Origin of the sequence: Thermobispora bispora DSM 43833, assembly GCF_000092645.1 — a bacterium.
Classification (GTDB): Bacteria; Actinomycetota; Actinomycetes; order Streptosporangiales; family Streptosporangiaceae; genus Thermobispora; species Thermobispora bispora.
Genome location: NC_014165.1, coordinates 1,596,128 through 1,711,470 on the forward strand (window position 1 = coordinate 1,596,128; position 115,343 = coordinate 1,711,470).

At 72.5% G+C, this 115,343-nt stretch carries 92 protein-coding genes and 1 tRNA gene; 63 read left to right on the forward strand and 30 right to left on the reverse strand.

All coding sequences use genetic code 11. The features are described 5' to 3' along the window. Positions 1 to 6: 6 nt before the first annotated feature. Positions 7 to 876, forward strand: a complete 870-nt coding sequence (locus TBIS_RS07080) for a DivIVA domain-containing protein (protein WP_013131665.1) — start codon at positions 7 to 9, stop codon at positions 874 to 876. Positions 877 to 925: 49 nt separating this feature from the next. Continuing rightward, positions 926 to 2,740, forward strand: a complete 1,815-nt coding sequence (locus tag TBIS_RS07085) for a hypothetical protein (RefSeq protein WP_013131666.1) — start codon at positions 926 to 928, stop codon at positions 2,738 to 2,740. A gap of 623 nt (positions 2,741 to 3,363) precedes the next feature. On the opposite strand, the gene ileS is transcribed toward TBIS_RS07085, so the two are convergent. Further along, the gene (gene ileS / locus TBIS_RS07090; RefSeq protein WP_013131667.1) at positions 3,364 to 6,516 is read right to left on the reverse strand and encodes an isoleucine--tRNA ligase; all 3,153 of its coding nucleotides are present in this window, start codon (positions 6,514 to 6,516) and stop codon (positions 3,364 to 3,366) included. Positions 6,517 to 6,821: 305 nt separating this feature from the next. Between ileS and TBIS_RS07095 the strand changes: the two genes are divergently transcribed. The 4 genes from TBIS_RS07095 to TBIS_RS07110 all read left to right on the forward strand — a co-directional run bounded on the left by TBIS_RS07095 (position 6,822) and on the right by TBIS_RS07110 (position 9,053). After that, positions 6,822 to 7,091 carry a DUF167 domain-containing protein gene (locus TBIS_RS07095; RefSeq protein WP_013131668.1) on the forward strand — a complete coding sequence of 90 codons (270 nt, stop codon included), beginning with the start codon at positions 6,822 to 6,824 and terminating at the stop codon, positions 7,089 to 7,091. Between the two features lie 96 nt (positions 7,092 to 7,187). Further along, positions 7,188 to 7,589, forward strand: a complete 402-nt coding sequence (locus tag TBIS_RS07100; RefSeq protein ID WP_013131669.1) for a TraR/DksA family transcriptional regulator — start codon at positions 7,188 to 7,190, stop codon at positions 7,587 to 7,589. A 41-nt stretch (positions 7,590 to 7,630) separates the two neighbouring features. Further along, on the forward strand, positions 7,631 to 8,128 hold the full coding sequence (gene lspA / locus TBIS_RS07105; RefSeq protein ID WP_013131670.1) for a signal peptidase II: 498 nt from the start codon (positions 7,631 to 7,633) through the stop codon (positions 8,126 to 8,128). Further along, a complete protein-coding gene (locus TBIS_RS07110) occupies positions 8,121 to 9,053 on the forward strand; it encodes an RluA family pseudouridine synthase (RefSeq protein ID WP_013131671.1) in 933 nt (310 codons plus the stop codon). The genes lspA and TBIS_RS07110 overlap by 8 nt, the downstream gene beginning before the upstream one ends. A gap of 93 nt (positions 9,054 to 9,146) precedes the next feature. Here the strand turns inward: TBIS_RS07110 and TBIS_RS07115 are convergent, their stop codons facing one another. The 3 genes from TBIS_RS07115 to TBIS_RS07125 form a co-directional block, all read right to left on the reverse strand. Next, a complete protein-coding gene (locus TBIS_RS07115) occupies positions 9,147 to 9,938 on the reverse strand; it encodes a thioesterase family protein (RefSeq protein ID WP_013131672.1) in 792 nt (263 codons plus the stop codon). 389 nt (positions 9,939 to 10,327) lie between these two features. Next, a complete protein-coding gene (locus tag TBIS_RS07120) occupies positions 10,328 to 13,597 on the reverse strand; it encodes a UvrD-helicase domain-containing protein (protein ID WP_013131673.1) in 3,270 nt (1,089 codons plus the stop codon). A gap of 369 nt (positions 13,598 to 13,966) precedes the next feature. Next, positions 13,967 to 16,297: a serine/threonine-protein kinase gene (locus TBIS_RS07125; protein WP_013131674.1), complete on the reverse strand. Its 2,331-nt coding sequence runs from the start codon at positions 16,295 to 16,297 to the stop codon at positions 13,967 to 13,969. 283 nt (positions 16,298 to 16,580) lie between these two features. On the opposite strand from TBIS_RS07125, the gene TBIS_RS20215 reads away from it, so the two are divergent. Continuing rightward, positions 16,581 to 17,534, forward strand: coding sequence for a chorismate mutase (locus tag TBIS_RS20215; protein ID WP_013131675.1), 954 nt, complete (start codon positions 16,581 to 16,583; stop codon positions 17,532 to 17,534). 70 nt (positions 17,535 to 17,604) lie between these two features. After that, complete coding sequence (gene dnaE, locus TBIS_RS07135) at positions 17,605 to 21,129, forward strand: DNA polymerase III subunit alpha (protein ID WP_013131676.1); 3,525 nt, start codon at positions 17,605 to 17,607, stop codon at positions 21,127 to 21,129. Here the strand turns inward: dnaE and TBIS_RS18100 are convergent. Together TBIS_RS18100 and murA are read right to left on the reverse strand one after the other, a co-directional pair. Next, positions 21,070 to 24,243, reverse strand: coding sequence for a transglycosylase domain-containing protein (locus TBIS_RS18100; RefSeq protein ID WP_013131677.1), 3,174 nt, complete (start codon positions 24,241 to 24,243; stop codon positions 21,070 to 21,072). The two genes, dnaE and TBIS_RS18100, sit on opposite strands and share 60 nt — an antisense overlap. A gap of 112 nt (positions 24,244 to 24,355) precedes the next feature. Further along, on the reverse strand, positions 24,356 to 25,714 hold the full coding sequence (gene murA / locus TBIS_RS07145; RefSeq protein WP_013131679.1) for a UDP-N-acetylglucosamine 1-carboxyvinyltransferase: 1,359 nt from the start codon (positions 25,712 to 25,714) through the stop codon (positions 24,356 to 24,358). A 341-nt stretch (positions 25,715 to 26,055) separates the two neighbouring features. Here murA and TBIS_RS07150 point away from each other — a divergent pair, with 341 nt between their 5' ends. Beyond that, positions 26,056 to 26,574, forward strand: a complete 519-nt coding sequence (locus TBIS_RS07150) for a hypothetical protein (RefSeq protein ID WP_148231472.1) — start codon at positions 26,056 to 26,058, stop codon at positions 26,572 to 26,574. A 68-nt stretch (positions 26,575 to 26,642) separates the two neighbouring features. Here the strand turns inward: TBIS_RS07150 and TBIS_RS07155 are convergent, their stop codons facing one another. The 3 genes from TBIS_RS07155 to TBIS_RS07165 form a co-directional block, all read right to left on the reverse strand. After that, positions 26,643 to 28,043, reverse strand: a complete 1,401-nt coding sequence (locus tag TBIS_RS07155) for an amidase (RefSeq protein ID WP_013131681.1) — start codon at positions 28,041 to 28,043, stop codon at positions 26,643 to 26,645. A 107-nt stretch (positions 28,044 to 28,150) separates the two neighbouring features. Next, positions 28,151 to 28,627, reverse strand: a complete 477-nt coding sequence (ybaK, locus tag TBIS_RS07160; protein ID WP_041431312.1) for a Cys-tRNA(Pro) deacylase — start codon at positions 28,625 to 28,627, stop codon at positions 28,151 to 28,153. Between the two features lie 27 nt (positions 28,628 to 28,654). Continuing rightward, positions 28,655 to 29,641, reverse strand: a complete 987-nt coding sequence (locus TBIS_RS07165) for an adenosine deaminase (RefSeq protein WP_013131683.1) — start codon at positions 29,639 to 29,641, stop codon at positions 28,655 to 28,657. Positions 29,642 to 29,861: 220 nt separating this feature from the next. Between TBIS_RS07165 and TBIS_RS07170 the strand changes: the two genes are divergently transcribed. The 8 genes from TBIS_RS07170 (at position 29,862) to hisF (ending at position 36,494) form a co-directional block, all read left to right on the forward strand. After that, complete coding sequence (locus tag TBIS_RS07170; RefSeq protein ID WP_013131684.1) at positions 29,862 to 30,566, forward strand: hypothetical protein; 705 nt, start codon at positions 29,862 to 29,864, stop codon at positions 30,564 to 30,566. A 36-nt stretch (positions 30,567 to 30,602) separates the two neighbouring features. Then, complete coding sequence (hisD, locus tag TBIS_RS07175) at positions 30,603 to 31,922, forward strand: histidinol dehydrogenase (RefSeq protein WP_050760643.1); 1,320 nt, start codon at positions 30,603 to 30,605, stop codon at positions 31,920 to 31,922. 68 nt (positions 31,923 to 31,990) lie between these two features. Beyond that, the gene (locus TBIS_RS07180; protein WP_013131686.1) at positions 31,991 to 33,079 is read left to right on the forward strand and encodes a histidinol-phosphate transaminase; all 1,089 of its coding nucleotides are present in this window, start codon (positions 31,991 to 31,993) and stop codon (positions 33,077 to 33,079) included. Continuing rightward, positions 33,076 to 33,711, forward strand: coding sequence for an imidazoleglycerol-phosphate dehydratase HisB (gene hisB / locus TBIS_RS07185; protein WP_013131687.1), 636 nt, complete (start codon positions 33,076 to 33,078; stop codon positions 33,709 to 33,711). Before TBIS_RS07180 ends, hisB begins: the two co-directional genes overlap by 4 nt. Before the next feature lie 108 nt (positions 33,712 to 33,819). Further along, complete coding sequence (gene hisH, locus TBIS_RS07190; protein WP_013131688.1) at positions 33,820 to 34,458, forward strand: imidazole glycerol phosphate synthase subunit HisH; 639 nt, start codon at positions 33,820 to 33,822, stop codon at positions 34,456 to 34,458. Positions 34,459 to 34,597: 139 nt separating this feature from the next. Then, the gene (gene priA, locus TBIS_RS07195) at positions 34,598 to 35,323 is read left to right on the forward strand and encodes a bifunctional 1-(5-phosphoribosyl)-5-((5-phosphoribosylamino)methylideneamino)imidazole-4-carboxamide isomerase/phosphoribosylanthranilate isomerase PriA (protein WP_013131689.1); all 726 of its coding nucleotides are present in this window, start codon (positions 34,598 to 34,600) and stop codon (positions 35,321 to 35,323) included. Next, positions 35,320 to 35,727: a RidA family protein gene (locus TBIS_RS07200; RefSeq protein WP_013131690.1), complete on the forward strand. Its 408-nt coding sequence runs from the start codon at positions 35,320 to 35,322 to the stop codon at positions 35,725 to 35,727. The genes priA and TBIS_RS07200 overlap by 4 nt, the downstream gene beginning before the upstream one ends. Beyond that, positions 35,724 to 36,494 carry an imidazole glycerol phosphate synthase subunit HisF gene (gene hisF / locus TBIS_RS07205; RefSeq protein ID WP_013131691.1) on the forward strand — a complete coding sequence of 257 codons (771 nt, stop codon included), beginning with the start codon at positions 35,724 to 35,726 and terminating at the stop codon, positions 36,492 to 36,494. The genes TBIS_RS07200 and hisF overlap by 4 nt, the downstream gene beginning before the upstream one ends. 683 nt (positions 36,495 to 37,177) lie before the next feature. Here hisF and TBIS_RS19415 read toward each other — a convergent pair. The 3 genes from TBIS_RS19415 to TBIS_RS07210 all read right to left on the reverse strand — a co-directional run bounded on the left by TBIS_RS19415 (position 37,178) and on the right by TBIS_RS07210 (position 38,427). Next, positions 37,178 to 37,339: a hypothetical protein gene (locus tag TBIS_RS19415; protein ID WP_013131692.1), complete on the reverse strand. Its 162-nt coding sequence runs from the start codon at positions 37,337 to 37,339 to the stop codon at positions 37,178 to 37,180. A 204-nt stretch (positions 37,340 to 37,543) separates the two neighbouring features. Then, positions 37,544 to 37,708: a hypothetical protein gene (locus TBIS_RS19420; protein WP_013131693.1), complete on the reverse strand. Its 165-nt coding sequence runs from the start codon at positions 37,706 to 37,708 to the stop codon at positions 37,544 to 37,546. Between the two features lie 83 nt (positions 37,709 to 37,791). After that, complete coding sequence (locus tag TBIS_RS07210; protein WP_013131694.1) at positions 37,792 to 38,427, reverse strand: TIGR03085 family metal-binding protein; 636 nt, start codon at positions 38,425 to 38,427, stop codon at positions 37,792 to 37,794. A 223-nt stretch (positions 38,428 to 38,650) separates the two neighbouring features. Here TBIS_RS07210 and TBIS_RS07215 point away from each other — a divergent pair, with 223 nt between their 5' ends. From TBIS_RS07215 to pyk, 17 genes are all read left to right on the forward strand, one after another. Continuing rightward, positions 38,651 to 40,450 (forward strand): ABC transporter ATP-binding protein, encoded by a 1,800-nt coding sequence (locus TBIS_RS07215; protein WP_041432045.1) that lies wholly within the window; start codon positions 38,651 to 38,653, stop codon positions 40,448 to 40,450. After that, positions 40,447 to 42,276: an ABC transporter ATP-binding protein gene (locus TBIS_RS07220; protein WP_013131696.1), complete on the forward strand. Its 1,830-nt coding sequence runs from the start codon at positions 40,447 to 40,449 to the stop codon at positions 42,274 to 42,276. Before TBIS_RS07215 ends, TBIS_RS07220 begins: the two co-directional genes overlap by 4 nt. Before the next feature lie 80 nt (positions 42,277 to 42,356). Continuing rightward, the gene (gene hisI, locus TBIS_RS07225; protein WP_041432046.1) at positions 42,357 to 42,707 is read left to right on the forward strand and encodes a phosphoribosyl-AMP cyclohydrolase; all 351 of its coding nucleotides are present in this window, start codon (positions 42,357 to 42,359) and stop codon (positions 42,705 to 42,707) included. Then, a complete protein-coding gene (locus TBIS_RS07230; RefSeq protein ID WP_013131698.1) occupies positions 42,704 to 43,360 on the forward strand; it encodes a Trp biosynthesis-associated membrane protein in 657 nt (218 codons plus the stop codon). Before hisI ends, TBIS_RS07230 begins: the two co-directional genes overlap by 4 nt. A gap of 165 nt (positions 43,361 to 43,525) precedes the next feature. Then, positions 43,526 to 43,888, forward strand: coding sequence for a DUF4190 domain-containing protein (locus TBIS_RS07235; protein WP_013131699.1), 363 nt, complete (start codon positions 43,526 to 43,528; stop codon positions 43,886 to 43,888). A gap of 135 nt (positions 43,889 to 44,023) precedes the next feature. Next, a complete protein-coding gene (locus TBIS_RS07240; protein ID WP_041432049.1) occupies positions 44,024 to 44,446 on the forward strand; it encodes a DUF2752 domain-containing protein in 423 nt (140 codons plus the stop codon). A gap of 142 nt (positions 44,447 to 44,588) precedes the next feature. Next, entirely contained in the window at positions 44,589 to 45,413 is an 825-nt protein-coding gene (gene trpC / locus TBIS_RS07245; protein WP_013131701.1) for an indole-3-glycerol phosphate synthase TrpC, read from the forward strand. Positions 45,414 to 45,534: 121 nt separating this feature from the next. Continuing rightward, complete coding sequence (gene trpB / locus TBIS_RS07250) at positions 45,535 to 46,740, forward strand: tryptophan synthase subunit beta (protein WP_206207451.1); 1,206 nt, start codon at positions 45,535 to 45,537, stop codon at positions 46,738 to 46,740. Between the two features lie 34 nt (positions 46,741 to 46,774). Next, positions 46,775 to 47,566, forward strand: coding sequence for a tryptophan synthase subunit alpha (trpA, locus tag TBIS_RS07255; RefSeq protein WP_013131703.1), 792 nt, complete (start codon positions 46,775 to 46,777; stop codon positions 47,564 to 47,566). A gap of 128 nt (positions 47,567 to 47,694) precedes the next feature. Beyond that, positions 47,695 to 48,261 carry a DoxX family protein gene (locus TBIS_RS07260; RefSeq protein ID WP_013131704.1) on the forward strand — a complete coding sequence of 189 codons (567 nt, stop codon included), beginning with the start codon at positions 47,695 to 47,697 and terminating at the stop codon, positions 48,259 to 48,261. Between the two features lie 87 nt (positions 48,262 to 48,348). Further along, positions 48,349 to 49,092 carry a DsbA family protein gene (locus tag TBIS_RS07265; RefSeq protein ID WP_013131705.1) on the forward strand — a complete coding sequence of 248 codons (744 nt, stop codon included), beginning with the start codon at positions 48,349 to 48,351 and terminating at the stop codon, positions 49,090 to 49,092. A gap of 57 nt (positions 49,093 to 49,149) precedes the next feature. After that, positions 49,150 to 50,118 carry a prolipoprotein diacylglyceryl transferase gene (lgt, locus tag TBIS_RS07270; protein WP_013131706.1) on the forward strand — a complete coding sequence of 323 codons (969 nt, stop codon included), beginning with the start codon at positions 49,150 to 49,152 and terminating at the stop codon, positions 50,116 to 50,118. 144 nt (positions 50,119 to 50,262) lie between these two features. After that, a complete protein-coding gene (locus tag TBIS_RS07275; protein WP_013131708.1) occupies positions 50,263 to 51,165 on the forward strand; it encodes a hypothetical protein in 903 nt (300 codons plus the stop codon). 317 nt (positions 51,166 to 51,482) lie between these two features. After that, positions 51,483 to 56,009, forward strand: a complete 4,527-nt coding sequence (gltB, locus tag TBIS_RS07280; protein WP_013131709.1) for a glutamate synthase large subunit — start codon at positions 51,483 to 51,485, stop codon at positions 56,007 to 56,009. A gap of 15 nt (positions 56,010 to 56,024) precedes the next feature. Then, entirely contained in the window at positions 56,025 to 57,509 is a 1,485-nt protein-coding gene (locus TBIS_RS07285; RefSeq protein WP_013131710.1) for a glutamate synthase subunit beta, read from the forward strand. 119 nt (positions 57,510 to 57,628) lie between these two features. Then, on the forward strand, positions 57,629 to 59,350 hold the full coding sequence (locus tag TBIS_RS07290) for a S8 family serine peptidase (RefSeq protein WP_242384320.1): 1,722 nt from the start codon (positions 57,629 to 57,631) through the stop codon (positions 59,348 to 59,350). Between the two features lie 350 nt (positions 59,351 to 59,700). Further along, positions 59,701 to 61,125, forward strand: coding sequence for a pyruvate kinase (pyk, locus tag TBIS_RS07295; protein ID WP_013131712.1), 1,425 nt, complete (start codon positions 59,701 to 59,703; stop codon positions 61,123 to 61,125). Positions 61,126 to 61,516: 391 nt separating this feature from the next. On the opposite strand, the gene TBIS_RS07300 is transcribed toward pyk, so the two are convergent. From TBIS_RS07300 to TBIS_RS07320, 5 genes are read right to left on the reverse strand one after another with little or no spacing between them, the layout of a single operon-like run. Continuing rightward, positions 61,517 to 62,782, reverse strand: a complete 1,266-nt coding sequence (locus TBIS_RS07300; RefSeq protein WP_013131713.1) for an ABC transporter substrate-binding protein — start codon at positions 62,780 to 62,782, stop codon at positions 61,517 to 61,519. Continuing rightward, positions 62,770 to 63,846 (reverse strand): branched-chain amino acid ABC transporter permease, encoded by a 1,077-nt coding sequence (locus tag TBIS_RS07305; protein ID WP_013131714.1) that lies wholly within the window; start codon positions 63,844 to 63,846, stop codon positions 62,770 to 62,772. The genes TBIS_RS07300 and TBIS_RS07305 overlap by 13 nt, the downstream gene beginning before the upstream one ends. Further along, positions 63,839 to 64,729 (reverse strand): branched-chain amino acid ABC transporter permease, encoded by an 891-nt coding sequence (locus tag TBIS_RS07310; RefSeq protein ID WP_013131715.1) that lies wholly within the window; start codon positions 64,727 to 64,729, stop codon positions 63,839 to 63,841. Before TBIS_RS07310 ends, TBIS_RS07305 begins: the two co-directional genes overlap by 8 nt. After that, the gene (locus TBIS_RS07315) at positions 64,726 to 65,601 is read right to left on the reverse strand and encodes an ABC transporter ATP-binding protein (RefSeq protein WP_013131716.1); all 876 of its coding nucleotides are present in this window, start codon (positions 65,599 to 65,601) and stop codon (positions 64,726 to 64,728) included. Before TBIS_RS07315 ends, TBIS_RS07310 begins: the two co-directional genes overlap by 4 nt. Next, complete coding sequence (locus TBIS_RS07320; RefSeq protein WP_013131717.1) at positions 65,598 to 66,413, reverse strand: ABC transporter ATP-binding protein; 816 nt, start codon at positions 66,411 to 66,413, stop codon at positions 65,598 to 65,600. Before TBIS_RS07320 ends, TBIS_RS07315 begins: the two co-directional genes overlap by 4 nt. A 226-nt stretch (positions 66,414 to 66,639) precedes the next feature. Between TBIS_RS07320 and TBIS_RS20160 the strand changes: the two genes are divergently transcribed. Further along, entirely contained in the window at positions 66,640 to 67,866 is a 1,227-nt protein-coding gene (locus TBIS_RS20160) for a PucR family transcriptional regulator (protein WP_013131718.1), read from the forward strand. On the opposite strand, the gene TBIS_RS07330 is transcribed toward TBIS_RS20160, so the two are convergent. Next, positions 67,826 to 67,899, reverse strand: a tRNA-Leu gene (locus tag TBIS_RS07330). The two genes, TBIS_RS20160 and TBIS_RS07330, sit on opposite strands and share 41 nt — an antisense overlap. Positions 67,900 to 67,992: 93 nt before the next feature. Here TBIS_RS07330 and TBIS_RS07335 point away from each other — a divergent pair. From TBIS_RS07335 to TBIS_RS07360, 6 genes are all read left to right on the forward strand, one after another. Continuing rightward, positions 67,993 to 68,586, forward strand: coding sequence for an ANTAR domain-containing response regulator (locus TBIS_RS07335; RefSeq protein ID WP_013131719.1), 594 nt, complete (start codon positions 67,993 to 67,995; stop codon positions 68,584 to 68,586). Between the two features lie 182 nt (positions 68,587 to 68,768). Continuing rightward, positions 68,769 to 70,004: a branched-chain amino acid ABC transporter substrate-binding protein gene (locus TBIS_RS07340; RefSeq protein WP_083785233.1), complete on the forward strand. Its 1,236-nt coding sequence runs from the start codon at positions 68,769 to 68,771 to the stop codon at positions 70,002 to 70,004. 102 nt (positions 70,005 to 70,106) lie between these two features. Then, positions 70,107 to 71,075 (forward strand): branched-chain amino acid ABC transporter permease, encoded by a 969-nt coding sequence (locus TBIS_RS07345; RefSeq protein ID WP_013131721.1) that lies wholly within the window; start codon positions 70,107 to 70,109, stop codon positions 71,073 to 71,075. Then, positions 71,072 to 72,202, forward strand: a complete 1,131-nt coding sequence (locus TBIS_RS07350; RefSeq protein WP_013131722.1) for a branched-chain amino acid ABC transporter permease — start codon at positions 71,072 to 71,074, stop codon at positions 72,200 to 72,202. Before TBIS_RS07345 ends, TBIS_RS07350 begins: the two co-directional genes overlap by 4 nt. Then, the gene (locus TBIS_RS07355; RefSeq protein WP_013131723.1) at positions 72,199 to 72,984 is read left to right on the forward strand and encodes an ABC transporter ATP-binding protein; all 786 of its coding nucleotides are present in this window, start codon (positions 72,199 to 72,201) and stop codon (positions 72,982 to 72,984) included. The genes TBIS_RS07350 and TBIS_RS07355 overlap by 4 nt, the downstream gene beginning before the upstream one ends. Further along, positions 72,974 to 73,690, forward strand: a complete 717-nt coding sequence (locus TBIS_RS07360; RefSeq protein WP_013131724.1) for an ABC transporter ATP-binding protein — start codon at positions 72,974 to 72,976, stop codon at positions 73,688 to 73,690. Before TBIS_RS07355 ends, TBIS_RS07360 begins: the two co-directional genes overlap by 11 nt. A 1,163-nt stretch (positions 73,691 to 74,853) precedes the next feature. On the opposite strand, the gene TBIS_RS07365 is transcribed toward TBIS_RS07360, so the two are convergent. Beyond that, entirely contained in the window at positions 74,854 to 75,201 is a 348-nt protein-coding gene (locus tag TBIS_RS07365; RefSeq protein ID WP_083785326.1) for a PaaI family thioesterase, read from the reverse strand. Between the two features lie 128 nt (positions 75,202 to 75,329). Here TBIS_RS07365 and polA point away from each other — a divergent pair, with 128 nt between their 5' ends. From polA to coaE, 5 genes are all read left to right on the forward strand, one after another. After that, positions 75,330 to 78,011 carry a DNA polymerase I gene (gene polA / locus TBIS_RS07370; RefSeq protein ID WP_013131726.1) on the forward strand — a complete coding sequence of 894 codons (2,682 nt, stop codon included), beginning with the start codon at positions 75,330 to 75,332 and terminating at the stop codon, positions 78,009 to 78,011. Positions 78,012 to 78,480: 469 nt separating this feature from the next. Then, on the forward strand, positions 78,481 to 79,542 hold the full coding sequence (locus TBIS_RS07375; protein WP_013131727.1) for a polysaccharide deacetylase family protein: 1,062 nt from the start codon (positions 78,481 to 78,483) through the stop codon (positions 79,540 to 79,542). Positions 79,543 to 79,773: 231 nt separating this feature from the next. Beyond that, positions 79,774 to 81,216 carry a 30S ribosomal protein S1 gene (gene rpsA / locus TBIS_RS07380; protein WP_013131728.1) on the forward strand — a complete coding sequence of 481 codons (1,443 nt, stop codon included), beginning with the start codon at positions 79,774 to 79,776 and terminating at the stop codon, positions 81,214 to 81,216. A 160-nt stretch (positions 81,217 to 81,376) separates the two neighbouring features. After that, positions 81,377 to 81,820, forward strand: a complete 444-nt coding sequence (locus tag TBIS_RS07385) for a GNAT family N-acetyltransferase (RefSeq protein ID WP_041432053.1) — start codon at positions 81,377 to 81,379, stop codon at positions 81,818 to 81,820. 20 nt (positions 81,821 to 81,840) lie between these two features. Continuing rightward, positions 81,841 to 82,482 (forward strand): dephospho-CoA kinase, encoded by a 642-nt coding sequence (coaE, locus tag TBIS_RS07390; protein ID WP_013131730.1) that lies wholly within the window; start codon positions 81,841 to 81,843, stop codon positions 82,480 to 82,482. On the opposite strand, the gene TBIS_RS07395 is transcribed toward coaE, so the two are convergent. From TBIS_RS07395 to TBIS_RS19795, 6 genes are all read right to left on the reverse strand, one after another. Then, entirely contained in the window at positions 82,434 to 87,845 is a 5,412-nt protein-coding gene (locus TBIS_RS07395) for a WD40 domain-containing protein (protein ID WP_242384322.1), read from the reverse strand. The genes coaE and TBIS_RS07395 overlap by 49 nt on opposite strands. Next, entirely contained in the window at positions 87,806 to 88,099 is a 294-nt protein-coding gene (locus TBIS_RS19785) for a toll/interleukin-1 receptor domain-containing protein (RefSeq protein WP_241019928.1), read from the reverse strand. The genes TBIS_RS07395 and TBIS_RS19785 overlap by 40 nt, the downstream gene beginning before the upstream one ends. 215 nt (positions 88,100 to 88,314) lie before the next feature. After that, the gene (locus TBIS_RS07400) at positions 88,315 to 89,274 is read right to left on the reverse strand and encodes an inositol monophosphatase family protein (RefSeq protein WP_013131732.1); all 960 of its coding nucleotides are present in this window, start codon (positions 89,272 to 89,274) and stop codon (positions 88,315 to 88,317) included. Further along, positions 89,192 to 89,758 carry a hypothetical protein gene (locus TBIS_RS19010; RefSeq protein ID WP_206207392.1) on the reverse strand — a complete coding sequence of 189 codons (567 nt, stop codon included), beginning with the start codon at positions 89,756 to 89,758 and terminating at the stop codon, positions 89,192 to 89,194. Before TBIS_RS19010 ends, TBIS_RS07400 begins: the two co-directional genes overlap by 83 nt. Continuing rightward, on the reverse strand, positions 89,755 to 90,336 hold the full coding sequence (locus TBIS_RS19790; protein WP_013131733.1) for a hypothetical protein: 582 nt from the start codon (positions 90,334 to 90,336) through the stop codon (positions 89,755 to 89,757). The genes TBIS_RS19010 and TBIS_RS19790 overlap by 4 nt, the downstream gene beginning before the upstream one ends. Continuing rightward, complete coding sequence (locus tag TBIS_RS19795; RefSeq protein ID WP_013131734.1) at positions 90,333 to 90,788, reverse strand: hypothetical protein; 456 nt, start codon at positions 90,786 to 90,788, stop codon at positions 90,333 to 90,335. The genes TBIS_RS19790 and TBIS_RS19795 overlap by 4 nt, the downstream gene beginning before the upstream one ends. Positions 90,789 to 90,962: 174 nt before the next feature. On the opposite strand from TBIS_RS19795, the gene uvrB reads away from it, so the two are divergent. After that, a complete protein-coding gene (uvrB, locus tag TBIS_RS07410; protein WP_013131735.1) occupies positions 90,963 to 93,071 on the forward strand; it encodes an excinuclease ABC subunit UvrB in 2,109 nt (702 codons plus the stop codon). A 287-nt stretch (positions 93,072 to 93,358) separates the two neighbouring features. Here uvrB and TBIS_RS18575 read toward each other — a convergent pair whose 3' ends face one another. Continuing rightward, the gene (locus TBIS_RS18575; protein WP_013131736.1) at positions 93,359 to 94,195 is read right to left on the reverse strand and encodes an acyltransferase; all 837 of its coding nucleotides are present in this window, start codon (positions 94,193 to 94,195) and stop codon (positions 93,359 to 93,361) included. A 177-nt stretch (positions 94,196 to 94,372) separates the two neighbouring features. Between TBIS_RS18575 and TBIS_RS07420 the strand changes: the two genes are divergently transcribed. The 11 genes from TBIS_RS07420 (at position 94,373) to der (ending at position 105,792) form a co-directional block, all read left to right on the forward strand. Continuing rightward, positions 94,373 to 96,049 (forward strand): CTP synthase, encoded by a 1,677-nt coding sequence (locus TBIS_RS07420; protein WP_013131737.1) that lies wholly within the window; start codon positions 94,373 to 94,375, stop codon positions 96,047 to 96,049. Next, the gene (locus tag TBIS_RS07425; protein ID WP_241019934.1) at positions 96,049 to 96,684 is read left to right on the forward strand and encodes an NUDIX domain-containing protein; all 636 of its coding nucleotides are present in this window, start codon (positions 96,049 to 96,051) and stop codon (positions 96,682 to 96,684) included. The genes TBIS_RS07420 and TBIS_RS07425 overlap by 1 nt, the downstream gene beginning before the upstream one ends. Positions 96,685 to 96,707: 23 nt before the next feature. Next, a complete protein-coding gene (gene xerD / locus TBIS_RS07430; RefSeq protein WP_013131739.1) occupies positions 96,708 to 97,649 on the forward strand; it encodes a site-specific tyrosine recombinase XerD in 942 nt (313 codons plus the stop codon). A 160-nt stretch (positions 97,650 to 97,809) separates the two neighbouring features. Next, positions 97,810 to 98,670, forward strand: a complete 861-nt coding sequence (locus TBIS_RS07435) for a ParA family protein (RefSeq protein WP_273369392.1) — start codon at positions 97,810 to 97,812, stop codon at positions 98,668 to 98,670. Positions 98,671 to 98,826: 156 nt separating this feature from the next. Continuing rightward, complete coding sequence (locus tag TBIS_RS07440) at positions 98,827 to 99,696, forward strand: segregation and condensation protein A (RefSeq protein ID WP_013131741.1); 870 nt, start codon at positions 98,827 to 98,829, stop codon at positions 99,694 to 99,696. A gap of 293 nt (positions 99,697 to 99,989) precedes the next feature. Next, positions 99,990 to 100,520: an SMC-Scp complex subunit ScpB gene (scpB, locus tag TBIS_RS07445; RefSeq protein ID WP_041432057.1), complete on the forward strand. Its 531-nt coding sequence runs from the start codon at positions 99,990 to 99,992 to the stop codon at positions 100,518 to 100,520. Then, a complete protein-coding gene (locus TBIS_RS07450) occupies positions 100,517 to 101,797 on the forward strand; it encodes a pseudouridine synthase (RefSeq protein ID WP_013131743.1) in 1,281 nt (426 codons plus the stop codon). The genes scpB and TBIS_RS07450 overlap by 4 nt, the downstream gene beginning before the upstream one ends. 104 nt (positions 101,798 to 101,901) lie before the next feature. After that, complete coding sequence (gene aroH, locus TBIS_RS07455) at positions 101,902 to 102,261, forward strand: chorismate mutase (RefSeq protein ID WP_013131744.1); 360 nt, start codon at positions 101,902 to 101,904, stop codon at positions 102,259 to 102,261. A gap of 125 nt (positions 102,262 to 102,386) precedes the next feature. Beyond that, positions 102,387 to 103,478 (forward strand): prephenate dehydrogenase, encoded by a 1,092-nt coding sequence (locus TBIS_RS07460; protein ID WP_013131745.1) that lies wholly within the window; start codon positions 102,387 to 102,389, stop codon positions 103,476 to 103,478. A gap of 96 nt (positions 103,479 to 103,574) precedes the next feature. Then, the gene (gene cmk / locus TBIS_RS07465) at positions 103,575 to 104,333 is read left to right on the forward strand and encodes a (d)CMP kinase (protein WP_013131746.1); all 759 of its coding nucleotides are present in this window, start codon (positions 103,575 to 103,577) and stop codon (positions 104,331 to 104,333) included. A gap of 28 nt (positions 104,334 to 104,361) precedes the next feature. Beyond that, complete coding sequence (gene der, locus TBIS_RS07470) at positions 104,362 to 105,792, forward strand: ribosome biogenesis GTPase Der (RefSeq protein WP_013131747.1); 1,431 nt, start codon at positions 104,362 to 104,364, stop codon at positions 105,790 to 105,792. 103 nt (positions 105,793 to 105,895) lie between these two features. On the opposite strand, the gene TBIS_RS07475 is transcribed toward der, so the two are convergent. Further along, positions 105,896 to 107,341: a DHA2 family efflux MFS transporter permease subunit gene (locus TBIS_RS07475; RefSeq protein ID WP_013131748.1), complete on the reverse strand. Its 1,446-nt coding sequence runs from the start codon at positions 107,339 to 107,341 to the stop codon at positions 105,896 to 105,898. Between the two features lie 102 nt (positions 107,342 to 107,443). Here TBIS_RS07475 and TBIS_RS07480 point away from each other — a divergent pair, with 102 nt between their 5' ends. Then, positions 107,444 to 108,259 carry a TetR/AcrR family transcriptional regulator gene (locus TBIS_RS07480; protein WP_013131749.1) on the forward strand — a complete coding sequence of 272 codons (816 nt, stop codon included), beginning with the start codon at positions 107,444 to 107,446 and terminating at the stop codon, positions 108,257 to 108,259. Between the two features lie 179 nt (positions 108,260 to 108,438). Here the strand turns inward: TBIS_RS07480 and TBIS_RS07485 are convergent, their stop codons facing one another. From TBIS_RS07485 to TBIS_RS07495, 3 genes are read right to left on the reverse strand one after another with little or no spacing between them, the layout of a single operon-like run. Further along, on the reverse strand, positions 108,439 to 109,980 hold the full coding sequence (locus TBIS_RS07485) for an MFS transporter (RefSeq protein ID WP_013131750.1): 1,542 nt from the start codon (positions 109,978 to 109,980) through the stop codon (positions 108,439 to 108,441). Then, positions 109,977 to 110,633, reverse strand: coding sequence for an LppX_LprAFG lipoprotein (locus tag TBIS_RS07490; protein WP_013131751.1), 657 nt, complete (start codon positions 110,631 to 110,633; stop codon positions 109,977 to 109,979). Before TBIS_RS07490 ends, TBIS_RS07485 begins: the two co-directional genes overlap by 4 nt. 55 nt (positions 110,634 to 110,688) lie before the next feature. Next, complete coding sequence (locus tag TBIS_RS07495; RefSeq protein WP_148231473.1) at positions 110,689 to 111,168, reverse strand: MarR family winged helix-turn-helix transcriptional regulator; 480 nt, start codon at positions 111,166 to 111,168, stop codon at positions 110,689 to 110,691. A gap of 321 nt (positions 111,169 to 111,489) precedes the next feature. Between TBIS_RS07495 and TBIS_RS07500 the strand changes: the two genes are divergently transcribed. The 4 genes from TBIS_RS07500 to TBIS_RS07515 all read left to right on the forward strand — a co-directional run bounded on the left by TBIS_RS07500 (position 111,490) and on the right by TBIS_RS07515 (position 115,266). Beyond that, the gene (locus TBIS_RS07500) at positions 111,490 to 112,119 is read left to right on the forward strand and encodes a pyridoxamine 5'-phosphate oxidase family protein (protein ID WP_013131753.1); all 630 of its coding nucleotides are present in this window, start codon (positions 111,490 to 111,492) and stop codon (positions 112,117 to 112,119) included. A gap of 231 nt (positions 112,120 to 112,350) precedes the next feature. Next, the gene (locus TBIS_RS07505) at positions 112,351 to 112,596 is read left to right on the forward strand and encodes a hypothetical protein (RefSeq protein ID WP_013131754.1); all 246 of its coding nucleotides are present in this window, start codon (positions 112,351 to 112,353) and stop codon (positions 112,594 to 112,596) included. Further along, positions 112,593 to 114,395, forward strand: a complete 1,803-nt coding sequence (locus TBIS_RS07510) for a thiamine pyrophosphate-binding protein (RefSeq protein ID WP_013131755.1) — start codon at positions 112,593 to 112,595, stop codon at positions 114,393 to 114,395. Before TBIS_RS07505 ends, TBIS_RS07510 begins: the two co-directional genes overlap by 4 nt. 445 nt (positions 114,396 to 114,840) lie before the next feature. Continuing rightward, on the forward strand, positions 114,841 to 115,266 hold the full coding sequence (locus TBIS_RS07515) for a PPOX class F420-dependent oxidoreductase (RefSeq protein ID WP_013131756.1): 426 nt from the start codon (positions 114,841 to 114,843) through the stop codon (positions 115,264 to 115,266). The last annotated feature ends 77 nt before the right edge of the window (positions 115,267 to 115,343 follow it).

Here is a 115,343-nt window from a genome sequence, read left to right on the forward strand (position 1 = left end):
ACCCAGATGCCATTGACGCCCGCTGATGTGCGGAACAAGCAGTTCAGTACCACCCGCCTCAGGCCGGGGTACGACGAGGAGGAGGTCGACGCGTTCCTCGACGAGGTCGAGGCCGAGCTCGACCGCCTGATCCAGGAGAACGAGGAGCTCCGTGCGAAGCTGGCCGAGTGCCTGCGGGGCAAGGTACCGGGAGGCGTCAACGTGCCCGGCCAGCAGATGCAGCAGATGGCCGCGGCCCCGGTCGCGGAGCCGAAGCCGGAGATGATGCCTCCTCAGGCGGAGCCGAGGGCCCCGGAGCCGGCCCGTCCCGAGCCGGCGCCCGCCGGGGTGGGCATGCCGCCCGGCGAGGACAACATGGACACCGCGGCCCGGGTGCTCGCGCTCGCCCAGCAGACCGCGGACCAGGCCATCGCCGACGCCCGGCGGGAGGCCGACGAGACGGTGACCCGCGCCCGGCGCGAGGCCGATGACATCCTCAGCAAGGCCCGCCGCCAGGCCGAGCAGATCATCAGCGACGCCCGGGCCCGGGCCGAGACCCTGGAGCGCGACGCCCAGGAGCGGCACCGCCAGGCCATGGGCTCGCTGGTGCAGGCCCGCGACGAGCTGGAGCGCAAGGTCGAGAAGCTCCGCAGCTTCGAGCGCGAGTACCGCAGCCGCCTCAAGCTGTACCTGGAGAACCAGCTCGCCGAGCTCAACGTGGCCTCGGAGAACACCGGCGGCTTCCCGGCCCCCGACACGGGCGCGCACGCCATGGCGCACACCGTGCCGCCGGGCGGCCAGCCGATGCAGGTGTCCCCGAACGTCTACGTGCAGGAACCCACCCAGCACACCGGTGGCTTCCCCGGGCCGGAGGGCCCGCACCCCGAGCGACGGTGAGCGGAACGCATTTCCCCCTGGCCGCGTGCGGTGACGTGGAGAGCCGATCGTGATCCTCGTCAGTGCGGCGCTGGTACTGGCCGCGATCATCCTGCTGATCGCGGGTGTGGTGCTGGCCACTCCCTTCCTGGTGATGTGGTCGATCGTGATCAGCGCCCTCGCCGCGGTCTGCCTGCTGATCGGGGTGCTGCTGCGCCGGCATGAGCTGTTCCCCGCCGGTGGGCGCACCGCCGGACAGGCTCCCGCCTCCCCACAGGGGACGTCGGTCGCGTCGTTCGCGCCGCAGGGAGTCCTGCCGGTCGGCGTGGCGCTCGGTGGAGCGCCGCCGATGGCCAGCCCGGTGGCGGTGGCACAGCCGGGAACGCAGCCGCCCTCCGCTCCGCCTGGGCGCCTCCAGGCGGCGGCGCCGACTCTCCGACCGGCGGCTCATGATGGCCGGGGTCTCGCCCCTGATGCGATCGTGGTGGTGATTCCGGGGCGCAGACGCTTCCATCTGCCGAGCTGCCGCCAGGTCGTGGGGCGCCAGGTGGAGGAGCTCACCCACGAGGAGGCCAGGGAAGAGGGGTTCACCCCCTGCACCGCCTGCTTGGCCGAGATCTCCGCCCACGCGGCGGAGGCGCGGGAAGCGGACGGCCGCGGGGCGACCGCCGTGACGCCGCCGACCGGCCGGGAACGGCCGGCCGACGAGACGGGGCCGCCGGACCGGGCGGCCGAGCCGGGTGGCTCCTCCCGGCCCGGGCAGACCGGCCACGGCCCGCGAGAGAAGGCGGACGAAGCGGCCTCGCCCGAGAAGGTCTCCCCCGAGGCGGAGACCGGCACGGCCCGCGAGGACCGGTCCGCGCCGGATGACGGCGGCGATCAGGCCACGGCGGAGACCCGCGTCACGGCCGCAGGCGATGCTCCGGTGACCGGCGGCACGACCGCCGGCAGCGCACAGGCGGAACCCTCGGCCGCACCACGGGAGGCCGCCGCAGCCGAGCCGGGCGCGTTCAGCTGGTTCCGGCCCAACGCGACCACGGCGGCCAGACCATCGGCCGAGAAGCAGGCATCGGGCGCTCCAGCCGACGCGGAGGCCACGGACGCCGCAACCCCGGCCGCACCGGACCCGGAGCAGGCCGGTGGCGGGCCCGAGGAGCCCGGTGACGCCCCGGACGCCACGGCTCAGCCGGACCGCCCCACGAATGAGGCGGCGGCCGCCGCGGCGGGGGAAACCCCGGGAACGTCCCGGCCCGTGACGCGGCCGGACGGTGGACAGAGCGCCGAGCAGGCCGCCGAGCCGGTGGCCGGCCAGCCCGGCACCGGCGATCCCGGAACCTACGACGAGGCGGACGACACGGCCGTGATCCCGGCGATCGCCCGCCCGCCCGCCCGGCCAGCCCAGGACCGCGACGGCCAGGGTGCGCCACCGCGCGCGGGCGGCGGCACAGGCCCACGGCAGGACGACCGGCCGACCTCCGATGACGCCGGCCCTTCGGCCGAGGCGGCGAGCCCGTCCTCCCCGAAGCCGGCAGAGCCGGCCCACGAACCGGGCCGGCCGGCGGATGGGACGGAGCCGGCCGGGAGCCCGGGATCCGAGCCCACGGGCAGCGTCGATCCCGCCTCGGATGCCCCGGAGGCACCGCACCGGTCCGAGGACGCGAGCGAGGAATCGCGGCCATCCGGCCAGGCCGAGGACGAGCCGGCCGCCGGGCGTGACCGCCTCGCCCCCGGCACGAGGGTGACGGTGATGATCGGCACCCGGCGCTACCACAGCACCGACTGCCCGCTCATCAAGGGGATGGGCGCGGACGGCGTGCAGACCATGACCGTCGAAGAGGCCGAGCAGGCCGGGCTGACGCACTGCTCGGTCTGCCAGAACGCCTGAACGTCCTTCCGCACCGCGCGGCCTTCCGGCCGCGCGCGGATCGGCGCCCGGGTCGGCCTTCGCCCGTGACGGCGGCAGAGCGCCGTCCGGGTTCCCGTCGGCGATTCCCCATGGCCCGGGCGGCACGCCCCGTACCACCGCCGATGCCCGCGTGATCGTCGAACCCTGCGGCGGTGTGGTCCTGCCGCAGGGATTCCAGGCTCGACTCCTGATCCCCCGGGCGCAGAAGCGCGCCATGCCGCGGACGGGCGCCCGGATTCCCCTTCACCGGTGACGGTACGAGCCGTTGGGCCCACCGGTGACCGTGCGGCGCACTGGCGTCTCCAGTGCCGATCTCCGCTGGTCCAAGGGAACACTGCCGTGCCCTGAGCCGGTGCCCGTGGTGGTTCGATCGTCAGCTGCGGCGTGATCCCGTCGGCGCGGACTCAGTGCCTCTCTCGGCGCCGCCCCGAGGGGCGAAGGCGCGCCGAGCCACGGATCGGCGCCCGGGCCGGCCTCGCGCCGGCCGCCCCGGACGCGTGGCCTGCCGCTCCGCGAGCACGCCGGCCCAGGACGCCGAGCGTGACCAAGAGAAAGCCCCTCCGGGGCGGTGGCCGTCCGGAGGGGCCAGGGTCCTCGTATGGTCAGGCCTTCTTGAGCTGGAAGGTGAGGCCGAGGTCGGCGTCCTCGTGCCGGGGCAGCTCCTCGGCGGGCGCGCCCTCGGTGAAGCTCACCGCGAGCACCTCCTCAGCGATGCCGCTCCCGTTCGCCCGCAGGGTCTCCGCCAGCTCACCGTCGGCCGACCACCACAGCTCGATCCGGTCGGTGATGGACAGGCCGGTCGCCTTGCGCGCCTCCTGGATCAGGCGGATCACCTCGCGGACCAGGCCGGCCCGGCGCAGCTCGTCGGTGATGGTGAGGTCGAGCGCCACCGTCTCACCGGTGCCGGTGTCGACCGCGCCGGTCTCCACCGCCCAGCCCTCGCGCGGTTGCTCGGTCACGATCACGTCGTCCGCGCCGAGCTCGACCGTGCCGACCTCCGCCACCTCGACCGTGGCGGTCTCCCCGGCGCGCAGGGTCTGGGCGAGCACGGTGGGATCGGCGGCGGTGATCGCCGCGGCCACCTGCTTGGTGCGCGGCCCGAAGCGCTTGCCGAGCGAGCGGAAGTTCGGCTTGACGATGAACGTCACCAGGTCGGACGAGAACGAGGAGAGGTCCTCCAGCCGCTGGACGTTCAGCTCCTCGGCGATCAGCTCGCGCAGCTCCCCGGGGAGCCCGGCCCAGCCGGGGGCGCCGATCAGCGCCCGGGCGAGCGGCTGGCGGGTCTTCACGCCCGACGAGGCGCGGGCGGACCGGCCCAGCTCGACCAGCCGGCGGACCAGAGCCATCTGCTCGGACAGCTCGGGGTCGAGCAGCTCGCTCTTCACCTCCGGCCACCGCGCCAGGTGCACCGACGTCGGGTCGTCCGGGGTGCGCAGCACGCCCCAGATGTAGTCGGTGATGAACGGCACCAGCGGGGCCATCAGCCGGGTGACCGTCTCCAGGCACTCGTACAGCGTGGCGAAGGCGGCTTCCTCACCCGACCAGAACCGGCGGCGGGAGCGCCGCACGTACCAGTTGGACAGGTCGTCGAGGAACTCGGTGAGCCGCCGCCCGGCCCGCGCCGTGTCGAAGTCCTCCATCGACGCGGTGACCTCGGAGACGGTCCGGTGCAGCTCGGCGAGGATCCACCGGTCGATGAGCGGCCGCCGGTCGTACGCCGGGGCCTCGGCGAGCTTCGCCGGCGACCAGGACTCGGCGTTGGCGTAGAGGACGAAGAACGAGGCCGTGTTCCAGTAGGTGAGCAGCACCCTCCGGACGATCTCCTCCAGCGCGCCGTGGCCGATCCGGCGGGGCGACCAGGGCGAACCGGAGGTGGCCATGAACCAGCGCAGCGCGTCGGCGCCGTGCTGCTCCATGAGCGGGATCGGCTCCAGCACGTTGCCGAAGTGCTTGCTCATCTTCCGGCCGTCCTCGGCGAGGATCAGGCCGAGGCAGAGCACGTTCTCGTACGACGAGCGGTCGAACACGAGCGTGCTGACCGCCATCATCGAGTAGAACCAGCCCCGCGTCTGGTCGATGGCCTCGCAGATGAACTGGCCCGGGAACGACTTCTCGAAGACGTCCTTGTTGATGTGCGGCGCGCCCCACTGCGCGAACGGCATGGCGCCCGAGTCGTACCAGACGTCGATCACGTCGGGGACCCGCTTGGCCTCGGCGCCGCAGGTGGGGCAGGGGAACACCACCTCGTCCACGTACGGGCGGTGCGGGTCGAGACCGGTCAGGTCGCGCCCGGCGTACTCCCCGAGCTCCTTCAGCGAGCCGACGCAGGTGACGTGCTCCTCGGGGCAGATCCACAGCGGCAGCGGGGTGCCCCAGTAGCGGGACCGCGACAGCGCCCAGTCGACGTTGTTGCGCAGCCACTCCCCGTACCGGCCGTGCTTGATCGTGGCGGGGAACCAGTTGGTCCGCTCGTTCTCCGCGAGCAGCCGGTCCTTGATCGCGGTGGTCCGGATGTACCACGACGGCAGGGCGTAGTACAGCAGCGGGGTGTGGCAGCGCCAGCAGTGCGGGTAGCTGTGCTCGAAGTGCCCGCCCTTGAACAGCAGGCCGCGCTCGCGCAGCAGCTCGGTGAGCGGCCCGTTGGCGTCCTTGAAGAACATGCCGCCGACGACCGGGACGTCGGGCAGGAACCGGCCGTCCGGGCCGACCGGGTTCACCACCGGCAGGCCGTACCGCTTGCAGACGGCCATGTCGTCGGCGCCGAACGCGGGGGCCAGGTGGACCAGGCCGGTGCCGTCCTCGACGGTCACGTAGGTGCCGAGCGTCACGTAGTGGGCGTCCGCGATGTCGACGAAGTCGAACGGCCGCGAGTAGGTCGTGCGCTCCAGGTCGGCCCCGGAGAACCGCTCCACCACCTCGGCGTCCTCGCCCAGCACCTGCCGGAGCAGCGGCTCGGCCACGACGAGCACCTCGTCACCGTGGCGGGCGGCGACGTAGGTGACCTCGGGGTGCACCGCGACCGCCGTGTTGGACACCAGGGTCCACGGGGTGGTGGTCCAGATCAGCAGCGAGGCCCCGAGCTCGGCGAGCCGGCCGGAGGTCGCCGGCATGCGCACGTACACCGAAGGGCTGCTGATCGTCTCGTACCCGCCCGGCTGGCCCAGCTCGTGGTCGGAGAGCGGGGTGCCGCAGCGCGGGCAGTACGGGGTGATCCGGAAGTCGCGGAAGAGCAGGCCCTTCTCCCAGATCACCTTGAGCGACCACCAGACGGCCTCGATATAGGAGGGGTCCATCGTGCGGTAGGCCTGGGACATGTCCACCCAGTAGCCCATCCGCTCGGTCATCTGCTCGAACGCGTCGACGTACCGCAGGACCGACTCGCGGCAGCGCTTGTTGAACTCCGCGATGCCGTACGACTCGATCTCGGGCTTGCCGGAGAGGCCGAGCTCCTTCTCCACCGCGACCTCGACCGGGAGGCCGTGGCAGTCCCAGCCGGCCTTGCGCGGCACGTAGTAGCCCCGCATGGACTTGTAGCGGGGGAAGACGTCCTTGAAGACGCGCGCCTCGACGTGGTGGACCCCGGGCATGCCGTTCGCCGTGGGCGGGCCCTCATAGAAGATCCAAGGGGGGCCGTCCGCGTTCTGCTCCAGCGAGCGCTCGAACACCTTCCCGTCCCGCCACCGCCTGAGCACCTCGCGTTCCATGGCGGGCAGGTCGACCTGCGCGGGGAGAGCGGGGAAGTAGTGGTTGGACATCGTCGGGCGGGAACCTCCACGCGTGGAACGGACATGGCGCGAAGGGACGAAGCCGGGACGGCTCCGCGGTACCACCCTTCTTGACGCCCGGGCGGCCGGGCGCCCACTCATTTCGCTTGCTGCCGGTTCTACTCAGCCGGGGAGGCCTTTCTTCCGGCGGCTCCGGGGTGATCTTCCCACCGCGACCCGCCCCGGGCTCACACCGTCCCCGGGTCGCTGAAGCGAGTGGATGCGGAGGTACTCGTCCCCATCAACGCCTTGCAAACTATGAAGATAACGCAGACTGGCCAGAAGGGCTTCCCGGCATGCGAGTGAGCATCAGGGTACGACCGGGCGCATCCAGGGAATACGTGGGAGGAACATACGGCGATGGCGCCATCGTTGTGAGGGTGTGCGCCCCAGCGGTCGACGGGCGGGCGACCGAGGCGGCCCTGAAGGCCGTCGCGTCGGCCTTCGGCGTCCGCCGGGGCGACGTGCGTCTCGTCTCGGGTGCGACGGCGCGCGACAAGGTCGTCGAGATCGCCGGGGACGAGGAGGAGCTCGCGCGGCGCGCCGCCCGGCTGCGCGAGGGCTGAACCCGCCGCGATGAGGCGCCCGCCCGGGGCGTCCGTGGCGTACGATGCCCGGACACGCTCTGCGCCCATGACCAGCTCCTACGAGGGAGGCCCGCAATGGCCATGCACGCGCCACGGACCGGGACCGCCGCCGGTGACAACACCTGGACGGCGGCCGAATTGGACGAGGTACGCAAGCGGCTGGTGCGTGAGATCGAGGAGCTCAAGGCCGAGGTCGCCCGGATGGAGGAGCAGCTCGCGTCCGGGGAGGTCAGCCAGGGCGCCGGGGACGACACCGCCGACGCCGGGGCCAAGGCGTTTGAGCGTGAGCGAGAGATCGCCCTTACCCTGAATGCGCGGGATCTGATCGCGCAGAACGAGCGGGCGATCGCCCGGGTCGACGCAGGGACTTACGGAGAGTGCGAATCGTGCCACAAGCCGATCGGCAAGGAGCGTCTTCTGGCGTTCCCGAGGGCGACGCTGTGCGTGACATGCAAGCAGCGGGAGGAGCGCCGCTGAATGACCCCGCCCCCGAGCCCGCGCCGCCCCGGCGGAGGAGGGTGGGTCTGCTGGCCGTCCTCGCCGCGGTGGTGTACGCCCTCGATCTGGGGAGCAAGTTCCTCGTCGTCGGCTTACTCGAGCACAAGGAACCCGTCACGGTCATCCCCGGCGTGCTGCTGCTGAACGTGATCCGCAACCCCGGGGCCGCGTTCAGCATCGGGACCGGCATGACGATCGTGTTCACCGTGATCGCGGCGGTCGTGGTGATCGCGATCATCCGCACCGCGCGGCGGCTCCGGAGCGCGCCCTGGGCGGTCACGCTCGGCCTGCTGCTCGGTGGCGCCCTCGGCAACCTGACCGACCGGATCTTCCGGGCGCCCGCGCCGCTGCAGGGGCACGTGGTCGACTTCATCCAGGTGTTCCCGGTCACCAGGTTCCCGGTGTTCAACCTCGCCGACTCGGCGATCGTCTGCGGCGGGATTCTCGCGGTCATCCTTTCCTGGCGCGGTTATCAGATCGACGGCACTCGGGATACGGGGGAGGATGTGCATGGGTGAGCAGCGGAGCCTTCCGGTACCTGAGGGTCTGGAGGGGGAGCGGCTCGACGCCGCGTTGTCCCGGTTGTTCGGGTTCTCCCGTACCCGCGCCGCCGACCTGATCGCCGCCGGGGACGTCCTCGTGGACGGCGCGGTGCCGTCCAAGTCCGATCGGCTGCGCGCGGGGCAGTGGCTCGACGTGACGATCCCCCCGCCCCCGGCCCCGCCCGCGCCCCGGCTGGAGCCGATCCCCGGCATGTCGATCCTCTACGAGGACGAGGACATCATCGTGATCAACAAGCCGGCGGGCGTGGCCGCGCACCCCACCGTGGGCTGGACCGGCCCGACCGTGCTCGGCGGGCTCCTGGGCGCCGGCCACCGGGTGTCCACCAGCGGCGCGGCCGAGCGGCAGGGGATCGTCCACCGGCTCGACGCGAACACCACGGGCGCGATGGTCGTCGCCAAGAGCGAGCTGGCGTACGCCCGGCTCAAGCGCGCGTTCAAGGAGCGCAAGGTCGAGAAGCGCTACCACGCGATGGTGCAGGGGCACATGGACCCGCTGCGCGGCACCATCGACGCCCCGATCGACCGCCACCCCTCCGGGGACGGCCGGTTCGCGGTGGTCGCCGGCGGCAAGGAGGCCATCACCCACTACGACACGATCGAGGCGTTCCGGGCGGCCTCCCTGCTCGACGTCAAGATCGAGACGGGCCGCACGCACCAGATCCGGGTGCACCTGTCCGCGCTCGGGCACCCGTGCGTCGGCGACTTCATGTACGGCGCCGACCCCACGCTCGCGGCGAAGCTGGGTGTGAACCGGCAGTGGCTGCACGCCATCACGCTCGCCTTCGAGCACCCGGTGACGGGGGAGTGGATGTCGTTCACCGCCGAGTACCCCGACGACCTGGCCCGCTCGTTAAAGATCATTTCGGACGAGAACGCCTGAGCGCGGCCGGGCCCGGCGTGCGTCCCGGTGTGCGCGCCGGGCTCGGGTGCGCGCGAACCGGGGTACGCGGGCCCGGCCTGGCCGGGGCCGCCGTCAGCCGAGCACCAGGGCGAGCTGCCGGGACTGGGCGACCAGCGTCCCGGTGGAGTCCCAGATCTCCATGTCCTCCTCGTGGAAGCCGCCGGTCAGGTACCTGGTGCCGACCCGGCACGCGAGCCATCCGGGGGCCGGGCGCCCGCGCAGGTACACGGTGAGCTGGACGGTGGTGGAGCCGAGCTCGCCCAGGTCGAGCACGGTGGGGGCCATGGCGTCCACGAAGAAGGAGAGCGACAGCGGGTCGGCGGGCCGGCCGTCCTTGAACCGCATCCAGAACTCCCAGGACGGCTCGCCGCTCGGCCGCCCGAGCATCCAGCCGAGCGGCTCGGTGAACCGGTAGTCCACCCGGTCGACCACGGTCAGCCCGGGCAGCGTCCTGCCGTCCATGAGCTCGGGGAGCTTCTCCGGGGCCGGCAGCTTCGGCGGTTCCCCGAGCAGCGTGGTGCGTCCGGTGGCCTGGTCGAGGTCGGCGAAGGACGCCACCACCCGGACGGTCTCCTTGCCCTGGCAGACCAGGGTCGCCTCGCCCGTGGCGATCCGCCGGCCCACCCGGGCGATCCGCGTGTGCACCTCGGCCGGGCCCACGACGCCCGGGCGCAGGTAGTTCGCGGAGACGGTGAGGGGATCGGGGTACGGCATCTCCTCCGCGAGCGCCCGGAGGCAGATCGCCAGGAGGTATCCGCCGTTCGGCACGTTGCCCAGCGCGTTCCAGCGATCCGTGATCTCCACGGCGTATCTGCCGTCGGCCAGGCCGGTCACGCGTGTGTCGGTGTCGAAGACGTATGCCACGCACGCAGCGTACGGCAAACAGAGCGAAATTCCAGTCCGCGTCGCGTGACCGGTGCGCGGCGGCGGTAGGTGCGCCGCGCGTGCGCCGGCGGCCGCTGCGGGGGAGCGGTACGGCCGGGCGCGGTGGCCCGTGGTGGTCGCGCCGGAGAGCCCGCGCGTGGCGGCCCGGGCAACCGGTACGGGCCGTCCACCACGGGAGGGCCATGCCGGCCCCGGGTGCCCGGGCCTCCGGGCGCCGGCCCCTGGAGGAGCCCGATCCAGGGCCTGCGCGCTCCGCGCACCGGTCCGGCGGTCACGCCCGGTGCGCCCGCGTGGCCCCGGTATCGCCGCCCGTGTCCGCGGGCGGGCCGCCCGGCCGGGCTCACAGGAGGGTGACGCCCCGGCCGCGCCTACAGGAGGCGGAGCTGCACGTCGCGGGGCTTGCGCCGGCGCCGGACCGGTTCGCCGATCCGCTCGTACACCGCCCGGCCGAGGTCGGCGAGGAACGGGGAGCGGCCGGTCTTCCGCACGGCCCCGTGCCGGGTCCGCTGCATGGCGTAGCTGAGGTAGAGGTGGCGCTGCGCGCGGGTCATGCCGACGAACAGCAGGCGCCGCTCCTCGCGCACCTGCTCCTCGTCGAGGTCCTCCGGTGCGGTCCCCGGCTGGCGCAGCGGCAGCAGCCCGTCCTCACAGCCGACCACGAACACCACGGGGAATTCCAGGCCCTTGGCGGCGTGCAGGGTGAGCAGGGAGATCCGGTCCGCGCGCGGGTCCCAGGTGTCCACCTCCACGCCGAGCGCGAGCTCGGTGCGGAACCGGTCCAGGTCCTCCCCGCACCGCTCGGCGAGCGGCCGGAGCAGCTCGACCGCCGAGTGGATCTCCGCGGCGGCCTGGTCGCGCTCCTGTTCCGGGGTCCGGTCGAGGACGGCCTGCGCCGCCCGCCGGAGCCGGTCCAGCACCGGGCGCGCCGCACCGTCCGGGGAGGCGCCGTCCGGGGACGCGCCGCCCGCCGCGGGATCGGCGTACGCCAGCTCGGCGAGGAGCGGCTCCACCCCCGGCCGGTCGGCGAGCCGGTCGTGCGAGCGCTTCTGGAACGGCAGCCCGGCCCGGGTCAGCGCGTCCATCACCGCGCGGGCCTGCCGGTCGGTCCGGTACAGCACGGCGAAGTCGGAGAACCCGAGCCCTTGGGCGCCGTCGGAGTCGACGCGGCCGCTGTCGAGCGCGTGGAAGGACGCGCCCCCGATCATCTGCTCGATCGTCCGGGCGACGAACTCCGCCTCCGCCTGCTCGTCGGCCGCCTCGTGCAGCCCGATGCGGGCGTCGCCGTGCGCGCCCACCGGCCGCAGCACCCGCCCGGGCACGAGGCTCGCCGGTGCGATCACCTGCAGCGCACCGGTGACGATGGTGGCGGCGGACCGGTAGTTCCGGGTGAGCTGCACGGTGCGGGCGCCGGGGAAGTCCTCCTGGAAGCGCAGGAAGAACCCCACGTCCGCGCCGCGGAACCGGTAGATCGCCTGGTCGGGGTCGCCGATCGCGGCGATGTTGCCATCGGGCGGGGCGAGGAGCCGCAGCAGCCGGTACTGCCGCTCGTCGACGTCCTGGTACTCGTCGACCGAGATCCAGCGGAACCGGTCACGGTACGCGGCGGCGAGCTCCGGATCGGCCTCCAGCATCGCCACCGGGAGCTCGATGAGGTCGTCGAAGTCCACCAGGTCCTGGCCGCGCAGCGCCTTGCCGTACCGCTCGGCGAACTCGGCCTGCTCCGGCCCGCCCTCCCCGGTGCGGCGGTGGCGGGAGAGCGCGGCGAGCAGGCGGCGCGCCTCCTTCTCGTCGCCGGTGACCTCGGTGGCGACCGCGAGCTGGCGGGCGTGGTCGGCGATGCCGAACGATGGGCTCAGCCCGGCCCGCTCGTGCTGCTCGCGGAGGATCTGCAGCCCGAGCGAGTGGAAGGTGGCGACGGTGACCCGGGGCGCCTGATCGGGCACGAGCGCGGTGAGCCGCTCCCTCATCTCCTCGGCGGCCCGCCGGGTGAAGGTGATCGCGAGGCACTGCTCGGGCGGCACGCCCCGCCCGGTGACCAGGTGGGCGATCCGGTGGGTGAGCGTGCGGGTCTTCCCGGTGCCCGGCCCGGCGATGATGAGCAGCGGCCCGTCCGTGATCTCCGCGGCGGCGCGCTGGTCGGGGTCGAGCCCGTCGAGCAAGGTCCCGGTCCCCGCCTCCGCGCCCGCGCCGGGGGCCGGCGGGGGAGCCTCGGCCGTCACCGCCGCCGCGTCCGCCGGCTCCGGGGCGCGCCGCGGCCCCGCGGTCTCCGCCCGCCCGGCCGCGGCGGGCTTGCGCCGCCGCGTGCGCTGCGGCGCCGCGGGCTCGGCCGTACCGGTGCCGAACAGGGAGTCGGCGAACAAGGCCGGGGCGGCCGGCGCGGCCACCCGCTTCAGCTCGCCCGGCTGGAAGAGCCGGATCACGCCGTACTCGCCGTCGTAGCCGGCCTCCCGGATCACCTCGCCGCGGCGCAGGCGCGCGATCGCCTCGGCGAGCAGCGGGGAGTGGGCCGCGATCTCCTCGACCGGCACCTCCTGGAGGATCGCCAGCTCCGGGCCGAGGGCGGCGGTGAGCTTGTCGATCTCGGTGAGGACCCGCTTGCTCTTCGGGCCCACCTCGAGGATCTCGCCCATGATCTCCGGCAGCGGGACGAGGCTCTGGTAGCCGGCCGCCCCCTCCGGCCGGGCGCCCTCGGGCCGGTCGGCGAGCTCCTCGACCCGGCTGAGCACGCCGACCGTGAGCGGCTTGCCGCACTCCGGGCAGATCCCGCCGTGCTCCCGGGTCTCCCGCGGCTCCATCCGGACGCCGCACTTGCGGTGCCCGTCGACGTGGTACTTGCCCTCCTCGGGGAAGAACTCGATCGTCCCGGCGTGCCCCTCCCCGGTGCGGAGCGCGCGCAGCACGGCGAAGTAGTCCAGGTCGGTGTCGAACACCGTGGCCTCGCGGCCGAGCATCGGCGGGGAGTGCGCGTCGGAGTTGCTCACCAGCCGGTAGCCGTCCAGCCGGGAGACCCGCCAATTCATCGCCGGGTCACTGGACAGGCCGGTCTCCAGCGCGAAGATGTGCCCGGCAAGGTCGTCGTAGCACTCCTCGATCGCGTCGAACCCCGACTTCGACCCGAACACCGCGAACCACGGCGTCCACACGTGGGCCGGCACCAGGTAGGAGCCCTCGCCGCTCTCCAGCGTGATCTCCAGCAGGTCCCGGGAGTCCAGCCCGAGGATCGGGCGGCCGTCGGACCCCAGGTTGCCGATCCGCCCGAGCCTCCGGTTGAACTCCTCCGCGGCGGCGAAGTCCGGCACGTACACCAGGTGGTGGACCTTGCGGGTGCGCTCGCCCCGCCGGTAGATCGTGGAGATCTCCACGGAGAGCATGAACCGCACCTCGGCGGCGGCGAGGCGGGGCGGCAGCCGCCGGGCGATGTCCCGGTCCAGGTCGTCCCGGAGCCGGAACAGCCCGGGCTCGGCGGGGACCAGGTTCTCCTTCAGGTGCGCGAACCAGGCGGGGTGCGTGAAGTCACCGGTGCCCACCAGGGTGACGCCCTTGCGCCGCGCCCACCAGGTCAGGTGCTCCAGATCGCAGTCCCGGCTGCAGGCCCGGGAGTACTTGGAGTGGATGTGCAGATCGGCAATGAAGCGCACCTGCGCGATTTTGCCACAGCCTGGTGATCCCCGTCCGAGCCTTGACCCGGCCCTTAGCGGGGCCGGGCGCGGCGCGGGATGGAGTGCGGCACCCGGTACCCGGCGGCGTGCCCCGGCCGCTGGGCCGGGCCGGACCGGCCGCGGGCCGGGCGGCTCGGTGCTCCGCCCCGCGCCGCGCCCCATGGCGGGCCGTACGGCCGGCGCGGAGGATGCGGCGCGGGAACGCCGCCGGGCGCGGCTCTCCGGGCCCGCCCTGGCCGTACGAACGCATCGACGGGCTCCTGGCCTGTCCGGAGCAGGCCCGGCAGGCCGGCCGCGCCCGGGCCCCGACGCCCGGGCCCTCCGGAGGCGATGGGCCGGCGGTACCGGCTACTTCGCCGGCCGGAACGTGGCGGTGAAGGTCTTGAAGTAGTGGTAGTCCTTCTTCCAGCGCCGGTCCGGCGTGCTCCAGTAGATGGCGTAGCCGTGGCGCTTGTCGGTGACGAAGCCCCGGTTGACCACGTGCATCCGCCCGCCGCGGGCGGAGTAGGTGAACTCCCAGTCGGCCGCGGTCTTCCAGTAGTCCACTTTCTTGATCTTGATGCGCTTGTACCCGGGGAACCGGTACCGCACGTACCGCTCCTGGTTCTTCCAGTCCTTCTCCGCGTCGGCCTTCGGGGAGCTGGTCTGATCGATCAGCAGGGTGCCGGGGGTGCCGGGGCCGCCGAACCACACCTGGGTGCCGCTGCGGCGGATCACCCGCCAGCCCGCGGGGAGCGCCAGCGAGAACCCGGTCCGGTCTATGTACCGGTACCAGCCCTCGGGCACGGCGGCGGGCTCGCCGCCCGTGCCGCTCGGCGTGGGCGACCCCTCCGGGGTGCCGCTCGCGGACGGCGACGACGGCGTCTGCCCGCTGGCCGACGCCGAGGGGGTGACCGCCACCGTGGTGTCCGTGGGCCGCCCCGGGTCCTGCCCGCCCGCCCGCATGCCGAGGTAGCCGGCGATCCCGGCGACGCCGAGCATCCCGAGGATCAGGAGCACCACCGGCTTGAGCAGGGTCCGCCGGAGCCCGGGCCGCGGCCGGGGCGGCGCCGCGACGCGGATGGTCTCCATGGACCCGACGCCGCGGTCGACCGGGGCGGCGAGCCGGGCGATGGGCCGCTGCGCCGGCCGCACCCCGGTTCCGGAGGACCCGGGGCGGGGCTTCGTCGCGGTGGCCGCCACGGCCGGCTTCCGTGCCGCGGCCGCTTCGGCGTCGCCCCGGCCGGCCGGCTCGCCCGGGGCCGGTCTAGCGGCGGCGCCGCCGTCCCCGCCGCCGGTGGCGCGGCCGGGGGAGGCGCCGGGCTCGGGCCGCTCCCGCCCGCCGTCCGGGTCCTCCCCGGCGCGATCGGCGGAGCCGTCGGGTGCGGGGCCGGCCGGTTCGGAACGGTCCGGGCGATCCGCCTTCGCGGCGGCCGGCCGCTCTTCCCCGGCGCCGCCTCGATCGGGCGCTCCTCCGGGCTCGCCCGCCGTGCCCGCCTTCGCGGCCGCAGCGCCCGACTCCGCGCCCGCCGTGCCCGCCTCCGCGTCAGCCGTACGGCGGGGGCGGACCAGGCGGGTGGACGGCGCGGCGTCCGCCTCGGCCGGCGGCGCCGGCAGGTCCTGGGTGTCCTCCTCGGGCCCCGCGCTCTTGCCCCCCGGCCGCGCGGCGGAGGATCCGCCGGCGGGCTCCGTGCGGGCGGCCTTCACGGTCTCCGGGGCGGGCGGCTCCGACCGGTCGCCGGCGGCAGCGGATCCGTCCGCGGCGGCCGGTTCCGCGGTGGGGCCGGGCGCGGGCACCGGAGTCGGGGCGGGGCCCGCGCCCGGTGCCCCGGTGGAGGCCGCGCTCCGGGCCGCGCCGTCCGCGGCGGTCCCGGACCTGGACGCCGGGGAGGGGGAGACCTGGCGGAGCATCCGCGCGATCTCGTCGTACCCGGGCCGGTCGGCGGGCTCCTTGGCGAGCAGCCGCATCAGCAGCGGGGCGAGCCGCCCGGCACGCTTGGGCGGTGCCGGGTCCTCGTTGAGCACCGCGTGCATGGTGGCCATGGGCATGCCGCGGTCGTGGGGCGGCCGCCCCTCCACGGCCGCGTACAGGGTGGCGCCGAGCGACCACAGGTCGGACTCGCGCAGCGCGGGCGTGCCGCGGAGCCGCTCGGGCGCGATGAAGGCCGGGGTGCCGACCAGCCCGGTGCGGGTCATGGTCGAGTCCGCCTCCAGCCGGGCGATGCCGAAGTCGGTGAGCACCACCCGGCCGTCCTCGGTGAGCAGCACGTTCTCCGGCTTCACGTCACGGTGCAGCACGCCTTCGCGGTGGGCGGCGCGGAGCGCCTCGAGGATCTGCAGGCCGATCTCGCTCACCCGCTCCGGCGGCAGCGGCCCGCTCTCCCGGAGCACCTGGCCGAGCGACTTCGAGGGGACGAGCTGCATGATGATCCACGGGCGCCCGTCCTCCTCGATCACATCGTGGATCACGACCACGTTCGGGTGGGTGAGCCGCCCGGCCGCCCGCGCCTCGCGCAGCGTGCGGCGGTTGAGATCGCTGAGCTCGTCGTCCATCGCGGTGTCGTAGCGGATCTCCTTCACCGCGACCTCGCGATCGAGCAGCTCGTCGTGGGCACGCCACACGATGCCCATGCCACCGCGGCCGATCGGCTCCACCAGGTGGTACCGGCCTCCAACGCGCCGGCTTTCCACTCGCGACATCAACTTCCCTCCGACCCATGAATCGTCCCACGGATGGCAAAGGGATCAACTCGGTCACACAGGGCCGGAGCAGGACGCTCTACGTGGTGAACGGCGTTGCGCAGGACACCACCGGCGGCTTGCTAGGTTCAAGAGCACGGCACCGGTGCCCGGTACGGCGGCGCGGCCACCAGGCAGGGAACGGTCCCGAGGCGCCGCCCGCGCCGGTCCGGTGACGGGCACGGCGCGGTCCCCGTTCCCCGGAGTGCGGATGTCGAGAACAACCCGATCGGATCGCCGTCTCGTGCGGATCGCCGGCCTCCTCCTCGGCGACGGCCACCCCGTCGCGGTCCTCGGCGGGCACGACGCGAGGTGGGTGAGCCTGCCCGCCGCCGGCGGACGCCCGGCCGGCGAGGTGCTCGCCCGGGAGCGGTCCGCATGGCCGGGCCCGCTCCTCGCCGAGCCACGCTCGGCCGCGGACCTGCCCGCGATCGCCCGGCACGCCGACGGGGTGGTGATCGGCCCCGCGGAGCTGCGGCACCCCGCCCTCCGCCAGGAGATCGCCCGGCTCGGCCGGCCGGTGGTGCTCCGGCGCGGCCCGGGCATGCCGCTGGCGGAGCTGCTCACCCTCGCGGACCGGTGCGCCGCCGAAGGGTGCGGCGGGGTGGTGCTCTGCGAGAGCCGTACCGGCGGGCCCGACCTCGCGCTGCTGCGCGAGGCGAAGGAGCGGTCCGGCCGGCCGGTGCTCGCCGCGCTCGGCGGGGACGCCGCGCTCGCCGGCGCGGCCGTGGCCGCGGGAGCGGACGGGCTCCTGCTCGATCCCGGCGCGGACCCCCAGACGATCGCCGAGGCGCACGAGGCGGCGACCCTCCTCGGCGCGCTCACCCGCCGGGAGGACCCCGGAGACCTGGCCGCGGCGAGGCGCGCGATCGACCGGGTCGACGCCGCGCTCGCGACCCTGCTGGAGCGCCGCGCCGCGCTCGCCGGGACCATCCAGCGGCTCAAGCCCGTCGGAGGGTTCCGCGGCCGGGACCCGGAGCGGGAACGCCAGGTGGTCGCCGCGATGGCCATCCGGGCGCCCCGCCTCGGCGCGGCCCGGCTCGCCCCGATCATGAACGCGGTCATCGAGGCGGGCCTCCGGCTCGCCGAGGAGGAAGCCGGGGCGGAGCCCGATGGCGGGCGCTCAGCCCGGCCGCCCCGGGACGGGGAGGACGGCCCAGGGCGCGGCGGCGTCGCCTCCCCTCCGCACCCCGGGTGAGCGTAGGCTCGGATCCGCAGAGCGGGCGGCGACCGCGCGGCCCGGAAGGCGGCGAAGGTTAAGGGAAGTCATGGGCGAATCGTTTGTACATCTGCACGTGCACACCGAGTACTCGATGCTCGACGGTGCGGCCCGGTTGAAGCAGATGTTCAAACTCGTGGGCGAGCTCGGCATGCCCGCGATCGCGATCACCGACCACGGCAACCTGCACGGGTCGTACGACTTCTACAAGCAGGCGACCGCCGCCGGGATCAAGCCCATCATCGGCATCGAGGCGTACGTCGCGCCCGAGTCGCGGTTCAACAAGCAGCCGGTCCTGTGGGGTGAGCCGCACCAGCGGGGCGACGACGTGTCGGCCGGTGGCTTCTACACCCATCTGACGATCTGGGCGCGGAACAAGACCGGCCTGCACAACCTGATCAAGCTGAGCTCGCGCGCGTACACCGAAGGGTTCGTCCGCAAGTGGGCCCGCATGGACGCCGAGCTCCTCGCCGAGCACGCCGAAGGGCTCATGGCGAGCACCGGCTGCCCCTCCGGCGAGGTGCAGACCCGGCTCCGCCTCGGCCAGTACGACGAGGCGCTCAAGGCGGCGGCCAAGTACCAGGAGATCTTCGGGAAGGAGAACTTCTACCTGGAGCTCATGGACCACGGCCTCGACATCGAGCGCCGGGTCCGGGACGACCTGGTCCGGATCGGCCGCACGCTCGGCCTGCCCCCGGTGGTCACCAACGACTCGCACTACACCTACCAGTCGGACGCGGCGGGCCACGACGCCCTCCTGTGCATCCAGACCGGCAAGCAGCTCAACGACCCGGACCGGTTCCGGTTCGAGGGCACCGAGTACTACATCAAGACCCCCGAGGAGATGCGGGCCCTCGACAGCTCCGACCTGTGGCAGGAGGGCTGCCGCAACACGCTGGCGATCGCCGAGAAGGTCGACCCCACCGGGTTCTTCGAGTACAAGAACCTGATGCCGACCTTCCCCATCCCGGAGGGCAAGACCGAGGAGGAGTACTTCCGGGAGAAGGTCTGGGAGGGCATGCGCCGCCGCTTCCCGGACGGGGTGGACGACGAGCACCGGGAGCTGGTCGAGAAGGAGATCAGCGTCATCGTCCAGATGGGCTTCCCGAGCTACTTCCTCGTCGTCGCCGACTTCATCATGTGGGCGAAGAACAACGGCATCCGGGTGGGCCCCGGGCGTGGCTCGGCCGCCGGTTCGCTCGTCGCCTACGCGCTCGGCATCACCGACCTCGACCCCATCCCGCACGGCCTCATCTTCGAGCGCTTCCTCAACCCCGAGCGGGTGTCCATGCCCGACATCGACGTGGACTTCGACGAGCGCCGGCGGGCGGACGTCATCCGGTACGTCACCGAGAAGTGGGGCGCCGACAAGGTCGCGATGATCGCCACCTTCGGCACCATCAAGGCGAAGGCCGCCATCAAGGACGCGGCCCGCGTCCTGGGCTACCCGTACGCGCTCGGTGACCGGATCACCAAGGCGTTCCCGCCCGCGGTGATGGGCAAGGACATCCCGCTGTCGGGCATCTTCGACCCCGAGCACCCCCGCTACCACGAGGCGGGCGAGCTGCGGAAGATGTACGAGGAGGATCCCGACGTCAAGGCGGCGATCGACCTCGGCCGGGGCCTGGAGGGCCTGATCCGGCAGACCGGCGTCCACGCGGCCGGCGTGATCATGTCGTCGGAGCCGCTCACCGACCACATCCCGATCATGCGCCGCGACTCCGACGGCGCGATCATCACGCAGTTCGACTACCCGACCTGCGAGGCGCTCGGCCTCCTCAAGATGGACTTCCTCGGGCTGCGCAACCTCACGATCATCGACGACTGCCTGAAGATGATCGAGGCGAACACCGGGGAGAAGATCGACCTGCTCGAGCTCCCGCTCGACGACGCCAAGACGTACGAGCTGCTCGCGCGGGGCGACACGCTCGGGATCTTCCAGCTCGATGGCGGCGGCATGCGCTCCCTGCTGCGGCTGATGAAGCCCGACAACTTCGAGGACATCTCCGCGGCCCTCGCGCTGTACCGGCCGGGTCCGATGGGCGCCAACTCGCACATCAACTACGCGCTGCGCAAGAACGGCCAGCAGGAGATCACGCCCATCCACCCCGAGCTCGAGGAGCCGCTCAAGGACATCCTCAGCACCACGTACGGGCTCATCGTCTACCAGGAGCAGGTCATGGCCATCGCGCAGAAGGTGGCCAACTACACGCTCGGCGGCGCCGACCTGCTCCGCCGCGCCATGGGCAAGAAGAAGAAGGAGGAGCTCGACCGGCAGTTCGAGTTCTTCGAGAAGGGCATGAAGGAGAACGGGTTCTCCGACGAGGCCATCCGGGCCCTGTGGGACATCCTCGTCCCGTTCTCCGACTACGCCTTCAACAAGGCGCACACCGCCGCGTACGGCCTGGTGTCCTACTGGACGGCCTACCTCAAGGCGAACTACCCGGCCGAGTACATGGCCGCGCTCCTCACCTCGGTCAAGGACGACAAGGACAAGAGCGCGCTGTACCTGAACGAGTGCCGGCGGATGGGCATCAAGGTGCTCCCGCCGGACGTCAACGACTCCGACTTCGACTTCACCCCGCGCGGCGGGGACATCCGGTTCGGCCTGTCGGCGGTCCGGAACGTCGGCGCCAACGTGGTGGACGGCATCATCAAGGCCCGCAAGGAGAAGGGCCGGTTCACCGACTTCGCCGACTTCCTGCGGAAGGTGCCCGCGCAGGTCTGCAACAAGCGGGTGATCGAATCGCTGATCAAGGCGGGCGCCTTCGACTCGCTCGGCCACGAGCGCAAGGGCCTGTTCATGATCCACGAGCAGGCGGTGGACGCGGTCATCGACATCAAGAAGAACGAGGCGATCGGCCAGGACTCGCTCTTCGGGGCGGTCGAGGGCGCCGAGGACACCACCTTCGACGTGCAGGTCCCGCCGGGGGAGTGGGACAAGCGCACGCTGCTGCAGTTCGAGCGGGAGATGCTCGGGCTGTACGTGTCGGACCACCCGCTGCTCGGCGTGGAGCACATCCTCGCGGCCGGGTCGGACTGCTCGATCGCCGCGCTCCAGGACGAGAGCCACCCCGACGGGCAGGTCGTCACCGTCGGCGGCATCCTCTCCGGGCTGCAGCGCAAGATCACCAAGAAGGGCGACACCTGGGTGCTCGCCACCCTCGAGGACCTCGAGGGCTCCATCGAGGTGATGATCTTCCCGTCCACCTACCAGCTCTGCGCCACGATCCTCGCCGAGGACGCGATCGTCTTCGTCAAGGGCCGGGTCGACAAGCGGGAGGAGGTCGCCAAGCTCATCGCGATGGAGGTGACCGTCCCCGACCTCAGCCAGTCGTCCGGGAACGGGCCGCTGGTGGTGAGCATGCCGCTCTCCCGGTGCACCCCGCCGGTGGTCGGCCGGCTCAAGGAGGTGCTCACCACGCACCCCGGCACCACCGAGGTGCACCTGCAGCTCCACAACGGGTCGCGCACCACGGTGGTCCGCCTCGACGACAGGCTCCGGGTGACCCCGTCACCGGCCCTCATGGGCGACCTCAAGCAGCTCCTCGGCCCCGCCTGCCTCGGCGCCTGACCCGCCGCCCGGGGTGCCCGCCGGGGCGGGGTCCCCGGGCCGCGCGGCCGGCGTGCCGTCCCCGGCGCCGCCGGTCCGCCGCGGAGGCCGCGCGCCGCTCGGTACGGCGGGCCCGGGCGCGGGGGCGCCGGTGGCCCGGTGGCCGCCGGGCGAGGCCGTGGGGCGCGGCGACGGCGTGCGCGGCGCCGCCGCGCGCTGCGACCGCGCCCGCTGGGATCGCGCGTGCTGCGAGCGCCCGTGCTGCGGCCGGGTGCGTTTCGTTCCCGCGCGCGGTCCGGTGGTGCGTGGCGCGCGCGCCTGCCGGGACCGGGTGTCCTGTGGCCGGGCTGGCCGCGATCGCGGGTCACGCGACCGTGCGGGCTGTGACCGCGCGTCCTGTGATCGCGCCGGCTTTGACCGCGTGCCGTGTGGCCGGGCTGGCCGCGATCGCGGGTCACGCGACCGTGCGGGCTGTGACCGCGCGTCCTGTGATCGCGCCGGCTTTGACCGCGTGCCGTGTGGCCGGGCTGGCCGCGATCGCGGGTCACGCGACCGTGCGGGCTGTGAACGCGCGTCCCGTGATCGCGCCGGCCGTGACCGCGTGTCATGTGATCGGGCAGGGTGCGCCCGCGTGCCGTGGGATCCCGCGCGCGGCGCCGCGGTGCTCCGCGGCACCGCCCGCCGGGACGCCGCGGGCGGTGCGGTCCATAACGCGCGCTGGCGGCCGGACGCGCGGTGGGCCGGGCGCCCCGCGGCGTGCCGGGGCCGTGCGGTGGCGGACGGGCCCCCGCGCCGGGCGTCCGATGCGGCACCCGCCCGCTGCGGCCGCTCCGCCCGCTGCGGGGTGCGCGCCGAGGCGCGAACCCCGGCGGTGGAGGGGGAGGCGCTGGGCCGGCCGGGCTCGGTCCCGGGGCGGTCCGCCGCACGCGGGTCGCCGGCCGTGGCCGTCTCCCGTTCCCGCCGCTCCTCCTCCCGCCGTTCCTGCTCCTTCTTCTTCCGCTTCTGCTTCTCCCGGGCCTTCCTCGCCTTCTCGGCCTGCTTCTCGAGGTACTCCTTCAGGCCCGGGGTGAAGCCGCCGCCGAACCGGCGCATGTCGGGCGGGACGAAGCCGAGCGGCGGGGTGTGGCGCAGCGCCGCCCGCATGGAGTCCACCCAGATGGCGCCGGGGAGCGAGGCGCCCTGCACCGCGGCGTAGTACCGCCCGCCGATGGTCACCCCGGTGAGCGGGTAGCGGTACGAGCCGCGGATGTCGCCCACGCTGACCGCGGCGGCGAGCGCGGGCGTGTACCCGGCGAACCAGGCGGAGGTGTACCCGTTGCTCGTGCCGGTCTTGCCGGCGGCCGGCCGCCCGATCGACTGGCCGCGCATGGTGCCCTTGGTGAAGACCCCGGAGAGCACGTGGTTCACCGCGTCGGCGACCTCGGGGTCGAGCGCGGTGGAGCAGCTCGGCGGGATCTCCGTGCGGGTGCCGTCCCGCTCGACGATCGCGGTGATCGCCATCGGGCGGCAGTACCGCCCCCGCGCGGCGAACGTGGCGAAGGCCGCGGCCATCGTCGTCGGGTCCATCTCGTTCACGCCGAGGGTGAAGGTGGGCACCTCCCGGAGCGGGGCGCCGTCGGCGCGCCGGACGCCGAGGGCCTTGGCGGTCTTCACCACGTTGCACAGGCCGACCTGGCGCTCCAGTTTCATGAAGAAGACGTTGACCGAGTGCCAGGTGGCCATCTCCAGGCTGTACGGCCCGCCCCGGCCCTCCCCGCCGGCGTTCCGGATCCGCGTGCCGGGGGCGTTCACCGGCTTGCCCGAGCAGTCCCGGTAGCCGCTGTCCGGGACGTACGTGCTGGGGATCTGGAAGCCGTCCCCGAACCGCATGCCCTGGCTCAGCGCGGTGGCGAGCGTGAAGACCTTGAACGTCGAACCCGCTTGGAGGCCGAGCCCGCCGCCGTGGGCCTGGTCCGCGGCGAGGTTGTAGGTGGTGCGCGGGCCGATCGGCCGGTTGCGCGGGTTCCGCCCGTACCGCTTGCTGGTGGCGAGCGCCCGGATGTACCCGGTGCCCGGCTCGACCATCGCCTCCGCGGCCACCTGGGTGTCCTGGGGCCACACCCGCGCCGAGATCGCCTTCTCGGCCGCCCGCTGCGCCACCGGGTCGAGCGTGGTCCATATGGTGAGGCCGCCGCGCTGGAGGCGCCGCTCCCGGGAGGCCCGGTCCGGCCCGAACGCCGGGTTGGTGAGCACCTCGCGCTCCACGTACACGCAGAAGAACGGGTGCGGGCTGCTCTCGCACCCGCCCGGCTGCGGCCGCATGCGCAGCCCGAGCGGCGCGCGGATCGCGGCCGCCGCCTGCTCCGGTGTGATCATCTTGAGCTCGGCCATGCGCCGGAGCACCAGGTTCCGCCGCTCGAGCAGCCGGGCCCGGTGCTCGGCGCCGAGCGTCGGATCGGTGTCGGACGGGGTCCGCACCGCCCCGGCGAGCGTGGCCGCCTGGGTGAGGGTGAGGTCGGCGGCGTCCACGCTGAAGAAGCGGCGCGCGGCCGCCTGCACGCCGAACGAGCCCGCGCCGAAGTACGCGATGTTCAGGTACCGCTCGAGGATCTGGTCCTTGGTGTACTTCCGCTCCAGGGCGAGCGCGTACCGCAGCTCGTCGATCTTGCGCTGGATGCTCCGCACGCTGGCGCGGAGGCGTTCGCGGTCGGTCTCCGCCTGGGTGATCAGGATGTTCTTGACGAGCTGCTGGGTGATCGACGAGCCGCCCTGGGTGATCGTCCCCGCCCGGGTGTTCGCGATGAGCGCCCGCAGCGTCCCCCGGATGTCGAGCCCGCCGTGCTGGTAGAACCGGGCGTCCTCGATGGCCAGGATCGCCTGCCGCATCACGGGGGCGACCCGGCTGAGCGGCACGGACTGCCGGTTCTGGTAGTAGAACTGGGCGATCTGCCGGCCGTGGCGGTCCAGGACCCGGGTGAGCTCGGGCACCCCGTCGTCCCGCGGCGGGGGAGGCAGCTCGCTGAAGGCGGCCGCGGCGTGCTTCGCGGTCAGCCCGGCCCCGCTCACCAGCGGCAGGGTGATGCCGGCGACCAGCGCGCCGCCGGCCGCGCCGCACAGGCCCAGCTTGGCCGCTGCGTTGAGTAGCCGAGAGGTCACGCGATATGAAGTACGGCCGCGCGTCCGCGATCAAACCTCCGGAGGCCGAAGATCTACCGAACCATCGGCCTCCGGAGGGCGTGCCCTGGCCGGAGGTGGGTATCCCGGGCCGTCAGGTGAGCCGCTTGATCTTCAGCCCCAGCGAGGTGAACTGCTCGAACGGCCGGTGGTAGCCGCGCTCGATGTGGTTCACCCCGCGCAGGGTTGAGGTGCCGTCGGCCACCGCGGCGGCGAGCACCGCGGAGAAGCCGGCCCGGATGTCCGGCAGGGTGACGTCGGCGCCCCGCAGCTTCGACACCCCGCGCACCACCGCCGAGTGCTTGGCGTCGGTGTCGTGGTACCGGCAGGCCGGGCCGCCCAGGCACTGGGCGAAGACCTCGATCTCGCAGCCCATCTTCTGCAGCGCGGGCACGTACACGAGCCGGTTCTCGAACACGGTCTCGTGGAGCACCGACATGCCGTCCGCCTGGGTGAACAGCACCACCAGCGGCGTCTGCCAGTCGGTCATGAACCCCGGGTGGGTGTCGGTCTGCACCGCCGCCGGGCGCAGGCCGTCGGGCGCCGTCGCGGTGAGCCACTCGTCGGTGATGGTGAACTGGGCGCCCATCCGGGCGAGGGTGGTGATCGCGGTGACGAGCCGGTCCTGGTGGCAGCCGTGCACCCGGACCTCCCCGCCGGTGACCAGCCCGGCCACCAGGTAGGAGAAGGCCTCGATCCGGTCGCCGGCGAGCCGGGTCGAGGCGCCGTGCAGGCGGTCGACCCCCTCGATCACGATCCGCCGGTCCGGGTTGAGCTCGATCAGCGCGCCCATCCGCTGGAGGAAGAGCGCGAGCTCCACCACCTCCGGCTCCATCGCCGCGCCCTTGATGACCGTCTTGCCCTCGGCGAGCACCGCGGTGAGCAGGATGGTCTCGGTCGCCCCCACGCTCGGGTAGGGGAGCTGGATCCGGGCGCCGTGCAGCCGGGTCGCCTTGGCGCTGATGCCGTTCTCGCCCACCTCGACCTCGGCGCCCATCGCGCGGAGCGCGTCGACGTGGTAGTTCACCGGCCGCCGGCCGATCGGGTCCCCGCCGACGAACGGGACGAACGCCTCACCGGCGAGGTGGAGGAGCGGCCCGAGCATAAGGATGGGGATCCGGTTGAGCCCGGTGTACTCCTCGGGCACATAGGGACGGATCTCCGCGCCCCGCTCGATGGTGATCTCGCCCGGGCTGATCTCCACGTGCACGCCGAGCGCCTGGAGCATCGCGGCGGTCAGCCCGACCTCGCCGACCTCCGGCGCGTTGTGCAGCGTGCTGGGGCCGATGCCGAGCATGGCCGCGACCATGTGCTTGGAGACCGCGTTCTTCGATCCCCGGACGTGCACATCCCCCCGGAGCGGGCCGGAAGGCTCGATCTGCCAGACCTCTTCGCGCACCGGTGCCCCCTTACCCCCGTGGTGCGCGGCGTTCCCTTTGGCTGTCTCGCTCACACCTTCTCCCTATATGCCCTCCTGCCGCACAGCGTAACGGCACGGAGACGTGCTCCCGGCGTGGGAACGTTCCCGGTGGGCGAGACGGGCCGGACGCGCCCCCTGCGCGGGCCACCGGGAGCGGGTGCGCGGTGCCGCGCCGGCGCCGCCGGGCGGTCCCGGGCCGCGGCCGGCTCGGCCGGGCCGTACCCGCGGCCGAGGCCGGCTCCCTGAGCGGGGCGGTCAGGGCGGGCGGGGCGGCCCCGCCGGCACCCGCGGACCGATCCGGCCGGGGACCCGGCGCACCGCCGGGCGCTCCGGGCGGGGCCGCCGATCCGGGTGGCGCGGATACCATTAGGACGGTGCGGCGACTGCGGATCAACCTGGTGAAAGCGGGTGTGATCGCGCTCGCCCTCGTTCCGCTCGGCGCGGTGGCGGGCCTGCTGTGGTCGGCGATCGCCCCGGCCGCGCAGTACGTGGTCACGGAGGCGGGCCCGCGGCTCGCCGATCCCGAGACCCAGGCGCTCATCGAGGCGGACGGCTGGTTCGCGGTGATCACGGCCGCGTTCGGCCTGCTCACCGGGGCCGCCGCCTACGCGGTCGGGCGCCGCGCCCCGGTGGGCGCGCTGCTCGGCCTCGTCGCCGGCGGGTGCGCCGCGGCGTACGTCGCGCTCCTCGTGGGCGGCGCGGCCGCGGAGACGGCCCGGGCAGCGGACGAGGGGATCACCATGATCAGCTCGCTCGATGTGACCGCGCCCGGGGTGCTGGTGGCCTGGCCGCTCTTCGCCACCGTGGTCTTCGGCGCGATCGAGTTCGTCATCGGGTACCCGCCGCCCGGGGAGACCGCCTACCCGCCGCCCGGAGAGGCCATCGAGACCTGACCCGGAGAGGTGACCAAGGCCAGGTCACCGAGGCCTGATCGGGAGAGGCCGCCGAGGCCCGGCCGCCGTCACCGCCCGGCCGGCTCCGGCGCCCGGCGCCAGTGCCCGGTCGCCTGCTCGAACGCGTGGCCGAGCTGGAGCACCCCGAAGTCGTCCCACGGCCGGCCCACGATCTGCACCCCCACCGGCAGCCCGTCGGCGGTGAACCCGCAGGGCACCGACATCGCCGGCGCGTGGAGCACGCTGATCCAGTAGCAGGACCGCATCCAGGCCAGGTAGTCCGGCATGGGCTGCCCGTTGATCTCGGTGACGTACGGGTGGTCGACCGGGAACGGCGGCACCTGGCTCACCGGGGCGATCAGGAAGTCGTAGCGGCCGAAGAACTCGCGCATCCGGTGGTAGAGCCCGGTGCGCAGCCGCTCCGCCCGGGCGAGGTCCGCCGCGGTGACCTTCTTGCCCTGCTCCACGTTCCACGCCACGTTCGGGCCGACGCCATCGAGGTCCCCGTAGTTGAGGGCGTAGAACCACCCGCGGTAGATGCGGAAGGCGTCCTCCGCGTCGGACAGGTCGAGGTCCACCTGCTCGACCGTGGCGCCCAGCCCGGTGAGCACGGAGACCGCCTCCGCGGTCACCCGCGCGGTCTCCGGGTCGACCGGCAGCCCGCCGAGGTCGGGGCTGAACGCGATGCGCGCCCCGGTGAAGTCCCGCTCGAGCGGGGCGGCGAAGACCGCGGGATCCTCCTTGATCGAGTACGGCGAGACCGGGTCGAACCCGGCCATCGCCGACATGAACAGCGCGAGGTCGGCGACCGTGCGCGCCATCGGACCGGGCACGGAGAGGGTGAACCAGGCGGCGGTCGCCGAGCGCGACGGCACCCGGCCGGGGGTGGGCCGCAGCCCGGTGACGTTGCAGAACGAGGCGGGGTTGCGGAGCGAGCCGCCCATGTCCGAACCGTCCGCGAGCGGCACCATGCGGCAGGCGAGCGCGGCCGCGGCCCCGCCGCTGCTGCCCCCGGCGCTCTTCGACAGGTCGTACGGGTTGCGGGTCGCCCCGAATACCTCGTTCACCGTGTGGGAGCCGGTGCCGAACTCGGGGGTGTTGGTCTTGCCGATCGTGATGCCGCCGGCCGCCTTGATCCGCCGCACCATCGGGTCGTCGGCCTCGGGGACGTGGTCGGCGAACACGCGCGAGCCGTACGTGGTGCGGATCCCCGCGGTGTCGGCGAGGTCCTTGTGCGCGACCGGGATCCCGTGCAGGGGGCCGCGGATCCGCCCCTGCGCCAGGTCGGCGTCGGCCTGGCGGGCCTGCTCCAGCGCGTGGTCGGCCACCACGGTGACGATCGCGTTGACCGGGCCGTTGACCTCCTCGATCCGGCGCAGGCACGCCTCGGTGAGCTCGACCGCGCTCACCTTCCCGGCGCGCAGCAGCTCGGACATCTCGGTGGCGGTGAGGTCGTACAGCTCGCTCACTTGTGCGGATCCCCCCCAAGACATGGCAGGTCTGGCCGTGCTGCGTCGCCTGACGAGTCTGGCCGACCGGGGAGGCGTGCCGCGATGGCAAGAATCGCCGGAGCCGGTCACCCGGTTTTGCCGATCCGCGCGGTGATGGCGCCGGTCAGCTCGATCAGGGTCGCCGGGGAGGTCTCGATCTGCAGGCCGCGCCGGCCCGCGGAGAAGTAGATGGTCTCGAAGTCGAGCGCCGACTCGTCGACCACGGTCGGCAGGCGCTTGCGCTGCCCGAGCGGGCTGATCCCGCCCACCACGTACCCGGTGACCCGCTCCACCTCGGCCGGGTCGGCGAGCGCCGCCCGCTTGCAGTGCACCGCGGTGGCGAACGCCTTCAGGTCGAGCCGCACCGCCACCGGGACCACGGCGACGGCGAGCCCGCGCTCGGTCTCGGCCACCAGGGTCTTGAAGATCCGCTCGTACGGCACGCCGAGCGCGTCCGCGGCCTCCTCGCCGTACGCCTGGGACCTGGGGTCGTGCTCATACGGGTGGAGGGTGAAGTCCGCACCCGCCTCGATCAGCGCGGCCGTGGCCGGCGTCGCGCCCATGTTCCTGGTCTTGCCCACGGGTGCAGCCTAGTGGCCCGCCGCGCCCGGGATCTCCCCGAGCAGACGGTCCCGCTCGCCGGCGGGGAGGAAGGAGGCGCGCAGCGAGTCCGCGCCGAGCCGGCGCAGGGTCGCCTCGTCCCACCCGAAGGTCTCGGCGGACCGCCGGTACACGTCCCCGACGTACCCGCCGAAGTAGGCCGGGTCGTCGGAGTGCAGGGTCACCATCAGCCCGGCCTCGAGCATGCGGGGCAGCGGGTGCTCGGCGAGCGAGGGCACCACGGCGAGCCGGACGTTCGACAGCGGGCAGACGGTGAGCGGGATCCCCTCGCCGGCGAGCCGCGCCACCAGCTCGGGGTCCTCCAGGCATCGCACGCCGTGGTCGATCCGGCTCACCCGCAGCAGGTCGAGCGCCTCCCGGATGTACTCGGGCGGCCCTTCCTCGCCGGCGTGCGCGACCGCGCGCAGGCCCTCGGCCCGGGCCCGCGCGAACACGTCGGTGAACAGCCGGGGCGGGTACCCCACCTCGGCGGAGTCCAGCCCGACCGCCACGAAGCGGCCGGCGTGGGGGAGGAGCCGGGTGAGGGTCTCCATCGCCGCCTCCGGCCCGAGATCGCGCAGGAAGCACGGGATGAGGTAGGCGCTGACGCCCTCCGCGTCCCGGATCGCGCCCTCCAGTCCCTCGAGCACGGCCTCGAGCGGGACGCCGCGCCGCAGGTGGGCCTGCGGGTCGAAGAAGATCTCGGCGTGCCGCACCCCGTCGGCGGCGGCGCGGGCGAGGTAGGCCGCGGCGAGGTCGTAGAAGTCCTCCGCCTCGCGCAGCACGTCCATCAGCGCGTAGTACAGGTCGAGGAACGACTGCAGGTCGCGGTAGGCGTACCTGCCGCGGAGGTCCTCGACCCCGGCGTAGGGCAGGGTGACGCCGTTGCGCCGGGCGAGCGCGAACGCCATCTCCGGCTCCAGCGTGCCCTCGATGTGCACGTGGAGCTCCGCCTTGGGAATGCCGCGTGCGTCCATGACCTCGTGCTCCCGTCTCGCCGGCCGGGGACGCCCGCCGCGGCCGCGGCGGGGCGCGGGCGGCGGGGCGCGGCGGGCCGCCCGGCCCGGCATCCCGCCCGCACCGCCTCCACCTTTTGGAGGAGATTTCCGGCTATTGAGCCATCTATAGCCATCCGTCGCTCGCGACGCGACACTGATGGAAGAGATCGTCGGGAGTCGCCGAGAGGCGGGGCGGTCCATGCGCGCGGTCGGCCACATCATCAGGGGACCGGTCGGTGACGTCGTCAAGGGACAGCTCGGCCTCCTCGGCGGGCTGGCGGTCTGCGTCGCGCTGCGGCCGGAGGGCCTCGGCGTCAACCACGGGGTGAGCTACTACGGCGTCCACCGGGAGACGTTCCCGTGGCTCGCGGCGGCCCTGCTCACCGCGGCGCTGTTCACCCGCCGGGCGCTGCGCTCCGCCGCGCCCGCCACGCCCGCCCCGCGCCCGGTGCGGCGCCTGGCCGACGCGTTCACCGTGCTGGTGGCCGGGGTCGTGTTCACCCCCTACACGCTCGGCCCGGTCATCGGCTGGGTGCACCGGGCGTGCGGCGCCGCCCTGTACCTGCTGCAGCTTCTCCTCGGCTGGTGGCTGGTCGCGTGGGCCCGCCGGGACGCCCTCGCCGTGGGCTGCCTCCTCTTCCAGCTCGGCGGCGGGATCGTGGCCGCGGTCTACGTCGTCCAGGACGAAGGGCTGCTGCTCCACGGGGAGGTCACGTTCCAGATCGGCTTCGCCCTGCTGCTCATCCGGGCCCTGCCGCTCGTCACCGCGGCCCGGCCGCGTGCCGGGGCCGCTGCGGCGCCCGGGCCGGATCCCGCGGAGACCCGGCCGTCCCGCCCGCCGGTCACCGGCTGCCGCGCGCCCGGTGGCGACCGCGACCGCCCGCCCGGGCGGGCCGCACCGTGACCGGGAATCGCCGTCCGGGCCTCTTAGACTGGGATGGTGATTTCCCGGATTGATCTGCGTGGGTCTCTCCCCGGCGACCTGCGGGATGTGCTGCCCCGCGCCGAACTCGACGTCGAGGCCGCCGTGGAGCGGGTGCGGCCGATCTGCGAGGACGTCCGCCGCCGCGGTGTGGCGGCCGTGCGGGAGCTGACCAAGAGGTTCGACGGTGTCGAGCTGGAGTCCACCCGCGTGCCGGCCGCCGCGCTGGAGCGGGCGCTCGCCGAGCTCGACCCCAAGGTCCAGGCCGCGCTCGAGGAGTCGATCCGGCGGGCCCGCAAGGTCCACCGCGACCAGCGGCGCACGGACATCACCACGACGGTCGTGCCGGGCGGCACGGTCACCGAGCGCTGGGTGCCCGTGGACCGCGTCGGCCTCTACGTGCCGGGCGGCCGGGCGGTCTACCCCTCGAGCGTCGTGATGAACGTGGTCCCCGCGCAGGAGGCGGGGGTCCCCTCGCTCGCCGTGACCTCGCCCGCCCAGCCGGACTTCGGCGGCCTGCCCCACCCGGTGATCCTCGCCGCGTGCGCGCTCCTCGGCGTCGAGGAGGTCTACGCGGTGGGCGGGGCGCAGGCCGTCGCGATGTTCGCCTACGGCACCGAGGAGTGCGCCCCGGTGACCATGGTCACCGGCCCGGGCAACATCTGGGTGGCCGCGGCGAAGCGGCTGCTCAAGGGCCGGATCGGGATCGACTCCGAGGCCGGGCCCACCGAGATCGCCATCCTCGCGGACGCCACGGCCGACCCGGTGCACGTCGCCGCCGACCTGATCAGCCAGGCCGAGCACGACGTGATCGCCGCCGCCGTGCTCGTGACGGACAGCGAGGAGCTCGCCGACGCGGTCGAGGCCGAGCTCGCCGTCCAGGTCGCCGCCACCAAGCACTCGGAGCGGATCGCCGAGGCGCTCTCCGGGCGGCAGTCGGGCATCGTGCTCGTCTCCGACCTGGAGGACGGGCTCGCCGTGGTCAACGCGTACGCGGCCGAGCACCTGGAGATCATGACCGCCGACGCCCACGAGGTCGCCGCCCGGGTGCGCAACGCCGGTGCGATCTTCATCGGCCCGTACTCCCCGGTCTCCCTCGGCGACTACCTCGCCGGCTCCAACCACGTGCTGCCGACGGGCGGCTGCGCGTGCCACTCCTCCGGCCTGTCCGTGCAGACCTTCCTCCGGGGCATCCACGTCGTGGACTACACCCGCGAGGCGCTCGCCGAGGCGGCGCCGTACGTCTGCACGCTCGCCGACGCCGAGGACCTGCCGGCGCACGGCGCGGCGATCCGCGCGCGGTTCGGGTGGAGCATCCCCGGCGGGCGGAACGGGTGACCGGCCGCAATGACGGCCGCGCGCACGGAGCCGGACGCCCGGCGGAACCACGGGGGAGAGAGAGGACCGTGACCACCATCGACGACCTGCCGATCCGGGACGACCTGCGCGGGGCGAAGCCGTACGGCGCCCCGCAGCTCGACGTGCCGGTCCAGCTCAACACCAACGAGAACCCGTACCCGCCGCCGCCGGGTCTGATCGACGACCTCGCCGAGGCGGTGCGCAAGGCCGCGGCCCGGCTCAACCGGTACCCGGACCGGGACGCGGTCGAGCTGCGCAAGGACCTCGCCGACTACCTCGGCCACGGGCTCACCGCCCGCCAGGTCTGGGCCGCCAACGGGTCGAACGAGATCATCCAGCAGGTGCTGCAGGTGTTCGGCGGGCCGGGCCGGTCGGCCATGGGGTTCGAGCCCTCCTACTCCATGCACCCGATCATCGCGCGGGTCACCGGCACCCGGTGGATCAAGGGCAGCCGCGAGGAGGACTTCGGCATCGACCCGGACGCCGCGGTCAAGGCGATCGAGGAGCACCGCCCCGACGTCGTCTTCCTCACCTCCCCGAACAACCCGACCGGCACCGCGCTGCCGCTCGAGGTGGTCGAGCGCATCCTCCAGGCCGCCCCCGGCATGGTGGTGGTCGACGAGGCGTACGCCGAGTTCGCCCGGGAGGGGACGCCGTCGGCGCTCACGCTGCTCCCGGGCAACCCCCGCCTGATCGTCACGCGGACCATGTCGAAGGCGTTCGCCATGGCCGGCACCCGCCTGGGCTACCTCGCCGCCGACCCGGCGGTGATCGACGCCTTGCTGCTGGTCCGCCTGCCGTACCACCTGTCGTCGCTCACCCAGGCGGCGGCGCGGGTGGCGCTCGCCCACCGGGACGAGCTGCTCGGCACGGTGAACGCGCTCCGCGCCGAGCGGGACGCCACGGTGGCCTGGCTGCGGGAGCGCGGCCTTCAGGTCGCCGATTCCGACGCAAACTTCGTACTATTCGGTAAGTTTCAGGATCGGCACGCCGTATGGGAGGCGCTTTTGGAACGAGGCGTGCTGATCAGGGAGACCGGCCCGGACGGCTGGCTCCGGGTGACGATCGGGACGGCTGAGGAGATGGCGGCGTTCCGTGCCGCATTGGAAGCCGTATTGGAAGGGGTCCTCAGATGAGTGGTGCGCGCCCTGCCGCGGGGGAGGGCATCGCCGGCGGTGGCCGGCGCGGCCGCGTCGAACGCCGCACCAAGGAGACGACGGTGCTGGTGGAGATCGACCTCGACGGCACCGGGACCGTCGACGTGTCGACCGGCGTCGGCTTCTTCGACCACATGCTGGCGCAGCTCGGCAAGCACGGGCTCTTCGACCTGACCGTGAAGACCGAGGGCGACCTGCACATCGACTCGCACCACACCATCGAGGACACGTCGCTCGCGCTCGGCGCCGCCTTCCGCCAGGCCCTGGGCGACAAGACCGGCATCCGGCGGTTCGGCAGCGCGGCCTGCCCGCTCGACGAGACGCTCGCCCAGGCCACCGTGGACCTGTCCGGCCGGCCGTACCTGGTCCACCGCGAGCCCGAGGGCATGGCGCCGATGATCGGGCCGGACTACGACACGACGATGACCCGGCACATCCTCGAGTCGTTCGTGGCCCAGGCCGCGATCTGCCTGCACATGCACGTGCCCTACGGCCGCAACGCCCACCACATCGTGGAGGCGCAGTTCAAGGCGCTCGCCCGGGCGCTGCGGGAGGCGTGCGAGCCGGACCCGCGCGCGGTCGGCGTGCCGAGCACCAAGGGCGTGCTCTGATGGCGTGCGGCCCGACGGCCTGCCCCGGCCGGCCCGCTCCGGACCGGCCCGGGCACAGGGTGACCGCCGGCCGGCAGCGGCGGCGGCCTTCGACACGGGGATGATGAGGTGGCGCTAGCGAAGCGGGTGGTCATTCTCGACTACGGCTCCGGCAACCTGCGCTCGGCCGAGCGCGCGATCGCCCGGGCCGGTGCCGAGGTGGAGGTCACCTCGGATTTCGACGCGGCGGTGGAGGCGGACGGCCTGGTCGTCCCCGGCGTGGGGGCGTTCTCCGCGTGCATGGAAGGGCTCAAGCGGGTCCGCGGCGACCAGATCATCGGCCGCCGGCTCGCCGGCGGGCGTCCGGTGCTCGGCATCTGCGTGGGCATGCAGATCCTCTTCGAGGAGGGGGTCGAGCACGGCATCCGCACCAAGGGCTGCGGCGAGTGGCCGGGCGTGGTCGAAAGGCTCGACGCCCCGGTCCTGCCCCACATGGGGTGGAACACGGTGCGCGCCCCCGAGGAGAGCGTGCTCTTCCGCGGCATCCCCGCGGACACGCGGTTCTACTTCGTCCACTCCTACGGCGTGCGCGAGTGGCGGCTGGAGGCCGGGTCCGGTTTCCAGCAGCCCGTGGTGACCTGGGCGGAGCACGGGGTGCCCTTCGTGGCGGCCGTGGAGAACGGCCCGCTCATGGCCACCCAGTTCCACCCGGAGAAGTCCGGCGACGCCGGAGCCGCCCTGCTGGCCAACTGGTTGGGCACACTGTGATCGGGAAACAGGTGATGAGGGAGCCCAGCGGAGCAGCGCAGCGGCCCCGGTGCCGTACCGATCGTCACCCGCCCGTCGCAGCCCCGGCCCCACCCCGATCCCGAGCGCTTCATCCACTCTGACCGGAGGTCGTGAGCACATGTCCCTCGTATTGCTGCCGGCCGTGGACGTCGCCAATGGCCAGGCCGTCCGCCTCGTGCAAGGCGAGGCCGGGACGGAGACCTCGTACGGTGACCCGCTCGCGGCGGCGCTCGCCTGGCAGGAGGCGGGCGCCGAGTGGATCCACCTGGTCGACCTCGACGCGGCCTTCGGCAGGGGGAGCAACCGCGAGCTGCTCGCCGAAGTGGTCGGCAAGCTCGACATCAACGTCGAGCTGTCCGGCGGGATCCGCGACGACGAGTCGCTCAAGGCGGCGCTCGCCACGGGCTGCCGCCGGGTGAACATCGGCACCGCCGCCCTGGAGAACCCGGACTGGTGCGCCAAGGTGATCGCCGAGTACGGCGACCGCATCGCGGTGGGGCTCGACGTCCGGGGCACCACCCTCGCCGCCCGCGGCTGGACCAAGGAGGGCGGCGACCTGTGGGAGGTGCTCGACCGGCTGGAGTCGCAGGGCTGCCCGAGGTACGTGGTCACCGACGTGACCAAGGACGGCACGATGCGGGGGCCCAACGTCGACCTGCTCCGCCAGGTCTGCGCGCGGACCGAGCGGCCGGTGATCGCGAGCGGTGGGGTCTCCTCGCTCGACGACCTGCGCGCCCTGCGCGAGCTCGAGCCCGACGGGCTGGAGGGGGTCATCGTCGGCAAGGCGCTCTATGCGAACGCGTTCACGATTCAGGAGGCCCTCGCGGTGGTGAGAGGCGCATGACCAAGGGCACGCCGCCCGGCCGCATCTCCTCCGGCGGCCCATGGGAGGATCGATACGGTTACGCCCGCGCCGTGATCGCCGGGCCCCACGTGCTGGTCTCCGGGTGCACGGCGATGGTGGACGGCGAGGTTCAGCACGTCGGGGACGCGTACCAGCAGACGATCACCGCGCTCTCCATCGCCCTCGACGCGGTGGAGAAGGCGGGCACGTCCATCGACGACGTGGTCCGCACCCGGCTCTACATCGTGAACCCGGAGGACTTCGACAAGGTGGGCCGGGCGCACGGCGACTTCTTCGGCTCGGTACGGCCCGCGTGCACGAGCGTCCAGGTCGCCGGGCTGATCGATTCCCGGATGCTGGTCGAGGTCGAGGTCGAGGCGTATCGCGGGGAGTGGAGGCAATGACGGTCGCCGTACGGGTCATCCCGTGCCTCGACGTGGACGCCGGGCGGGTGGTCAAGGGCGTCAACTTCGAGAACCTCAGGGACGCCGGTGACCCGGTGGAGCTCGCCCGGCGGTACAACGCCGAGGGCGCCGATGAGCTGACCTTCCTCGACATCACCGCGTCGGCGGCCGGGCGGGAGACCATGGTCGACGTGGTGCGCCGCACCGCCGAGGAGGTCTTCATCCCGCTCACCGTGGGCGGGGGAGTGCGCTCGGTGGAGGACGTCGACCGCCTGCTCCGCGCCGGCGCGGACAAGGTGGCGATCAACACGGCGGCGGTCGCCCGGCCGGAGCTGCTCACCGAGGCGTCCCGCCGGTTCGGGGCGCAGTGCATCGTGCTCTCCATCGACGCCCGCCGGGTGGTGGACGGCCCGCCGACGCCCTCGGGGTTCGAGGTGACCACCCACGGCGGCCGCCGCGGGACCGGGATCGACCTGGTCGAGTGGGCCCGGCGGGGCGAGGAGCTCGGCGTCGGGGAGATCCTGCTGAACTCCATGGACGGGGACGGCACCCAGGCGGGCTACGACCTGGAGATGATCCGGGCGGTCCGGGCCGCGGTGACCGTGCCCATCATCGCCTCGGGCGGGGCGGGGCGGCTGGAGGACTTCCCGCCCGCGATCGAGGCGGGCGCCAACGCCGTGCTGGCGGCCTCGGTCTTCCACTTCGGCCAGCTCAAGATCCCTGAGGTGAAGGAGGCGCTGCGCGCCGCCGGCCACCCGGTGCGCTGACCGCGCGGGCACCGGGGCCGGGAGGCGCCCGCCCGTGTTCCGGCGTGGGCCGCCGGTGGCCGTCCGCGGGCGGCCACCGGCGGTGCCGTACGCCACGGGCGCCTTCGCGCGGCGCGACCCGCCTTCGCCGTGCGCGGGCGGGGCGCCGGCCCCGGAATTTGTGATCTACAACGTAAAGGCGCGGAGCGCATGGCAGGCACGCCGGACGGCGTCTTCCGCATGGCGCGAACGACCGGCACCTCTCGTCACGACCAGCGGCCGCACCCGGGCGGAGCGGCGCATGGCACACCCGTGGGGCCGCGCGGGGCCGGCATCGCGGCGCGAGAGGAAAGCGACCGGGGCGAGGGAGCCGGACACCGGTGAGTCACCATGGGTGATCATCCGGGCACCCACGGGTGGGGGCGCTCCTCGCCGCGGGGGCGGAGAGGCCGATCGGGCCTGCCGCCCTCGGCGCGGTGAGGAGTGGCGGACCGGGGCCGGGAACCGCGGGCTCCACGAGCCCGCCGGGCCGATCCCGGGGTGATCAACTGGGCGGTGCGGACGTCCGGGGCGGTGCCCCGGCGATCCGCCGCGACGCCGTGACGCTCACCGGAGCCGCAGGAGCCGATCGGCCTGTGACACGTCCCCCGAGCACGTTCACCGGCGGTCGCTGCAACCGCTCCCCGGCGGCTCGCCGTCAGGATTCAGCTCAGCACCGTGGTGAAGAAGGTCGCTAACCTGGTGGCCCCCGTGTTCACGGTGTCGAATACTCCGCGCACGGCGCTCGCCGCGGCCGTCGGCTGGCTGTACAGGTAGAAGATTAGGAAGGCGATGCCGAGGTAAGTGAGGACCTTCTTGAGCTTCATCTGCTGGCCTCCTGCGGTCACTTTCCGGCGTTTTTACCCGCCCCTGGAAATGATCATAACTTCCTGGGGGGCGAGTAGGCGCTACCGGGTGCCCGTGGGCCGGCGAGGCGTATCAGGCCTCTCACCAGGCAAAACGTCGGCACGCCAGGCATCGCCGGGATCACGCGGCGCCGTCACGGCCGCAGGGAGATCGCCGTCAAGGCCTCACCGGGATAACAGCGAGCTGAGAAACACGGAGAGCCGCTCCGCGCCCACCGTGAACCCGCCGAACAGGCCGCGCACCGCCGCCGCGGCATTCGCCGGCTGGGTGAACAGGTAGAAGATCACGAAGGCGACCGCCAGATAGGCCAAGAACTTTTTCCACGTCATGGGGGTTCCGCCAATCTCGCAACGCTGGGGGATCGCGGGTCAGGGAAGCGTGGTCTTCCCGTTCATCGGGCGAGATTCCCGGGTCATGCGCCGAGGCGGGCCTCGCGGAGCCGGGCCACCGCCCCGGGGTCACCGGCGCATTCGACCCTCGCGTGCTTCTGGCGCCCGAAGACGAACATGGTGAGCTCGGACGGCTCCCCGGTCACCACCACCGTGGGCCCGGGCTTCCGCACGACCGTCTGCCCGCCGCCGATCCGGCGGAGCACGACCCCGACCGGGGACCGGCGCAGGAAGAGCGGGGCGGCCATCCCGAGCCGCTTCCACAGCACGTCCTGGAAGCCCGCGGGCAGCGCGCGCGGCTCCCAGCCGGGTCGGGCCCGGCGGACGTCCTCGTGGTGCACGAAGAGCTCGACGGTGTTGACCAGGCCGTCCAGGCCGGGGATCAGGCCGTACGGTGTCCACCGCGGCGGCCCGTTCCTGATCGCGCGGACGAGCTCGGGGTAGGGGGTGGCCGCCTTGATCCGCCGCTGCACCGACGCGGTGTACCCGGCGAGGAACGGCAGCGCGATGCCGGCGGCCGCGTCGAGACGCCGCTCGCGCAGCACGAGGTGGGCGGCGAGATCGCCGGTGGTCCACCCCGCGCAGAGGGTCGGGGCGTCCGGTCCCGTCTCGTCGAGCAGGTCGCAGAGCGCGGCTCGTTCCTGTGTGGCGTAGGTCACGCGGCCAGCTTAGCCCGCTGCCGCGTGAATCGCGGGGAAGTGCGCGCCGTGCCGGGGTTCGCGGCATTGCCCGTTCGCCCGCGGCGCACGCGGCGCACCCATGGATTCACCAGTCCGGGCGGGCGGGTAACGTCCCTTCTGTTTCGTCCGTAACCCGCACCCGCAGAGAGGATGCCGCCGCGTGCTGAAGGAGGAGCGCCGAGAGGGCGTCGGCGATTCCGTCATGCTCCGTGGGCTCAAGGTCATCGCGGTGGCGATCAGGACGGAGCCGCGCGTCTTCACCGCATCGGTCCTGGCGAGCGCGCTCTACGGGACGATGACGGTCGGCTCGTCCTGGGCGCTCGGCTGGGCGACCGAGCACGCCGTGCTGCCCGCGTTCCGGGAGGGGCGGGTGGAGGGCGGCGCCGTCGCGGCCGCGGCCCTGTTCATCGTCGGGGTGGCGGTGCTCAAGGCGCTCGGGGTGATGGGCAGGCGGATCCTCGCCGGGATCACCCAGTACCGGATGCAGGCGCACTCCCGGCGCGACGTCACCCGGCAGTACCTGCGGCTGCCGCTCGCCTGGCACCACCGGCACCCGACCGGGCGGCTGCTCTCCATCGCCCACTCCGACGTCGAGGCCGCCTGGGCCCCGCTCGCCCCGCTGCCGATGGCCCTCGGAGTGATCCTGATGCTGGTCACCGCGGCCGTGGCGATCGTGGTGGCCGACCCGGTGCTGGCGGTGGTCGGCTTCTTGATCTTCCCGGCCATCGCCCTGCTCAACCTCGACTACCAGCGCCGGCTCTCGCCGCTGGCCATGCGCGCACAGCAGCTCCGGGCCGAGGTGAGCGAGGTCGCGCACGAGAGCTTCGACGGGGCGCTCGTGATCAAGACGCTGGGCCTGGAGGAGGCGGAGACCGCCCGGTTCCGGGAGCGGGCGGCCGAGCTGCGGGACGCGAACATCGCCGTCGGCCGGATCCGCGGGCTGTTCGACCCGCTGCTCGAGGCGCTGCCCACGCTGGGGGTGCTCGCCGTGCTCCTCGTCGGCTCCATCCGGCTGGAGTCGGGCGGGCTGCAGGCCGGTGAGCTGGTCCAGGTCGCCTACCTGTTCACCCTGCTCGCCTTCCCCATCCGGGCGCTCGGCTGGGTGCTCGCCGAGCTCCCGCGGAGCGTGGCCGGGTGGTCGCGCATGCGGGACGTGCTCGACGCCACCGGGTCGATGGAGTACGGCACGGCCAGGCTCGCCGGCCGCGGCCCCGCCCGGGTCGAGATCGAGCACGTGAGCTACGGCTACGAACCGGGCGCGCCCGTGCTCAAGGACGTCTGCTTCCGGGTCGAGCCGGGCCGCACGGTGGCGATCGTGGGCCCGACCGGGTCCGGCAAGTCCACCCTCACCCAGCTTCTGGTCCGGCTCATCGACCCCGACGGCGGGGCGATCCGGATCGACGGAATCGACCTGCGCGAGCTCGCCAAGGGCGAGCTGAGCGCGGCGGCCGCGCTCGTCCCCCAGCAGGCGTTCCTCTTCGACGACACCGTGCGGGGCAACATCACCCTCGGCCTGCCCATACCGGACGACGAGGTCTGGGCGGCGCTCCGGCTCGCCCAGGCCGATGAGTTCGTCGCCGCCCTGCCCGGTGGGCTGGACACCCGGGTCCGGGAGCGCGGCGCGACGCTCTCCGGCGGCCAGCGGCAGCGGATCGCCTTGGCCCGCGCCCTGGTGCGCCGGCCGCGGCTGCTCATCCTCGACGACGCCACCTCGAGCGTGGACCCGCAGGTCGAGCAGCGCATCCTCCACGGGCTGCGCGAGGGGACGCCGGACTCGACGGTGATCGTGGTCGCCTACCGGATGGCGACGATCGCCCTCGCCGACGAGGTGGTCTACCTGGAGCAGGGCAAGGTCGTCGCCCAGGGCACCCACGAGGAGCTGCTCGCGGGCTGCCCGGGCTACCGCGACCTGGTCACCGCGTACGCGCGCGAGGAGGCCGAGCGGGCCGCGTTCGGCCGCGGCACCGATCTGGAGAGCACCGGTGAGGAGGCGATGGCGTGACCGCTGCGACGGGGCGCCGGTTGGGACGCGGTGACCTCGGCAGGACGGAGGACAAGGCCCCCGGGCTCCGGGCGGCCGACCGCTCGGCACTGCAGACGATCAGAGAGGGGCTGCGGCTGTCGCCGGAGTTCCGGCGCGGGCTGCCGCTCACCCTCGCGCTCGCCGTGCTCGCCACGGCCGGGAAGATCATCGTGCCGGTCGCCGTGCAGCAGGTGATCGACGAGGGCCTCCGCTCGCCCGTGCCCGATGTGGCGTTCATCCGGAACGCGGTCGCGCTCTGCGCGCTCGCCGTGCTCGGCACCGCGCTGTGCGGCTACCTGATGAACGTCCGGCTCTACCGGTCCACGGAGCAGGGCCTGGCGACCTTGCGCGGCAAGGCGTTCCGGCACGTGCACGACCTGTCGATGCTCACCCAGAGCAGTGAGCGGCGCGGGGCGCTGGTCTCCCGGGTCACCGGGGACGTCGACCAGATCAGCGCGTTCATGCAGTGGGGCGGGCTGATGATCATCGTCTCCGCGGGCCAGCTCGTCGTCGCCACCGCGCTCATGGCGGTCTACTCCTGGCAGCTCACCGTGCTCGTGTGGGCGTGCTTCGTGCCGCTCACGGTGGCCCTGCCGCGGATCCAGCGCATGATCTCGCGCGCGTACGTGCGGGTGCGCGAACGCGCCGGGGACGTGCTCGCCGCGGTGAGCGAGACCGTGGTCGGCGGCGCCGTGGTCCGCGCCTACGGCGTGGAGGACCGGATCGCCGAGCGCATCGACCGGGCCGTGGACGCGATGCGGACCGCGCAGACCCGGGCCCAGAAGCTCGTCGGGCTCACCTTCCCCCTCACCGAGCTGGTCGCCTCGGTGGCGGTCGCCCTGGTCGTGGTCGCGGGCGTGCGGCTCGGCGTGGACGGGACGATCACCGCGGGGCGGCTCATCGCCTTCCTCTTCCTGATCACGCTGTTCATCAGCCCGCTGCAGACCGCCACCGAGATCCTCAACGAGGCGCAGAACGCGGTCGCCGGGTGGCGCCGGGTGCTGGACGTGCTCGACACCCCGCGCACGGTGGCCGATCCGGAGGACGGCGTGACGCTGCCGCGCGGCCCGATCTCCGTGCGGTTCGAGAACGTCTGCTTCGCCTACCCGGGCGGGCCGCCCGTGCTCCACGACATCTCCGAGGAGATCCGCCCGGGCAGCCGGGTGGCGATCGTGGGGGAGACCGGGTCGGGCAAGTCGACCTTCGCCAAGCTGCTCACCCGGCTCATGGACCCCACCTCGGGGCGGATCCTCGTCAACGGCGTGGACCTGCGCCGGGTCGCGTTCTCCTCGCTGCGGCGGCGGATCGTCATGGTCCCGCAGGAGGGGTTCCTGTTCGACGGGTCGCTGGCGGACAACATCCGGCTCGGGCGGCTCGACGCCACCCGGGAGGAGATCGAGCGCGCCCTGGAGGAGCTCGGCATCGCGGACTGGGCGGCGAGCCTGCCCGCCGGGCTGGACACCCCGGTCGGGCAGCGCGGCGAGTCGCTCTCCGCGGGGGAGCGGCAGCTCGTCGCGATCGCCCGGGCCTACCTCGCCGACCCGGACCTGCTCCTGCTCGACGAGGCGACCTCGGCCGTCGACCCGGCCACCGAGGTACGGCTCGCCCGGGCGCTCGAGGGGGTAGTCCGCGGCCGGACGGCCGTGTCGATCGCCCACCGGCTCTCCACGGCCGAGGCGGCCGACGAGGTCCTCGTCTTCCAGAACGGGCGGATCGTGGAGCGCGGCCCGCACGCCGAGCTCCTCGCCGCGGGCGGCGTCTACGCCGGGCTGTACGCCTCCTGGGCGTCGGCCGTGGGCACGTGACGCACGGGCGGGCGGCCGCTCCGCCGCGCTTCCCGGTGACCGCCGGACGGCCCGGGCGCGGGCTGCGGCAGAATTACCACATGCCCCTGGACCCTGAGATCGCCGCACGGCTGAAGCGCACGCCGGACGGCCTGGTGCCCGCGATCGTGCAGCAGTACGACACCGGCGAGGTGCTGATGCTCGCCTGGATGGACGACGAGGCGCTGCACCGCACGCTCACCACGGGACGGGCCACCTACTGGTCGCGCAGCCGGCGCGAGTACTGGGTGAAGGGCGCCACGTCCGGGAACATCCAGCTCGTCAAGCAGGTGGCGCTCGACTGCGACGGCGACACCATCCTGCTCAAGGTCGATCAGGTCGGGGCCGCGTGCCACACCGGGGACCGCACCTGCTTCGACGCGGACGTGCTCCAGGCGAACGGCCCGTCATGACCATCGGCGGAACGTCACGTTCCCCCGCCCGCGGCGAGGGCGCCGGCACCACCGCGCGCGCGGCGAGGCGGGCGCCGCTGATCTGGCTCGTGTGCTGCGCCGCCGGAGCCGGGCTCGTCCTGTTCGCGGCCGGCCGTACCTGGGCCACGGTGGCCTTCCCCTCGGCCGGCCCGCGCCCGGTCCAGGTCGCGCTCACCGGGGCCGACCTCGCCGCGTCGCTCACCGCCGCCGTGCTCGCCGCGCTCGCCGCCGCGGTCGCGGTGTTCGCCGCGCGGGGGATCGCGCGGAAGGCGGTCGCCGCCGTGCTCGCGTTGTGCGGGATCGCCATCGCCGCCGCCTGCCGCAACGGCGTCCGGGTGGAGAACGCCGCGTCCGTGGCCAGGGAGCACGTCACGGCCGCGGTGGCGTTCGGCGGGGCGCCGCCGGAGGTGAGCGTGGCATCGGGATGGCCGATCGCCGCCGTGGCGGGCGGGGTCGTCCTCTTCGCCGCCGGGGTGGCCGCGATCGTCCTGGGCGGGCGCTGGCCGGGGCTGTCGAGCCGGTTCGACCGGCCGGACGCGCGGCGGACCCGGGGCGGCCGGGCGGGGAGCGGCGGCCGGAATCTCTGGGACGCCATCGACCGGGGCGAGGACCCCACCGCCGGGCAGCCCTGAGGCTCGAGTGAGTCATGAAATTTCAGTGAATCTGCAACCCCCGATTGATCACCCTTGGGCGGCCTGCCGGTAGAGTCACGATCATCCGCATGGGCGGGTTTCGCCCGGGGTCCGGGTGCGATCCCGCTGTGCTGCGGCCTCATCTCACACTCCCAGGGGGCAGCGATGAGCGGAACGACCCCGCCGGGTGTCCGGTACCCCACGCTGGCGGGCGGCGCCCCGAACCCGGTGCACGCCGCCGAGGCGGATCCGTCCCAGGGCCTGGACGGCGGCGCCACGGACACCCGCGGCATGGCGGTCGCGGCACTGCTGCTCGGCGTGCTCGGCCTGTTCCTCTTCGGCTTCCCGTCGATCCTCGGCCTGATCGTCGGCCACGTCGCCCGCGGCAGGGATGACCGGCGCTCCGGCGACCGCCGGATCGCGATCGCGGGGCTGGTGCTGTGCTACGCCGGGATCGCCGTGTGGGCGGCGGCCGGCGTGGCCGCCCTCGGGATCTCCGTGATGCGCGGGACGGCCGGCTACCTCTGACGTCGCCCTCCGGCGCGCCCGGACCGGTCCGGCACGCCGCGGCCGCGGCGCCGTGCCCCCGAGGGCCTGGTGCCGCGCGGCGCGGACCCGGCCGGCCGGCTCGTGACCGTGCCCCGCCGGTCTAGGCTGAACGGCATGCGGACGGCCGGGCGAGGCGGCGGGCGGGCCCGCCGGATGCTCCTCCCGCTCGGGACCGGGGCGTGCGCCGCGATCGCGGTCGCCTGCGTCGCGGCGGTGGACCCGCACCGGGCCGGGCGCCTCCCGCTCTGCCCGTTCTTCCTGCTCACCGGGTGGTACTGCCCGGCGTGCGGCGGCCTGCGGGCCGTACACGACCTCGCGCACGGGGACCTGGCGGGCGCCCTCGACATGAACCCGCTCGTCGTGGCGGGCGCGCCCGTCGTGCTCGGCATATGGGCCCGCTGGACGTTACGATCATGGCGAGGGCGACCCGCGCGAGAGCCGTTCGCGCACCCCATCCTCGTCCTCGCAGCCGTGGCCGTCGTGCTCGTGTTCTGGGTGGCGCGCAACACATTCGTTGGGCGTTTCCTTGCCCCGTGACGTGACCCGGTGACCGAACGGTGGACGACCGGCCGATACCATCGCAGGGCAGAACAGCGAGACAGCCGACCGGAGGGATCTCACCGGTGAGCGAGCGGACAGGTATTCCGCGCCGACGCCGACCCACGGGCGAGGAGGGCGCGTGAGTGTTCTCGACGAGATCATGCGGGGGGTGCGTGAGGATCTCGAGGAACGGCAGCGGCAGGTACCGCTCGACGAGCTGAAGCGCCGGGCGCTCCGCGCCCCTGATCCCAAGGACGCCTACGCGGCGCTCGGCGGCGACCGGGTCTCGGTGATCGCCGAGGTCAAGCGGTCGAGCCCGTCGCGGGGCCAGCTCGCCCCGATCCCCGACCCGGCCGCCCTCGCCGCCGAGTACGAGGCGGGCGGCGCCCACGCGATCAGCGTGCTGACCGAGCGCCGCAGGTTCGGCGGCACGCTCGCCGACCTCGCCGCCGTGCGCGCCCGGGTCGAGGTCCCCGTGCTCCGCAAGGACTTCATCTTCACCTCCTACCAGCTCTGGGAGGCCCGCGCCTACGGCGCCGACCTCGCCCTGCTCATCGTGGCGGTGCTCGACCAGCCGGCGCTGGTCTCGCTGATCGAGCGGGCCGAGTCGATCGGGCTCGCCCCGCTGGTCGAGGTGCACACCGAAGAGGAGCTCAACCGGGCGATCGACGCGGGAGCCAAGATCATCGGTGTGAACGCGCGGAACCTCAAGACCCTCGAGGTGAAGCGCGAGGTGTTCGCCGAGCTCGCGCCCAAGATCCCCGACGGGGTGATCAAGGTCGCCGAGTCCGGCGTGCGCGGCCCGCACGACCTGCTCGCCTACGCGCGGGCGGGGGCCGACGCCGTGCTGGTCGGCGAGAGCCTGGTCACGGGCGGGAACCCCAAGGCGGCCGTCCACGACCTGGTCACCGCCGGCGCCCACCCGGCCACCCGCCAGGACAGCGGGCACGACAGGCAGCTTTGAGCGTGAGGCCGGGGCGTGCCCAGCCGCGGGCGGTCGCGACGGCCGGCGCATCCAGGTGTGAGGATTCAGGCAAGGAGGCCATGTGACCGCGACGGAAGGCAGCCTGCTCACCCCCGCCGATCTGGTCGGTCACGGCGTCCGCGGTGACGACCCGGACGCCCGCGGCAAGTTCGGCGTGTTCGGGGGCAGGTACGTGCCTGAGGCACTGATCCCGGCCCTCGACCAGGTGGCGGCCGAGTACGAGAAGGCGCGGAACGACCCGGCGTTCGTCGCCGAGCTCGACCACCTGCTCCGCACGTACGCCGGGCGGCCCACCCCGATCACCGAGGTGCCGCGGTTCGCCCGGCACGCGGGCGGCGCGCGCATCCTGCTCAAGCGCGAGGACCTCACCCACACCGGCGCCCACAAGATCAACAACGTGCTCGGCCAGGCCCTGCTCACCAAGCGGCTCGGCAAGACCCGGGTGATCGCGGAGACCGGAGCGGGCCAGCACGGCGTCGCCACCGCGACGGCCGCGGCGCTCATGGGGCTGGAGTGCACCATCTACATGGGCGCCGTCGACTGCGAGCGCCAGGCGCTCAACGTCGCGCGGATGAAGCTGCTCGGCGCGACCGTCGTGCCCGTGACGACCGGCAGCCAGACCCTCAAGGACGCGATCAACGAGGCGTTCCGCGACTGGGTCACCAACGTCGACCACACGCACTACGTGTTCGGCACGGTCGCCGGGCCGCACCCCTTCCCGGAGATCGTCCGCGACTTCGCCCGGATCATCGGGGTGGAGGCGCGGCGGCAGGTCCTCGAGCTCACCGGTCGGCTGCCCGACGCGGTCGCGGCCGCGGTCGGCGGCGGGTCCAACGCGATCGGCATCTTCCACGCCTTCCTCGACGACGAGGGGGTGCGCCTCCACGGCTTCGAGGCGGCCGGCCGCGGCGCGGACACGGACGAGCACGCGCTCACCCTGACCAAGGGGAGCGTCGGCGTGCTCCACGGCGCCCGCACCTACGTGCTGCAGGACGACGAGGGCCAGACGCTCCCGTCGCACTCGATCTCGGCCGGCCTCGACTACCCGGGGGTCGGCCCCGAGCACGCCTGGCTGAAGGAGACCGGCCGCGCCACCTACCACGGCGTCACCGATGACGAGGCGATGGAGGCCTTCGCCCTGCTCGCCCGGACCGAGGGCATCATCCCGGCCCTGGAGTCGGCGCACGCCCTCGCCGGCGCGCTGCGGCTCGGCCGCGAGCTCGGCCCGGAGGCGACCATCCTGGTGAACCTCTCCGGCCGCGGTGACAAGGACATGGGCACCGCGATGAAGTACTTCAACCTCTGAGCCAGCTCCACCGGCACTCGATAGGGCGTTTGCGATGACGACTCTCCAGGCGGTGTTCGAGAAGGCGCGGGCCGAGGACCGGGCCGCCCTCGTCGGTTACCTTCCGGCCGGATTCCCCACCAAGGACGGCGCGGTCGCGGCCGCGACGGCGATGGTGGAGGGCGGCTGCGACGTGATCGAGATCGGCCTGCCGTACTCCGATCCGCTCATGGACGGGCCCACCATCCAGGACGCGGTGCACCGCTCGCTCACCAACGGCACCCGGATCGCCGACGTGCTCCGCACGGTCGAGCAGGTGGCCCGCACCGGGGCGGCCACGCTCGTCATGACGTACTGGAACCCGGTCGACCGCTACGGGCCCGAGCGCTTCGCGCGCGACCTCGCCTCGGCGGGCGGGGCCGGGACCATCACCCCCGACCTCACCCCGGAGGAGGCCGGGCCCTGGCTGGAGGCGAGCCGGGCCGCGGGGATCGACACGGTCTTCCTCATCGCGCCGAGCTCCACCGAGGAGCGGATCGCGCGCGTGGTGGAGTGCTGCACCGGCTTCGTCTACGCCGCCTCGCTCATGGGGGTCACCGGCACCCGGGACACGGTGAGCGCCGCGGCCGAGGGCCTGGTGAAGCGGGCCCGGGCGCACACCACGCTGCCCATCTGCGTGGGGCTCGGGGTGAGCTCGGGGGCGCAGGCGGCCGAGGTGGCCCGGTACGCCGACGGGGTCATCGTGGGCTCGGCCTTCATCAAGCGGCTGCTCGATGCGCCGGACGAGGCGTCCGGCCTCGCCGCGGTGCGCGCGCTCGCCGAGGAGCTCGCCCGCGGCGTGCGGTGATCCACGGCACAACCTCCCGGGCGGCCACCGGGGCGGCTGATCGCTTCCTTACCATGTCCTTATCCGGCACATGGTGAGATCGCTCCCGGTAGTGTTTGGTTGCGAGTTGCCTACCGGGCGAGGAAACGATGGTTCAGTTGGCCTCCGACACCAGTGTGGCCGACCGGTTACGGAAAGTGGGGTCGGCGCACTCGTCCTGGATCACCACCGCGGCGCGTCTCGTGCTCGGCGGTGTGCTGATCGTCGCCGGCGCGCTCAAGATCGGCGCCCCTGCGCTGTCGGTGCAGGCGGTGCGCGCCTACCAGCTGCTCCCCGAACCGGTGGTCACGGTGGTGGGGTACGGCCTGCCGGTGGCGGAGATCATCATCGGCCTGCTGCTGGTCATCGGCTTCTTCACCAGGATCGCCGCGGTGGCCGCCGGGCTGCTCATGCTCGCGTTCGTCATCGGCATCGCGTCGGCGTGGGCCCGCGGGCTGCGGATCGACTGCGGATGCTTCGGCGGTGGCGGCGAGCTCGCCCCCGGTGAGGACCCGGGCTACCTCTGGGAGCTGCTCCGGGACTTCGGGCTGGTGCTCTGCGCGGCCTGGATAGCGATCAAGCCTCCTGGCCGGTTCGCGATGGACTCGGCGCTGGGGCTGACGCCGCCGCCGGATCGGGAGGACGAGCGGTCCGGCGACGGGGACGGCGCCGCCTGACACCGCCCGGCGGTGCCCGGTGGTTCCTGGCGACGGTAAGGCGGCTCGGGAGACGGGGCCGGCACGGCCCGGATATTGGGAGACGACGTGAGCAAGCGGACGAGTGAGTCGGCGCGGGCGCGGGTCGCGGCCATGCGGGAGGCCCAGCGCCGGCAGGAGCGGCGCCGGCGGATCGCCATGATCGTGACGGTCGTGCTGATCGTCATCCTGGCGGCCGGCATCGGGTGGTGGACCGTGCAGCGCGGCCAGTCGGAGGAGGTGACCGGCCTCGCGCCGATCACCGTTCAGTCCGACGGGTCGGTCGTGATGGCGCAGCCCGGGGTGGAGGCTCCCGTCGTCGACGTGTACGAGGACTTCCAGTGCCCCGTGTGCAAGGAGTTCGGCAAGACCAGCGGGTCGACGCTGAAGAACCTCGCCAAGGAGGGCAAGGCCAAGGTCGTCTACCACGTGCTCACGATCTTCGGCCAGGATCCCACCCGGTCGAACTCGATCCGCGCCGCCGCGGCGGCCCGCTGCGTGACGGACGGGGTCAAGTGGATGGAGTACCACGAGAAGCTCTACGAGGAGCAGCCCCGGGAGACCGTCTCCGGCTTCGCCATCGACGACCTCGTGAAGTGGGGCAAGGAGGTCGGGATCACCGACCCGGGCTTCGAGAGCTGCGTCCGCGACCAGAAGCACGCGGCCGAGCACGAGAAGTACAGCGAGCAGACCATCAACTCGGCGCAGATCGGCGGCACCCCGACCGTGAAGGTGAACGGCCAGGAGGTGCCCAACGAGATCATCTTCGTGCCGAGCGAGCTGCGCCGGGCGATCCTCGAGGCCGGTAAGTGATCGACCGGCCGGCAGCGGTGATCCGTGCCGGGGAGTTTTGCGGTAACGTCACGTGACATGCCGGTTCTCGCCTCGATCCCAAGCCCGTCACAGGGGGTCTGGTACCTCGGCCCGATCCCCATCCGCGCCTACGCGCTCTGCATCATCCTCGGCGTGATCGTCGCCGTCTGGATCGGCGAGCGCAGATGGCGGGCCCGCGGGGGCGAGGCCGGCGTGATCACGGACCTCGCCGTGTGGGCGGTGCCGTTCGGCCTGGTGGGCGGCCGCCTCTACCACGTCATCACCGACTGGCAGCTCTACTTCGGCGCCGATGCGCCCAAGCGGCCGATCGACGCCCTCTTCATCTGGGAGGGCGGGCTCGGCGTCTGGGGGGCCATCGCGCTCGGCGCGGTCGGGGTGTGGCTCGGCTGCCGCAGAAGAGGGCTGTCGTTCACCGCCGTGGGCGACACGGTGGTCCCCGGGGTGGCGGTCGCCCAGGGCATCGGCCGCTGGGGGAACTACTTCAACCAGGAGCTGTTCGGGGGGCCCACCGACCTGCCGTGGGCGCTGGAGATCGAGCCGGGCCGCCCCGGCACGGTCCCCGGCGTGACCACCTACCACCCGGCGTTCCTCTACGAGTTCCTGTGGGACCTCGCCCTGGCCGCCTTCCTCGTCTACGCCGGCCGGAGGTTCGCGCTCCGGCACGGCCGGCTGATCGCGCTGTACGTGGCCGGCTACACGGCGGGGAGGTTCTGGATCGAGGCCCTGCGGGTCGACCCCGCCCACCACATCCTGGGCCTGCGGCTCAACCAGTGGACGTGTGTGGTGCTCTTCATCGCCGCGGTCGCGTACCTCTGGCTGCGCCGCGGCGCGGACGCCGAGGAGCGGATCCGGCCGGAGGCCGCGGCGGGCGGGCCCGGGGCGGACCGGCCCGGCGGCGAGAGCCCTGCGCCGGACCGGCCGGACGGCGGGGAGGGGAGCCCTGCCGCGGCGGTCCACCGCCCGGGTGAGCGGGAGGCCGCCGGGGAGGAGGGCCGGCGTGAGTGAGGCCGCGGCCGTTCCGGTGGGCGCGCCCCGGGGCACGGCGGTGCCCGCGCCGTGGCCGGCCGGAGCGGCCGGCTCCGCGGGGGCCGAGGACATCGCCGGCGCGGTGACGCGGCGGCCGGAGCCCACCTGCGGGGCCGGCGCTTCATGAACCGGCGCAAGCGCCGCTCGTCCGCCCCCGTGGACGAGTGGGGGTCGGTGCTGTCCGCGCTGGGGCTGAGCGAGCGCCAGCAGCGCATCCTGTTCTGGGCCGGGTCCACCGTGGCCGTGCTGGCGCTGGCGCTCGTGCTCACCCTGGTGGTGAACGCGTTCGCCGGCGGGGTGGAGCAGCCGGCCGACCGCGGGCCCGACGGCGTCATCGGGCAGGGAAGGCCGGACTCCTACCAGGCGTGGCCGTCCGTGCCGGAGCTCGCCCCGATCGACGACCGCAAGGCCGACAAGGGCCCGCTCACCGCGCGCGAGGTGTTCGGGGCGCGCACGTTCACCGCGGGCAAGGTCACGCTGCGCCGGGTGGCGGTCCGGGTCGACGACGGCTGCGCCGGGGCGGTGTGGGGCTCCGCGCTGACCGACGCGCTCGCCAGGGCCGGGTGCACCCGGGCGATCCGCGGCCTGTACCGCACCGCCGACGGCGCCCACATCGCCCAGTACACGATCTTCGACCTCGCGAACGTGAAGGCGGCGAACGGCCTGGTCGAGGAGCTCAAGACGCTCTACCGGGGCGGGTGGATCCTCTCGCTCGACCCGGCCAAGGCGCGCTTCGACGGGTACAGCGAGGCGAGCGGGCACGCGCTGGGGCACTACGCCGGGATCGTGTGGATCGCCCGGGCCGACGGCGCCGAGCCGGGGGAGCAGGACGACTTCGTCATGCTCGGCCTCGCCGCCCGGGAGGCGGAGAAGGCGATCTACCGCCGGGTGGTCGCCGTGGCCGGGCTGCCCGATGTGCCGAAGGCCGAGGTGGACGAGTCGGCGCCGCCGTCCGAGCCGCCGCCGTCCGAGGCGGCCACGGGCTCCGGCGCGGGAGGCGCGGCGGGGAGCGGCGCGGCGCGCTGACGGGCGTGGCCGGCCCGGCCCCGCTGAACGGGCGTGAACGGCCCGGTCCGCGAGCCGCCGGGCGCGTCCGCGGTCCCGCGCGCTCGGGATCCCGTCCCCTGCCCGGACCCGTTGATATTCCCCGGGTCCGCTGGATTTCCGCCCCGAAATCACTATTCTCGCGGCCGATATGGGTCCGGGGTGTGTCCTGAACGTTACGAGCACCGCCCAGGTAGAGTAATCTCGAAACGCCGAGCGACAGACTCGGACATTTCGTCCCGCAGCAGGGCCAACGTCGTCCCTCTGCACCGGCAGACGTTGACGACGGGAGTGATCACATGCCTGCTGCCCGCCTCGGCCGGTTCGCGGCAGTGCCGCAGTCCCAGGGTCTCTACGATCCCTCTTTCGAGCACGATTCCTGTGGCGTCGCCATGGTGGCCGACATCGCCGGCCGCCGGAGCCACGACATCGTCATCAAGGCCCTGACGGCACTCCGCAATCTGGACCACCGTGGTGCGAGCGGGAGCGAGCCGGAGACCGGTGACGGCGCGGGCATCCTGACCCAGATCCCGGACGCCTTCTTCCGCGCCGTCGTGGATTTCCCGCTTCCGCCTGAGGGTGCGTACGCCGCGGGCATCGCCTTTCTCCCCGTCGACGAAGAGCAGTGTGAACAGGCGCTCCGCCGGATCGAGGAGCTCGCCGCCGAGGAGAACGTCACCATCCTCGGGTGGCGCGACCTCCCGGTCGACTCCTCGGTCCCCGGTCCCACCGCGCGGACCGTGATGCCGCGCTTCCGCCAGCTCTTCGTCACGGTGCCCGGCGGCCGGACCGGTCTCGACCTCGACCGGGCCGTCTACCCCTTCCGGAAGCGGGCGGAGCACGAGGCGAAGGTCTACTTCCCCTCGCTGTCCAGCCGGACGATCGTCTACAAGGGCATGCTCACGTCGTGGCAGCTCGAGCCGTTCTTCCCCGACCTGTCCGACCCGCGGTACGCCACGGCGATCGCCCTGGTGCACTCCCGGTTCTCCACCAACACCTTCCCCGCGTGGTCCCTGGCGCATCCGTACCGGTACGTCGCCCACAACGGTGAGATCAACACCCTGAAGGGCAACCGCAACTGGATGCGCGCCCGGGAGGCCATGCTCGCCACCCCGCTCATCCCGGGCGATCTGCGGCGGCTGTTCCCGATCTGCGATCCGGAGGGGTCGGACACCGCGTCCTTCGACGAGGTGCTCGAGCTGCTCCACCTGGGCGGCCGGTCGCTGCCGCACGCCGTGCTGATGATGATCCCCGAGGCGTGGGAGAACCACACCGAGATGGACCCGGCGCGGCGGGCGTTCTACGAGTTCCACTCGACGCTCATGGAGGCGTGGGACGGCCCCGCCTCGATCACCTTCTCCGACGGCACCCTCGTCGGCGCCGTGCTCGACCGCAACGGGCTGCGGCCCGGCCGGTTCTGGGTCACCGAGGACGGCCTGGTCGTGCTCGCCTCCGAGGCCGGCGTGCTCCCGGACATCCGGCCGGAGTCGGTCGTGCGCAAGGGCCGCCTGCAGCCCGGGAAGATGTTCCTCGTCGACACCGCGCGCGGCCGGATCATCGAGGACGACGAGATCAAGGCCGAGCTCGCCGCGGCCGAGCCGTACGGTGAGTGGCTCCGGCTCGGCATGATCGGGATCGACGAGCTGCCGCGGCGCGCGGCCGGGCAGCCGCCGCAGGAGCCGCTGATCAAGCGCCAGCAGACCTTCGGGTACACCGAGGAGGAGCTGAAGGTCATCCTCGCCCCGATGGCGGAGACCGGCGCGGAGCCGATCGGCTCGATGGGCACCGACACGCCGGTCCCGGTGCTGAGCGAGCGGCCCAGGCTGCTCTACGACTACTTCACCCAGCTCTTCGCCCAGGTCACCAACCCGCCGCTGGACGCGATCCGGGAGGAGCTCGTCACCTCCCTGCGGTCCATGCTCGGCCCGGAGGGCAACCTGCTCGACCCCGGCCCCGAGTCGTGCCGCCGGCTGGTGCTGCCCTGCCCGGTGATCGACAACGAGGAGCTGGCCAAGATCCTCCACGCCAACGACGACGGCTCGTTGCCGCACCTGCAGCCGTACGTGGTCTCCGGCCTGTTCGACGTGGCCGGCGGGGAGGAGGCGCTCGTCCGCCGGCTGGCGGAGATCCGGCGCGAGGTCTCCCAGGCGATCGAGGACGGCGCCCGGGTGATCGTGCTCTCCGACCGGGGGTCCACCCGGGAGAAGGCGCCGATCCCGGCGCTGCTCCTCACCGGCGCGGTGCACCACCACCTCATCCGGGAGAAGACCCGAACCCGCGTCGGGCTCGTGGTGGAGACCGGCGAGGCGCGCGAGTGCCACCACATGGCCCTGCTCATCGGGTACGGCGCGAGCGCGGTCAACCCCTACCTCGCCATCGAGACCGTCGCGGAGCTGGCCGCCTCCGGCCGGATCGGCGTCGAGCCCGGCAAGGCCGTGCGCAACCTCATCAAGGCGTACGCCAAGGGCATCCTCAAGATCATGTCCAAGATGGGGGTGTCCACGATCGCCTCCTACACGGGCGCCCAGATCTTCGAGGCGCTCGGCCTGGGCCGCGAGGTGATCGACGAGTGCTTCACCGGCACCACCTCCCGGCTGGGCGGCATCGGCTACGGCGTGCTCGCCCGTGAGGTGATCGAGCGGCACTCCCGCGCCTACCCGCGGGTGGAGAACCCGCACCGGCGGCTGGAGGTCGGCGGCGAGTACCACTGGCGCCGGGAGGGCGAGGCGCACCTGTTCAACCCGGTGACGGTCTACAAGCTGCAGCACTCCACCCGGACCGGGCGGTACGACCTGTTCAAGGAGTACTCGCGGCTCGTCGACGACCAGTCCGAGCGGCTGATGACCCTGCGTGGGCTGTTCCGGCTCCGCCCGGACCGGCCCCCGGTGCCGATCGAGGAGGTCGAGCCGGTCGAGTCGATCGTGAAGCGGTTCTCCACCGGCGCCATGTCGTACGGCTCCATCTCGGCCGAGGCGCACGAGACGCTCGCGATCGCGATGAACCGGCTCGGCGCCAAGTCGAACACCGGCGAGGGCGGTGAGGCCCCCGAGCGGCTGTACGACCCCGAGCGCAGGTCGGCGATCAAGCAGGTGGCCTCGGGCCGGTTCGGCGTGACCAGCGAGTACCTCGTCAACGCCGACGACCTGCAGATCAAGATGGCCCAGGGCGCCAAGCCCGGCGAGGGCGGGCAGCTCCCCGGCCACAAGGTCTACCCGTGGATCGCCCGGACCCGGCACTCCACGCCCGGCGTGGGGCTCATCTCCCCGCCGCCGCACCACGACATCTACTCGATCGAGGACCTGGCGCAGCTCATCCACGACCTCAAGAACTCCAACCCGCGCGCCCGCGTCCACGTGAAGCTGGTCGCCGAGGTCGGGGTGGGCACGGTCGCGGCCGGGGTGAGCAAGGCGCACGCCGACGTGGTGCTCATCTCCGGCCACGACGGCGGCACCGGCGCCTCGCCGCTCACCTCGATCAAGCACGCGGGCGCCCCGTGGGAGCTCGGGCTCGCCGAGACCCAGCAGACCCTGCTCCTCAACGGCCTGCGCGACCGGATCGTGGTCCAGGTCGACGGCCAGCTGAAGACCGGCCGTGACGTGATCATCGCGGCGCTGCTCGGCGCCGAGGAGTACGGGTTCGCCACCGCGCCGCTCGTGGTCGCCGGCTGCGTGATGATGCGGGTCTGCCACAAGGACACCTGCCCGGTCGGCGTGGCCACGCAGAACCCCGAGCTGCGCAAGCGGTTCACCGGCAAGCCCGAGTACGTGGTGAACTTCTTCCGGTTCATCGCCCAGGAGGTGCGGGAGTACCTCGCCGAGCTCGGGTACCGGTCGCTCGACGAGATCATCGGCCGGAGCGACCTGCTCGACGTGGCGCAGGCGGTCGACCACTGGAAGGCGTCCGGCCTGGACCTCTCGCCGATCCTCTACCGGCCGGAGCTGCCCGAGGGCACCCCGCGGCGCAAGGTCAGGGAGCAGGACCACGGCCTCGACAAGGCACTCGACAACACGCTGATCCAGCTCGCCGAGGGCGCGCTGCGCAACGGCGACCCGGTGAGCCTGGAGCTGCCCATCCGCAACGTCAACCGCACGGTCGGCACCATGCTCGGCTACGAGGTGACCAGGCGGTACGGGGGCGCCGGGCTGCCGGACAACACGATTCACGTGACGTTCACCGGGTCGGCCGGCAACTCGTTCGGCGCGTTCGTGCCCCGCGGCATCACCCTGCGGCTCATCGGCGACGCCAACGACTACGTCGGCAAGGGCCTCTCCGGCGGGCGGCTGATCATCCGCCCGCACCCCGACGCGCCGTTCGCCGCCGAGACGCAGGTCATCGCCGGCAACGTCGGCCTGTACGGCGCGACCTCCGGCGAGGTGTTCATCCGGGGCGTCGTGGGTGAGCGGTTCTGCGTGCGGAACTCCGGCGCGGTCGCCGTGGTGGAGGGCGTCGGCGACCACGGTTGCGAGTACATGACCGGTGGCCGGGCCGTGGTGCTCGGGCCCACCGGGCGCAACTTCGCCGCCGGCATGTCGGGCGGCATCGCCTACCTGCTCGACGCCGTGCCGGAGCGGATCAACCGCGAGATGGTGGAGCTGGAGCCGCTGGACGACACCGACGCCGAGTTCCTCCGCGAGGTGGTCGAGAAGCACCTGGCGGAGACCGGCTCCACGGTCGCCAAGGCGCTGCTCGCCGACTGGGACGCGGCGCTCGCCAGGTTCACCAAGGTCATGCCGATGGACTACAAGCGGGTCCTGCTCGCGCGGGCGGCCGCGGAGGCAGAGGGCCGCGATGTGGACGAGGCCGTCATGGCGGCCGCACACGGGTGAGAGGGGCGGACACCGATGGCTGACCCGAAGGGGTTCTTGCGGCACCGGCGCCAGCTTCCGCCGCGGCGCCCGGTCGAGGTGCGCATCCGGGACTGGCGGGAGGTCTACGAGGACTTCCCACGGCGGGCCCTCACCGACCAGGCGTCCCGCTGCATGGACTGCGGCATCCCGTTCTGCCACAACGGCTGCCCGCTCGGGAACCTCATCCCGGAGTGGAACGACCTCGTCTACCAGGACGACTGGCGCGAGGCGATCGAGCGGCTCCACGCCACCAACAACTTCCCGGAGATCACCGGGCGGCTCTGCCCGGCCCCGTGCGAGGCGGCCTGCGTGCTCGGCATCAACTCCGACCCGGTCACGATCAAGCGGGTCGAGTACGAGATCGCCGAGCGGGCGTTCGCCGAAGGCTGGGTCACCCCGCAGCGGCCGCCGGTGAAGAGCGGCAAGCGGGTGGCCGTGGTGGGCTCGGGCCCGGCCGGCCTGGCCGCCGCCCAGCAGCTCACCCGGGCCGGGCACGACGTGGTCGTGTTCGAGCGCGCCGACCGGATCGGCGGGCTGCTCCGCTACGGCATCCCCGAGTTCAAGATGGAGAAGCGGTTCCTCGACCGCCGGCTCGAGCAGATGGCGGCCGAGGGCACCGAGTTCCGCACCTCGGTGAACGTCGGGGTGGACATCACCGTCGCCCGGCTGCGGGAGGAGTTCGACGCGATCGTGCTCGCCGGCGGCGCCACGGCCTGGCGCGACCTGCCGCTGCCGGGCCGCGGGCTCAAGGGCGTCCACCAGGCGATGGAGTACCTCCCGCTCGCCAACCGGGCGAGGCTCGGCGACTTCGACGAGCCGCCCATCACCGCCAAGGGCAAGGACGTGGTCGTGATCGGCGGCGGTGACACCGGCGCCGACTGCGTGGGCACCGCGATCCGCCAGGGCGCCCGCTCGGTGGTCCAGCTGGAGATCATGCCGAAGCCGCCGGCCACCCGCCCGCCGTCGCAGCCGTGGCCCACCTACCCGATGGTCTTCAAGACCGAGAGCTCCCACGAGGAGCTCGAGGCCCTGGGCGGCCGGCGGCTGTACGGGATCTCCACGCAGGAGTTCCTCGGCGACGAGAACGGCTGCGTGCGGGCGCTGCGGGTGGTCGGCGTGGAGGGCCCGGAGACCGGGTTCCGGCCGATCCCCGGCACCGAGCGCGAGATCCCGGCCCAGCTCGTCGCCCTGGCGCTCGGCTTCCTCGGCCCGGAGCGGGGCCCGCTGCTCAACGACCTGGCCGCGCTCGCGGACGACCCGGACGCGTTCTTCGACGCGCGGGGCAACGTGGCCCGGGACAGGTCGTTCCAGACGCGGGTCGAGGGGGTCTTCGTCGCCGGCGACATGGGCCGCGGTCAGTCGCTGATCGTGTGGGCCATCGCCGAGGGCAGGTCGGCGGCGGCCGCCGTGGACCGGTACCTGTCCGGCCGCACGGTGCTGCCCGCCCCGATCCTCCCCACCGCGCGGCCGCTCACCTGAGCCCAGCCCGGAGGACTTTGGGGCAGATGCCATAACAGAAGGGAACGAATCGGTTCGGAGCCGAGTTGCGCGCGCCTCCAGCCGCGTGAATGATGCTGGCCCGAACCGAGGAGGACCTGTTGAACACACGGGGGCATCTCATCAGGGCAGCCGTCTCGATCGCGCTGGTGGGCGCGGCGGGCTGCAGCGCGGCCACGGCGGGGTCGGGCGTTCCCGGCCCCGCCGCCACGGTCCCGGCCTCCCCTTCGGCCTCGGCCTCCGGGCCGGCGCCGAAGGGGCAGAGCACCGGCCGGTACCTGGTCTTCTACGCGGAGGGCAAGCGCGAGGCCGCGCTCAAGGCGGTGCAGGACGCCGGGGGCGAGCTCGACGGGGGCGACGAGCGGCTCGGCTATCTGATCGCGCGCATCGGGGATCCGGAACGGGTCGGGGCCGATCCCTCCGTGGTCGGGGTGACGCCCGACCGGCCCATCGGCATGGCGTCCTCGGCCCTGGCGGCCCGCAGGGCGCCCGCGCCCGCGCCCGCCGGGCACCGGCCGGGCGTCCTCCCCTCGGGCGGGCAGGGCCCGGTGAAGCCGGAGCCGCTCGCCCACCTGCAGTGGGACATGGAGATGATCGGCGCCACCGCCACCGGGTCGTACGCGAAGGCGCGGGGCAAGCGCTCGGTGCTGGTCGGCGTCATCGACACCGGGATCGACGCCACCCACCCGGACATCGCGCCGAACTTCAACAAGGAGCTCAGCCGGAGCTTCCTCCCGGCCGGGGTGAGCTCGGCAGCCGACGGCCACCGCGGCAAGGACTGCGGCCGCACCGGCTGCGCCGAGTACGCCGGGGTGGACGGTGAGGGGCACGGCACGCACGTCGCCAGCACGATCGGCTCGCCGATCAACGGCCTCGGCATCGCCGGGGTGGCCCCGGACGTCTCCCTGGTCGACCTGCGGGCCGGCACCGACGAGGGCCTGTTCTTCCTCAAGCCGACCATGGACGCCCTCGCGTACGCCGCCGACGTCGGGATCGACGTGGTGAACATGAGCTTCTTCGTCGACCCGTGGCAGTTCAACTGCACCGACAACCCGGAGGACTCGCCCGCCGAGCGGCTCGACCAGCGCGGCATCATCGAGGGCATGCGGCGGGCGGTCGACTACGCGCGCCGGCACGGGGTCACACTGATCACCGCGATCGGCAACACGGGGATCGACCTCGGCCGCCCGGAGCGGGACGGCATGAGCCCCAACTACCCCAAGGGGGCCGCCAAGGTCCGCCGGATCGACAACTCCTGCATCACCGTCCCCACCGAGCTCGACGGCGTCATCTCGGTCACCGCGGTCGGGCCGAGCGGGAACAAGGCGGGGTACTCCGACTACGGGCTCGAGCAGGCCGACATCGCCGCGCCGGGCGGGGACCTGTTCGACACCGCCAGCCCGATCGTGGGCGTGCGCCGGGGCATCCTCGCCGCCGCGCCGGAGAGCGTCCTGCGGGCGGCCCGCCGCATCGACGACAAGGGCAACCCGCGGGACGCCTCGGTGGTGCGCGACTGCCGGGGCGGCACGTGCGCCTACTACCGGTACCTCGAGGGCACCTCGATGGCCGCCCCGCACGTCACCGGGGTCGCCGCGATCATCATCGGGCGGTTCGGCGTGCCGGGCAAGGGCGGGCTCACCATGGACCCCGCCGAGGTGGAGCGGCTGCTGTACGCGTCGGCGATGCCCAAGGCCTGCCCGGCCGCGGGCGGGTCCGGGTCCGGTGGCCGCGCCGACCAGGTCTGCGAGGGCGGCAAGCGGAAGAACGGCTTCTTCGGGCACGGCATCGTCAACGCCGACCGCGCGGCGGTGATCTCCCGCTGACGGGGCCGCGCCATGCCCCGCGCCGGGCGGTCCGGCCGGTTCACGATCGCGTCACCCCGCGTCCCATCCGGGGTCTGGGCCTCGGGGCCGGGACCGAGAGGCCGCCGCCGGCCACGCCGGCGTCCTGGCCACCGCCCGGAGTCCCGGCCGCCCGGAGACCCCCGGGGCCGGGCGCGGCCACGAGCCGGCCGGCCGTCCCGCGCGGGGCCGTACCGCGGGGCATGGACGGTGACCGGCGGGGTAGGTCCAGCCGGGTGGCGGGGAACGCGCTCCTTGCCGGAACGTGAACGTTCGCGCGCTGGGCGTGCGGAACGTCACACGGAATGGTCTGGACCATCTAGGGTAGAGCCGTGAATCGTCGAGCGAAGATTGTCTGTACCCTCGGTCCCGCCAGCTCCTCACCGGAGCGTCTGCGCGAGCTGATCGCCGCGGGCATGGACGTGGCTCGCTTCAACCTGTCCCACGGAACGCAGGAGCTGCACAAGGAGGTCTTCGACCGGGTCAAGGCCGCGGCCGCCGAGGTCGGCCGCGCCGTGGGCGTCCTCGCCGACCTCCAGGGCCCCAAGATCCGGGTGGGCAAGTTCGCCACCGGTCCGGTACGGCTCAGCTACGGCGACATCTTCACGATCACGACCGAGGACGTCCCGGGCAACCGGGACATCGTCTCCACCACCTACAAGGGCCTGCCCGGGGACGTGAAGCCGGGCGACACGATCCTCGTCGACGACGGCCGCCTCAACCTCGAGGTCATCGACGTGGACGGGCCGCGCGTGATCACGAAGGTGCTCGTCGGCGGGATGATCTCCGACAACAAGGGGCTCAACCTGCCCGGTGTGGCGATCAGCGCGCCGGCCCTCACCGAGAAGGACGAGGCCGACCTGCGCTGGGCGCTGCGCACCGGGTTCGACATCATCGCCCTGTCGTTCGTCCGGTCGCCGGACGACGCCGACCTCGTCCGGAAGATCATGGACGAGGAGGGCATCCGCGTCCCGCTGCTCGCCAAGATCGAGAAGCCTCAGGCGGTCGAGCGGCTCGAGGAGATCGTCGACGCCTTCGACGGGATCATGATCGCCCGGGGTGACCTCGGCGTGGAGCTCCCGCTCGAGCAGGTGCCGATCGTCCAGCGCCGGATCATCGAGCTGTGCCGGGAGAAGGCGCACCCGGTCATCGTGGCCACCCAGATGCTGGACTCGATGATGCACTCCCCGCGGCCGACCCGGGCGGAGGCCTCCGACGTGGCCACCGCGGTCATGCAGGGCGCCGACGCGGTCATGCTCTCCGGGGAGACCTCGGTCGGGAACTACCCGGTCGAGGCCGTGACCACGATGCACCGGATCGCGGTGGCGACCGAGAGCGTCACCCTGAAGGCCACCCACACCCTCGACCGGCTGCCCGAGACCACCGGCGGCGCCATCGCCCGCGCCGCGGCCGAGGTCGGCGCGATCGTGAAGGCCAAGGCGCTCGTGGCGTTCACCATGTCGGGCGAGACCGCGCGCCGGCTCGCGCGCTACCGGTCCCCGATCCCGCTGCTCGCCTTCACCTCGAACCCCAAGGCGCGCGGGCAGCTCGCGCTCACCTGGGGCGTGGAGACCTTCGAGGTGCCGTTCGTCCACCACACCGACGACATGGTCCGCCAGGTCGAGGCGGCGCTGCTCTCCATGGGCCGGTGCCAGAAGGGCGACAAGGTGGTGATCGTCGCCGGCTCACCGCCCGGCACGCCGGGCACCACCAACAACCTGCGGGTGCACACGATCGGCGCGGCCGTCTCGCGCTGACCGTCCCCGAGCGGATCCCCACCGCGGACGCGGCCCGGCCCGCCGCAGCACGGCGGAGCCCGGCCGCTCGGGCGGATTCGCCGCCGGCCCGGACCCCGGGTCCCCGGCGACGGGCCACCGCCTCACGACCCCGGAGAACCCCCGGACGCCGTGTCACCGCTGCCGCGAGGCTCCCGGCGGAACCGGCCGGGTGGTCCGGCAGGCCGGCGGAACGCCCCGGCCGGTCCTCACGCGCTGGGCCGGACCCCGATGCGCCGCCGAGCCCGCCTCCCGCGACCGCCGGTCCCGGCGCGCGGGAACGGACCCTCGCGGTTGGAGCGGCGACGCCGGTGGCGGACATGGGCGGGAAGGCGGCGCCGGAGCCCCCCGGGCGCCGGTCACCCGGGCGCGATCAGCCCACCGGGACCTCATACCCCTCGGCGAGCTCGGAGACGAACGGCTCCTTCAGCACCATCGTCCCACCGAGCGCCTTCTCGTCGGGCTTGAGCACGTAGGAGGCGCGGGAGGCGGGCCGGCTCGGCGAGGTGAAGTCCATCGGGGTGCCCAGCCCGGGGTCGAACGTCGTCTGCGAGCGATGCGCGTTGAGGATGCCCTCCCGGGTGAGGTCCTTCGCCTCGCAGGCCTTCTTGATCGCCGTATCGACGATCATCGCCGCGCTCCAGCCGCTCGGGATGGAGTTGTCGAGCGTGTCGTCGGGGTACTTCGCCCGGTAGTCGGCGGCGAGCTTCTCCATGACCGGCAGCTTCATGCTGATCGGGGCCCCCGCCGTCATGATGTAGAAGTTCTTCAGCAGCGCGTCCTTCACCGGCAGGCCGAGCAGCTGCGGCGCGTAGGAGGAGTTGCTCCCCACGAACGGCACGTTGAGGCCGGCCTGGGCGGCGCCGCCCACCAGGGACGCCGCCTGCCGCGGGCCCACCGAGACGAGGATCGCCTTCACCCCGGCCGCCTTGAACGCCGCCACCTGGGCGCTCATGTCCTGATCGGTCGCCTTGATCTTCTGCTCGACGATCTCCAGGCCGAGCTTCTCCGCCGCGTACTTCGAGCCGTTGAGCGAGCTCTCCCCGTAGTCGCCCTCGAAGTACAGGTGACCGATCTTGTCGCCCTTCTTGATCCCCTTCTCCTCCACGAGGAAGGAGACCCCGTTGATCATGTCGAGGTCGTAGGTGGTGCCGGTCACCTGGATCGCCCGCGCGCCGAGCAGCGAGGTGGCCCACGCCATCGGGATGGTGAGCAGCTTGTCGTCCTCGATGCGCTGCTTGAGCGCGGTGACCATGGGGGAGCCGATGAACTGGGGGATCGCGGCCGACCGTGGGGCGAGCTCCGTGTAGGCGGCCATCGCCTTCTGCGTGTCGTACCCGTGGTCGCGCACGACCACCTCGTACTTGCGCCCGCACACCCCGCCGGCGGCGTTCACCTGCTCGAAGTAGAGCTGCTGGGCCTGGGTGAGGCTCTTGCCGAGGGACGCGTACGGACCGGTGAAGTCGGTGAGGATGCTCACCGTGATGGTGGTGTCCGTCACCCCGGGGCCGGTCTTCACCCCGTCACCGTCGGCCGAGCCCGACCCGCCCCCGGTGGCCTTCTGGCTGGCGCACGAGGTGACGGCGAGGGCGAGGAACGCCAAGGTCGCTATGCCGGCACGGGTGGCTATCTTGCCCATTTGACCTCCTTGACACGGGGGATGGCGCGGCGCAGCCGCGTGATGAGCCCGAGCAGACCACCGGGCAGGAACAGCACGACCGCCACCACGGCGGCGCCGTAGAGGATGCGCGCGGCCTCCGCGGGGGAGAAGCCGCCGGTGCCCGGCTCCGCCACGAGCGGCAGCACGTCGCCGTACCGCATGAGGAGCTGGGGCAGCAGGGAGACGAAGACGGCCCCGAGCACCGAGCCGGCGACGGAGCCGAGCCCGCCGATGACGATCATGGCGAGGTAGTCGAGCGACAGGAGCATGCCGAAGTTGTCCGGCACGACCTGCCGGAACACCAGGGCGAGGAGCACCCCGGCGAGCCCGCCGTACATCGACGACAGGACGAACACCGCCGCCCGGTACCGGGTCACCGGGACCCCCATCACCCCGGCCGCGGTCTCGTGGTCCCGGATGGCGTTCATGGCGATGCCCGGCCGGCCGGCGAGCACCCCGCGGGCGAACGCGGCCGCGCCGGCGAGCAGCACCAGGCCGAGGTACCACAGCCGTTCCAGCGCGCCGAACGGCACGTCGAGCAGGACCAGCTCGGGCCGGTCGTCGAAGACGAGGCCGAACAGCTCCATCGGCGGCACCCGCCGGCCGTTCGACCCTCCGGTGACCGGGCCGGCGTTGTGGAGCACGTGCTGGCCGACGAAGATCAGGGCGAGGGTGGCGATGCCGAGGTAGGCGCCCTTGAGCCGCCCGGCGATCGGGCTGAACAGGCCCCCGATCACCCCGGCGAGCACCACGGCGCAGGCCGCGGCCACCGGGGTGGGCAGCCCGGCGTCCTCGGCGAAGACGATGTAGGAGTACGCCCCGGCGGCGAGGAAGAGCGCGTGCCCGAGGGAGAGCTGCCCGGTGGCCCCGGTGAGCAGGTTGAGGCCGATCGCGCCGATCGCCGCCGACATGGCGAACAGCCCGGTCTGCAGCCAGAAGGCCTCCAGGTAGAAGGGCACGGCCACCAGCACGGCGACGGCGGCCAACCAGGCGATCAGTCGCGCCGGCCGGACGGTCCGGCCGGGCCCGGCGGTGCTAGACACGGGTCAGCTCCTTGGTGCCGAAGAGCCCGGACGGGCGGAAGAGCAGGATGACGAACATGACCAGGAACGGCGCCGCATCGCCGAAGCCGCGGCCGAGGAAGGCCAGCTCGCTCTGGTAGCCGTTGACCAGGCTCTCGGTGACCCCGATGATCAGGCCTCCGGCGAGGGCCCCGGTGGTCGAGTCCAGGCCGCCGAGGATGGCCGCGGGGAAGGCCCGCATGGCGGCCACGGCGGTGTTGCGGTCCAGCCCGGGCGTGGGGAACACGCAGAGGAAGAGGGCGGCGATCGCGGCGAGCGCGCCGGCGATCGCCCACGCGCCGAGCGAGACCCGGCCGAGCCGGATCCCCATGAGCGCGGCCGCCTCGGCGTCCTCGGCGGTGGCGCGCAGGGCCACGCCCCAGGAGGTGAACTTGAACGCCAGCAGGAACGCGGCGATCAGCGTGGCGGCGACGGCGAGCGCGACGAGCCGGGTCTGCGCGATGAGGATCGGCCCCAGGTGCACGACCCGGTCGCGCCAGGGGTCGCCCATGGCGAGGACGTCGGTGCCGATCTGCCGGGTGAGCTCGGCGGTGATCATGATGTCCACGCCGATCGTCACGATCGCGAGCACGCCGTGGACGCCGGTGCGGGCCCGCCGCAGGATGAGGAACTCCACCAGCGCCCCGATCAGCGCCGCGCCGGCGATGCCCGCGGCGAGCGCGGCCCAGAAGCCGAGCACCGGGTGGAGCTTCGCGATCAGGAAGCCGCCCACGAGCAGCAGCGAGGCGTGGGCGAAGTTCACCACCTCGGTCGCCTTGAAGATGACGACGAACCCGAGGGCGATCAGGGCGTAGACGGCGCCGATGGAGACGCCGTTCACGAGCAGCTCGAGGAATGTGATCATCGTCCGGCCTCCGCTCGCTGACCGGCCGGCCCCGGTTCGGGGGCGCCGTCCGCCGGCCCGGGTTCGGGCGCGCCGTCGGCCGGCCTGGGGTCGTGGGCGCCGTCCCCGGCCGCGCCGCCCAGGTAGGCGCGGATCACCTCCGGGTCGCGCTGCACCTCGGCGGGCGTGCCGTGGGCGATGCGCCGGCCGAAGTCGAGGACGGTGACGGCGTCGGCGATCCGCATGACCATCGCCATGTCGTGCTCGACGAGCAGGATCGAGATGCCGAGGCTCTCCCGGATGGCGAGGATGAGCTCGGCCATCTCCCGGCGCTCCCCGCCGTTCATCCCGGCCACCGGCTCGTCGAGGAGGAGCAGGCGCGGCTCCATGCACAGCGCGCGGGCGAGCTCGACCCGTTTGCGCATGCCGTACGGCAGCAGCCCGGCCGGCACGTCGAGCACCTCGCCGACACCGGTGAACTCGGCGATCTCCGCCACCCGCGCGCCGTGCCGCGCGGCCTCGCGCCGGGCCGAGGGGAGCCGCAGACCGGCGGCGAGGAAGCCGGCCTTGGTCAGGCGGTGCCGGCCGAGCATGAGGTTGTCCCGCACGGAGAGCCGGGGGGAGAGCGCGATGTTCTGGAAGGTGCGGGCCACGCCGAGCGCGGCGATCTGGTGGGGGCGCAGCGCGGTGAGCTCGGCGTCGCCGAACCGGACGCTCCCGGACGCGGCCCGGTAGACGCCGGAGAGCACGTTGAAGCAGGTCGACTTGCCCGCGCCGTTCGGGCCGATCAGCGCGTGCACGCTCCCCGGGGCCACCGTGAAACCGACCGCGTCGAGGGCGGTCAGCCCGGCGAACCGGACCGTGAGGTCCTCCACCACGAGCTCCGGGATCATTCGGTCCACCTCGCGAGGGTTCTTCTTCCGGCGGCCCCGGCGGATGCCGTACCAACCGGTCGGTTTGTCATGGGCGTGCCGACCTCCCCGAGGTACCGGCGGCGCACCTCGTCGCTGGACGCCAGCTCCGCGGCCGGGCCGGACAGGGTCACCTCGCCCACCTCGAGCACGTACGCGTGGGAGGCGAGGGAGAGGGCGAGCGCCGCGTTCTGCTCCACCAGCAGCACCGAGGTCCCCTGCGCGTTGATCTCCTTGATCGTCTCCGCGATGCGCGCGGCCATGGCCGGGGCGAGGCCGAGCGTCGGTTCGTCCAGCAGCAGCACCGCCGGCCGCGCCATCAGGGCCCGGCCGATGGCGAGCATCTGCTGCTCACCCCCGGACAGCAGGCCGGCCCGCTGGTGCGCGCGCTCGGCGAGGATCGGGAAGAGCTCGAACACCCGCTCCCGCGCGGCCGCGGCGTCCGTCCGGCCGCGGGCGCCGATCGCCCCGGCGCGCAGGTTCTCGGCCACCGTCATCCGGGTGAACACCCGGCGCCCCTCCGGCACCTGGACGACGCCCCGGCCCACCACCGCGGCCGGCTCCGCCCCGGTGAGGGCGCGGCCCTGAAAGGAGACCGTCCCGGCGGTCACCCGCCCGCCGTGGAACCGGAGCGTGCCCGAGATGGCGCGGAGCAGCGTGGTCTTCCCGGCGCCGTTCGCGCCGAGCACGGCGACCACGCCTCCCGGGGGAACGGCCAGGCTCACGCCGCGCAGCGCGCGGACGGGGCCGTAGCGCACGTGCAGGCCGGTCACCTCCAGACCCGTCTCAGCCATGCAACCCCTCCGTGCCTCGATGAAGGCACACACAACCCGCCGCGTCGAGGCCCGTCCAGCCCGGCGCGGCAAGTCGCTGCGGCAGCCCAACCCGGGCGCCCCGCCCTTGTGCTCCAGCACAACCAAGGGTCACAAAACGAGCAGAACCTTGTTCCGGAGAAGGCCTCCTGGCAGATTCGGAAGAATGAGGGCCAAGGCTGACTCTGAGGTACGGCAGGTGCTGCGGATGTCGGCCGTGCGCCTGCTGGATCGCCTCCCCGAACTCACGGATGAGCTCGTCCGGCGGGGCAGGGAGAAGGACGAGGCTTACCGGCTCCGCATCCCGTACGACGATCACTGGCAGAGCGCCTACGAAGGGCTGCGCGTCGGCCTCACGGCGATCCTGCAGCCGCGCCACGAGCGGCGGGACGTCGCCTACGCCCGGAAGCTGGGCCGGCGGCGGGCCGAGCACGGCCTCCCGCTCGACTCGCTGATGCGCAGCTACCGGCTCGGCGCCCAGGTCACCTGGAACGGCTTCCTCGCGGTGGTCGGCGACCGCGACCCCCGGCGGCTGCCCGCGCTGCTGCACAGCGCCAGCCACGTGTGGCACGCGATCGACCGGCAGGCGCTGGCCGCGGCCGAGGCCTACCGGCGGTGGGAGAGCGAGCTGCTCGGCCGCTCCGCGGGCCGGGCGCACACCGTGCTCGACGCCCTGCTCGACGGGCGGGTGGAGGACCCGGAGCTGGTGGAGACGGCCGCCGAGTCCCTCGGCCTGCCCGTGGCGGGCCGGTACGCGGTGGTCGCCATCCGCCCGGCTCGGCCGCACACGGTGCCCCGGCCGGAGCGGATCGGCGGGTTCCGGCTGCTGTGGCGGCAGCCGGGCGGGACGGACGTGGCCCTCGTCGTCATGGGCGACCGGGAGCTCGACGACCTGGTGGCGGCCCTCCGGCCCGCGCTCGCCGGCGTCATCGGGGTGAGCCCGGTCGTGGACGGGCTCGCCGCGATCGGCACGGCCCGGCGGATGTCCGAGCTGGCCCTGCGGACCTGCGCCGGTGAGGGCGCCGAGGTCGCCCGGCTCGACCGGCGGCTGCCGGCCGCCCTCCTCGTCTGCCAGCCCGAGCTCGCCGGGCACCTGGAGAACGGCGTGCTGGGCCCGGTGCTCGCCTCACCCGATCGCGACGTGCTCCTCGCCACGCTCGAGGCCTGGCTGCGGTGCGACGGCTCGGCCGCGAAGGCGGCCCGGGAGCTCTACTGTCACCGGAACACCGTCTTCAACCGGGTGCGGCGGATCGAGCGGCTCACCGGCCGGTCACTGTCGCGGCCGCTGGACCTGGTGGAGCTGTCCCTCGCCCTCGAGGCGGTACGGTTGCACGCGGGCGAGGGCCGGCACACCCCGGCGGCCGGCCGGGGTGGCGCCGTGGATTCCGAACGAGTGCCCCGAGTGGGATTCGAACCCACACTGCATGGATTTTGAGGCCATTGACTCTACCGATTGGTCTATCGGGGCCGGCCCGGACCCGGGTCCGGGGCTGGGGGACGGTGGCCGTTATAGGGCCGATCGTCCTCCTGTCGTTCTAATGTAGCGGACATCGGTAACCTTTTGTGCGTGACTAACCAGCGGCGAGTGGTGATCGCGGAGGATGAGACCCTCATCCGTCTCGACCTCAAGGAGATGCTCGAAGAGGACGGCTACGCCGTCGTGGGCGAGGCCGGGGACGGTGAGACCGCGGTCAAAATGGCGGAGGAGCTCCGGCCGGATCTGGTGATCCTCGACATCAAGATGCCGGTGCTCGACGGGATCTCCGCGGCGGAGCGGATCGTCTCGCGGAGGATCGCGCCCTGTCTCATCCTCACCGCCTTCTCCCAGCGCGAGCTCGTGGAGCGGGCCCGGGACGCCGGTGCGATGGCGTACCTCGTCAAGCCGTTCACCAAGAGCGACCTCACCCCCGCCATCGAGATGGCGATCAGCCGCCACGAGGAGATCATGGCGCTGGAGAAGGAGGTCACCACCCTGGCGGAGCGGCTCGAGACCAGGAAGCTGGTCGAGAAGGCGAAGGGGCTGCTCATGATGAAGTACAACTGGACCGAGCCCCAGGCGTTCCGCTGGATCCAGAAGGCCTCCATGGACCGCCGCATGAGCATGCGGCAGATCGCCCGTATTGTGATCGAAGAGGCCGAGCGGAAGGCCGATTGACGCCGAAGATTGCCGCGAACAGGAAATCTTTCTGCGATCGAAAAATATCGCGGTTCTTCGCGCCATAACGAAATCATTGAAGTTGATAACAGAGTCATAACCGTGATGCGGCTCTGTACCGACCTGTGACATTGCCCCGTTGTACTACCGCACACGACCCCTCGGCTGACCGCTGGGTGGGCATGCGTATCCGATCCCCGAGGGGATCTAGGGAAAGGAAGGCAACCTTGCGATCCAAGATCGCTCGCCTTGGTGGCATTGTCGCTGCCGGTACAGCGCTGACCCTCGGCCTCGCGGCGTGCGGGAGCGGCACCGATGAGGCGTCATCCGGCGGCCAGGGCGATGGAGGCGTCACGACTCTGAAGATCGGGTTCATGGGCGACCTCACCGGTGAGAACTCCGGGCTCATGATCCCGCCCCGGCAGGGCGCCGAGCTCGCCGTCGAGGAGTTCAACGCCCGGTCGTCCAACGTGAAGGTCGAGCTGGTGCCCTACGACAGCCAGGGCAACCCCGACCAGGCGGTGACCCTCGCGCAGAAGGCCGTCACCGAGGACAAGATCGTCGCGTTGGTCGGCCCCGGCTTCTCCGGCGAGTCCCGCAACGTCGGCCCGATCCTCGAGCAGGCGAAGGTGCCGAGCGTCTCGGCCTCGGCGACCAACCCCGGCCTCGCGCAGAACGGCTGGAAGTACTGGCACCGGGTCGTCGCCAACGACGACGTCCAGGGCCCGACCATCGCCGACTTCCTGGTGAAGGCCACCTCCGCCAAGAAGGCGTTCGTCATCGACGACGCCCAGGAGTACGGCGCCGGCCTCGCGGACGCGGTGGCCAAGCAGTTCGAGGCCAACGGGGTCCAGGTCGAGCGGGACAAGATCGACCCGAACGGCTCGGACTACTCCTCGACGGTCACCAAGGTGAAGGCCGCCAACCCCGACGTCATCTTCTACGGCGGCTACTACGCCCAGCTCGGCCGGCTGCTCAAGCAGCTCCGCGACGGCGGCGTGACCGCGGTCGTCTCCTCCGGCGACGGCTCGGTGGACGCCAAGCTCATCGAGGGCGCGGGCGCGCAGGCGGCGGAGGGCGCGGTGCTCGGCTGCCCCTGCCTCATCCCGTTCGGCTCGGACGTGCCTGAGCTGAAGGACTTCAGCGAGCGGTACAAGGCCAAGTACGGCACCGAGCCGATGATCTACGCCACCGAGGGGTACGACGCGGCGACCGCGATCCTGAAGGCGATCGAGGCGGGCAACACCACCTCCGAGAAGATCAACGAGTACCTCGCCACGATCGACTTCAAGGGCGTCTCGAAGCAGATCAAGTTCAACCCCAACGGTGAGATCGCCGCGAGCGTCATCCACATCTACCAGGTGAAGAACGGCCAGATCGTCTGGCTGGGCGACAGCACGCAGGCGACGCTCAGCTGACGCTGCCGGAAGTGAAGTGAGGATCCGAGGAGCGGGGAGCGAACCGCTCTCCGCTCCTCCCTGCCTGGCGACTACCGTTGCCCCGGTTCGAAAGCGACCACCGTGTTCGATGACTTCGTGAACCAGGTCGGGCCCTCAACCATAGGCGGCCTGGCCAGTGGCGCCATCTACGCCCTGATCGCCCTCGGGTACACGATGGTGTACGGCGTGCTGCGCCTCATCAATTTCGCTCATTCCGAGATCTTCATGATCGGCGCCTTCGCCGGGCTGTTCGCGATCATCCAGCTGGGGATCACCGCCCCGCTGGGCGGCCTGGCGTTGATCGGCACGCTGCTCGTGCTCTTCCTGGCGGCGATGGCCGCCTCGGGTGGTGCCGCCATATTGCTGGAGCGGGTGGCCTACCGGCCCCTGCGCAGGCGAGGCGCCGGCCGGCTCGCGGCCCTGATCTCCGCGATCGGCGCGTCCATCTTCCTCCAGGAGCTCTTCGCCCTGGTGATCATCCCCGAGGTGTTCGACCGCCCCTCCCAGGGCCGGATCCAGGTCCCGGTCCCACGGCTGCTCGAACGCGAGACGGTGTTCTCCATCGGGAACATGGACGTCCGCAACGACCACCTCATCATCATCGTCGCAGCCGTGATCATGATGGTCCTGCTCGACGTCTTCGTGAACCGCACCCGCATCGGGCGCGGCATCCGGGCCACCGCACAGGACCCGGAGACCGCCACGCTCATGGGCGTCGACATCGACAAGATCATCAGGACCACCTTCTTCGTGGGCGGTGCGATGGCCGGCGTGGCCGCCGTGCTGTACGCGATGGAGTTCGAGAACCTCCGTTACAACGTCGGCTTCCTGCTGGGCATCAAGGCGTTCACCGCCGCGGTGCTCGGTGGCATCGGCAACATCCGCGGAGCGCTGCTCGGCGGAATCCTCCTCGGGCTGATCGAGAACTGGGGTTCGATCTTCTACGGCTCCGAGTGGAAGGACGTCATCGCCTTCACCGTCCTCGTCCTCGTCCTGCTGTTCCGTCCCACCGGCATCCTCGGTGAATCCCTCCAGCGAGCACGCGCATGAACGCCAACCTCAACCTCCGCCGCGGAAACCCGCTCGCCTCGGCCGTGCACGCCGTGGGCGGCCAATTCGACAGGGTGCGTGATTGGTGGGCGACCGCCCCGGGCTGGGCGCGCTGGTGCGTGTACGGCTTGCTGATCCTCCTGGCGATCATCGCCCCGCACCCGGCCATCGGCTCCTTCATGACCCCGGAGTCGCACTGGCAGTCCGTGCTGTTCAGCCCGATCGGCACGTTCGTCCTGCTCGCCATCGGCCTCAACGTCGTGGTCGGCCAGGCGGGCCTGCTCGACCTGGGCTACGTCGCCTTCTACGCCATCGGCGCCTACACGATGGCGATCTTCGGCACCAAGTACGGCTGGAACTTCTGGGGCATCCTGGTCATCGGGATCTTCATGACCGCGGTGTCGGGGATCATCCTCGGCTCGCCCACCCTGCGGCTGCGCGGCGACTACCTGGCGATCGTCACGCTCGGCTTCGGGGAGATCGTCCGGATCACCGCGCAGAACACCGAGTACATCGGCGGCGCGCGCGGCATCACCAACATCCCCCACCCGAACCCGATGTTCGGGGTCGAGTTCCTCCTCGATCCGCTGCCGTACTACTACCTGCTGCTCGGCGCGATCATCGTGTCGATCATCATCGTCAAGCGGCTGAACAACAGCCGGGTCGGCCGTGCCTGGGAGGCGATCCGGGAGGATGAGGACGCCGCGGAGCTCATGGGCGTGCCCACCTTCCGGTTCAAGCTCCTCTCCTTCTTCGTGGGCGCGATGATCGGGGGTGCCACGGGCGTCATCTGGGCGAGCAAGGTGATCGCCATCCAGCCGCCGAACTTCCCCTTCATCCTGTCGGCCACGATCCTGGCCGCCGTGGTGCTCGGCGGCTCCGGCAACCTGCCGGGCGTCATACTCGGCGCGTTCCTGATCGCCTGGCTCCCCGAGCGGTTCCGCGAGTTCGCCGACTACCGGATGCTCGTCTTCGGCGCCGCCCTGGTGCTGATGATGGCGCTGCGCCCCGAGGGCCTGCTGCCGTCGCGCCGGCGCCGCCTGGTCAAGGCCGGGGATGAGAAGCCGGAATCGGAGAAGAAGGCCGACGAGCCCGCCGGCAAGGTGGCCGAGGAGGTGGCCCAGTGAGCCAGTCGAGCAAGAACCTGCTCGAACTCCGCTCCGTCACGATGCGGTTCATGGGCGTCACCGCCCTGAACCAGGTCGATCTGGCCGTCCGGGAAGGGGAGATCTTCGCGCTGATCGGCCCCAACGGCGCGGGCAAGACCACGGTGTTCAACGTGATCACCGGCGTCTACCGGCCGACCGAGGGCGAGATCGTCTTCGACGGCAAGAAGATCAACGGCCTCAAGCGGTTCGTCATCACCAAGCGCGGCATCGCCCGGACCTTCCAGAACATCCGGCTGTTCCACGGCATGACGGCGCTGGAGAACGTGCTCGTCGGCTTCGACGCGCACAACCCCACCGGCGCCATCGGCGCCGCGCTCGGCCTCCCCTGGCACCGGCGCGCGGAGAAGCGCGGACGCGAGCGGGCCATGGAGCTGCTGGAGTTCGCCGGCATCGCCCACCGGGCGGGAGACCTCGCGCAGAACCTCCCCTACGGCGACCAGCGGAGGCTGGAGATCGTCCGGGCGCTGGCCACCGAGCCCCGGCTGCTGCTGCTGGACGAGCCGGCCGCCGGCATGAACCCGGCGGAGAAGGAGTCACTGCAGGAACTCATCAGGAGGATCCGGGACGACGGTCGCACGATCCTGCTGATCGAGCACGACATGGGGCTGGTCATGGGCATCAGCGACCGCGTCGCCGTACTGGACTTCGGGCAGAAGATCGCCGAAGGCCGCCCCGCCGAGGTGCAGAACGACCCGAAGGTCATCGAGGCGTATCTGGGGGTTCCTGCGGATGCTTCTTGAGGTCGAGGACATTCACGTCCACTACGGCAAGATCGAGGCCCTCAAGGGCGTCTCGCTGGAGGTCGAGGAAGGCGAGATCGTCACCCTCATCGGCGCGAACGGTGCGGGCAAGACCACCACGCTGAAGACGATCTCCGGCCTGCGGCGCCTCACCTCGGGGAAGATCCTGTTCAACGGCAAGGACATCAGCGACATGCCCGGGCACAAGCGGGTGGTGATCGGCATCAGCCAGTCCCCCGAAGGCCGGGGGATCTTCCCGGGCATGACCGTCATGGAGAACCTCCTGATGGGCGCCTACACCCGGAAGGGGGATCTCAGCGAGGACCTCGAGCGGGTCTTCGGCCTCTTCGGCCGGCTCGCGGAGCGCAAGGACCAGCCGTGCGGCACCATGTCGGGCGGTGAGCAGCAGATGGTGGCCATCGGCCGGGCGCTGATGAGCAAGCCCAAGCTGCTCCTGCTCGACGAGCCCTCCATGGGGCTGGCGCCGATGCTGGTCAACCAGATCTTCAAGATCATCAAGGAGATCAACGAGCAGGGGACGACCGTCCTCCTCGTCGAGCAGAACGCCCAGCAGGCCCTCCAGCTCGCCCACCGGGCGTACGTGCTGGAGACCGGCCGGGTGGTGAAGGCGGCCCCCGCCGCCGACCTGCTCAACGACCCGGAGGTGCGCGAGGCCTACCTCGGGGCCTCGCTCAGCCAGAGCTGACCCGAGCCTCGTTCATCAGCCAGAGCTGATCGAGCCTCGTTCAGCCAGCCGACCCACGGTTTAACCAGCGGGAGGGCCCGGCCGGGCCCTCCCGCACGCTTCTCACCGCCCTTCGCGCCGTGCCGGTTCGCCGGCGGTGCGCCTCACCCCGTGGCCGGGAGCGCAGGGTGGTGCGCCTCACCCTGTGCTGCCGCCCGGCCCTCGGCGTGGGCCGGGCGGGCCGTACGGCGGCGCGACCGGGCTCGGGAGGACGGTGAGATGCGCCGTGGCCCCGTTGCCGCCGCACGCCGGGCACGGCCGGCGGGATGCACGGCGGGGAGTGCGCCGGCGGATTCGGCCGTCGTTCCGCGCGCGGGCGCCGACCGGTCAAGCGGGTGCCGACCGGTCAACGGAACGGCCTCGCAAGGTGAACCCCGGATGCGGGTGTCCCGGACCCGCGCCGGAGGAGGCGGGCCGTCCGCGGGTGCCGCGGTGCCGGTGGGCGGACGGCCGGCCGCGCCACGGCCGGGCCGGATGCGCGAGTGGGCCCACGGTGGCTGGAGAAGCGCGATGAACAGGGCCTGACGCGATGAACGGGGCGAACGGGGCCTGATGCGATGAACAGGGCCGGAGAACGCGGTGAAGGGGCGAGGCGCGGCCGGGCCGCGGGACCGGCGCTCAGCGTCCGCGTGCGCCGGGAACCGGTCACCGCGCGGCGGGCACGCGCGCCCTCACGATTCACACCACGGCCATCCGGGCGCCGCCCGCCTGCCATCTGGGTGTCGCCCGCGGAGCCGCTGAACCGGCGACCGGCCGCGCGCTCCGGCCGGCGGTTCAGCGGTCCGGGTCGGCGTACGCCCCCGGCCGGGCACGCCGGGCAGGTGACCGTCCAGGGGCGCCCGTGCCCGGCCGTACGGTCCTCACGCGGAGGCCGCCGTTGGCCGGACACGGATGCCGGACGAGCCCGCGGTGGACCTTTGGGTCCGTGCGCAGCTTCCCCGGCTCCGCACGTTGTCTACTCGGCCCCCATACGGGCTCCGGGGCCACCACGGTAGCGACCCCGGGGGCCGCCGCGCAAAGGGAACGGGCAAACTCGCGGGCTTACACCCCTGTATGCGGGTCTCAGTGGGGTGTGGACCGTTTCGTCGCTCTGCAGGGGGATCGGCGGCGTCCTTCCCGGGGGATCAGCCGGCGTCGCGGAGCATGCAGGTGAGCCTGGCGGTGCAGATCCGCCGCCCTTCCTCGTCGGTGATCTCGATCTGGTAGGTCGCCAGGCTCCGGCCCGCGTGGACCCGGGTCGCCACGCCCGTCACGTAGCCGGAGGTCGCCGGCCGGTGGTGGGTCGCGTTGATCTCGATGCCGACGGCGATCCGGCCCTCGCCCGCGTGCAGGACGGCGCCGACGGAGCCGAGGGTCTCGGCGAGCACACAGGACGCGCCCCCGTGGAGGAGACCGTACTGCTGGGTGTTGCCCTTGACCGGCATGCGGCCGACCACCCGCTCGGGAGAGGCCTCGAGGAACTCGATGCCCATCCGGTCGCTCAGGTGGCCTTCGCTGGCCTTGTGGAGGAACGTGAGAAGCTCGTCGGTCTGGGTCAAGGAAACGCCTCCTCTGGGCACCGCAGGGGTGAGATGTCGTACAGGGAGATTAGGCTGCGGGTGTGCCGAAGAGCGAAGCGACCCCTACGCGTCCGTGCCTGCTGCTGCTGGACGGTCACTCCCTGGCCTACCGCGCCTTCTACGCCCTGAGGGACGCCAACCTCATGACGTCCGACGGGCAGCACACGGAGGCCGTCTACGGCTTCACCTCGATGCTGACCAACGTGCTGCGGGACGAGCGGCCGAGCCACATCGCGGTCTGCTTCGACCGCGGCGGCCCCACGTTCCGGCACGAGGCGTACGACGCGTACAAGGCGAACCGGGTGGAGGCCCCGGAGGACTTCCACGGGCAGATGGAGCTGATCTACGAGCTCCTCGACGTGCTCCGGATCCCCCGGCTCTCGGCGCCCGGCTACGAGGCCGACGACGTGATCGCCACGCTCGCCACCCGCGCGGCGGCGAGCGGCCTCGACGTCCTGATCGTCACGGGCGACCGGGACGCGCTCCAGCTCGTCGACGACAAGATCACCGTGCTGATGACCCGGCGCGGCATCAGCGACATGACCCGGTTCACGCCGGAGGCCGTGGAGGAGAAGTACGGCCTGCGGCCCGCGCAGTACCCCGACTTCGCCGCGCTCCGGGGTGACCCCAGCGACAACCTGCCCGGCATCCCGGGGGTGGGGGAGAAGACCGCGGCGCGGTGGATCAAGGAGTTCGGCTCGCTCGACGAGCTCGTCCGGCGGGTCGACGAGGTGAAGGGCAAGACCGGGGAGCGGCTTCGCGAGCACCTCGCCCAGGTGATCCACAACCGGATGCTCACCGAGCTGCGGCGGGACGTCCCGATCGACGTCGCCGTGGACGACCTGCGGATGGGCCAGTGGGACCGGGAGGAGATCCACAACCTGCTGGACACGCTCCAGATCCGTGGTGAGCTCCGGGACCGGCTGTTCAAGACCCTCGGTACGGCGGAGCCCGAGACGGCCGAGGGCTTCGACGTCGAGGTGACCGTGCTCGAGCCCGGCGAGGTGGCCGCCTGGCTGGGCGCCATGCCCGAGGGCCGGGCCGGCCTCGCCTTCCTCGGCACGTACGGCAGCGGCACCGGCCGGCTGGACGGCATCGCCATCGCCACCTCCGCGGGGGCGGCGTACCTCGATCCGGCGCGGCTCACCCAGGAGGACGAGGCGGCGCTCGCCGCCTGGCTCGCCGACGAGACCAAGCCCAAGGCCGCGCACGACGTGAAGGGGCCGCTGCTCGCGCTCTGGGAGCACGGGCTCGACCTGCGCGGGCTCACCTGTGACACCGCGATCGCCGCCTACCTGGCGATGCCCGGGCAGCGGTCGTTCCCGATCGAGGAGCTGGTGCTGCGCTACCTCAACCGGGAGCTCCGGTACGAGACCCCGGCGGACGGCCAGGCCTCGCTCTTCGACGACGTCGAGGCGGGGATGGCCCGGGACCTGGCGCTCAAGGCCCAGGCGGTGCGCGAGCTGGCCGACGCGCTGGAGCGGCACCTCGCCGCGCGGGGCGGGACCCGGCTGATGACCGAGGTCGAGCTGCCCCTGACCAGGGTGCTCGCCGAGATGGAGCACACCGGGATCGCCGCGGACCGGCAGTACTTCGCCACCCTGGAGGCGGAGTTCAGCGCGGCGGCGAAGCAGGCCGTCGAGGCGGCGCACGCGCTCGTCGGCGAGCAGTTCAACCTCGGCTCGCCCAAGCAGCTCCAGGAGATCCTCTTCGTCAAGCTCGGCCTGCCGAAGACGAAGAAGATCAAGACGGGTTACACCACGGACGCCGACGCCCTGGCGTGGCTCGCCACCCAGACCGACAACGAGCTCCCCGCGATCCTGCTCCGGCACCGCGACCAGACCAAGCTGCGCGCGACCGTGGAAGGGCTGATCAAGGAGATCGCCGACGACGGCCGGATCCACACGACGTTCAACCAGATCGTCGCGGCCACCGGGCGGCTCTCCAGCGAGAAGCCCAACCTGCAGAACATCCCGATCCGCACCGCCGAGGGCCGCCGGATCCGCAAGGGCTTCATCGTCGGCAAGGGCTACGAGACGCTCCTGACCGCGGACTACAGCCAGATCGAGCTGCGGATCATGGCGCACCTCTCCGGCGACGAGGCGATGATCGCGGCGTTCGGGTCCGGCCACGACTTCCACCAGGCGACCGCGGCGCGGGTCTTCGGCCTTCCCCCGGATCAGGTGACGCCCGAGCTGCGGGCCCGGATCAAGGCGATGAACTACGGCCTCGCCTACGGGCTGTCCGACTTCGGGCTGGCCGGCCAGCTCAACATCCCGGTGGCCGAGGCGCGGGCGCTCAAGGAGGAGTACTTCGAGGAGTTCGCCGGCGTCCGCGAGTACCTGAACCGGGTCGTGGACCAGGCCCGCAAGGACGGGTACACCGAGACGATCCTCGGCCGCCGCCGCTACCTGCCCGACCTCACCAGCGACAACCGGCAGCGCCGGGAGATGGCCGAGCGGATGGCGCTCAACGCGCCCATCCAGGGGTCCGCCGCCGACATCATCAAGGTGGCGATGCTCAAGGTGCGCAAGGCGATGGAGGGCATGCGCTCCCGCATGCTCCTCCAGGTGCACGACGAGCTCGTGTTCGAGGTGGCCCCCGGGGAGCTCGACGACCTCATCGCGCTGGTTCGCGAGCACATGGGCGGGGCCTACCCGTTGCGGGTGCCGCTCGACGTCTCCATCGGCACCGGCCCCACCTGGGAGGACGCGGGTCACTGACCCGCGCCGCCCGAGGCCGCGCGGCCGCGCCCTGGAACCCCGAGCGCGGCCAAAGCCGGCCCTGCATTCCGGCGGCCGCCCGTCGGCGCTGCCGTACCCCGGGCCGGGGCCCCACCCTGCACTGGGTCGGGGGCCACACCCGCACTTTCCACCATCGGAGCGCGGAGTCCTGGCCGGGAGCCCGTCGGGAGGGCATCCGGTGTCCTCGTCCGCGGCGAGCGCCGAGGGACAGGCGTCCTGGCTCCGTGGCCCCTGCCGGGCCGACCGGGGTCGCCCTCCCCGATCGCCAAGGGTCCGGTCTCAGGCGGAGCGCTGCGGTTCAGCGTCCCAGAGGCATCCCAGGCGCGCCCCGATGGCGGCGCTTTCCGCCCCGGTATCCGGATTTCTGCTGAATACCGTTCTCTTCTGGCGAAGCGGGCGTGATGCGGATATGGGAGTCATGACCAGGTAAAGATATGGTCAAGTATTCGTGCGGACTGTTGCCAAGCTGATCGCACTCACCGGTGCGGGCGTGATCACGGTCACGCTGGTCATTTACGCGCTGCTCCCGCGGTCGGGCGGTCCGAGCGGCCGTACCCAGCCGCCGATGGCGGCCGGGGTGCCCACCGCCTCACCCACCCCGACGCCGGCGACCCCGGAGTCGGCGCGGAAGGTGAAGGCCAACGAGCTCGGCCTGGTCCCGGTGATCATGTACCACCGGCTCCTCCCGAAGCGGATCGCCTCGATCGACCGGACCCCGGAGCAGTTCCGGCGCGAGCTGACCCGGCTCGCCAAGGAGGGCTACGTCCCGATCACCGCCGCCGAGTTCGTCTCCGGTGAGATCGACATCCCCGCGGGGATGCACCCCGTCGTGCTCACCTTCGACGACGGCAGTCCCACCCACTTCGCCCTGGACGAGAACGGGGCGCTCAAGCCGGACACCGCGGTCGGGATCCTCTACGAGGTGGCGGCGCGCTACTCCCACTTCCGGCCCGTCGCGACCTTCTGGGTCAACCGGATCCCCTTCGGCCTGACGGATGAGAAGGAGCAGGCCAGGGCCGTGAAGTGGCTCCTCGATCGCGGCTTCGAGGTCGCCAACCACACGTACTCCCACCCCGACCTGCGCCGGCTCCCCGCGAAGCGGGTCCGGGAGGAGATCGTCCGGCAGGAGCGGGTGCTCAAGCGGCTGGGCGTGGAGCGATCCACCACCTTCGCCCTGCCGTACGGCTCGCTGCCGCGGCAGCGGGACGTGGCGCGGAAGGGCAAGTGGGACGGGACCCGGTACCGCTTCGACGGGGTCTTCCTCGCCGGCTCCGAGCCCTCCGTTTCACCGTTCGCGAAAAGCTTTTCGAGGTATGCGATCCCGCGGATCCAGTCCAACGGGAAATCCGGGGAATGCCGCCGGTGGTGCAGCCAGTACTGGCTCGACTGGCTGGCCAAGCACCCGGAAAAGAGGTACACATCGGACGGGGATCCCACACGTATCTCGATCCCCCGCAAACTTCAGGGCAAGGTCGACCCTGAAGTGGCAAAGGAGGTTCTGGTGTACTAGCCAGGAGCCGGCCCCAGGCCGGTACGGGTCGCGAGACCGCCCGGCCGGCCGTCGAATTGACCCAGCACGCGAGGTCTCATATGCTGATCGCTGCGCTGTGGGCTCGCGCGTGTCTCAGACGGAGCGGGCTCGCGCTCGGTCATCCGTTGCTTAGAGAGCAGCTATCGGTGAACGAAAAGAGGCCCGCCGCGCTTCTGTTACAAAATCTGTCCGTTCGGAGCACTTCCACACATGACGAGCAGCACTGAGGCCACCTCGAGCACCCCGCAGGTAGCGGTCAACGACATCGGTTCCGAGGAGGCCTTCCTCGCCGCGATCGACGAGACCATCAAGTACTTCAACGACGGTGACATCGTTGAAGGCACCGTAGTCAAGGTCGATCGAGACGAGGTCTTGCTCGACATCGGCTACAAGACCGAGGGCGTCATCCCGTCCCGCGAGCTCTCCATCAAGCACGACGTCGACCCTGCCGAGGTCGTTAAGGTCGGAGACCATGTCGAGGCTCTTGTCCTCCAGAAGGAGGACAAGGAGGGCCGCCTGATCCTCTCCAAGAAGCGTGCTCAGTACGAGCGCGCCTGGGGGACGATCGAGAAGATCAAGGAAGAGGACGGCATCGTCACCGGTACCGTCATCGAGGTCGTCAAGGGCGGTCTCATCCTCGACATCGGCCTGCGGGGCTTCCTCCCCGCGTCGCTGGTCGAGATGCGCCGCGTTCGGGACCTCCAGCCGTATGTCGGCCGCGAGCTCGAGGCCAAGATCATTGAGCTGGACAAGAACCGCAACAACGTGGTTCTGTCCCGCCGCGCCTGGCTTGAGCAGACGCAGTCGGAGGTTCGCCAGACCTTCCTCAACACCCTCCAGAAGGGCCAGGTCCGCAAGGGCGTCGTCTCCTCGATCGTCAACTTCGGTGCGTTCGTGGATCTCGGTGGCGTCGACGGTCTCGTCCACGTCTCCGAGCTCTCCTGGAAGCACATCGACCACCCGTCCGAGGTGGTCGAGGTCGGCCAGGAGGTCACGGTCGAGGTCCTCGACGTCGACATGGAGCGGGAGCGGGTCTCCCTGTCGCTCAAGGCGACCCAGGAGGACCCGTGGCAGCAGTTCGCCCGGACCCACCAGATCGGCCAGGTCGTGCCGGGCCGGGTCACCAAGCTGGTGCCCTTCGGTGCGTTCGTCCGGGTCGAGGAGGGCATCGAGGGTCTGGTCCACATCTCCGAGCTGGCCGAGCGTCATGTGGAGATTCCGGAGCAGGTCGTCCAGGTCGGTGACGAGATCTTCGTGAAGATCATCGACATCGATCTCGAGCGCCGCCGGATCTCCCTGTCGCTGAAGCAGGCCAACGAGGGCGTCGGTGCTGATGTCGAGTTCGATCCGACGCTGTACGGCATGGCGGCGAACTACGACGAGCACGGCAACTACATCTACCCGGAGGGCTTCGACCCCGAGACCGGTGAGTGGCTGCCGGGCTACGAGAAGCAGCGCGAGGAGTGGGAGCGGCAGTACGCCGAGGCCCAGGCGCGCTGGGAGGCCCACAAGCAGCAGGTCGAGCGGGCCCGCCGGGAGGCCGCTGCTCAGGCCGAGGCCTACGACGACGGATCGCAGTCGAGCGGAGGCGCGCTCGCCTCGGACGAGGCTCTTGCCGCCCTGCGGGAGAAGCTGTCCGGCGGTCAGAACTGACGCCAGGCGATCGTTCGCATGGGAAAGGCCCCGCCCTCGGCGGGGCTTTTCTCGTTCCAGAGCGGCCGCCGGTGCGTGGGGCCGCCCGGGGACGGCACTCGGCAACTCGAGCGATGGAGGGCATGGCGTGGTGGTCGAGGCGCCCGAGGGAGTGCGGATCATGCGGGCGCGGCCCGAGGACGCGGGGGAGATCCTCACGGTGCAGCGGGCCGCCTACGTGACCGAGGCGCAGCTGTACGGTGACCCCTTCATCGCCCCGCTCATCGAGTCGGTCGGCCAGGTCGCGGAGGCGATCGCGACGGGGACCGTGCTGAAGGCGGTCGCCGGCCCACGGATCGTCGGGGCCGTGCGGGGAAGGCTCACCGGCACCACCTGCCTGGTGGGACGGCTCGTGGTCGCGCCCGACCGGCAGCGCCAGGGGATCGGCAGCGCCCTGCTCACCGCCCTGCACGACAGCGTCCCCGAGGCGGCCGCCTTCGACCTCTTCACCGGCCACCTCTCCGAGGGGAACCTGCGGCTCTACCGCAGGCTCGGGTACCGCGAGACCAGGCGGGAGCGAGTGGCGGACCACCTCACCCTGGTCCACCTTCGCTGGGAGCGCTGAGCGATCGGTATGCTGCGGGCGTGCTGAAGGTCGGTCTCACCGGCGGAATCGGTTCCGGCAAGAGCGAGGTGGCCCGCCGGCTCGCCGAGCGCGGCGCGATCGTGATCGACGCCGACAAGATCGCACGCGAGGTCGTCGAGCCGGGCACCCCCGGGCTCGCCGAGATCGTCCAGGCGTTCGGCGACGAGGTGCTGCGGCCCGACGGCACCCTCGACCGGGCGAGGCTCGGCTCGATCGTCTTCGCCGATCCCGAGAAGCTCAAGATCCTCAACGGGATCGTCCACCCCAAGGTCGGCGCGCGCATGGCGGAGCTGGAGCAGGCCGCCCCGCCGGACGCCGTCGTCGTCTACGACGTCCCGCTCCTGGCGGAGAACGGGCTCGCCCCGCTGTACGACCTCGTGATCGTGGTGGACGCGGCCGACGAGACGCGGATCAAGCGGCTCACCACGCTCCGCGGCATGCCGGAGCAGGACGCCCGGGCGCGGATCGCGGCCCAGGCGTCCCGCGAGGAGCGCTTGAAGATCGCCGACATCGTGATCGAGAACGAGGGGTCGCTCGAGGACCTCGACGCCCGGGTCGCCGAGGTCTGGCAGGAGCTGCGCGCCCGCCGCGATCAGGACAACACTTCCTCCGGCCTGAGCCGGCGGACGCCGGGAAGGTAGCCGTCCAGTTCGCCCGGTTCGAACCGGCACAGATCGATCACGTACCAGAACTGGCCGGCGACCTCGCCTTCGGACTTGTACAGCCCGGTCGGCGTGAACGCGGCCCACCCTTCGGGAAGCCCCAGCAGCGTGGCCCGCTGCCGCGGTCCGGCGAGGTCCCACAGGATGACCAGGCCGTCATCGCCCGCGCTGGCGAGCAGTTCCCCGGAGGGGTGGAAGGCGACGGAGCTGATCCGCTTGGTGTGCCCGGTGAGGGCGTGCAGCTGTACGCCACGCGCCGGATCCCACAGCCGGATGGCGAGGTCGTCGCCCGCGGTCGCCAGCAGGTTACCGTCCGGGCTGAAGGCGGCGGTCCAGAGCCGTCCTCCGCCGTGCTCCAGTACGTGGAGGCAGTCCCCGGAGGGGACACGCCAGAGCCGGGCGGTGCCGTCATTGCTCGCGCTCGCCACGAGCTCGCCGGAGGGGTGGAAGGCGACCGCGTATACCCGGTCCTTGTGCCCGGACAGCGTCGCCGTGCACTCGCCCGTGACCATGTCCCACAGCCGGACGATGCGATCATCGCAGCCGGTCACTATGAGGCGGCCGTCAGGGCTGAACGCGATCGAGCGGACCCGGCCCCGGTGCTCGGTGAGGTGGAGCTCCTGTCGTCCGCTGGCGCGGTGCCACACCCGGACACTGTCGTCGTCGTTGGCGGTGGCGAGCCGGGTGCCGTCCGGGGTGAACGCCTGCGCCCACACGTGATCGGTGTCCACGTTGAGCTCGCGCGCATAGCCGTCTGACGTCGGATCCCAGAGATACACGCCCCCGTCGTTGCTGGTGGTGGCGAGCAGGGACCCGGCCGGACTGAACACGGCCGACTCCAACCGGTCCCCGGTCCCGGTGAACGACCGGATCCGGCGCCCGGTCTGTGGGTCCCACAGCCGCACATAGCCGTCGCTACCGCAGGCGGCGAGCATACGGCCGTCGGCGGAGAACGCCACCGAGTTGATCCGGCGGCCGTGGCCGCGCAGTACCCGCCGGCACCGCCCAGTGCGCGGATCCCACAGCCGGATCATGCCGTCGCTGCTGCTGGTCACGAGCCGGTGTCCCTTGGGATGGAAGGCGAACGGCCAAACCGAGCCCCGGTGCCCGCTGAGCTCGGCGAGCTGCTCGCCGCTCGCCGACCAGACCCGGACGACACCCTCGCTGTCTCCGGTCACGAACAGCTCACCGGACGGGCTGAACGCCACATGGTAGATCGCGCCCTCGTGGCCGCTGAGCGTGCCCATGAGCTGTCCGGTGTGGGGATCCCACAGCCGGACGGTTCCCTCGGTGTCGCCGGAGACGAGCGCGTGACCGTCCGGGTGGAAGGCGATGGCGCAGATTCCACCAGGGTGACCGGTGAGCCGATGGAGGAGCTCACCGGTATAGGGATCCCAGAGGCACAGCACTCCCTGACCGTCCCCTGCGGCGAGGAGGCGGCGCTCCGGGGAGAGGACCAGCCGGTAGAGCGCCCCGCTGTGACCACGCAGTTCATGCCTGACCTTTCCGGTGGACAGGTCCCAGACCCGGATCGTGCCGTCCGCGTCCCCCGTGATCAGCCGCCCGCGGAGGAACACCGCGCCGTTGATCGGCGGCGTGTGTCCCCGCAGCTCCAGCATGAGCTCACCCGCTGACCACACCCGTACCACGCCGTCGGCACCGCCGGCCGCGACCAGGTCGCCGAAGAGGGCCACCGGCCAGGCGCCGTTCGGATTCCCCTGGAGAACATGCCGCATCTCCCCGGTGTGCGGATCCCATATCCGGACCGTGCCGTCACTCGCCCCGGTCAACAGCCCGGCCGAGCCGTACGCGACCTTGTACACCCGGCCCCGATGACCACGGAGGGTGCGCAGTGGATTGCCGGTCGCCGCTTCGCAGATGAGCACCCCACCGTCGTCGCCGCCCACGGCGAAGACTCCTCCATCTGGGCGGTACGCCACCGGTTCAGGCAGCCTGACGGGCTGGTCGTGGAATCCGGACTGGACGCCGACCGATTGCGGTGCCACCTGGACTTCTACTTGATCATCGGTGTCCGGGCGGGGTGCGATGGCCGCGCCGTACAGCTCGGGTGCGCCGTCCGGGACGCCGGTCGCGTCGATGACCGCGGCCCGGTCCCATCGGCTCCCAGTGATGACGACGTCCCGCACATCGGCCCGCATGAGCCTCGCTCGGGTCAGATCGGCACCGGTGAGGTCAGCCCCGGCGAGTTTCGCGTTGTCCAGCCGGGCGCCGATGAGCCGGGCGTTGCGCAGCACCGCGCGCTCCAGGTTTGCGCGGACCAGCTGTGCCTCAGTGAGGTCCGCGCCGGTGAGATCCACCCCGGAGAGATCCCGGTGCGAGAGGTCCTCGCCCCGCAGCAGGGCTCCGCGCAGGTCGGTCCGGGCCGCGGTGCGCAGCCGGTTGGTCACCTTGAGCGCGTTAGCGCGCGCCGCTACGCCCGCGTCCGGGGAGGCGAGGGTGCGCGCCGCCCAGGCCTGGAGCTCCGCTCCCTTGGCCAGGTCGCAGAGGAACTCTATGGTGAGCTCGGACAACGGCCGCAAGGACAGTTCCTTGAGGTGGTGCGCCAGGTGCCGGGCCACCAGCCACTCGGCGACCGATTCGTGGATGAACCCGAACAATCCCTCGTCCGTGCGGACCAGCAGGCTGCCCGAGCCGATCGCGTGGACCGTCTGGCCCACGGACATGCGGGCGCCCGCCTCGGCCTCATCGTCGGTGAGCTCGGTGAGGAGGGTCGCCGCGACGTCGTCGAGCTCCGACCGTTCGAGATACGTCTCGCCGGTCTTCCACAGCCGCACGGCGAGCGTGGTCACCGCCCGCCACAGCTCGTCAAGGGTGAGCCCGCCCGGCGCACCGGCCAAGCGGGTGCGGCTCTCCTCGTGCCTCAGCCAGTGATCCAGAATCTCCTGGTAGAGCGATGCGGCGCTGATCGTCCCCCCGGCTTGGGCGACCGCGCGCACCCGTTCTTCCGGCAGATCAGCGATGAAGCTCAGCATCCGGGGGTTGCTCGCGAGATCGAGCAGGTTGGATATTCCGCCTAACAGCGTCATCCGGTCGTCGGCCGCCTGCTGCGAGCCGTACCGGTTGACCAGAAAGGCGCGGATCTGCTCGGTGGTGAAGCCCTCGATGCTCAGCACCCGATGGGTCGGCAGCCGCTCGACCCGTTCCCCGAGGGCGGTCATCACCTGCCCTCGTGATTGGAAGTGCTGGGTACGGGCGGCAACGACGATCTTCGCCTTGTCCTCGGCGGCCTGCAGCAGGGTGTCGAGGTGATCGGCGGCCCGCTCGTAGGTGACCCGGGTGACGAGCTCGTCGAAGCCGTCGAGGAGGAGCACGATCCGGCCCTGGCGGAGCATGTAATGAAACGCCTTGACATCGATCAGCTCCTCGCCGTGGTTCGTCAGGTGCGACGCGACCAGAGAGTCGACCGCCTGCGACTTGTCCAGGTTGCGCAGCTCGATCAGCAGCGGGGTGAGGTGGGGGAGTTCGCTGGGGATCCGGCGGGCCAGCTCGCGCATCGCGAATGTCTTGCCCGTGCCGAAGTCGCCGAGGAGCAGGATGAACCTGCCGTGGTCGCCGGCGAGCAGCCGCATCAGCTCCCCGGTGAGGTCGTCGCGGATCGCGCCGTCGGACCGGCCGAGCTCGCGGAACCGGAACCGCTGCGGCACATACAGCTCGGGCGGGTAGCGCCGATCGGCGTTCAGCCGCCGGGTCTGCTTGGCCACGTGGTCCGACAGGTCGAGCAGCCCTTGGAACTCCGTGAAGCTGCGCAGCCGCAGACCGCGCCGCAGCGCTTCGTTACGGAGGGCCTGGGGCGGCGTCGGCCCTTGGTAGACGAGCTCGGAGCCGTGCTCCAGGCCGATGGTGTGCACGAGGCTCAGGAACGTCTCCACCTGCTCGCGGGTGACGGCGCCGGCGTGGGCGCCGATGAGGAACTGGCGGACGAAGCCGTCCTCGGCGTGGGTGACGAGCAGGTAGGGAGGGTCGCCGTCCACTCTGCGGATCTTGGCCCGTTCGAACCGGGCCCGGCAGACCTCAATGATCCGGTCGAGCAGCCGGGCGGCAGGATCATCGGCCTGAGTGGGCTCACCGGGGGCGTCCTCAGCGGGCTCGGGCGGGGCGGGCGACGCCCCGGGCCGGCGCAGCAGGCGGTACGGCAGGATCTGGGGCCGTCCGGTGACGAGGGGATCGCGTCCACCACCGCGGGTCCACCGGCGCAGGCCCTCTGGAGTGATCTCGATGAGCTGGTGGTGGCCGGGCGCGAGCGCGGGCACGCACGGCCGTCCACCGAACTCCCAGACCTCCTCCGTTGCGCCGTCGCGTGGGTCATGGCCGTGGACCAGCAGGTCGAGCCGGGAGCCGAGCAGACGCTGCAGGCTCTCTGAGTCACGGAGGCGGTCCGGGGGATGGGCGATGACACCGATCCTCAGCCGATCGCCGTGCGGCCGGAGCCGCTCGGCGAACCACGCCGCTTGGGCTTTGCCGACGAGGCCGTAGTCGTCCTCCGCGCGGTGGCTCATCGCGATCGTCGAGTTGAGACCCGCCACCACGGTGCGGAGCTCGGGCAGCTCGAACAGCGTCCACGGCTGGGCGGTGTCGAAGATCGTTCCGTCGAGCCCTTGGTAGAGCTCCTTGAACAGGCTGGCGAAGTGCTTCCACTTCGGCCAGTACGGCGGCGTCGGGCGCACGTCGTCCGCCTCGCAGCCGGTGAAATAGGCCTCGCAGGCCTTCTTGTTAACGTCCCGCGGGCCAGGAACGATGATCAGGCGGTTGGCCTCCAGCCCGAGCAGCACCCGCAGTCCGGTCAGGAATCCGAGCGCCTGCTCGTACTCACGTGGGACCCCGGACTCGGTGAGGTCGCCGGTCACGATGAGCAGGTCCGGCCGGGGCGCTCCGGCGTCGGCGAGCCGGGTGAGGTCACCCCAGATGCTGGCCTGCAGCTCGCCCGCCTCCAGCGGTTCGTCGCCCTTCGGCAGCCCACGGCCGAAGCGCGGCCCGGCGATGTGCAGCAGGGTGATCGAGTCCGCACTGGCCGGCCGGTCCGCCGTCGGGAAGGGGGGCGGGGCCACCGGGGTGCGCCGGAGTTGAGGGCCGCTGACGGCGTCGACCACGGCGTGCGCGGCCGGGGTCTCCGGATCGAGCGGGAATCCGGGCCGCTTAGCGGGCTTGGCCCGGCCGACCAGCGCCTGCTGGATCCTGGTCAGCAGGAGCCGCCGCGCCTCCTCCGCGTCGGTCACGCCCACGAGGTCTATCCAGGTGATCGTGCCGAGCAGGCCTTCGAGCGGGACGTCCTCCAGCCGCACTGTCACCAGCTTGCTCGACGGATTGTCCGGATCGGCGCGCACGCCGCCTGCCATTCGAGCCGGCCGTACCGGGAGCGCAGGTAGTTGCGGCTCAGGACGGCGACGACCAGGTCGGCCTCCCGGACGCCGCGGTCCATGAAGTCGATGAAGTTGGTCCCGGGCACGAAGTCCCAGGCCTGGAGCATGGTGCGGTACCCCGCATCCTCGAGCTGCCAGGCGATCCAGGTCGCCCAGCGCTCGTCGGCGGGGGAGTAACTGATGAAGATCTGGATCCCCTCGCCCAGCCGAGCGGTCATGACGCCAGTATCACCGCTCAAGCTGATCGTTTCGAGAGGCAATCATCGGCTGAGCCGATAATCGGAGGTTGCGGACGTGGCGGTGGCCGGATTCCGGGTGTCCTGGTTCGTCTCGCATGGCCGGACCGGCGCCGATGGCCTAGCGAGGCATGGCTGCTCCGGCGGCCGATCCGCCGCGTTGATCGTTGTACCCGGTCGTGTCCGCGTCCGCCGGCTCAGGCGCGTGGGAGCGCGTCGGCGAGGGACTTCGCCTCGGCCACGATGGCAAGGAGGGGCTCGATCAGGGCGGGAGCCGCGGCGATGAAGCTCCTGGCCTCGGGCGGGGCGTCCACGTCCGCCTCGAAGGGCCCACCGTCAAGCCCGCGGATCTCCAGCCCGGCCTCCTGGGCGATCAGCGCCCCGGCGGGCAGGTCCAAGGCCTCGGCCTGGTAGCCGATCATGCCGTCGATGTCGCCCCGGGCGAGCATCGCCCAGCTCAACAGCGGGGCCCAGAGCTGGAGCACGCGGCGGGCGCGCAGCTCCATGGTCATCTTGAGCGCTCTGACCTGAGAGTCCTGCCGGGGCACCCCGTGGCCCTGCGTCCAGGCGAGCACCGGGCCGTGCGGCAGGTCACGGCGGGGCGGACCGGTCAGCGGTCCGGTGGGCCCGAGCGCCCCCGCGTCGCGCACCGCCGACCAGGTGTGCCCGCGGACGGGATCATGGACCACTCCCACCACCGGGCGCCCGCCACGGCACAGCGCCAGCCCCACCACGTACGCGTGGAGGCCGATCGCGATGTTGTTCGTGCCGTCCAACGGATCGATGAGCCACGTCCACTCACCACTGCCGTGCACGCCCGACTCCTCAGCGATCACCCGATGGGTGGGGAACGCGCCGAGCACCCGGTTGATGAGGACCGCCTCGATGGCCAGGTCGAGGTCGGTGACCACGTCGCCGGAGTCGCCCTTCGGCCGGACGCGTAGGCGGCCCGCTGACTCGCGCAGCATCGCCCCCGCGGCCTCCGCCGCCTCTATGGCTACCCTTCGCGCGTACTTCCACAGGTGTCTCCTCGCGAGTCTGGCGGCGCGGGCGGTCTCCGCGGCATCGCAGCGCTCACGACGGACCCGGTGCGGGGGAGTGGTGATCGGGCCGAGCGACAGGTCGCGGTGACCGGGAATCTGCCGGCCGAGCGCCACCGTGGCGGCCTCGCCTCCCTCCGGGGCGAGGCTGATATGAAACAGGCCGGCGCCAGTAGGTCTGACCTGGGCCGAACCGCTCTTCGCGCACGGTAGCGTACCTGACCGTCCTCTCGGTTGGCTGGATGACATCCCAGTCCGCCGCCGAGACGACCTCGAATACGCGGTGGGTGGGATCCGGTGTCTCGTCGATCACGGAGATGTGGACGTTGGCCACTCGTCCGTAGAGGACGTGGCTGACCAGCTCCCAGCTGTGGCAGTGCACCGGCGACGTTGTGACGCGCGCGCTCCTGATCCGCTGCGACCAGATGTGCACGCAGACTCCATCGCCTCCGGCGCGCTCCAGCGGCAGGCAGAGGAAGCCCAGCGGATGCCGGACGGCGGTCACGCCGGTGCGGCCGGCCGCGATGTCGCCGAGCACGTCCAGTGCCCACTCGCGTACCTGTCCACCGGCGATGAGCCCGGCCACTTCGTCGTAGGTCATGGCGCGTACGGATTCTTGGCGCGGACCGCTTTCTTGATCACGTCCACGACGTCTCGATCGGTGAAGGACCGGGGCAGGGGCAGGTCGATCCGGTCGAAGAGCTTGCGGACCTCTTCGACCGTGGGCTCCTCGCTGAGCGGGACGGCCCTATATCGCTCGATCGGCACCTGGCGGGCCTGCTGGAAGCTGGTGCGCAGCTCGGTGAGGCAGCTCTCGTAATAGAAGCTCTTCGTGTAAGCGATCATGGCCCGGTCCGGGCTTTCCACCGTGACGATCACCGCACGGCTGGACAGATCCCAGCGGAAGGTGGTCATCACGGAGGAGAGCCCCACGCCGATGTCGAGCAGGCCGTACCGCTGCCGGTACCAGAAGGCGGCGAGAACGGTGGCGAACGACTCCTTCCTCGTCCGCTCAGTCGTCCACACCTCGCCCGTGTCGTCGGGCAGATCCGACAGCGAGCGCCGGTAGTGGGCGTAGGCCTCGCAGACCTCCTCGTTCGTGGGATCGATGATCTCGACGCGCAGGGTGATGGGGCGCTTATCCTGCCGGGCCGCCGCGACGATCTCCGGTATGGTCACCGCGCGCAGATAGGTGCCGGTGCCCCCCCCTTGAACGCCCAGTAGGTCGTGCCCCGCCGTGCCTCCGCGTGCGCCTGGGCGATCTCCTTTCTGCTGGTGAGGATTCGCACGACCGACATGTCCTCGAGCGTTCGCTGGGCCCGGGTCAGCACCTGCTCGAGCTCGTCCAGGCGGTTCAGCTGGAGCTTGGCCAGCGCGTCGGACGTCCGCTGCATCGCCAGCTCTACCGGCTCCTGCCGTACGCGGTCGCGCAGCAATGTGGTCGTGACCAGCGCGAGCACGGCGAGGGTGGCGCCGCTGACCAGCTGGGAGCGGGTATCGTCGGCGATGACGTTGTCGGGCAACAAGCCGAGTACGGCAACGGCGACGGCGAGTATCAGGGCGATTGCGCCGTCGATGTTCTTGACCGCCCAGTTCACGGAACGCTGGACGGTCTCTCTAAACCTCGCCATATATTCAGCCCCACATCGAGTGATCACCCCGTCCGAGATCGTAACCGAGCGGTTAACTCTGGAAAAGGTCGAGTCAAGACGGGGAGGCCGTCAGCCGTTCCGAAAATGTCCGGCGGGGGACGTAGGTTAGACAGACGTGGCCGTCCGGGTCGGCGACGCGAGGAGTGGTGAGCGATGGGATCTCTGATCGAGCTGCCGCGGAAGGACGGGCGGTTCCAGGTCGTCACCGACATGACCCCGTCCGGTGATCAGCCCGCGGCGATCGCGGAGCTGGAACGCCGGATCAAGGCCGGCGAAAAGGACATCGTTCTGCTCGGTGCGACCGGGACCGGAAAGACCGCGACCATCGCCTGGCTCATCGAGCGGGTGCAGCGCCCGACCCTGGTCATTGAGCCGAACAAGACGCTCGCCGCGCAGTTCGCCAACGAGCTGCGCACCATGCTCCCGCACAACGCGGTCGAGTACTTCGTCTCGTACTACGACTACTACCAGCCCGAGGCGTACGTCCCGCAGACCGACACCTACATCGAGAAGGACTCCTCGATCAACGAGGAGGTGGAGCGGCTGCGGCACTCGGCGACCTGGTCGCTCATCTCCCGCCGGGACGTGGTCGTGGTCGCCTCGGTCTCCTGCATCTACGGCCTGGGTACGCCCGAGGAGTACGCCAACCGGATGCTCCGGCTCAAGGTCGGCCAGGAGATCGACCGCGACCAGCTGCTGCGCAGGCTCGTCGACATGCAGTACACCCGGAACGACGTCTCGTTCACCCGCGGCACGTTCCGGGTGCGCGGGGACACGATCGAGGTCATCCCCGTCTACCAGGAGCTCGCCGTCCGGATCGAGATGTTCGGTGACGAGATCGAGCGGCTCTGCACCCTGCACCCGCTCACCGGCGAGGTGCTCGGGGAGGACGACGAGGTGCCGATCCTGCCCGCGTCGCACTACGTCGCCGGCCCGGAGCGCATGGAGCGGGCGATCGCGTCGATCGAGGCGGAGCTCGCCGAGCGGCTCGCCGAGCTGGAGCGGCAGGGCAAGCTGCTCGAGGCGCAGCGCCTGCGCATGCGCACGACCTACGACATCGAGATGATGCGGCAGATCGGCACGTGCTCCGGCATCGAGAACTACTCCCGGCACATCGACGGCCGGCCGCCGGGCAGCCCGCCGCACACCCTGCTCGACTACTTCCCCGAGGACTTCCTGCTCGTCCTGGACGAGTCGCACCAGACCGTGCCGCAGATCGGCGCGATGTACGAGGGCGACGCCTCGCGGAAGCGGACCCTGGTCGAGCACGGCTTCCGCCTCCCGTCCGCGCTCGACAACCGCCCGCTGAAGTGGGAGGAGTTCCTCGAGCGCATCGGCCAGACCGTTTACCTGTCGGCCACGCCCGGGCCGTACGAGATGTCGCGCTGCCAGGGCGACGTGGTCGAGCTGGTCATCCGCCCGACCGGCCTGGTGGACCCGGAGATCGTGGTCAAGCCCACCAAGGGGCAGATCGACGATCTCATGGAGGAGATCCGGGTGCGGGCGGAGCGCGGCGAGCGGGTGCTCGTCACCACGCTCACCAAGAAGATGGCCGAGGACCTCACCGACTACCTGCTGGAGAACGGCATCCGGGTCCGGTACCTGCACAGCGAGGTGGACACGCTGCGCCGGATCGAGCTGCTCCGCGAGCTCCGGCAGGGCGACTACGACGTGCTCGTCGGCATCAACCTGCTCCGCGAGGGTCTCGACCTGCCCGAGGTCTCGCTCGTCTCCATCCTCGACGCGGACAAGGAAGGGTTCCTGCGGTCGGAGACCTCGCTGATCCAGATGATCGGCCGGGCCGCGCGGCACGTCTCCGGCCAGGTGCACATGTACGCGGACAAGATCACGCCCGCCATGCAGCGGGCGATCGACGAGACCAACCGCCGCCGCGCCAAGCAGCTCGCCTACAACAAGGCCCACGGCATCGACCCCAAGCCGCTGCGGAAGAAGATCGCCGACATCCTGGACACCCTGGTCCGGGAGGACGCCGACACCGCCCAGCTGCTCGGCAACGGGCGCCAGCAGGCGCGGGGCAAGGCGCCGGTGCCCGGGGTCCTCTCCCAGACGCCGGGGAAGCACGCCAAGGAGATCGTCGGCGAGATGCCGCGGGAGCAGCTCGAGGCGCTGATCGAGTCGCTCACCGAGCAGATGCGGGCCGCCGCCGCCGACCTCCAGTTCGAGCTCGCCGCCCGGCTCCGCGACGAGATCAAGGAGCTCAAGCGGGAGCTGCGCGACATGCGCGAGGCCGGGGTGCGGTAACCCACCGGCGCCGAGAACGGGTCCCGCGAGCGGACCGCCGTCCGGCGTGCCGCGCCGCGGGCGACCCGGAGCCGACCCGTGTGCCCAGGGAGTCGACCGCGTGCTCACGGAGCGCTGCGGCGCGAGAGGAAGGCGTCGGCGACCGCAGAGCCGACCTGCGCCCACGGCGTGATCTCGTGCCCGGTACGTCTTCGGCTCCCTCGCCAGGCCGGCCGCCGGGCGTGTCGTCGCCCCACCCCGGCGGGGCCGTAAGGGACCCCGCGGTACCCCGGCAATCGCGAAGGGCGTCAGCCCGCCCGGGCGGGGCCGTGGGCCTCCGCCGGGTCCGGCCGGGAGCCGTTCCGCCCCTGCGCCGGGCCGTCCGGTGACCCGTGCCGGGCCGGCGGCACGGCCGCACGGGAGTGCGCGCGCGGGCCGGCGGGGGAGGCCGCCGCGGCGTGCCCGGCCGGGCCCGCGGGGGAGGGCGCGCCCGGGCACGCGGAGCCGGGCGCGGAGACGGAGTCGGTCCGGTACCAGCCGAGCTCGGGGGAGTGCCGCTTCACGATCTTGGCCGGGACTCCGGCGATCACCGAATGGTCGGGGAACTCGCCGCGCACCACGGCACCGCCGGCCACGACCGACTGCCGGCCGATCTTGGTGCCGGGGAGGATGATCGCGCCGGCGCCGATCCAGGAGCCGGAGCCGATCTCCACCGGCTTGTTGCGCGGCCACTGCCGCCCGATCGGCACCTCGGGGTCGTCGTAGGCGTGGTTCTGGTCGGTGATGTAGACGTACGGGCCGGTGAACACGTCGTCACCGATGACGATCGACTCGTGCCCGACGATGTGGCTCCCCCTGCCGATCGAGCAGCCGCGGCCGATCCGCACGATCGGGTCGGGGCCGAGATCCATCCCCGGCACCATCCCCGCCGAGATCGTGACCCGCTCCCCGATGAGGGTGTGGTCCCCGATCTCGATCCACTGCTCCCCGAAGATCGCCCCGGTGGGGAAGGCGATGCACGCGCCTTCGCCGAAGTAGCGGAAGCGGTACCCCGCGGTGGCTCCGGGGTGGAGCGCGGCCGCCTCCCGGAGGTAGTCCCACCCCCGGTGGATCAGCCGGCCGAGCGCGCGCTTTACGATCGACATAGCCGGACAAATTACCCGGTGGTTCCGGCTCCCGCCACAGGGGGTTCCGGTCCGGCCCACGAGGGGTTCGCGCACGTAAGAGCACTGTTGAGCGAAGCCTTTGATATTCTGATACCCCGTGGGCATTTTCCGGACGCCGTCCGGCGCCGGGGACCGAAACGACCACGGGAGCCTTTCTTGCGCAGCGCCGCACAAACCAAGCACGTATTCGTAACCGGCGGCGTCGCCTCCAGTCTCGGCAAGGGGCTCACCGCCTCCAGCCTTGGGCGCCTCCTCAAGCTTCGTGGCCTCAGGGTCACGATGCAGAAGCTCGACCCGTACCTCAACGTGGACCCTGGGACGATGAACCCGTTCCAGCACGGCGAGGTGTTCGTCACCGACGACGGTGCCGAGACCGATCTCGACATCGGGCACTACGAACGCTTCCTCGACACCGAGCTGCACGGGTCGGCGAACGTGACCACCGGCCAGATCTACTCCAATGTGATCGCCAAGGAGCGCCGGGGTGAGTACCTGGGCGACACCGTGCAGGTGATTCCGCATATCACCAACGAGATCAAGGACCGCATCCGGGACATGGCAGGCCCGGATGTGGACGTCGTGATCACCGAGGTCGGCGGGACGGTGGGCGACATCGAGTCGCTGCCGTTCCTCGAGGCGGTCCGCCAGGTCCGCCATGAGGTGGGCCGGGACAACGTCTTCTTCCTTCACGTCTCGCTGCTGCCGTACATCGGGCCGAGCGGTGAGCTGAAGACCAAGCCGACGCAGCACTCGGTCGCCGCGTTGCGCAGCATCGGCATCCAGCCGGACGCCATCGTCTGCCGCTCGGACCGGCCGATCCCCGCCGCGCTCAAGCGCAAGATCAGCTTGATGTGCGACGTGGACGAGGAGGCCGTGGTCTCGGCCGTCGACGCCGCCTCGATCTACGACATCCCCAAGGTCCTGCACGCCGAAGGCCTCGACGCCTACGTGGTGCGGCGGCTCGGCCTGCCGTTCCGCGACGTCGACTGGACCGAGTGGGACCGGCTCCTGCGCCGGGTCCACCACCCGGCCAAGGAGGTCACGATCGCGCTGGTCGGCAAGTACATCGACCTGCCCGACGCCTACCTGTCGGTCACCGAGGCGCTCCGCGCCGGCGGGATCGCCAACGACACCCGGGTGAACATCCGGTGGGTCAGGAGCGACGACTGCGAGACCCCCGAGGGAGCCGCCCGCGAGCTCGACGGGGTCGACGGGGTGCTCGTCCCCGGCGGGTTCGGGGTGCGCGGCATCGAGGGCAAGGTCGGGGCGATCCGGCACGCCCGCGAGAACCGGATCCCGCTGCTCGGGATCTGCCTCGGCATGCAGTGCATGGTGATCGAGGCCGCCCGCAACCTCCTCGGCATCCCGGACGCGGGCAGCACCGAGTTCGACCCGAACACCCCCAACCCGGTCATCACCACGATGCCGGACCAGGAGGACGTGGTCGCCGGCGCCCGGGACATGGGCGGCACCATGCGCCTCGGCCTCTACCCGGCCAAGCTCGCCGACGGCACCCTCGTCCGCCGGTTGTACGGCAAGGCCAAGGTGGAGGAGCGGCACCGGCACCGCTACGAGGTGAACAACGCCTACCGGGAGCGGCTGGAGAAGGTCGGCCTGGTCTTCTCCGGGCTGTCGCCCGACGGCCGCCTGGTGGAGTTCGTCGAGCTCGCCGCCGACCAGCACCCGTTCTTCGTCGGCACCCAGGCGCATCCGGAGTTCCGTTCCCGCCCGACCCGGCCGCATCCCCTGTTCAAGGGGCTGATCGAGGCCGCGCTCGAGTACGCGGAGCGGCGGGAGGCGGCGGTCACCGCGGGCAGGACCGGCACCACGTGATGGCGGAGCACATGGACGAGGTGGAGCAGGTCGCCGACGCCGCCGAGTCGTGGGAGGTCGTCGCGACCAAGGAGTGGTTCTCCGGGCGGGTCATCTCGCTGCGCACCGACACGGTGGTGATGCCGGGCGGGGTGACGGCGGACCGCGACTACGTCGTCCACCCCGGCTCGGTGGGGGTGGTCGCGCTCGACGATCGGAACCGGGTGCTGCTGATCCGCCAGTACCGCCACCCGGCCCGCCGCCTGCTCTGGGAGCTCCCCGCCGGCATCCGGGACGTCCCCGGTGAGCACCCGGTGGACTGCGCGGCGCGCGAGCTCGCCGAGGAGGCGGGCTACCGGGCGCGCACCTGGCACACCCTCGTGGACATCCTCACCTCGCCGGGGATGTGCGACGAGCGCATCCGGATCTTCCTCGCCCGGGACGTGGAGCCGATCCCGGAGGAGGGCAACTCCTTCGTCCGGGAGCACGAGGAGGCCGACATGCCGGTGGTGTGGGTCCCGCTGGAGGAGGCCGTCCGGAAGGTGTTCACCGGAAAGATCCACAATTCTCCCGCGGTCGCGGGTATCCTCGCCGCATACGTCGCTTCCGCCGACGGATTCAAGGGACTGCGTCCCGCCGACGCGCCGGAAGCCTGAGGTCCCTGCGGTGACGGAGAGCCGTGCTGACCGAGCCTGAGGCGGTGCTGTCGAGCTACCTGAACCACCTCGCGGTGGAGCGAGGGCTGTCCGCCAACACGGTCGCGTCCTACCGCCGCGACCTGCGCCGGTACCTCGACCACCTCAAGGCGCGGGGTCTCCGCACGCTCGCCGAGGTCCGCGAGGACGACGTGGCCGCGTTCCTCACCGCGCTGCGCGAGGGGGACGCCGACCACCCGGCGCTGGTGGCGAGCTCGGCGGCGCGGGCCTTCTCCGCGGTGCGCGGCCTGCACCGGTTCGCGCTCCGCGAGGGCCTGACCCGGCACGACCCCGCGCACGCCATCCGGCCTCCTCGGCAGCTGCGCCGCCTGCCCAAGGCGATCAGCGTCGAGGAGGTGGAGCGGCTGATCGCCGCGTGCGGCCCGGACGGCTCCCCGCTCACCCTGCGCAACCGGGCGCTGCTCGAGCTGCTGTACGGCACGGGCGCCCGGATCTCGGAGGCGGTCGGCCTCGCCGTGGACGACGTGACGACCGGCGCGCCGACTGATCCGGCGCGGGACCAGGTACGGCTGCGCGGCAAGGGCGGCCGGACGAGGATCGTCCCGCTCGGCCGGTACGCCCGGCAGGCGCTCGACGCCTACCTGGTCCGGGCGAGGCCGCAGCTCGCCGCGCAGGGCCGGGGGACGTCGGCGCTCTTCCTCAACGCGCGCGGCGGCCGGCTCACCCGGCAGGGGGCGTGGGAGGTGCTCCAGGCCGCGGCGGAGCGGGCCGGGCTGTCCGGGGTCTCCCCGCACATGCTGCGCCACTCGTTCGCGACCCATCTCCTCGACGGCGGAGCCGACGTCCGGGTCGTCCAGGAGCTGCTCGGCCACGCCTCGGTGGCCACGACCCAGGTGTACACGCTGGTGACGGTCGACCGGCTCCGGGAGGTGTACGCGGCTGCCCATCCCCGGGCACGGGGTTGATGGCCTCCGGTTGGCTGGGAGATCCTTTCCTGGATTATCGTGCCCTTGGCGCGCCGCCTTGCTGCACACGTGTCGACCCTTTACATTCGATCGGGTTCGAGGCCGTCAGGGAGGACCAGATAAGGTGACTGCGACCACAGAGGCGACGTGGAACGCGGGTATTCCCGGCGGTGCGATCGGGCCAACCGGCCGTCCTCGTCCGGTGTTCCCGGAGCCGACACCCCCGGAGAAGCACGGTCCGGCGCGTGTCGTCGCCATGGTGAACCAAAAGGGCGGGGTCGGCAAGACGACCACCACCATCAACCTGGGCGCGGCGCTGGCCGAGGTCGGCCAGAAGGTGCTGCTCGTCGACTTCGATCCGCAGGGCGCGCTCTCCGTGGGGCTGGGCATCGACCCCCGCGTGCTCGAGACGACGATCTACGACCTGGTGATGGAGGACCCGGACGTCACGGTGGAGGACGTCCTCCTCGACACCCCGGTCGAGAACATGCAGCTCCTGCCGAGCAACATCGACCTGTCCGGTGCGGAGATCCGGCTGGTCAACGAGGTGGCGAGGGAGTACGCCCTGCAGCGGGCCCTGCAGCCGCTCCTGCCGCACTACGACATCGTGCTGATCGACTGCCAGCCGTCGCTCGGCCTGCTCACCGTCAACGCGCTCGCCTGCGCGCACAGTGTGATCATCCCGCTGGAGTGCGAGTTCTTCGCGCTCCGCGGTGTGGCCCTGCTGATGGAGACGATCAGCAAGGTCCAGGAGCGCGTCAACAAGAACCTGCAGATCGACGGCCTGCTCGCGACGATGTACGACCCGCGCACCCTGCACGCGCGGGAGGTCCTTCAGACGATCATGCAGGGCTTCGGCGACAAGGTGTTCCACACCGTGATCAACCGGACGGTTCGCTTCCCTGACGCGACGCTCGCCGGAGAGCCGATCACCATCTTCGACCCCGGGTCGATGGGCGCCGCCGCCTACCGTGACCTCGCCCGGGAGCTGCTCGCCCGCTGGTCGTCCATGAACGGCTGATGGCGGGGTTTCCGGCAGGGCGTGCGGTGAGCACGGCCGGTGCGCCCGCCGGCGGTGCCGCCGCCCGGTCCCGCTGCGTCCCGGCCGGGACGCGGCCCGGCGCGTACAGGTCACGGGAGGCCCGCCGGTGACGCCACGCGTCGCGGAGGACGGCCCGTGGGCGTGACCCGGCAGCAGGAGGCGGAGCAGGAGCAGGGCCCCCACGCCGGTTTCCAGGTGCACCTGGACGTCTTCGAAGGCCCGTTCGACCTGCTGCTCGCGCTCATCGCCAAGCACAAGCTCGACATCACCGAGGTCTCCCTCCACAAGGTCACCGACGAGTTCATCGCGTACATCCGCTCGCGCGGGCCGGAGTGGGACCTCGACCAGGCGAGCCACTTCCTGCTCGTCGCCGCCACCCTGCTTGACCTGAAGGCGGCGCGGCTGCTGCCCACGGGGGAGGTCGAGGACGAGGAGGACCTCGCCCTGCTCGAGGCCCGGGACCTGCTGTTCGCCCGGCTCCTGCAGTACCGGGCGTACAAGGAGGTCGCGAAGATCTTCGCCGAGCGGATGGCGGACGAGGCGCTGCGCTTCCCCCGCAGCGTGCCGATGGAGAAGCGGTTCGCCGACCTGCTCCCGGAGCTCGTGCTCGGCATCGGCCCCCAGGAGCTCGCCAAGATCGCCGCACGGGCCCTGACGCCGAAGGCCCCGCCCAAGGTCCCGGTCGAGCACATCTACCAGCCGCTCGCCAGCGTGCGCGAGCAGGCGTCTATCCTGATCGAACGGCTGCGGAGGGTCCAGCGGGCCACGTTCCGTGCGCTCACCGCCGACTGCGCCGGGCTCCACGAGGTCGTCGCCCGGTTCCTGGCGGTCCTCGAGCTGTACAAGGAGGGCGCGGTCTCCTTCGACCAGGTCGAGCCGTTCGGCGACCTGTACATCACCTGGACGGGGACCGCGGACGGCGACATCACGATCGGCGACGACTACGGGTCGGGCAAGCCCGCCGGGGAGGGCGGCGCGCCCGAGCGGGCGGACGCCACGTCATGACGACGGAACCGGGAGCCGCCGGGCGCCGGCCGCCCGGCGGGTCCCGGCAGGACGGACGAGGAGCGATGGAGATCAGCGAGGCGCCTGACCAGGACCACCACGCCGCCCCTTCGGAGGCCGCCGGCCGGGGCGCGCCGGAGCCGGTCCCACCCGGTACGGCGGACCGCCCGGGCACGGGGGACCGGTCCGGCACGGCGGATCAGCCGGGCGTGACGGACCGGCCCGGTGCGGACGACCGGCCCGGCACCGGCGCGCCCGGGGACGGCGCGGCCGACCGGCCGCCCGAGCTCGACGTGCGGGCGGCCCTGGAGGCGATCCTGATGGTCGTGGACGAGCCGGTCCCGGAGGCGGACCTCGCCAAGGCGGTGGACCTCCCCGCCGACCGGGTCCGGGACATCCTCGCCGAGCTCGCCGCGGAATACACGGCGGCCGGCCGGGGGTTCGACCTACGAGAGGTCGCCGGAGGCTGGCGGATCTACACCCGGCCCGAATACGCCCCCGTGGTGGAGCGGTTCGTCCGGGACGGTCAGCAGGCACGGCTGACCCAGGCCGCACTCGAGACGCTCGCCGTGGTCGCCTACCGCCAGCCGGTGTCCCGGGCCAGGGTCTCGGCCGTGCGCGGGGTCAACAGCGACGGCGTCATGCGGACCCTGGTCGCCCGCGGCCTCATCGAAGAAGCGGGCACGGATCCGGAGAGCCAGGCGGTGCTCTACCGGACGACCAACTACTTCCTGGAGAAGCTGGGGTTGCGGAGCCTCGACGAGCTCCCGGAACTCGCCCCATTCCTCCCGGATGACGTGGAGATCCTTGAGGAGAATCAGTGAAGAGCAGGCGTTACACCCCGTCCGGTGAGGGACGCGGTAAGAGCCGGGGCACCGGCCCGAAGGACGGTGCCCGCCGCGGCGGTCTCGGCAAGCCCCGCCGCACCGTGGAGGACGACGCCCGGAAGCAGCGCGGCCGCGGCGGCCCGCGCGCCGCGGGCGCCCGGTCCGGCCAGGCCCGGGCCGTCCCCGGCGGTGAGAGCGGCGCCGCGGCGCGGCGTGAGAAGCGCACCGGGCGGCCCGCGGACCGGCCGGCGGCGCGCGCCGGGCGGAGCGGCGTGCGCGCCAGGTTCGGCCGCTCCGGGGCGCGGCAGCGGCCGTGGCGCGAGGACCCGGCCACCGCGCCGGAGGAGGCCCGCGCGTCCGGGCCCGGGCGTGCCGCCGAGCGCCATGAGGAGCGCCGGGAACGCCCCGCCGCGGCCGCGCGGCGCGGCCCGGCCACGCCCCGAGGCGACCAGGCCGGCGACCGCCGGGAGGAGGAGTGGCTCCGTGAGCCGGTGCGCGACCCGGACTTCGACGACGGCCACGCCGAGGAGCGCGACACCACCGAGGTTCCGGGCGGCGAGCGGCTGCAGAAGGTGCTCGCCCGGGCGGGCGTGGCGAGCCGCCGCGCCTGCGAGGAGCTGATCGGCCAGGGCCGGGTCACCGTGGACGGCCAGGTGGTGCGCCGCTACGGCGCCCGGGTCGACCCCGAGCGGCAGATCATCCGCGTGGACGGCAAGCGCATCCCCACCTCCACCGGCCTCGCCTACTACGCCTTCAACAAGCCGGCCGGCGTGGTGAGCACCATGGACGACCCCGAGGGCCGGCCCTGCCTGGCGGACTACGTCCAGGACCTCGCGCCGCGGCTCTTCCACGTCGGCCGCCTGGACACCGCCACCGAGGGCCTGCTGCTGTTCACCAACGACGGCGAGCTCGCCCACCGGCTCACCCACCCGAGCTACGGGGTGCGGAAGAAGTACATCGCCAAGGTGGCCGGGCCGGTGCCCCGGAAGCTCGCGCGCACCCTGCGCGCGGGCGTGGAGCTCGAGGACGGCAAGGTCACCGTGGACGGCTTCACCGTCATCCAGCAGCACGGGCGGCAGGCGCTCGTCGAGATCGTGCTCCACGAGGGCCGCAAGCACATCGTCCGGCGGCTGATGGAGGCGGTCGGCCACCCGGTGCTCGAGCTCGCCCGGATCGAGTTCGGCCCGGTGAAGCTGGGCCGGCTGAAGCCGGGCACGGTACGGGCCCTGACCCTGCGGGAGATCGGGGACCTCTACGCCGCGGTCGGGCTCTGATCCCGGAGACGGGAGACTTTCGTAACCCGGGCATAATGGCGGTCAGGCGCGCGCTGGGCTACGGCGCCGTTCATCGAGCGATGATCGGGAGCTAGGGGAACCACATGGTGCGGGCGATCCGCGGTGCCATTCAGGTCGACAGCAACGATCGTGAGGCGATCCTCGCCGGCACGACCGAGCTGGTGACCGAGGTGATGGAGCGCAACCGGCTCACCAAGGATGACGTGATCAGCGTCATATTCACCTGCACGCCGGATCTGAACGCCGAGTTCCCCGCGCTGGCGGCGCGGAAGCTGGGCTTCCACGACGTCCCGTTGCTCTGCGCGTGCGAGATCGACGTGCCCGGCGCGCTGCCCCGGGTGGTGCGCATGATGGCCCATGTGGAGACCGACAAGCCGCGCAGCGAGATCCAGCACGTGTACCTGCGCGGCGCCGTCGCGCTCCGCCTGGACATCGCCCAGTGACCCGGGGCCGGTGACCCGGCGGGGCGCCGCGGTACGCCGGGCGCGGTGACGGAGGACAGGACGCGGAGCGGGCGGCCGGGGCGACCGGCCGCCGGGAACGAGACGGCACGGCAGGGACCAGCACCATGACTCCCACTGAGGGCGGGACGATCGCCAGCGTGGTCATCGTCGGCACGGGCCTGATCGGCACCTCGATCGCGCTCGCGCTGCGCGGCCGGTCCGTCCGGGTCTATCTCGCCGACCGTGACCCCGCCGCGGTACGGCTCGCCCGGGAGCTCGGTGCCGGAGAGGAGTGGACGGGAGAGCAGGCGGCCGACATCGCCGTCATCGCGGTCCCGCCCCAGTACGTGGCCCAGCAGCTGCTCGAGCTGCAGAAGCGCGAGGCCGCCCGGGTCTACACGGACGTCGCCAGCGTGAAGGCGCTGCCGATCTCCGAGGCCGAGCAGCTCGGGTGCGACCTGTCCAGCTACGTCGCCGGGCACCCGCTCGCCGGCCGGGAGCGGTCGGGCCCGGTCGCGGCGCGGGCGGACCTCTTCCTCGGCCGCCCCTGGGCGTACTGCCCCACACCGGAGGCGTCCCCGGACGCGGTGCGGGCCGTACGGGAGCTGATCGAGCTGTGCGGCGGCAAGCCCGTGGAGGTGGAGGCCGCCGAGCACGACCGCGCGGTGGCGCTCGTCTCGCACGCCCCGCACGTGACCGCGGCCGCGGTCGCCGCGCGCCTGGCCGAGGCGTCCGAGACCGCGCTCGGCCTGTGCGGGCAGGGGGTGCGCGACGTCACCCGGATCGCCGCCGGCGACCCGGCGCTGTGGACCGGGATCCTCTCCGGCAACGCCCTGCCCGTCGCCGAGGTGCTCGAACGGATCGCGGCCGACCTCATGACGGCGGCGCGGGCCCTGCGCGGGCTGCCCGCCGGGGGTTCCGCGGCGGCCGTCACCGACCTGCTCCAGCGCGGGGTCCGGGGCACCGGGCGGATCCCCGGCAAGCACGGCGGACCGGCCCGCACCTACGCCGTGCTCCAGGTGGTCATCGGCGACCGCCCCGGCGAGCTCGCCCGCCTGGTGCAGGCCGCCGGGGAGACCGGGGTCAACATCGAGGACATCCGGCTCGAGCACGCCCCCGGGCTGCCGCTGGGCGCGGCCGAGCTGTACGTCCAGCCGGAGGCCGCGGCCGTGCTCACCGAGGCCCTGCGGGCGCGCGGCTGGCAGGTGTCGGCCTAGCCCGCACCCGCGGCCGCCCCGGCCCCGGTGCGCGGCCGCGCTCGGGTGCGCGCCGGTCCGCCGGTGCGCGGCGCATCGCCGAATCCCGGTAGCCTCATGCAGGACGGATCGGAAGGGGAGGAGTGGCCGGTGGCGGGACTGGTCGTCGCCATTGACGGACCGTCGGGGTCGGGCAAGTCGAGCGTCTCCCGGGGTGTGGCCCGGGAGCTGGGCCTGCGCTACCTCGACACGGGCGCCATGTACCGCGCGGTGACCTGGTGGATGCTCCAGAAGGGCGTGGACGTCGGCGACCCGGCGGCGATCGCGGCCCGCGCCGGTGAACCGTCGCTCACCGTGGGCACCGACCCCGGCGCCCCCGCCATCGCCGTGGACGGCGTCGACGTGAGCGGGCCCATCCGCGGCCCCGAGGTGACCTCGGCGGTCTCGGCGGTGAGCGCCGTCCCCGAGGTGCGGCACCGGCTGGTCGCCATGCAGCGTGAGATCATCGCGCGCTCCCTGGAGACCGGGGGGATCGTGGTGGAGGGCCGGGACATCGGCACCGTGGTCGCGCCCGACGCGCCCGTCAAGATCTACCTGACCGCGAGCGCCGAGGCCCGCGCCCGGCGCCGCTCGGCGGAGCTGGCCGGCACCACGGTCGAGCGGCAGAAGGCCGAGCTGGCCCGGCGCGACACGCTCGACTCGACCCGCGGGATCTCCCCGCTGACCAAGGCCGCCGACGCCGTGGAGCTGGACACCACCCCGCTCACGCTCGACGAGGTGATCGCCGAGGTGCTCCGGATCATCAAGGAACGGACCGGCCCGGGCGAGCCGGAGCGCCCGCTCGTCGGCGAGGGGCCGCGGCCGATGGGACCCTGATCCGGCTGGATCGGGAAGGAAGCAGCCGATGGGGCGGAGTATGGACGTGACGGGGGAGTACGTGGACGAGGACGGCTGGGTGGAGGCCGATCTCACCGAGATCACCGGGGAGGGCGGGGAACGGCCCGACCCGGGGCGGCTCCCCGTCGTCGCCGTGGTGGGACGCCCGAACGTGGGCAAGTCCACCCTGGTCAACCGGATCCTCGGCCGCCGCGCCGCGGTGGTCGAGGACGTGCCCGGCGTCACCCGGGACCGGGTGGCCTATGAGGCGTCCTGGCAGGGCCGCCGGTTCACCCTGGTGGACACCGGCGGGTGGGACCCGGACGCCACCGGGATGGCGCTGCGGATCGCCGAGCAGGCGCAGGTCGCCGCGGAGCTCGCCGACGTGGTGCTGTTCGTGGTGGACGCCACGGTCGGCGTGACCGACGCGGACGAGGCCGTGGGCTCGGTGCTCCGCCGCTCGGGCAAGCCGGTCCTGCTCGTCGCCAACAAGGCCGACAACCAGCAGGTCGAGCTGGAGGCCACCGCGCTGTGGTCGCTCGGCCTCGGCGAGCCGTACCCGATCTCGGCTCTCCACGGCCGGGGCACCGGCGACCTGCTCGACGCGATGCTCGACGCCCTGCCCACGCCCCCGCCGCAGGAGGCGGGCGCGCCCCGCGGGCCGCGCCGGGTGGCGCTGGTCGGCCGGCCGAACGTCGGCAAGTCGTCGCTGCTCAACCGGATGGCCGGGGAGGAGCGGGTGCTCGTCGACCCCATGCCGGGCACCACCCGCGACCCAGTGGACGAGCTCATCGAGCTGGGCGGCAAGACCTACCGGTTCGTGGACACCGCCGGCATCCGCCGCCGCGACCGCGAGCTGAAGGGGGCCGACTTCTACGCGGCGATGCGGACCCGCTCGGCGCTGGAGCGGTCGGAGGCCGCCGTGGTGCTGATCGACGCCTCCGAGCCGCTGACCGAGCAGGACCTGCGGATCATCTCGCTCGTCGCCGAGTCGGGCCGGGCCATGGTCCTCGCGTTCAACAAGTGGGACCTGCTCGACGAGGAGCGGCGGTACTACCTGGAGAAGGAGATCGACCGCAAGCTCGTCCGCACGCCCTGGGCGATCCGGGTGAACATCTCGGCGAAGACCGGCCGCCACGTGGAGAAGCTCGGCCCGGCGATCGACCGGGCCCTGGAGTCCTGGGGGACCCGGATCCCCACCGCGCGGCTCAACCAGTTCATCGGCGACCAGGTGCGGGCGACCCCGCCGCCGGTGCGCGGGGGCAAGCAGCCGAAGATCCTCTTCGTCACCCAGGCGTCGATCGAGCCGCCCACGTTCGTGTTCTTCACCACCGGCTTCCTGGAGGAGACCTACCGCCGGTTCCTGGAGCGCCGGATCCGCGAGGAGTTCGGCTTCGTCGGCTCGCCGATCCACATGGTGATGAAGATCCGCGAGAAGCGGAAGGAGAACAAGCGGTAGCCCCTGGCCACGCCCTCCCCGGCCTCATGGCGGCGGGCGATCGAGCGGCGCGACATCGCCCGCCGGCCCGAGCGGCACACCCCCGTTCCTTGCCGGTCCCGTCTCACGCGCCCGGCTCCTGCGGCCGGGCGTGGCGGGGCAGCAGGTACGACAGCCCGAACGTGAGCGCCAGCAGCCCCACCTCGACCCACGCCGTGAGCTGCATGGCCGAGCCGAAGCTCCACCGGTCGGCGAGGAGGTGGAAGAAGAGCGTGCCGAGCACCGCGGTGCCGAACGCGCCGCCGAGCTGCTGGACGGCGGTCAGCGTGCCGGAGGCGGAGCCGGACTCGTGCGGCTCGACACCGGCGAGCACGATGTCGAAGAACGGCGCCATGACGAGCCCCATGCCGATGCCGGCGAGCGCGAGGCCGGGGGCGAACCGCAGGGTGGAGACGTCCGTGCCGGTCAGGTGAACGGTGAGGGCCAGGACGGCCGCGCCGGCCGCCATGACGAGCGTGCCGATCTGCAGCAGGGCGCGGCCGAGCTTCTCTTGCAGCCCCGACATGGCCAGGCCGAAGCCGACGACGCCGCCGAGCGCCTGCGGCAGCGCGGCGAGACCGGCCTTGAGCGGGCCGAAGCCGAGCCCGAGCTGCGCGTAGAGGGTGAAGACGAGGCCGAAGCCGATCAAGCCGGAGAAGAACGCGAGCCCGGCCACCAGGCCGCCGGTGAAGGCGCGCTTGCGGAACAGGCTGGGCGTGACGAGCGGGTCGCGGCCTGAGGCGGTGCGGTGGGCCTCGTACCGGCCGAAGAGGGCGAACACCGCGATCGAGGCGGCCATCGACACGAACGTCCAGGCGGGCCAGCCCAGCTCGCGGCCCTGGATGAGCGGGAAGACGAGCAGGAACGAGGCGAGCGAGACGAGCCCGACACCCGGCAGGTCGAGGCGGGTGGCGGCGGGGGAGCGGTACTCCGGCAGGTAGCGCAGCGCGGCGAGCACGGCGGTGAGGCCGAGCGGCAGGTTGATCAGGAAGATCATGCGCCACCCGGTGCCGAAGAAGTCGGCGTCCACCAGCCAGCCGGCCAGCACGGGACCGCCCGCGGACGAGATCGCCAGGACGGGCCCGAACATGCCGAACGCCCGGCCCACTTCGTAGGGTGGGAACATTTCCTTGATCAGCCCCAGGCCCTGGGGGATCATCACCGAGCCGAACAGGCCCTGCAGCACGCGGCTGGCGATCAGTATCTCGGGGCTGACCGCGACCCCGCACAACAGTGAGGCGAGGGTGAAGCCGGAGGCGCCGATCACGAACATGCGCTTCTTGCCGTACAGGTCGCCGAGGCGCCCGCCGGTGATCAGGCCGACGGCCATGGCGAGGGTGTAGCCGGCGCCGAGCCACTGCACGAGGCTCTCCGAGCCGCCCAGGTCCCGCCGGATGGTGGGGGCGGCGATCGTGGTGACGAGGCCGTCCAGGAGGTCCATCACCTCGGCGGCGAGGATCACGAACAGGGCGATCCACCGCCATCGGTACGGGCGTACCCCGGCCTGCGCAGAGGTGGCGGTCACGGTCATGAACGATCTCCTTCGATAACGGTGTTCCAGTAAACGAACAGCGTTTTACAAGCGAACATCGTTTTAATGACGAACATAGTTCGTGTCAAGTATGCTGTTCGTATGGCGGATCGCGCAGGAGAGGAGGGCATCCCGGCGCCGCCGTGGCGCAAGAGGCGCAAGCCGGCCCAGCCCAAACGGCAGCTCAGCCTGGATTTGATCATCGAGGCCGGCCTGCGGATCCTCGACACCGAAGGGCTCGGCGCGCTCAGCATGAGGCGCGTGGCCCAGGAGCTCGACACCGGTCCGGCCTCGCTCTACGCCCACGTCGCCAACAAGGACGAGCTGCTGGAGCTGCTCTACGACCGGGTGCTCGGCGAGATCCGGCTCCCGGAGCGCGATCCGGCCCGCTGGAAGGAGCAACTGCGCGCGTACGCGCTGGAGATGCACCGCGTGCTCAAGGCGCACCGCGACGTCGCCAGGGCGGCGCTGGCCACCATCCCCACGGGTGAGAACTCCGTGCGCACGGGCGAGTTCGTCTTCGGCCTGCTCGTGGAGGCGGGCATGCCGCCCAGGGAGGCGGCCGTGGCGCTTGACCGGCTCTCCCTCTACGTCGTCGGCGACGCCTACGAGGCGTCGCTGCACCATGCCCGCATGCGCGCGGCCGGCTTCACCGACAAGCGCGAGTACTTCGAGTCGTGGATCGGCCAGATCAAGAGCTACTACCGGGCGCTGCCGCCCGAGCGGTTTCCCCACCTCACCAAGCACGTCGACGACCTGGTGGACGCCGGCGGCGAGGAGCGCTTCCGCTACGGGCTCGAGCTCATACTCGACGGCATCGAGGCGCGCATGACGGGCACCAAGGCGCAGGAGGCCTCAGGCCCACGTGCCCAGGCCCCGCCCGGCCTGCCGGGCGGGGCCCGTCGTTCACCCGCATGACGACGACCGCGCAGAGGAATGCGGTGCCGGACGGGTGCCGCCCGCGCTCGCCGGGCATGGAGCGTCGGCCTTCCGGCGCTGGTGACGCTGACGGCGTTCGAGGCCAGGCGGTCGGCTCCGGCCGTCATCGCCGCCGAGCCTCCGGCCCGCCCTGGCGCCCGCGCCGGTACGGCAGTGCCTCAGCCGGCGGTGGCCTGATCCGGAGCGCGCCGGGCCGCGCCCGGCACGCCCGCCTGGGCCTTCCCGGCCGGCAGGGCGAGCGCCAGGACGGCGCCGAGCAGGCAGAGCCCGGAGGTCATCAGGAAGATCTCCGTGTACTCGGTGTGCAGCGCGGCCTTGACCCGCGCCGTGTACTCGTCCAGCCGCCGGGCGTACTCGGCCGGGTCCACCCCGAACGGCAGCGGCGTGTCGAGGTGCGCGGTGAGCGACCGGAACCGGTGGAACCCCCAGGCGGAGAGCGCGGCCACCCCGAGCAGCATGCCCATCATCCGCGCCACCACGACCGCCGCCGAGGCCACGCCGTGCCGTACCGCGGGCACGACCCGGAGCACCGCCGAGGAGACCGGGGCGATCACCACGCCCAGCCCGGCCCCGGCGAGAACGAGCGGGATGTCGAGCCACAGCCCGGGCGCGGAGAGGTCGGCCGGCCAGCGCGAGATCACCAGGTAGCCGACCGCGGCCACCGCCATCCCGGCCGCGGCCACGGCGCGTTCCCCGAGACGCCGGGCGAGCACCCCGCCGAGGAACGAGGCGACGGAGAGCGCGACGAGGAACCGGGTGAGGATCAGCGCGCCGCCCACCGCGTCCCGGTCGAGCAGGGTCTGCGCCACGAGCTGCATGTCGACCAGGGTGACCAGCAGGGCGGCCCCGGAGAGCAGGCTCACCCCGAGCGTGGCGAAGAACGGCCCGCGCGGCACCCCGGTGAGGTCGAGCAGCCGCACCGGCGAGCGGATCTCCCACCAGGCGAAGACGGCCGCCACGGCCGTGCCGGCCACCACGCACGGCACGCCCCACGGCGGCAGCACCGCCTGGTCCGGGGCCGGGTTGTACAGCCCGGCCACCAGCAGGCCCAGGGCGAGCGCGAGCAGCGCACCGCCGAGGACGTCCACCCGCCCGTCGTCCGCCGCCCCCGCCGCCTGGCCCGGCCGGCGCCCGCCGGGCACCGCCCAGTGCACGGCCAGCGCGGCGGCCACGGTGAGGGGGATGTTGATCCAGAAGATCCCCCGCCAGCCCAGCACCGCGGCGATCCCGGCGCCGTAGAGCGGGCCGAGCACGCTGCCGAGCTCCTGGGCCGCCCCCACCGCCCCGAGCGCCACCGGCCGGCTCCGCTCATCCCAGAGGTCGCCGACGAGCGCCAGGGTGATGGGCAGCAGCGCGCCGCCCGCCACCCCCTGCAGGGTGCGCCCGGCCACCAGCCACGGGACGTCCGTGGCGAGCGCGGTGATCGCCGACCCGGCCGCGAACCCGGCGAGGCAGAGGTGGATCAGCGGCCGCCGGCCGTACCGGTCGGAGAGCCGGCCGAGCAGCGGCATCGCCGCGACGTACCCGAGCAGGAAGCCGGTGATGATCGGGGTCGCGCGCTCCAGGCGGTTGAGCGGGACGCCCACGTCCGCGGCGACCTCGGTGAGGACGGTGACGACCACGTAGGCGTCGAGCGAGGCGAGCAGCACGGCGCCGCCGGCGGCGCCCAGCGTGACCCGTCGTCTCCACGGGGCGATCATGACGTGGGCGGCTCGATCGTGACGGGGGCGTCGTAGTCCCGCATGGTCACCGTGACCATGCCGCCGGAGAGCGGGAGCTCCATCTTGAGCAGGCGGCTGCTCTCCCGGTCGATCCAGAGGGTCGCGTTCACGCCCTGGGCGATGCCGGGGATGAGCTTGGCGAGCATGCTCTGGGACAGGGTCGCGGCGACCCGGTACGCGTCGGCGCCGCCGGCCTTCTCCGCCGCCTCCGTGCGGACCTCCTGCGCGGCGGTGAGCAGCTCACCCACCCCGGTGAGCACCTGCGACGGGTCGTAGATCGCGGTGAGCTGGCTCCGCGGCATGGTCTGGAACCCGCCGGTGGGGCCCTTGAAGTGCACGGTGTCCCCGACCAGCACGAACTCGAACTCCTGGAGCCCGGCGAGCTCCAGCTGGAGGGTGCCCTTGGCGTCCCCCTCCCTGGTCAGCACGGCGTCGACGTTCTTCACCTGTACGGCCGGCCGGTCCTTCGTCTCCAGGGTGAAGGCGACGGACCGCACCGCCGCCATGGCCTCGGCGGACTTCCGCAGCAGGTCCGGCCCGTCCGGGAGCGCGGGTCCGTCGTCCGCCGTCGTGGCGGTGCATCCGGTCAGCAGGAAAAGGGCCGCGAGGACCAGCCCGAACAAGCTTCGCACAGCCGGATCGTAGCGAGGGGACGGCCCCCGCCGTCCACCCTCCGGAGATCACGGTTCAGCCGCGGGCGCACCGGTGGGCGCGGACCGCCTGCAGGCGGTCCACGATCGGGGTGAAGGCCTCCTCCAGGGTGCGGATCTGCTCCGGGGTGAGCTGGTCGATGAAGTGCTTGCGCACCGAGGCCACGTGGTCCGGCGCCACCCGCTGGACCGTCTCCCACCCGGCCTGGGTGAGCACCGCGAACGTGCCACGCCGGTCGTGCTCGCAGCCCTCGCGCGTCACCAGCCCGGCGGCCTCCATCCGGGTGATCTGATGGGAGAGCTTGCTCCGCGACTGGATGGTGGCGTCGGCGAGCTCGCTCATCCGCAGCCGATGCCCCGGGGACTCTGAGAGACGGACGAGGATCTCATAGTCGCTGAGCGAGAGACCCTTCGCCTGGAGCTCGCGATCGAGCTGGTGGATCAGCAGCCGGTGCGCGGCCAGATAGGCACGCCACGCGCGCTGCTCCTGAGCGCTGAGCCAGCGCGGAGCCTCCATGACGAAAAGCATAAGATCGCGAACCCCCGGTCCCGCGGGAGGGGTGGTGCCCCAGGTTCGGCGTCTTCGGCGACGGCCTTCGCCGCCGCCGGGCCCCGGTTCCGGAGGCGTCCACCCCGGCGCCCGCGGCCGGGGAGAGCGGGTCGGGCGGTCATGCCCTCCGCCCCCTCCTCCGCGCGCACTCCCGGGGACCGTGGTCCGGGGCACGCCGGCCGGCGGTCGCCGCCGGTGCCGCGCCGGCCGTACCGAATCGCCCCCTCCCGCCCGGCCGGGCGGGCAGGATGGGGGAGGGGGCGGGCACCGCGATCATCAGGAGGCACCATGTCCGAGGGGTTCATCGAGGTCACCTCAGCGGCCGAGCTGCGCGCGCTGGTGGGGGAGCCGAAGCAGCGGGCGCTCGCCAAGGAGCGCACCGCACTGCACGACCGCGACATCGAGTGGCTCGCCGCCTCCCCGTACTGCCTGATCGCCACCTCGGGCGCGGACGGCACCTGCGACGTCTCCCCCAAGGGGGATCCGCCCGGCTTCACCCTCGTGCTGGACCGGAAGACGATCGCGATCCCGGACCGGCCGGGCAACCGCCGGGCCGACGGGTTCACCAACATCCTGGAGAACCCCCACGTCGGGCTAATCTACCTCGTGCCCGGGCGGACGGAGACGCTGCGCATCAACGGCCGGGCGCGCGTGCTCCGGGACGCGCCGTTCTTCGACCGGATGATCGTCAAGGGCAACCGGCCCCGCCTCGCGCTGCTCGTGGAGATCGAGCAGGTCTTCTTCCACTGCGGCAAGGCCGCCCTGCGCAGCGCGCTGTGGGACCCGGGCACCTGGCACCCCGACGCGCTCCCGCCGTACCCGCGGATCGTCAAGGACGTCCAGCACACCGAGGAAACCCTGGAGGAGCTGGAGCGCTACTACGGGGCGGAGTACCTCGATCGGCTCTACACCTACTGAGGCCGCCGCCCTGGGACGGCCGCACCTGCCGGGCCGCCAGCCGCGCGGCGGACACCGGACGGCAGCGCCGGCCGCCAGGGGCCGCTTCCGGGGCCCGGCCCGCCGGCGGACATCCGGCCGTTCGCCTCGCGGTCACCGGGCCGTACCGCACCGGTTACCCGGGGGCGTCTGGCGCACCGGCGGTGCCGTGTAGCAGTATCTGTCCGCGTTCTCCTACGTTGCGGAGGCGGAATGGCACAGGTGGAGCGCGCCACGGGCGGCCTCGCGCTGCTCGGCCGCCCGGCGCCGATGAGCGAGACGGCACCGGCCCCGGTACCTGACCCGTTCCCCGCCGAGACCGTACGCGACCCCCGGCCCGGGACCCACGGGCGGCGAGCGGGGCGCGGCCCGATCCCGGGCGGGCTCGCCGCGGTGCCCGCCGGGCCGGTACGGCCCCGCGGTCCCCGGACCCCCGACCCGGAGCCGGTGGCCGCATGAACGTGGCCGAGGCCGTCGGCGCGATCCTCGCCTCCCTCGGCGTCCGGATGGCCTTCGGCGTCGCCGGCAGCGGGAACTTCCACGTCACCAACGCCCTCATCCGGCACGGCGTGCGGTACGTCGCGGCCCGGAACGAGGGCGGTGCGGCCACCATGGCGGACGCCTACGCCCGGATGAGCGGCACGGTGGCCGTGCTCAGCGTCCACCAGGGCCCCGGTTTCACCAATGCGCTGACCGGCATCACCGAGGCGGCCAAGAGCCGCACCCCGCTGCTGGTCCTCGCCCCCGAGCCCGTGTCGCCCCACTCGAACTTCCGCATCGACCAGCCCGCGATCGCCACGGCCGTCGGCGCGCACGTCGCCCGGGTGGGGTCGGCGGCGACCGTGGTCGACGACACGGTGATGGCCTTCCTCGCCGCGCTGCTGGGCCGGCGGACGGTCGTGCTCGCCCTCCCGCTCGACGTGCAGGAGGAGGTGCTGCCCGAGGAGGCCCGGGACGGCGTGGCCGAGCTGCTGGCCCGCCGCGGCGACGTCCGGGCGGCCGCCCGGCTGTCGGCCGGGTGGGGGATCACCTTCCCCGCCGAGGAGGACGCGTTCGCCGACCCGGAGCCGGCCGCCCGCACCACCAGCCGGACCGGCGCCGCATCAGCGGCCCGCCCCGGCCTGGTGGCCGAGCCCGCGGAGGCGATCGACCGCCTCGCCGGGCTGCTGGTGTCGGCCGAACGGCCCGTGTTCGTGGCCGGCCGCGGCGCCCGGGGCACCCACGCCGAGCTCGAAGCCCTGGCCGAGCAGGTCGGCGCGCTGCTCGCCACCACGGCCGTGGCCAAGGGCGAGTTCCAGGGGAGCCCGTGGAACCTGGACGTGATGGGCCATTTCTCCTCACCGGCGGCGGCCGAGCTCATCCGCGGCGCGGACCTCATCGTCGGCTGGGGCTGCTCGTTCACCGCGGGGACCACCCGGAACGGCACGCTCATCGGCGAGCGGGCGAGCGTGATCCAGGTCGACCTCGACCGCGACGCCATCGGCGTCCGGTACCCGGTCGACCTCGGGGTGATCGGCGACGTGCGGGAGACCGCCCGGGCGGTGCTCGCCGCCCTCACCGGGCGGGCGTGGCCCTGCGCCCCGGACGAGCGGCGGCGGACCGGCTACCGCACCCCCGAGGTCGGCAAGCGGATCGCCACCGAGGTGCGCTGGCGCGACATCCCGTACGCGGACACGAGCGGGAACGGCCGGATCGACCCGCGCACGCTCACGATCGAGCTCGACGACCTGCTCCCCCCGGAGCGGATCGTGGCGGTCGACTCGGGCAACTTCATGGGCTACCCGGTGATGTTGCTGTCGGTCCCCGACGGGGACGGGTTCTGCTACACCCAGGCGTACCAGTCGGTCGGGCTCGGCCTGGCCACCGCGATCGGCGCGGCGCTCGCCCGGCCGGACCGGCTGCCCGTGGCCGCCCTCGGCGACGGGGGCGCCCTGATGGGCATCAGCGAGCTGGAGACCGTGGTGCGCCTCGGGCTGCCGATGGTCATCGTGGTCTACGACGACGAGGCCTACGGCGCGGAGGTGCACCACTTCGGCCCGCAGGGTGAGCCGCTGGACACGGTCACGTTCCCGCCCACGGACTTCGCCCGGATCGCCCGCGGGTTCGGGTGCGACGCGGTCACCGTGCGGAGCAGGGCGGACCTGGTCGGGGTCGCCAAGTGGCTGCACGGCCCCCGCGACCGGCCGCTCCTCGTCCACGCGAAGATCACCAAGGACGTGGCGGCCTGGTGGCTCCCGGACGTGTTCCGCGTCCGCTGACGGCGCCGGCCCGCCCTCACGCCGGTGTGGACCTCGCGGTACGGCACGCCGCGGGACCCGGCGCCAGCCTGCGGGGATGGCCGCCGGCCGCGGCGATCCATGACGGCCCGGCCCAGGCGTCGTGCGCGAGGTGCGCCATACCGCGGCTCGGCACGGTCCGGGAACCCGGCACGAATCGGGACGCGGTTGGGCTCGGCGAGCGCGGCTGAGCGCGGCCCGGGCATGCGGGGCTCAGCGCCGCCCGGCACGGGCGGCTCACCGGCATGCCGCACGTTCAGCCTCCCTGGCGCGGGGAAGCTCACCGGCGCCGCACGCTCAGCGTCGCCCGGCACGGGCGGCTCACCGGCGCGCCGTACGGGTACCACCCTGGTCAGGCGGGCGGGCGTGCGGCCTGGCCCGGCGCCCGTCCGCCGCCGCGACGTCCCGCCGCGGGGGGTGAGGTGCGATGGAGCGGATGACCGAGGCCGAGTGGCGCGAGTTCGTCATGGCGGGGACCAAGACCGGGAAGCTGGCGGTCACGCGCGCCGACGGCCGGCCGCACGTGACCCCGGTCTGGTTCGCGCTCGACGGCGACGACGTGGTCTTCACCACGCACGAGACGAGCGTGAAGGCGCACGCCCTGCGGCGCGACCCCCGGGCGGCGCTGTGCGTCGACGACCAGCGCCCGCCCTACTCGTACGTGCTCATCGAAGGGACCGCCACCCTCTCCGCGGAGCTGGAGGAGGTGCTCCGCTGGGCGACCCTGCTCGGCGGCCGGTACATGGGGGAGGACCGGGCGGAGGAGTTCGGCGAGCGCAACGGCCGGCCGGGTGAGCTGCTCGTCCGCCTCCGGATCGGCAATGTGATCGCCTACCGCGCGATCGCCGGATGAGCCGGTACGGCCCGGCACGGTCCGCGCGCCCGCCGGGCCGGGACCGGTGTGGCTTCACCCGAGGCCCGGACGGCTCC

Bases quoted from the DNA above. Each gene is read 5' to 3' on its own strand.
- TBIS_RS07200 (WP_013131690.1), top strand. From the start codon at position 35,320: ATGACCAAGGGCACGCCGCCCGGCCGCATCTCCTCCGGCGGCCCATGG.
- TBIS_RS07300 (WP_013131713.1), bottom strand. From the start codon at position 62,782: ATGGGCAAGATAGCCACCCGTGCCGGCATAGCGACCTTGGCGTTCCTC.
- TBIS_RS07340 (WP_083785233.1), top strand. From the start codon at position 68,769: ATGCGTATCCGATCCCCGAGGGGATCTAGGGAAAGGAAGGCAACCTTG.
- TBIS_RS19420 (WP_013131693.1), bottom strand. From the start codon at position 37,708: ATGACGTGGAAAAAGTTCTTGGCCTATCTGGCGGTCGCCTTCGTGATC.
- aroH (WP_013131744.1), top strand. From the start codon at position 101,902: ATGGTGCGGGCGATCCGCGGTGCCATTCAGGTCGACAGCAACGATCGT.
- TBIS_RS19010 (WP_206207392.1), bottom strand. From the start codon at position 89,758: ATGACCTACGACGAAGTGGCCGGGCTCATCGCCGGTGGACAGGTACGC.
- trpA (WP_013131703.1), top strand. From the start codon at position 46,775: ATGACGACTCTCCAGGCGGTGTTCGAGAAGGCGCGGGCCGAGGACCGG.
- TBIS_RS19415 (WP_013131692.1), bottom strand. From the start codon at position 37,339: ATGAAGCTCAAGAAGGTCCTCACTTACCTCGGCATCGCCTTCCTAATC.
- TBIS_RS07100 (WP_013131669.1), top strand. From the start codon at position 7,188: ATGGCCATGCACGCGCCACGGACCGGGACCGCCGCCGGTGACAACACC.
- TBIS_RS07460 (WP_013131745.1), top strand. From the start codon at position 102,387: ATGACTCCCACTGAGGGCGGGACGATCGCCAGCGTGGTCATCGTCGGC.
- TBIS_RS07285 (WP_013131710.1), top strand. From the start codon at position 56,025: ATGGCTGACCCGAAGGGGTTCTTGCGGCACCGGCGCCAGCTTCCGCCG.
- dnaE (WP_013131676.1), top strand. From the start codon at position 17,605: ATGGGCGAATCGTTTGTACATCTGCACGTGCACACCGAGTACTCGATG.
- TBIS_RS07240 (WP_041432049.1), top strand. From the start codon at position 44,024: ATGCGGACGGCCGGGCGAGGCGGCGGGCGGGCCCGCCGGATGCTCCTC.
- TBIS_RS07235 (WP_013131699.1), top strand. From the start codon at position 43,526: ATGAGCGGAACGACCCCGCCGGGTGTCCGGTACCCCACGCTGGCGGGC.
- TBIS_RS18575 (WP_013131736.1), bottom strand. From the start codon at position 94,195: ATGTCGATCGTAAAGCGCGCGCTCGGCCGGCTGATCCACCGGGGGTGG.
- TBIS_RS07365 (WP_083785326.1), bottom strand. From the start codon at position 75,201: ATGGGCATCGAGTTCCTCGAGGCCTCTCCCGAGCGGGTGGTCGGCCGC.
- TBIS_RS07515 (WP_013131756.1), top strand. From the start codon at position 114,841: ATGGAGCGGATGACCGAGGCCGAGTGGCGCGAGTTCGTCATGGCGGGG.
- TBIS_RS19785 (WP_241019928.1), bottom strand. From the start codon at position 88,099: ATGACCGCTCGGCTGGGCGAGGGGATCCAGATCTTCATCAGTTACTCC.
- TBIS_RS07095 (WP_013131668.1), top strand. From the start codon at position 6,822: ATGCGAGTGAGCATCAGGGTACGACCGGGCGCATCCAGGGAATACGTG.
- hisF (WP_013131691.1), top strand. From the start codon at position 35,724: ATGACGGTCGCCGTACGGGTCATCCCGTGCCTCGACGTGGACGCCGGG.
- TBIS_RS07230 (WP_013131698.1), top strand. From the start codon at position 42,704: ATGACCATCGGCGGAACGTCACGTTCCCCCGCCCGCGGCGAGGGCGCC.
- uvrB (WP_013131735.1), top strand. From the start codon at position 90,963: ATGGGATCTCTGATCGAGCTGCCGCGGAAGGACGGGCGGTTCCAGGTC.
- TBIS_RS07110 (WP_013131671.1), top strand. From the start codon at position 8,121: ATGGGTGAGCAGCGGAGCCTTCCGGTACCTGAGGGTCTGGAGGGGGAG.
- TBIS_RS07320 (WP_013131717.1), bottom strand. From the start codon at position 66,413: ATGGCTGAGACGGGTCTGGAGGTGACCGGCCTGCACGTGCGCTACGGC.
- TBIS_RS07350 (WP_013131722.1), top strand. From the start codon at position 71,072: ATGAACGCCAACCTCAACCTCCGCCGCGGAAACCCGCTCGCCTCGGCC.
- TBIS_RS07510 (WP_013131755.1), top strand. From the start codon at position 112,593: ATGAACGTGGCCGAGGCCGTCGGCGCGATCCTCGCCTCCCTCGGCGTC.
- ybaK (WP_041431312.1), bottom strand. From the start codon at position 28,627: ATGGGCGCGACGCCGGCCACGGCCGCGCTGATCGAGGCGGGTGCGGAC.
- TBIS_RS07170 (WP_013131684.1), top strand. From the start codon at position 29,862: ATGCGCGCGGTCGGCCACATCATCAGGGGACCGGTCGGTGACGTCGTC.
- TBIS_RS07385 (WP_041432053.1), top strand. From the start codon at position 81,377: ATGCGGGCGCGGCCCGAGGACGCGGGGGAGATCCTCACGGTGCAGCGG.
- TBIS_RS07505 (WP_013131754.1), top strand. From the start codon at position 112,351: ATGGCACAGGTGGAGCGCGCCACGGGCGGCCTCGCGCTGCTCGGCCGC.
- TBIS_RS07260 (WP_013131704.1), top strand. From the start codon at position 47,695: ATGGTTCAGTTGGCCTCCGACACCAGTGTGGCCGACCGGTTACGGAAA.
- hisI (WP_041432046.1), top strand. From the start codon at position 42,357: ATGCCCCTGGACCCTGAGATCGCCGCACGGCTGAAGCGCACGCCGGAC.
- TBIS_RS07500 (WP_013131753.1), top strand. From the start codon at position 111,490: ATGTCCGAGGGGTTCATCGAGGTCACCTCAGCGGCCGAGCTGCGCGCG.
- priA (WP_013131689.1), top strand. From the start codon at position 34,598: ATGTCCCTCGTATTGCTGCCGGCCGTGGACGTCGCCAATGGCCAGGCC.
- TBIS_RS07315 (WP_013131716.1), bottom strand. From the start codon at position 65,601: ATGATCCCGGAGCTCGTGGTGGAGGACCTCACGGTCCGGTTCGCCGGG.
- TBIS_RS07275 (WP_013131708.1), top strand. From the start codon at position 50,263: ATGAACCGGCGCAAGCGCCGCTCGTCCGCCCCCGTGGACGAGTGGGGG.
- cmk (WP_013131746.1), top strand. From the start codon at position 103,575: ATGCAGGACGGATCGGAAGGGGAGGAGTGGCCGGTGGCGGGACTGGTC.
- gltB (WP_013131709.1), top strand. From the start codon at position 51,483: ATGCCTGCTGCCCGCCTCGGCCGGTTCGCGGCAGTGCCGCAGTCCCAG.
- TBIS_RS07485 (WP_013131750.1), bottom strand. From the start codon at position 109,980: ATGATCGCCCCGTGGAGACGACGGGTCACGCTGGGCGCCGCCGGCGGC.
- TBIS_RS07360 (WP_013131724.1), top strand. From the start codon at position 72,974: ATGCTTCTTGAGGTCGAGGACATTCACGTCCACTACGGCAAGATCGAG.
- TBIS_RS07480 (WP_013131749.1), top strand. From the start codon at position 107,444: ATGGCGGATCGCGCAGGAGAGGAGGGCATCCCGGCGCCGCCGTGGCGC.
- TBIS_RS07425 (WP_241019934.1), top strand. From the start codon at position 96,049: ATGGCGGAGCACATGGACGAGGTGGAGCAGGTCGCCGACGCCGCCGAG.
- TBIS_RS07475 (WP_013131748.1), bottom strand. From the start codon at position 107,341: ATGACCGTGACCGCCACCTCTGCGCAGGCCGGGGTACGCCCGTACCGA.
- TBIS_RS07310 (WP_013131715.1), bottom strand. From the start codon at position 64,729: ATGATCACATTCCTCGAGCTGCTCGTGAACGGCGTCTCCATCGGCGCC.
- TBIS_RS07215 (WP_041432045.1), top strand. From the start codon at position 38,651: ATGCTCCGTGGGCTCAAGGTCATCGCGGTGGCGATCAGGACGGAGCCG.
- TBIS_RS19795 (WP_013131734.1), bottom strand. From the start codon at position 90,788: ATGGCGAGGTTTAGAGAGACCGTCCAGCGTTCCGTGAACTGGGCGGTC.
- ileS (WP_013131667.1), bottom strand. From the start codon at position 6,516: ATGTCCAACCACTACTTCCCCGCTCTCCCCGCGCAGGTCGACCTGCCC.
- TBIS_RS20160 (WP_013131718.1), top strand. From the start codon at position 66,640: ATGTCGGCCGTGCGCCTGCTGGATCGCCTCCCCGAACTCACGGATGAG.
- rpsA (WP_013131728.1), top strand. From the start codon at position 79,774: ATGACGAGCAGCACTGAGGCCACCTCGAGCACCCCGCAGGTAGCGGTC.
- TBIS_RS07165 (WP_013131683.1), bottom strand. From the start codon at position 29,641: ATGGACGCACGCGGCATTCCCAAGGCGGAGCTCCACGTGCACATCGAG.
- lgt (WP_013131706.1), top strand. From the start codon at position 49,150: ATGCCGGTTCTCGCCTCGATCCCAAGCCCGTCACAGGGGGTCTGGTAC.
- TBIS_RS07495 (WP_148231473.1), bottom strand. From the start codon at position 111,168: ATGGAGGCTCCGCGCTGGCTCAGCGCTCAGGAGCAGCGCGCGTGGCGT.
- TBIS_RS07125 (WP_013131674.1), bottom strand. From the start codon at position 16,297: ATGTCGCGAGTGGAAAGCCGGCGCGTTGGAGGCCGGTACCACCTGGTG.
- der (WP_013131747.1), top strand. From the start codon at position 104,362: ATGGGGCGGAGTATGGACGTGACGGGGGAGTACGTGGACGAGGACGGC.
- hisB (WP_013131687.1), top strand. From the start codon at position 33,076: ATGAGTGGTGCGCGCCCTGCCGCGGGGGAGGGCATCGCCGGCGGTGGC.
- TBIS_RS07080 (WP_013131665.1), top strand. From the start codon at position 7: ATGCCATTGACGCCCGCTGATGTGCGGAACAAGCAGTTCAGTACCACC.